This window comes from Parvularcula sp. IMCC14364 (assembly GCF_030758415.1).
Classification (GTDB): Bacteria; Pseudomonadota; Alphaproteobacteria; order Caulobacterales; family Parvularculaceae; genus Aquisalinus.
The window spans coordinates 1,724,125-1,805,000 of the sequence record NZ_CP132334.1 but is presented as its reverse complement, the minus strand read 5'-3'; the positions used below and the strand labels follow the sequence as shown (position 1 = coordinate 1,805,000).

Sequence of the window (80,876 nt, the reverse complement as noted above, 5' to 3'; positions counted from 1 at the left end):
AAAAACATAGGGCTCTGCGAAGTCGCAAGACGACGTATAGGGTCTGACGCCTGCCCGGTGCCGGAAGGTTAAAAGGAGGTGTGCAAGCACCGAATTGAAGCCCCGGTAAACGGCGGCCGTAACTATAACGGTCCTAAGGTAGCGAAATTCCTTGTCGGGTAAGTTCCGACCTGCACGAATGGCGTAACGACTTCCCCACTGTCTCCAACGCAGACTCAGCGAAACTGAATTCCCCGTGAAGATGCGGGGTTCCCGCGGTCAGACGGAAAGACCCCGTGCACCTTTACTACAGCTTTGCAGTGGTATTAGTGACAACATGTGTAGGATAGGCGGGAGGCTTTGAACTTCGAGCGCCAGTTCGTAGGGAGCCATTGGTGAAATACCGCCCTTGTTGTTATTGATATCTAACCGCGGTCCGTTATCCGGATCCGGGACCCTGCATGGTGGGTAGTTTGACTGGGGCGGTCGCCTCCTAAAGAGTAACGGAGGCGCGCGAAGGTAGGCTCAGAACGGTCGGAAATCGTTCGTGGAGTGCAATGGCATAAGCCTGCCTGACTGCGAGACTGACAGGTCGAGCAGAGTCGAAAGACGGCCATAGTGATCCGGTGGTCCCGTGTGGAAGGGCCATCGCTCAACGGATAAAAGGTACGCCGGGGATAACAGGCTGATGACGCCCAAGAGTCCATATCGACGGCGTTGTTTGGCACCTCGATGTCGGCTCATCGCATCCTGGGGCTGGAGCAGGTCCCAAGGGTATGGCTGTTCGCCATTTAAAGCGGTACGTGAGCTGGGTTTAGAACGTCGTGAGACAGTTCGGTCCCTATCTGCCGTGGGTGTAGGAATATTGAGAGGAGCTGCCCTTAGTACGAGAGGACCGGGGTGGACGTATCTCTGGTGGACCTGTTGTCGCGCCAGCGGCATAGCAGGGTAGCTATATACGGACGGGATAACCGCTGAAGGCATCTAAGCGGGAAGCCCCCCTCAAGACTAGTATTCCCTGAGAACCGTGGAAGACCACCACGTTGATAGGCCAGGTGTGGAAGCGCAGCAATGCGTGTAGCTTACTGGTACTAATTGTTCGATAGGCTTGATTATTCCTCATGCAAGTTACCTTTGGTAGCGAGCATGAAAGCAAGCGAAGCTCATGCGTGGCGAACGATCCGTTTCAGGATCTTTTGCTGCGAACTAAATAGTGTTCAGGCAATTCAAAAAATATACTCTCGCAAATCTGGAACCGTTTTTGCCGGTCCGGTGGTTATGGCGCGGAGCCTCCACCCGATCCCATCCCGAACTCGGTCGTTAAATTCCGCAGCGCCGATGGTACTACGTCTCAAGGCGTGGAAGAGTAGGTCGTCGCCGGGCCTGCAAAGATGGTTTCAGATTACCCCATGTTTTTAAAAAACCGCCCTTTTGGGCGGTTTTTTTGTGTCCGGTTTTCAGGTTGATATTGCGACAGGCCATTCCTGCCGTATGATTGCCATTCATGATTGATCGGTATGGGTGCCAGTTGAGAAAAAAAATCATTGTACATATCGGTTACCCGAAGTGCGGTTCATCAGCGATCCAGCATTTTCTTTGCCACCATCAGCAACTGGAAGGTAGCGGGTTTTCCTACCGATATTTCGTGATGGGCAAGGACGGGATTTTAAGCGCTCAGGACATTACGGCCAGATCAAGAAGGAGCCTTTCTGGTTATGTTGCTTCTGTCGGCTCCCTCACAGATGCGCTGCAAGCTCTACTACACACACTGGAAAAAGAGGATGAGACAGGCGCCGTGCCGATCATGTCCCAGGAGGGGTGGGGCAGTAATGATGATATTACTGATCTGAAAGTATTTGCTGCTGAACTGACACATGAAATCGAATTGCATATTGTCGGCTATGTCAGGCCACAGATTTCCTGGTTACAGTCTGCCTGGTGGCAATGGTATGCGTGGCGCGGCGATGGCTTAATACTTGATGACGCATGGAAATGGCTAAGGCACACGGTCAAATGGCAGTCGCGGTTGCAAAGATTTTCAGGTATTCCGTGTGTTGCGACAGTCTCGGCGCGCCTTCAGAACGCTCATGCCGATATAACGCGGGATTTTCTGGAATATCTTGAGATAGACAAGGGGGCATATGCTGCTGGCAAGCGAATCAATATGTCAGTTTCCGCAACCCACGTTGCTTTGTACAGGCGCTTCCCAAGATTACGCACACCACATGATTCGCGCGCGGATCTCCTGATTGATAAACTTCTGCCAACACACCGACCGCCCCCATTTATCCTCACAAGAGATTTCGCACAGCAGGTGGTGGAGGAAGTGCACGAAGATAATCATGCACTGCTGAACGGGTTGGACGAAATCGCACAAGCCAAAATGCAGGCTGACCAGCGGTGGTGGTCGGTCGAGCCGTATGCAGAACATTGGGGAGGTACCAGAGGATGAATTTTCCTGTGTTCCGTAAGCTCAGAAAAGGGAGCGGTAATTTCTTTATCTTTTGTGATCATGCCAGCAATTTTATTCCGTCAGAGTTCGGTAATCTTGGTCTTCCAGAGGCGGTATTGGAGACGCATATCGCCTGGGATCCGGGTGCTCTAACTCTCGCAACAGAACTTGCGCGCCTGCTTGAGGCAGATCTGACGCAGTGCACTTTCTCCCGTCTGCTCATAGACCCAAACCGCGCGCCAGATCAGGTTGGCCTGATCCCAGAAGTAAGTGATGATATCGTTATTCCCGGAAATCAGAATCTCTCTGAAGGCGCCATTAAGAGACGCAACAGTATGTATGGATCATATCATACAGCCCAGAATGTTGCGTTGAACGAAGTGGTTGAACAGGGCCATTCCCCATTCATTCTCTCAGTTCACAGTTTCACGGCCAGGATGAAAGGCGCCCATGAAGACCGGCCATGGCAACTGGGTGTTCTATGGAATCATGACGAAAAGACCGGTCGCAAAGCCGTCCAGTTATTGTCAGATGCCACAGGTTACGCAGTGGGCGATAATGAGCCGTATGATGGTCACTACTACAATCATGCACTCGATCGTCATGCCGCTCCGCGCAGCCTGCCTCACATGACCCTCGAGGTCAGGCAGGATTTGATAAGCACGGTTGCGGAAGCCCATAATATGGCCAGACTTCTCGCGCCCGTCTTCCAGAAGCTGGCTGATACCACTGCCGGAATCAGCAGCTGAAAAATATCTGTTGATATGACAGCTTTTTGACAGAAACCCCTTGATTTAAGCAGATCACAAGGGCATATGATCGCCTCTTGGTTGATGCGGGATGGAGCAGTCCGGTAGCTCGTCAGGCTCATAACCTGAAGGTCGTAGGTTCAAATCCTACTCCCGCACCCAAATAATCCCAGGTACTGATAAATCTTACACCGCAGCCATGGGCTACCTGCGACTGTAAATATTGATATATTCTTTGGCATTGGGTCTGCGGGCAAAACTCATTGGTAAATTGAAAAATCCCTTAATGATTTTAGCCGAGAAACTTCTGATAATTGGTGAGTGTGTCAGTTGAATACTAACTGATTTGGTCAGGAACAGCGCATCAGGGAGGAGCAGTTTTGAGTACGGAAGTCATCGCAGCATTGTGCATGATTGCATCGGCTCTCGGTCATGCGGTAATGAATGTTTACAACAAAGGCGCTGATGATATTGTGCTCTTTCGCGCCGTATTTCTTGGCATTTCTGCGACTTGTTCAATCCCGTTTCTCTTTTTTCTGCCTTTTCCGACTTTTGAAGTATGGATGCATCTCGGCTTTTCACTGGTTATCCACGCGGCTTATACGTTCTTTATGCTGAACGCACTCCAGAAGGGTGATCTTGGACTTGTTTATCCAATTATGCGGGGGCTTGCGCCAGTTTTGGCAGCGTTGATTGCGTTGTTCTTTCTCGGTGAGGAACTGCCATTGCTGGCCGTCCTAGGACTTATAGCGGCTTGCGCGACGTTGATTGCTTTTGCCTGGCCGGCTAAAGGCGGCACTTTGAATAAGACAGCAATCATATATGCTCTACTAACTGCCATCATGATTGCCTTTTATTCCGTGAACGATGCAGCGGGGGCCAGAGCGATGGGTAACCCGTTAGTCTATATAGCGTGGTTTTTTGTCTCGGTCAGTCTGCCAATAGCCCTTACCTGTTTCTGGCTGCGCCGGAAGGTTTTTGTGAAAGAGGCACCGGGAATTGTGCGTAAGGCGTTTCTTGCTTCTCTCGTCGGTTTTTCAAGTTACGCTCTTGCCCTTTATGCGCTGTCTCTTGCGCCGGTTGCGCTGATGGTGTCCTTGCGGGAAACCAGTGTTGTGTTCGGCGCAATTCTGGCGACGGTCATCCTGAAAGAACCTTTCGGTCAGCGCCGTATCCTGCTTGCCGGTTTGTTGGCTTTTTTCCTTGTTCTCATGCAGGTCACCGCAAACTAGGGTCTGTACCCAATTTAACTGATTGATTTGTTTGTGCAAAGCGTGATTCAGGGATTTCCGAAAGGGAGTCTTAAATGGCGCGGTTTGATTTGTCGGATGAAGAATGGGCGGTGATTGAACCGTTGTTGCCAAAGGTTAGCCGCGGCCCGAAGCGCAAAGATGATCGTACGATCCTGAACGGCATCTTTTACATTTTGCGCACAGGCGCGCCATGGCGGGACTTGCCGGAACGATATGGACCGTACACGACTGCTTACAATCGGTATAACAGGTGGGGCGAGCGCGGCGTCTGGAAGGGCATATTCGATGCGCTCGCTGAAGAATGTGAGGACAGTCTGATCTTCATAGACGCCTCGATTGTCAAAGCTCACCGCGCAGCGAGTGGCTCAAAAAGGGGGAACTGGCGGAAGATATTGGACGCTCACGGGGCGGTCGCACAAGCAAAGTTCACGTGGCCGTAGATGAAAATGGCAGGCCATTGCGCATTGAGGTCACTGGCGGCCATGTTCATGACAGCCAGGTGATGAATGTCTTCCTCGACTGGGAGATGCCGCCTCTGGCGATGGTCCTGGACAAAGCCTATGGCAGTGCGAAGATCAGGCGCGATATCGCCGATGAAGGTGCGTTGGCGGTTATTCCCGCCAAGTCCAATGCGCGCAATCCGGTCCCGCATGACACCAGCCTTTACGCCATGCGTAATATTGTCGAGCGGTTCTTCTGCAAAATGAAAGACATGAGACGGCTGGCTACACGGTTCGAGAAATCTCGAAGGAACTTCATCAACATGATATATCTCTTCGCAGCAAAATGCTGGATCAATTGAGTCCACACCCTAGATGGAAATTAGCAAGCGCATATCCGGGTATCTCGAAACTAGTGAGCCAGTGCACCAATATACTTTGTGTAGAGACGGGCTTGCAGTCGAGATATTGGAATATGGCGGCATTATCACTAGGATTTCAGTGCCGGATCGAGAAGGTACAGTTGGTAACATTGTCCTGGGATATGAAATGTTGCCTGCTTATATTGCTGACCGGCATTATATCGGTCGGTTGATTGGGCGAGTGGCAAATCGTGTATCTGGTGGACAATTTTCGATTCAGGGCAAGACGTATCAGTTGCCGCTCAACTTGCCGCCTCACCATCTGCATGGCGGTCCTGGGGGTGTCAGTGATTCGCTTTGGCAGGGGGCGATTGCAGATGACGGGCGGTCTTGACGTGCTTCCCAAAAACTGGACCATTTATGGCTGGAATTTTCTAATTTAGGGTCCCTTTACGGGACGAGGAGAATTCCATGAAACGAACGAAGTTCACCGACGCACAGATAGCATTTATTTTGAAGCAGGCAGATGAAGGAACGCCAGTAAAGGAGGTTTGCCGAAAGGCAGGCATCTCGGATGCCACCTTCTATAACTGGCGGAAAAAGTATGCTGGGCTGATGCCATCCGAGATGAAGCGGTTAAAACAGCTGGAAGAAGAGAACAACAATCTGAAGAAGCTTGTGGCTGACCTGTCTCTCGACAAAGCCATGCTGCAGGACGTTATCAAGCGAAAGCTCTAAGGCCTGCTCGCCGCCGGGATCTTGTGAATGATCTGATTGCTGTCTGGAAAGTCAGTGAACGGCGTGCCTGCCGTGTCCTGCAGGCGCCGCGATCGACACAACAGTACAAAACCCGGCGAGACGGTCAGGCCGATCTGAAGAAACGTATCAAAGAGATTGCTGAAACCCGGGTCAGATATGGCTATCGGCGCATCCATGTTCTTCTGAAAAGAGAAGGATGGGCGATAAACGCGAAACGCGTTTATCGACTCTATCATGAAATGGGGCTGCAGCTGAGGAACAAGACGCCCAAACGCCGGGTAAAGGCAAAGCTGCGCGATGACAGAAAGGAGGCGACAGCCGTCAATGAAACATGGGCCATGGACTTCGTTCATGATCAACTGGTGACAGGACGTAAGCTGAGAGTATTGACTGTAGTGGATACATTCTCCCGGTTCTCTCCAGTGATTGATGCAAGGTTCAGCTACAAAGGAGAAGATGTCGTCAGAACACTGGAGCAGGCTTGCCGGGTGTTCGGCTATCCAAAGTCTATTAGGGCGGACAACGGTCCTGAGTTTATCTCTCGAGATCTTGATCTGTGGGCATACACAAAAAACGTCACACTGGACTTCTCACGGCCGGGCAAGCCGACGGATAATGCCTTCATTGAAAGTTTCAACGGCAAGTTCCGGGCGGAATGTCTGAACACGCACTGGTTTATGAACCTTGACGATGCGCGGGAAAAACTGGAGAACTGGCGTAGAGACTATAATGAGTTTCGACCCCACAGTGCGATTGGCAATATCTCGCCTGTCGAACTGGTAAATCGAATGGCGGACCAATCACCGCCATGATCATCAAACCGGAAAATCCTCCGGCCAGGTGGTCCAACATCGGGGAGCACTTCAGTCTTTAATAATGCGATATACCAGTCCGGCGGGGGAAGCAGGGTATCCGGGGGAAGTGTCTCTTTCCATGCGCATTTCAATGCCATCGTCAACCGAACTGGTATTTGAGCATCATGCCGTGGCCGATCAGGAAACACCGATCAACCTTACCCGGCATGATTATTTCAATCTTTCGGCAGGCAGATCAGCTGATATACTTGATCACCAGTTGTGGCTTAATTCCGAAAAGATTACCGAGCAGTCTGATGAAGGTTTGCCGACTGGCAGGCTCGTGGATGTCAGCGGTACTGTTTTTGATTTTAAGCAATCCAGGTCTGTAGCGCAGCATGGGGAGCTTCATGACGGGGGCCTGACTGATGGTTTTGATCAGAATTATGTTCTTGCAAGCGAGGAAAGTCGATTGAAAGTGGCCGGGCGCGTGCTTGATCCGATATCTGGCCGTGGACTTGAAATTCTGACAACGCAACCATGTGTGATGTTGTACACGGGCGGGTATCTGACACCTGCGACATCGCGTTTCAACAGGTTCGCCGGACTGTGTTTGGAAACACAGTCTTTTCCCGATGCCATGAACATACCGGAATTTCCATCGACGATCATTGGCCCGGACAGGCCCTATGGTGAGAAAGTGGTCTATCGGTTTTTCCAGGATTACATATAGTAGTGACTGGAGAATTTTATGACCAACAACAAGCTGATCAAAAGAGAAAACTCAGATGCACTGCAGGCGCACAGTTTTCGTTATTATGACTTTGCCATGTCTGCCTTTGTGGCAATCCTGATTTGTTCAAACCTGATTGGAGCGGCCAAACTCTCGCAAGTGGATTTGCCCGTAATCGGTACCCAGATATTTGGGGCTGGCATACTCTTTTTTCCATTGTCTTATGTCTTGGGGGATGTGCTGACAGAAGTTTATGGCTATGCAAGAGCGCGCCGGGTGATCTGGGCTGGTTTTGGTGCCGTGATATTCATGGCACTGATGAGCTGGGTTGTAGTCGCATTGCCGCCTGCCGATATCTGGGCTGGTCAGCCAGCATATGAAGAAGTGTTCGGACTGACGCCGCGAATTGTTTTCGCCTCTATTATTGCTTTTTGGGCTGGTGAACTTGCCAATGCGTTTGTGATGGCGCGTATGAAAGTCTGGACGGAAGGCAAGCACCTCTGGACGCGCACCATCGGTTCAACTGTTGTCGGGCAGGGTATCGACTCCCTGTTGTTTTATCCGATAGCCTTTCTTGGCGTCTGGACAACGCAGGCAGTGATTACGGTACTGATTACAAACTATCTGTTGAAAGTCTTGTGGGAGGCGATTTTGACGCCTGTAACATACCGGGTGGTCAACACCCTCAAGCGTTTGGAGGGTGTTGACATTTATGATCGCCAAACGGACTTCACACCATTTTCAGTACGCCAGTGAATGAACCTGATATTGGTCATATACCAGTTTTGAGTTTACCATTCCTTGGCAGGTATATCGTACCAGTCATCTGAATACTTTATGTCGTATTCTTCGCTATATGAGGCATGCGCGTAAAAGTTGTCATTTTGGAAATTCTTTACAAAGACGTACCCATTTTCGCGGAGAAGCTGGTTGCACTCTGCATTCGCCCTTTCGATTGTAAGAAGTCCGAAGATATATTTATTGAAGTCAATAGATCTAAGCACGCGCGCTTCTGCGCCTTCCACATCCAGAGAGAAATAGTCGATAATCTTGGGAGCGTCACACTCGTCAAGTATCGATGTTAGTGTGCGTGCCTGCATTTCGATAATCTCGGCTGTCTTTAGCTCATCCGCTCTCACTCGATAGTTATTATCTGTATCGTCAGCGACTATGCCGCTTCCCTGTCGACGGTCCGGGCGAAACATGACGGTTTCAGGCTCATCATTGACTACTGCCTTTAGGCAAGTAGCTGTGCGGTTTTTAATTAGTTTCTCGAATTGATCGTCGATAGCTTCAATCAGAATGCCATTCCAGTTACGATATTTTTCAAAAAAAAGGCTGTTGGAGTGAAGGATGCCATCCGCTGCGCCCAACTCCAAGAAGTATCCGTTACGTTTTTTTTTCAACGCCTTGTCGACCCAGAAATCCTGTTTTTTCTGTGAATTATAGGCTTCGTTGTCTTCACTCATTGTGTTTTCCATTGTTGTCGCATTGTTGAAATACGCTTTTTCAGGTCACCTATTGAGCGTCAAGGCAATACTTCAACTGGGCTTATTGTGTGATAGCGCGCGCAGATAAATATCCCCCGCGCGCTATCGCGGTTATTAATCAAGCCGTTATCATCACCCGCCAGCGCCCGGGAGTGTGTAGGAAATGCTGGCACCAGGGCCCAGGGGCCAGCCGAGATAAACCCAGGCCATCATGAGCACCACACCGGTGATCATGATCCAGATGGAGTAGGGGATCATCATGGCGGTGAGAGAGCCGATGCCGAATTCCTTTACCCAGCGCTGACAGAAAATCAGGATCAGCGGGAAGTATACCATCAGCGGGGTGATGATATTGGTCGCACTATCCCCCACACGGTAAGCAGCTGTAGCACCTTCAGGTGATACGCCAAGCAACATCAGCATGGGCACGAGCACAGGTGCGAGCAGGGCCCATTTGGCTGAGGCCGAGCCGACAAACAGATTGATCATGCCCGAGAAGACAACAATCACACCAAGTAGAGCCCATAACGGCAAGCCGGAATTCTCAATAGCATCTGCGCCATGGACTGCAGAAATCAGACCGAGATTTGACCAGATGAACATCTCCACGAAGTGAGCGGCAGCAAAGGCCAGCACGAGATAATAGCCGAGGTCCTTCATGGCCTCGCTCATCATGTCGACAACGTCCTGCTTGTCCTTGATAGTGCCAGCTGCCGAGCCATAGGCCCAACCTGCGGCCAGGAACAGGATGAAGAAGGCTGCTACAAGAGACTGAAAGAGGGGACGCAACTGCAGCACCAGCTCTGCATTGGCATTTGCTCCTTCGTCATCAATCAGGGGCGTACCCCACGGCCAAAGCGTCATCAGGGCCCAGGCAAAAACGACGATGAGGCAGGCAAAGCCTGCGTTGCGCAAACCCTTGCGTTGTTCCGGGGTGATGGGTTCGTTATTGTCTGAAACAGAATTGGCGGCATGGCCTTCTGGTACATACTTGCCGAAGCGCGGTTCAATAATCATGTCAGTGACAAACCAGATAATTGGCGTGAACACCACCGTCATTGCTGCAATGAAGTACCAGTTGCCGGCAATGTTTGCCACATAGCTTGGGACCAGCACTTCGCCGGCCTGCTGGGTGATCCCGAAGAGCAGGGCATCAAGCTGACCCGGTGCGATGTTGGCCGAGAAGCCGCCGGATACACCGGCAAAGGCTGCTGCGATCCCCGCTAAAGGGTGTCGCCCGGCTGAAGCGAACAGCACGCCCGCCAAAGGAATCAAAACGACATAGGCAGCATCTGCGGCGTGGTTACCGATCATGGCAACGAGCGCAACCACCGGAGTCAGAAGGAACTTGGGAGCACCGCTGACAGCCGCACGCATCGCTGTTGCAAAAAGGCCAGAGCGTTCAGCAACGCCCGCACCGAGCATGACGACCAGTACATAGCCAAGCGGGTGAAAATGCGTGAACGTTTTGGGCATCTCAACCCAGAGGCGCTGGATATTCTCCGCTGAAAGAAGACTTATCGCGTAGATGATCCCGTCTTCCTTGATGCCAAAGCGGTCAAGGCTGCTTTGGCCCATGCCTGCCAGAACATCGTCATTGAGCTTGGCAGAAAGGCCAAAGAAAGAGGCTACAATGGAAACCAGCATCAACGCTGCAATAAGATAGAAAAAGATGAAAACAGGGTCCGGTAATTTATTCCCGGCGCGTTCAATCAACCCAAGGATGCCACGTTGTCCGCCCGTGGCTGTCGCTGTCTTTGCCATACTGTTCCGTCCTCATCTGACTGCGCAAAAGAGGACGTTAGCGGCTTTTGATCGCCTTGGCAAAACAGCTATCCAGGTGTTGGGCTGAAACCTGTCGGCGGCTGTCGCAGCATGTTTTTTCATGTAAATGCGTCCCCATTGTTTCTACTTGAAGCCTGCCGATGAAGGCGGAAAGAGATCCAATATCAAAGAGCCCGAGTGCTCGCTGATATTTCTGCATCGGGTATCGATACAGAAGAAAAAGCAGGCAATTTTAGCCTTGGTGGCGTGTCGTCAGCTTTGCTAGTAAAATTTCACAATAGGAACAAATATAGAACATTTGGGCTGGAATGTCAAGTGCGAAGGGCTGGCGGCGATTTTTATTACCTAGACACTACGGCTTTCGTAAAACTCTTCGAGCAATGCAGCATAGGCAACGCCATTTTCACCAAGCCAGGGCGTCAACTGGGAGAGAATTGAAAACACACCTTCATGGATCAGGGCCGCTTCCTTCCGTCTCGGGTCTTTCAGGGAACAGTATTGTATCCAGTAGGTGATTTGCAGCGCGATACGTTCAGCCAAAAGATCACGCCCTGTTTCACTTATCGCAAGGACGCCGGCCTTCTGCATTGACGTGAGAATGGCAGTTGCCACATCCTGCTTTAGGGCCAGTACGCGCCTAAAGCGGGGTTGCAGGCTGGGACAGCGCTCAAGAATTGTTGGCAGGGAATTGTAAAAAAAGCGGAAGTCGTGGATTTCTTCGAAGATAATGTAGAGATAAATCCAGTTGTCTTCCAGGGCCAGTGGCTTGGCGATAGGCGCATTCAGCACCTGTCGTATCTCTTCTTCGAAATCATCGAACAGCCCTTCGATGATCGCGTCCTTGCCCTTGAAGTGATAATAAAGGTTACCCGGTGAAATATCGAGGACAGCCGCAATCTCGACCGTTGACACTTCTGCTTCGCCCTCATCATTGAAAAGAGCAAGTGCCGTCTGAAGAATGCGATCGCGTGTTTTGGGTTTGGCGGCCATTCAGTGTTGCCCGGTGTTCGGGCGCAGCACTATTTTCTTGTGGCCCGTTTTTTTGACGCCGTTTTTTTTCTGGCTGGCGACTTGGTCAGAGATTGAACCTGTTCAAGCAGAAGATCAACCTTGTCCTCAAGCCGTGCCAGGCGACCTTCCAGGTCGCCGCCGTCTGTTTCAGCGACACCATTTGCCGGAATAACAAGGCCAAGGCGTTGGCGCATTTCGTGAATTCGATCATCCAGCGCGAAAGGCTGCTTTGGCATCCGTTCCATCAGGTCCTGCCGTTTTTCTTCGAGGTTGTCCTCAATCTCTTCTCCGCGTGCGACCAGTTCGTCAAAGCGACGGCTGGTGTCTTCACCGATTTTTTCAAGGGATTCCTGTGCATCTGAAAAGGCTTTGCCATAAGCGCCCACACCTGCGAGCCAGATGCGCCGTGCAATATCATTCGCCGGGGTATCTTTTTTTGTCATGTCCTGTTCCTCGATAGGTTGCACAAAAGAAAAAGGGGCACTGATCACAGTGCCCCTCTAAACATGTCCCGTTAAGCAGCTTTGACTGCTTTATCGAGTGAAGTGACTTTGCGCTTCAAAGATGTGATTTGCTTGTTCAGCTCAGCAATCTCGTCATGCAGAACTTCAACTTCGCTGCTGTCTTTGCCAGCTTTTGGCATCAACTCACGAACGCGTTCGATCTGATCGCCATAACGGTCCTCAGCGCGCTCACGTACTTCCTGAATACGCTCCTGGGCAGCATCTTCCATTGCTTCGCCTTTGGCGACCAGTTCGTTCCAGACATCACCAGTGTTCAGGTTCAGCTTTTCCAGACGCGGCTGGAGACGCTCGAAAGCGGCGCCATACATGCCGATATAAGCCAACCAGCCATTACGGGCCATTTCGACTACTTTAGGGGTTTGTTTTGTTTCAGCTTTTGCCATTTCAAAAATCCTTTCTTCATGAAGGTCATCCGAGCCATTCGATGGACTCTTTCCTTCGATGATCAGAAGATAGGCAATAGAATTAGAATGCTCACCCTAATTCAGGTCGCCTCAGATTTTTTATGAGAAAGCCCGACCGACATGGCTGTCAGTCGGGCTGTATTCGTTATGAATCAAGGCGCATAAATTGGCCATTGTCAGGGCGATTATAAAGCCCATGCCCCGGGCAGTATTTTTTTACTGGTCGGTTTCCAGCATCACAGGTGCCCCAAAGCCAACATCTTCCATGCGCGGGGCCTGCGTTTGCGCATCCCCGACGACAAGCCAGTTCATGGCATCTGGTCGCAGATAGTTCTGAGCCAGCGATTTGAAGTCATCGAGGGTCATGGCATCAACGCGTTCCGCATTTCTGGCCAGGTAGTCCTCCGGATAGCCATAAGTGCTGATGTCGTCGAGGAGGCCCAGTTTATCGCCCAGTGTTTCTGTTTCCAGCGCGAGTCCGCGCAAGAGAGCACCTTTCATGATCTCAAGATCATTCTCAGTGAATTCAGGACCGTAACTGGCCAGAATATCGCGGATCAGTTCGATGGACTCCTTTGTCACATTTGAGCGGACACTGGTCTGCACGGCAAATGTGCCCCGGTCTTCCGCGCCGCTAAAGCCGGAGCGGATACCATAAGTGTAACCGCGATTGACCCGCAGCTCTGTATTCAGCTCTGAGGTGTAGATACCGCCCAGCAGGAAGTTCATGGCTTCTGCCAGTGGATAGTCGTCATCTGTTGCCGCCAGAGATGGACGCGCAGCGATAATGACAGACTGCTTGGCGCCCGGAATATCATAGAAGAATATCTGCGATTCCGTAATCTCCGCAGCCAACGGCAGAGATACGGCCGCCGGGCCTTGTTTTGTCCAGCGTGTGGCCAGCCCATCAAAGGCTGATGAAACATCCGCAGACGTTACATCACCAACCACCTGAAGCCTGGCATCAGCGGGGGTGTAGTTTGCTGCATAAAAGGCTTTGAGGTCTTCCAGGCTGACTTTTTCCAGTTTTTCAATCGTGCCATAGGGGCGATAACTGAACATATGATCGTCAGGGTAAAGCAGTTGCGCTGACTCGCGGGCAGCAATCGCATTCGGGCTGCCGGCGGCCTGTTCCAGTTCATTGATCCGTTGGCGTTTCAACAACTCGAATTCTTCTTCATCCCAGCGGGGTTCGAGCAGCATTTCCTGAACAAGTGAGATAGTCTCGTCAAAATTCCGCGCGAGCGTCTCGCCCTGTACGAACGTGCCATAGCTGCCTTCATTTATACGAATGGAAGAGCCCAGCATGTTAATCGCGTCTTCCAGTTCGGCTGTCGTTTTGCCGGCTGTACCTTTTTCAAGCATATCGGCGGTCATATTGGCGACCGCAGGCTTAGCCGGGTCACCGCGTTCGCGACCAGCACCAATGGCCAGAGAGAAATAGACAAGGGGTGTTTCAGTATTCTCGATACCGTAAACATCAATCCCGTTGCCCAGTGTATCTCGCCAGACTTCCGGTGAGCTCAGGTCGTAAGGCTCCCCGAATGGCGGCTCCACTGTCCGGTCAAAGCTGGAGGGTGTTGGAGTGAAATTGCGGATCGTGGGATCGAACTCTGCAACTGTTTCCGCCCCCTGAACGATTTTCTCTTCTACCACTTCAGCCTGTGTTGCGCCTTCCAGCGCCAGTTTCAGTTTACCTTCAGGCACGAAACTGGTCGCGACAAATGGCTTGTCCTTGATGTAGGTATTATAGACGCGCATGACATCTTCCGTGGTCACGCCAAGCATCTGGCTGATATCCTCGTTGATATAGCCAGGGTCGCCCGTAAACAGATTATATTCACCGAGCTGAATTGCCTTGCCCAGAGCACTCTGGATGTTGTCGTAAAAATCAACTTCCAAACCTGCCTTGATCCGATCCAGGTCTTCCTGGGAAATGCCGTTTTCTTCAAAGCGCGCCAGGCCCTGCTGCAGCGCCGGGACAAGACCGTCGAGGTCTTCCCCCGCATTCGAGTTGATAAAGAGGTAGAGTTCACCGGCAAGTTCTGACGTGCTGTTGAACATGCTCACATCCGAGGTGAGTTTTTCCTCATCAATGAGGACTTCATTCAAGGGTGCGCGCTTGCCCTCTGACAGATAGGCAACGAGAATCTCCAGCGGATAGCTATCCGGGTGGAACTGCTCGACTCCTGGCCAGACCATGGTCAGCAGGGGAACGGTTGCAAAGCTGTCTTCATGGTAGAGTGAAATATTTTCGTCCAGCTGCGCTGCACGGGGCTCTTGCCGTTCAATCTCTTCTCCGCGCGGAATTTCAGCAAAATACTTTTCAACCAGTCGCTTCGCTTCGGCCGGGTCAAAATCACCGGAGATGGTGACGGTGACGTTATTGGGCACATACCAGCGGCGATAAAATGCCTGTACGTCTTCAAGGCTTGCTGCCTCGAGGTCTGCCAGTGAGCCGATTACCTGCCAGTTATAAGGGTGGTCTTCAGGGTACATGGCTTTGCCAATGACATAAAAATTATGGCCATATGGCTGGTTATCGACCCGTTGACGCTTTTCGTTCTTTACGACCTGCTTTTCATTGATGATAACATCTTCTGTCACTGTATTGATGAAATAGCCGAGCTTGTCGGCTTCTGCCCAGATGATTTTTTCAAGCGCATCTGCCGGGACAGCCTGGAAATACTGGGTCATGTCGTTGGTGGTGAAGCCGTTGGTGCCTTCGCCGCCAATGCGGGTATTCATTTCATCAAGGCCGCCATAGCCGAGATTTTCAGAGTCCAGAAAAAGCAGGTGCTCGAAAAGGTGGGCAAAGCCTGTGCGGCCTGGCAATTCACGCGCCGAACCGACATGCACGGCCAGATTGATTGCGACCACCGGGTCAGATTTGTCTACATGCAGAACAACATCAAGGCCGTTCTCCAGTTCATATTTTTCTACTGCCACGGAAAGCTGGCTGCTAGTATCAGTCATTTCCGGCGTAGCTGGTTCTTGATAATTGTCCGCTGAAGGGCTGTTACCACAGGCTGCTAGTGACAAGGCGGCCAGTGAGATTGCAAGCAGGCTGCTGCGCGAACGCAGTGTCTCAGAAAAACGTGTCATGGGGATCCCTCGTATAATCTCATTCATCTTATACTAGGCCACGTCTGGTGCCGCCCCAAAATTACGAAATGTACAAGGTCTGCTGCGATTATTCCGGCTTTTCGATACCCGGCAGGCCATCGATGCTTGCCGCGTTCGATACATAATACTTTGCTTCGATGTCACCAGCAGATTTGTCGGCGTAGTAGCGCTTCAACTGGTCGCGTTCTGATTTGAACTCGTAGAATGGCACACCCCAGCCGCAGGAGTCCTGAATGCGCGTCACACGCACACATATGATGTTTCGCGCTCTGTCATGGGCAGGGAACAATTTCATGAGGTCGTTGAACTCAGGATGGTTGAAGTCGATGGCTTCGCCTTCGCCGTAAAGTCGCAGGATTTTCGCTGCGCCTTCCAGCGCGCAAAACATGAGTGTGATCCGTTTGTTTTCCTGCACATGAGACAGCGTTTCGATGCCGGAGCCGCCGATGTCCAGATAAGCGACGGTCAGCGGATCTATGATGGAAAAGGTGTCATACCCTTTGGGAGAAACATTGACATGGCCATCGGCAGCCAGCGGGGCTGTTGCCACAAAGAACATTTTCTGGGCCTTGATGAAAGACGCCCAGCGCTCATCTATTTCTTCGTAAATTTTGCCCATTTGTTCCTTTCCATACTTTATTTAATCAGTCTGAAGAACCTGTCTTCCATCGCGGCGTCCCTGAAAGCCCCGGTGAAACAGCGTGTCACGCAGGAAACGCCAGTCTTGTTGATGCCACGGGTCGAGATGCACTGATGTTCTGCATCAACCAGCACAGCGACACCGCGCGGTTTCAATACACGATCCAGTGTTTGTGCGATCTGGTTGGTCAAAATTTCCTGGCTTTGCAGACGCTTGCCATAAATATCGACGAGTCGGGCCAGCTTGGAAATTCCAACCACACGGGTGTCCGGCAGGTAAGCAACATGCGCTGTCCCGATAATGGGGGCGACGTGATGCTCGCAGTGACTGGTCACGCGAATGTTCTTCATCAGAACAATGTCGTCATATCCTTCAAGTTCCTCGAAAGTGCGTGACAGCACGGCTTCAGGGTCTTCATTATACCCCTGAAACCAGTCGTCATACGCCTTGACGAAACGCTTGGGCGTATCGATCAATCCTTCGCGGGCCGGGTCATCACCGATATAGGCAAGCAAAGTGCGCACTGCTGCTTCTGCTTCAGCGCGATCAGGGCGTCTCAACATTTCTTCACTCATGATTGATCCTTCAGCCATGTTTATACTCTCTTCAATTTTTCGGTTACAGCCGCCATCTCCAGCGCTGCCAGGGCAAACTCTGCGCCCTTGTTATCCTTGTCACGGGCGGCCCGCTGCCAGGCCTGTTCTTCGGTATTGACCGTCAGCACACCAAAAATAACAGGTGTGTTGCCGCTTAAGGAGGCGGATGTAATGCCGCGTGCTGCTTCGCCAGCCACATAGTCAAAATGCGGCGTCTCACCACGGATGACGCAGCCCAACGCAATAACGGCATCAAATTTTTCGCTCTCCGCCGCCAATGTGCAGGTGAGGGGAAACTCGAAAGCGCCGGGGATGATGATTTCTTCTATATTTTCTTTGGTGACACCCTGGGTTTTCAGGGTATCAAGACAGGCAGTGCGCATCTCGGAGATGATTTCATCATTCCATCGTGTAAAGATGATGGCGATGCGGCGGCCTTCACCGTCATGCACACCTTCTATTGCGGTGGTCAATCCTTCGGTTCTCATTCAGCGGCCCGGAATACAGCTTCCGTCTCCCGTCGCCAGCGTTGGATCTGTTCAACTGAAATAATCCTGATACCGTGTTTCGCGCCAAATTCTTCAAGGTCTGGCAGGCGCGCCATAGTGCCGTCATTATTCATCACTTCACAGATAACGCCACCAGGGCGCAAACCAGCCAGCTTCGCCAGATCAACGCTGGCTTCTGTCTGGCCGTCACGCTCCAGAACGCCGCCGTCGCGCGCGCGCAGAGGGAACATGTGGCCTGGCATGACAATATCTGTTTTCTTGCTCATTGGGTCCATCAGTACCTGGATGGTGCGCGCCCGGTCATGTGCAGAAATGCCGGTTGTGACTCCTGTGGCAGCTTCCACTGAAACCGTGAAAGGCGTGCCAAAACCTGATTGATTATCCTTTGGATCGACCATCAGGGGCAGGGCGAAATGGTCGATGATCTCGCCAGACATTGCGCAACAGATGAGTCCCCGTCCTTCACGGGCCATGAAATTGATCGCGTCTGGCGTGATCAACTCTGCTGCGAAAGCCAGATCACCTTCATTTTCGCGGCTCTCGTCATCCACAATAATGACGAATTTGCCCGCGCGGAAATCTGCGATGGCGTCTTCCAGATTAGCTAATGGCATGGTGGTCTCCTTGCGCTTGAATTGGCATTGCTGTGCCAAGCAGTTTCTCGACATACTTGGCGATAATATCTGTTTCGAGATTGACCCGGTCTCCAGCAGATTTGCCAGGCAGGGTAATGTGTTCCTGTGTGTGCGGAATAAGCGTAATGTTGAACCAGTCAGGGCCAACATCGACGACTGTCAGGCTTGTGCCATCAATGGTGATATAGCCCTTGGTGACAATGTACTTCATCACTGCCGGGTCAGTCTTTATCGTCACCCAGATTGCTTCACTGTCCTGACGAAAGCTGTCTATCACCCCTGTCGTATCTACATGCCCCTGAACATAGTGACCGCCCAGTCGGGTATCCGGTGTCGCGGAGCGCTCCAGGTTGACCCGTCCGCCCGTCACAAGATCTCCAAGATTTGTGCGGGCCAGCGTTTCCGGCACGGCGTCGACTGTGAAAAGCTCATGAGTGTGACGTGTAACGGTGAGGCAGACGCCGTTGACAGCGATTGAGTCACCAATAGCCACATCTTGCAGAACCGTGTTGGCGCTGATCGCCAACGTATATTTGCCGTCGGTCTGAGAAATATCAGCGATCTGGCCGATTTCTTCTATGAGGCCTGTGAACATGATGCCTCCATAGACTTTGCAACAACCTGTCCGCGCATGAGCATTGTCGCTTCAAGGTTTTCAATTTCTGTGTTCTGTAGACGGAACGCGTCACGCAGAAACTCTATTCCGACACCGCTAACAGGGCCAGGGGCGTTGCCGCCAATGACGAGTGGGGCGATAAAAGCCCAGACTTCGTTCACCAGTTGTGCATCAAAAAAGCTACCCAGTGTCTTGCCGCCACCTTCAACCATGCAGGACAGAACGCCGCGCGTATGTAGCGCTTCGAGTAATGCCTCAAGCTCTGGGCGCCCGGTCGCGGAAGCTGGCAATCTCACAACATCGACCCCGCGTGCACGCAGCGCCTGTTCTTTCAAGGCTGGCATGGCGGCAGTTGTGGCCAGCAGTGTCTTGCCCGGTGTTGTTGAGCGGAACACCTTGGACTCGATCGGCACCCGTCCGCTTGAATCCAGAATGACCCGCAAGGGATGGGCTGCGTCGCGATGGCCGGCGGGCAGGTTTGGTCTTGCCGTCAGGCTCGGGTTATCGGCGATAACTGTATCTACACCGACAATAATGGCGTCACAGGCCTGGCGCAGGTCGTGTCCGCGCAAGCGTGCGGCATCGGACGTGATCCATTGAGATTCGCCGCCACGCGTAGCGATCTTGCCATCCAGGCTCGCGGCGAATTTGGCGATGACATAAGGGCTGCCTTGCTGAATGTGATGCAACCAGAAACGAATGAGATGTCTGGCTTCATCCGTGCACAAGCCCGTCCTGACAGTAATGCCTGCAGCACGCAGGGCGTCAGCACCGCCAGCAGCGACCGGGTTCGGGTCCGGGACGGCATAAACGACTTCTGCAATACCGGCCTTGATCAGCCCGGTTGAGCAGGGGGGATTGCTGCCATGATGATTGCAGGGCTCAAGCGTCACATAGGCCGTTGCGCCGCGCGCTTCATCACCAGCTGAACGCAAGGCGTTCGCCTCTGCGTGGGCTGTGCCGGGGCGCGCATGAAAGCCTTCGCCAACAATCCGACCCTCCCGGACAAGCACGCACCCGACCATCGGGTTAGGGGAAGTGTACCCCTCAGCCCTTTTGGCGAGATCAATCGCGCGCATCATGTATCGGGTGTCATCACCCATAAAAGCCTCGTCTGTCAGACTTTCAGGGCGCAAAGGCGATTGCAGTCGCGTACACACAAAAGTGTGCACACAGTTTCCGCAATAAGGATCAACTCCCGGATTCCGGGTGCTGTCCTGCCTCGAACTTTCTACCATCCGGACTATACCGTCGGCTTCGGACTCTCACCGAAATCCTGCATCCACTTCAAGCCATTCGGCTTTCTGCTTCCGCTCGCGGGCTTGTCAGCACTGGAATATTTCCTGCTGCATTACCGCCGGTGGGGAATTGCACCCCGCCCCGAAAGTTCATTTGTCCTATAAATATAAGATGCAGTGACAGCCTTGGCAAGCGGCGCATACAGCACCGGGGCATGGATGGTGTACGTGGCGATTTAATCTGTTTGCTCTGACCGGGAGCTGGCGCTAATCACGGCCTTGAAACAAGAGAATGGCTATGTCTGTCGATCATATCATCGTCTTTCAGTATCTGAACATTTTCGGGCTGTTCGTGTTTGCCATTTCTGGGGCGCTGACAGCCCTGCGCAACGATATGGATTTTTTTGGCGTTGCGCTGATCGCTTTTGTCACCGGCGTTGGCGGTGGCACGATCCGCGATGTCATGCTTGGCGCTTTTCCTGTGTGGTGGATTCGCGATCCCTCGGCTGTGTTTATCTGCCTCGCCGGCGCAATCGTCGCGACACTGGCTCAACCGCTCCTGTCGAACCGGTTGAAGGCATTGATCTGGGCTGATGCGCTTGGCATGGCGGTCTTTGCGATCCTTGGGGCGCAGGCGGCGCTGGCCTTGCAGGCGCCTGTGGTCATCGCTGTTTTTATGGGCGCAATCACGGCGACATTTGGCGGGGTCGTGCGAGATGTTTTGCTGAACGAGCCACCACTTATTCTGAAGCAGGATATTTATGCCACTGCAGCGCTGTTGGGGGCGGGCATTTATATGCTGCTGCTCTATACAGGGCTTGATGAGGGCATAGCGGCACCGGTCTCTGTATTGCTGACATTTGCGGCGCGAGCTGCGGCCATTGTTTTCGATATTCCGTCCCCAAAATTCGGTCGGGCCCGGCGAAACCCGTAAAGCGTATATCAGGACGCCGGTTCAGTAGTCTCTTCAGCGACTTCGAGAGAATTTCCGGTCCGTTTGATGTGCAGATCGCGCTGCGGGAATGGAATTTCGATATTGGCTTCCTTCAGTTTCTTGAAGATAGCGACCCGCAACCTTGTGCGAGTCGTCAGTGAACTGTTGATGTCACGAATAAAGCCACGCAGCTCGAAGTTAAGGGAGCTGTCCGCAAAATCGATAAAGGTGATCAACGGCGGTGGATTATCAAGGATCAGCTCATCTTCTTTGGCGACCTGTGTCAGGATTTCAATAACCCTGTCAGGATCAGAGTCGTAGGAAACACCAACAGGTACAATCACGCGACCAATCTTGTCCTTGTGCGTCCAGTTTGTGACCGCGCTGGAGATCAGCTCTGAATTGGGAACAATAATCGAGGATCTGTCGAAGGTTTCGATTTCAGTGGAGCGTACACTGATGCGTTTGACATATCCTTCACCGGAACTTGTGACAATCCAGTCCCCCACTTTGATGGGGCGCTCAAAGAGTAGGATCAGGCCGGATACGAAATTGTTGACGATGCTTTGCAAGCCAAAACCAATGCCGACGGAAAGAGCGCCGGCAATAATTGCGAGATTGGACAAGTCAAATCCGAGTGTACTTACGCCTACGGTAAAAGCGATCACCAGGCCAACATATCCCATCAGTGTCCGCAGTGAGTTCTGCACGCCCGCATCAATTCGAGACTGTGGGAAGATCCTTGTTTCAGCCGCTTTCTGGAAGATACGGGTTGCGTACATGACCCCGATGAAAAGCGCGACAGCCGTGAGAATGTTGGCCACGGAAATCCGGACAGAGCCAATGTCGAAGCCAAAAAACGCGTCAGTTACGCCATCACGTACATCAAGCCAGTCTGCACCAAGAATGATAAGTGCGGGTGGTATGAACGCCAGAAGGGAAACTACGTCTATGCTGAGAGAGAGCCAGAAGTAAAGCAGGTTTTCCTGATCGTCATCAGACTTTCTTATGCTGGAAAATTTCCGATCAAAAAGGCGAACCACTTCCCGCAATAAGGCACGCAAGACCCAGATCATCGCTGCCAGGCCCGCAAGCGCAAAGACCCGTGTCGTGAGGAAATGGCCGAACGAAATATATCCGAGCACGACAGCCAGAATTGCGGCGAAAGCGGCAAAGCGGGTGAGGTGACGGGCTCTGCGTGCTACCTTATTTTCGCCTTTGGCAGGTGTGTCTTCACTGGCTTCTGAAGACGGGGCAATGCCCCATAATGTGCGTCGGCAAAGGAACAGGAGCAATGCCCCCAGTAAAATTGTGCTGACACTGTGCAATGACGTGACAGCAGCACTCTGGTTGCTGAACTCGACAGCGATTTTGGCCAGCACCCTGTCGATGCCGAGCACCGCGACGACGGCCATCAAGGCAAAACGAAGTTGTGGCCCCGAGGAGGGCTTGATGGGCAGGACACGCCATTGTGGCTGGCCAAAGGAGAAAGCCCCGACCACAGCGCCGTCTACCAGCAGCAGTGCTGCAATCGAAAACCAGATCACGTTGAACAGGCCTTCGCTGCCCTCATCGGGCACGCCGTTCAAGCGCAGCGCTTCGGTGATGATATACAAACCAATCAGCCCGGGAATAACCCGTGCTGACGCGCGTGCGGCGGCTACCAGAACACGGCGTGAGGGCAGGGGCTCGGACCGGGCCATGCGTGTTGTAACTTCCCTGTCGAGGCGGCGCCGAATTGGAATAAACAGGGCCAGAGCCAACACGATGCCAAGGGTCAGGCTGGCCGGTGTGGGTACGAGGCGTTCTTCCGTGTTCACCTTGTTATACCAGGTGCTAAAATTTGTCAGGACCGTTTGCGTCCCTTCAATACTGGCGACCCGGTATGCCTGCCAGCTTGCCGGTAATAGGGGTGATGCATCGCGCGTAAAGAGTTGCTGATAAAAAAGATCTTTGCGCCTGGCAGAGATGTCCTCGACCATCCTTTCCGCCTCTGCGATGTTCAGATCAGATTGCCGTAAATAGCCATCATAAAAAGCCAACGCTTCATTCAGGCGCATACGCTCGGCCGCGATGTCCGGCAATTCAGGTGGTTCGTCTTGCGCAGGGGCAGTCCCCAGTCGCTGCAGGTCAGCGCGAATTTCTGCGACCTGTTCGCGTAAGGGCCCGGTGCGTAATTCTCCTTCACGCTGCAGGTCGCGCGTCTGGCTGCGCAGGGCCACCAGATCAGCCTCAGGATTTTCCAGTTGACGGGATATCTCTCGCAGCTCTTGCGTGCGCGCTTCGATACCCGCGCGAATAGCTTCAAGATTTGACTGCGCCAGAGCGGTGGACTGGAGAAAAGTGACAACCAGTGAAATCAGGAGAAATAACCGGGTCACATTATATCCATTTCAGTTTGCGGAAGTACCACAGGAGCGCTGTGGAAATCAGTATCAGGAAAACGCTGAAAACGCCAAATGCCCACGGAACATTCGCTCCTGGTATGCCGCCGATATTAACTCCTAGGAGGCCGGTAAGGAAACCAAGCGGCAGAAATACCGCGGCAACCACAGACAAGACGAGCATGTTGCGGTTCATTTCTTCAGCCCGTTTATCTGAAAGCTGTTCGTACAGAACAATGCTGCGCTCTCGCAGGGCTTCCAGTTCCTCCACAAGGCGCATAATTCTGTCGACGGTCTCGCGCACGGCAATACGTTGTTCATCAGTTATGAAGCTGACAGGCTCCATGCTGAGCCTGTTCAGGGCATCCCTTTGCGGGGCAACGTAACGCCGCAGGATGATCGTTGTACGGCGCAATTCTGAAAGGTCGGCACGCATAACGGTCTGATTTTCGATGCTTCGATCTTCCAGTTCATCGGTTTTGTCTGTGAGGCTGGTGATAACCGGATCCATTTTTTCAGTCAGACCGGCAGCAAGATAGCTGATAAAGTCTGCTGTGGTTGGAGGCGGATCATTTGCATCCATGCGGTCACGCAATGAAACAACAGCCATCAGACGCCGCAAGCGGACCGAGATGATGAGGTTTTCTGTGACCCACAAACGAATTGACACCATGTCCTCCGGATCACTGTCTGGATTGAGGTTGACGCCGCGCAAAATGAGGATCAGTCCACCAGCGTGGCGTGTGCAACGGGGGCGGGTGTCCTGCCGGGTCAGCGCCTCGGTAACAAACTGATCACAGGTTGAAGCGATCCAGCTGCGCGCCTGCGAATGATTGAGGTCAATGTGTATCCAGCGATAAGCGACACCGCTCGGCACATTGGTTTCGGGGGGCTCTCCAGGCACAGTCTCAACTTTGCCATCTGACATCACGTCACAGGCATAGAGTGCGAGCTGTTCAGATGGTTCGACATCCATGCCGCAAGTCTCCCTTCTTTTATGTCAACATTAACCGTGTTCGCGGGTTTCCAAGCTGGTTGAAAGCAAAAAGAAACCCGCCCCTTTAAGGGCGGGTTTGCTTCGCTTGGTATCGCAGGAATTCAGCTGGCGGGACGTCTTGGTCCCGGAGGCTGAAATTGCCTTATTCGATTTCAGACAGAAGCTCCGGTGCTGTCACCAGTTGGCGCACACCATGAGACTTGGTCTCGTTGAATACATTGCCCTGTTCTGCCGAGCGGTTCAGGGAATTGATGTCAACCTTGGCGCAGTTCGGGCGGACACTCCATGTCACTTCCAATGGTGAACAAACGGCCTGGGTATAAGACGGGCCAGTCGTTGAGCCACGGAAGACTACAGGTGTGCCTGTGCCCGTTGGCAGCGCTTTTGGCTGGTGCAGCCCTTCACCAGGACCGGCATAACCAAAGTCTGTGAAATCAAGCGCATTCGGGTCATTCACGACCAGGAAGCTTTGTGCTTCGACACGCAGAAGCGGGTTTTCGCAAGTGTCGCTGAGGCAGGAGCCGAGACCTTCACCCGGCTGGATGTCACAGGAAGTGTGAACCCAGTGAACTTCAATCGTATCACCTGGCTTCACATCGCCATATGCGCTGCTTTCCGGCATCGCCAGTTCAGCTTCTGTCAGCGCTGATGTGCCGTTACAGGCGTACCCGCCATTCACGCCGTCTCCGACATAAACACTGAAACCCGGTGCTTTATGTTCGGCATTGGTGTGTGTGTGGATATTGCACAGGTTCATTTCAGTCGAGGCAGGTGCCATTGTGAACTTGTTTTCGTTGGTGCCTGTGGCACTTGCGATGTCGCGCGGTGTTTGCGGGCCAAAACCTTCGCACAGAGCGGGCTCCGTCGCCGCAGCCAGTGTTTCCTGCATGTCGTCGGCAACATCGGAAAGAGTTTCTTCTGCGTCGTTAACAGCCTTGGTTACAGTTTCTTCCGCTTCTTTTGCCGCATCGGAGATTTTTTCTTCAGTTGTTTTCTCACCACCGCAAGCTGCGAGCAGTACAGCGATTGAACAGGTCAGAATAAGTGATTTAACTAGTGTCATGGGACATAATTCCTCGTTACCACGGCCAACAGCTAGGGCGATTGTGGCGATGAATCAATGAGACAGTGCAAATCCTATCAGCTTGATAGGGGCAAGCGTAAAGGGTTTCATCATGTATCCAGTTCTTTGGAACCGGCTAGAGCTTTCCCGCAGAAACTGACCGTTTCGTGAAGTTTGCGTAATCCGCGACGGGTCAAGGGCACGCCATCCGTTCAAGCCTGTGATGGTGGGAACATTGCCATTTTTGAAAGGAATACGAGATGATGAAAACAGGAAAAATAACAGGCCTCATATTGGCGGCTGGTGCGGGGAGCCTCTTGCTGGGTGCCGCTGTGGCACAGGCAGAAGAAGGCCAAAAGGGCCCGAGACAGGACCGTGACCGGTTCTAGAAAGCTGACACGAATGGTGACGGGCTTATTACCAGAGAAAAGCAGGCCGCCATGCGTGACGCTGCTTTCGCCCGCATGGATATGGATGGCGATGGCTATCTGACAGAACAGGATCGTGCGGCGATGAAAAACCAACGCGAACTGCAACGTGAAGAGAGGCGGCAGGCCCGAAAATCTGAAATTGACCTCGATAATGATGGCGTGATTTCACGTGAGGAATTCATGGCCGCTGAGAACCGGAAGCTCTCAAGACTGGATACAGATGGTGACGGGGCAATCAGCAAGGCTGAAGCTGAAGCCGCGATGAACGAACGACGCGGCAGGAAAGGTGGAGGCCGCAAAGGCCAGGAATAGGTATCACTGAGGCCGGGCACTGATCTTTCGAGCCTTTGCCCGGCCCGGTTTCACTTTTTGGTGCTTAGCCATCACCATGAAAATGATCGTAGATTCGCCGGGCAAGAGATTGGGAAATACCCTCTACCGCAGCCAGGTCTTCTGCCTTGGCCCGAGACACAGCTTTTGCGGAGCCGAAATGCAGCAACAGGGCGCGTTTGCGCTTTCCGCCCACACCATCAATTTCGTCCAGTGGGCTGCTGCTTAATTGCTGCTTGCGTCGTGCGCGGTGAGAGCCGATGGCATATCGGTGTGCCTCATCACGCAGGCGTTGCAGATAATAAAGGACGGGGTCGCGTGGTGGCAGCGTAAACGGCTCCTTGCCGGTGACGAAAAACTGCTCCCCTGTGGCGCCCATAGTGCGATCTGTGCGTTTGTTGCCCTGTGCATCTTCCCGGCGTCCCTTGGCGACTGAGATAAGCATGATCTGACCCGTTTCAGTGTCAGGGCCAATATCAATGCCTGTTTCCTGCATGGCTTTTCTGGCAGCGGAGAGCTGACCAGCGCCGCCGTCAATGACAATCAGATCGGGCCATGTCTCAGATCCCGGCGTGTCTTCTTTCAATAACCGGGAAAAACGTCGTGTCAGCACTTCACGCATCATTCCGAAATCATCGCCGGGTGCCAGATCATCCGACTTTATATTGAATTTTCTGTACTGATTTTTCCTGAAGCCTTCTTCACCCGCCACTATCATACCGCCAACAGCATTGGTGCCGGAGATATGCGAGTTGTCGTAGACCTCGATCCGGGTCGGCGGTGTCTCCATACCGGCCTTGTCTGCAAGTTGTCGCATGAGTTTTTTCTGGGCAACGCTTTCCGATAAATGCCGTCCCAGCGCTTCACGCGCGTTCATCAAGGCGTGTTGCACAAGATCGCGCTTCTCACCACGTTGAGGCGTGTGCACATCTACTTTACGCTGTGAGCGGATCGTCAAGGCCTCAGACAGCAAGTCGGCTTCAGCGATTTTCTCGCTCAAGAGGATCAGTGGCGGTGCGTCACGGTTTTCATAAAACTGGGCCAGAAATGCCCCGAGAATATCTGCTGGTGAGTCTTCCGCGGCATGTCGGGGATAAAATGAATGGTTGCCCCAGTTCTGCCCCGCCCTGAAAAAGAAAGTCTGCACGCAGGACTGGCCGCCAGTGCAATGGATTGCAAATACATCCGCATTCGTCACTGTGCCGGGGTTAATATCCTGCGCTCCTTGTACGAAGGTGAGCGCCCTGATCCGGTCGCGCAACCCCGCAGCTTTCTCGAAATCCAGCTCGGCAGCAGCCTGTTCCATTTCCCGCGATAGCTCGCTCTGGATCCTGGAATTGTTGCCGCGCAGAAAGTCTGTGGCTTCCGCCACCAGCGCGCCATATTCATCATCAGTGACCAATCCCACACAAGGAGCGGCACAACGCTTGATCTGGTGCAGGAGGCAGGGGCGTGACCTGTTTTCGTAAAAACTGTCCGTACAGGTTCTTAATAAAAAAGCCTTTTGCAGTGTGTTGATGGTGCGATTGACGGCACCTGCCGAGGCGAACGGACCGAAATAGTGGCCAGTGCGTTTTTGTGCGCCACGGTGTTTTACGATTTGTGGTGCGGGATGGTCTGTCGCGATGAGAATATTTGCGAAAGACTTGTCGTCCCTCAGTAACACATTGAATTTGGGTTTCAGCTGCTTGATGAGGTTTGCTTCAAGCAGCAGGCTTTCTGTTTCTGTCTCGGTGACAACAAATTCCATACTGCGGGTCAGGGATATCATCCGCATGATCCGGTTGGAATGTCCGCCAAGCTTGGTGTAGCTGGCGACGCGCTTTTTGAGTGATCGTGCCTTGCCAACATATAGCACGTCCTGTTCTGCCCCGAGCATCCGATAGACACCGGGCCTGTCAGGCAGCAGCTTGACCTTGGCCGCAATCAGCTCAGCGCCGTGTAAAGGTGCGCTGTCTGTGCTTTGTGTTTCCTGATTGGAAGATTGATTGGTCACAAGAAAGTAATAGGGCGCTGCCTGAATGAGATAAAGCCATTATAAGCAGCTTCATGTCGAGGCAACAGATGCACAGGTTTCACCAGCATCGTCGCGGCGGGCAAGGGGCTATAGTTGAGGCTTCCACAATGCGTCAGTCGTACTGGGAAGCCTCTTAATTATCTAGTTACCCATCTGGGAATCACGCAGGGCGCGAAACTCGTTGCCATCATACCAGTTGGGTTGAATGTCAGAGTAGGCCATATAGCCGCCGACATCCCGCAGGATTTCCAGTGTTGTCATGATCCCGCCTACTTCCCAGTCCTCGGAATATTCATCCGCCGGCTTATGATAGAGATTTGCACGGTAGTTTTCGCTGATAGCCGTACCGGCAGCTTCGCCACCGACAACCAGGTCGATACCATTTTTGGAATAGAGCATGGGTACACCCTTTTTCGCCAATGAGACGTGGTCTGAGCGATAGAAATAGCCCTTTTCAGGCTCAGGGTCAGGGCGCAGATACATGCCGCGTTTGTCTGTTGCCGCTTTCAGCAGGTCTTCCAGTTCGGAAGCGCCGTAGCCAATGACGGTGATATCCTTGCTGACCCCACCGGAGAGCATGGCATCAATGTTAATGCCGCCAACAGTTTTGCTGAAGGGCACGAGCGGATCTTCAGCGTAATAGGCTGACCCCAAAAGGCCTGATTCTTCAGCTGTCACGGCAACGAAAAGTATGGAGCGTTCCGGTTGCATGTCCGCATCAGCAAAAGACTGTGCAATATTCAGGATGCCTGACGTTCCAGTGGCGTTGTCGACCGCGCCGTTGGATATAGTGTCACCATCGCCAGAGCCGCCACCAACAGCGGCAAATGTGCGGCCAAGGTGATCCCAGTGCGCCATATACAGAATATACTCATCTGGTGCGCTCGCACCTTCAATATAGCCGGCAACATTCTGTGATGAATTGCGGTTGATGTTGTTCTTGATCTTGCCGCTGGCAGTCAGGCCTGTCATGGGCACAGGCGTGAAATCAGGGGAAAGGGCATCTTGTTGTGCTTGCGCAAAGTCGAGGCCCGCTTCAGCAAAGAGACGCTCTGCAACGGATTCCTGAATCCAGCCTTCCAGCGCCACTCTGTTCTCGCCGCCGTCGGGGCGCTCAAGGTCCAGTTGCGGGCCGGACCAGCTACCCTCGACAACACCCCAACCATAAGCGGCAGGCGCAGTCTGATGCACAACGATGGCTGCAGCTGCACCCTGGCGGGCCGCTTCTTCATATTTATAGGTCCATCGACCGTAATAGGTCATGGAATTACCGTTGAAGAGATCGGGGTTTTGTGTGGCATATCCCGGATCATTGACGAGCATGACCACGGTTTTGCCTGAAACGTCGACGCCTTCATAGTCATTCCAGTCATATTCAGGTGCAACGACACCATAGCCGACAAAGACAAGCTCTGAGTCTTCAAAGCTGACATCTTCTACGACGCGTTTGGTCCAGTAGACACTTTCTTGCCTGTATGGAAGAACGGAGGAGGCCCCATCGGCTGTTGTGATTGCGAAACTGGATTGTTGTGGGATCAGGGTGATCTCAACCAGCGGCACATCCTGCCGGTAACTGTCGCCATTGGCCGGCTTCAACCCCATCTCCTGCATCCGCGCTTCAAGCCAGTCGACCGTTTTGCGCCCGCCGGCAGTGGCCGGTGCGCGGCCTTCAAAATCGTCAGAAGCCAGAGTCTGCAGGTAATCCCGGAATTGTGCTTCCGAGATGTCCGGCAATGCAGGCAGGTCCGGTATTGCGGTGGAGGGTTCTGCGACAGCTTCAGTGGTAACTTCTACTGTCACGTCCTCGTTTTCGGCCATAGCCTCGGGTGTACTTTTCTCACCGCCGCAGGCAGTCAGCGCTGCTCCTGCGATGCCCAGCATCAGTAAATGTACGAACTTCATGATGTAACTCCCTTGAAGTTGGATGATTGTTCAGCGTTTCTTGTGACGAAGGATTTCGACACCGGCACCAGCGGCCGCAGCAATCGCATTGGGTTTATCCACCCGCACACGGGCAGAAAGGCCCATGGGGTGTGCGAGACACATCGCCGCAATACGCTCTGCCAGCGTTTCGACAAGTTTGATATGACCTTCGCCCAGTATCGCATCAATATTTTTTACGATCCGATTGTAGCAGACAACGTCTTCAAGCTGGTCCGACACGGGGTTTGAAGGCTCGGTCACTTGCATCTCAATATTGATGATAATCGGCTGCGACTGGCCCATTTCTTCTTCATAGGCGCCAATAAAAGCATCAACACGCAAGTCCTTCACGAAGATGATACGCTGTGGCTGGGTCGCCTGATCCTGGTAGAGCCGCAGATCAGCCAGATTTTCTGTCGTCTTTTCAGCCATGCTTATTCGTTCACCAATAAATCCGGCGTTTCCCAGGCAAGATGCTGGCCGCCATCAACGGCAATCATCTGTCCGGTCACTGCTTTAGCTGATAGTAAATACAGGAGAGCAGCTGCAATGTCATCCGGTGTCGCACCATAGCCCAGAATGGTCGCGTCGTTCTGTTTTTGCCAGTCCTCGTCCGATTGGCGCTTGTTTTTCAATGTCGGGCCGGGACCAATCGCATTGACCCGGATGCCTTTTGGGCCAAGAGCCTGCGCCAGTGTCTGCGTCGCCGTCCATAAAGCTGCTTTTGATAACGTGTAGGTGAAAAACTTTGGCGTGAGTGCCCAGACACGCTGGTCGATAATGTTGATAATCTGATTGTCTGCATCAGCGTCTATTTGTTGGGCAAAACGCTGTGCGAGCATCATGGGGGTGCGCAGGTGTACGTCCATGTGCGTGTCCCAGCTTTCATCCGTGAAAGTCTCGACGCTGTCATCTTCGAAGGCGGAGGCACAGTTCACCAGAATAGATATTGGCGCTTTTGCTTTTGATCCCGCATTTGCAATCAGTTGTCCGACATGGGCACGGTTGAGAAGGTCAGCCTGAAGCGTTGATGCTGCGCCGCCATTCTTGCGGATCTCATTTGCCAGTTCTTCCGCAGCGAGGTTCGAGGCGCGGTAGTGGATAATGACGTGATAGTCTGCGTGGGCCAGTGCAACGGCCAACTGTCGACCGATACGAACGGCGCCGCCGGTGACAAGAGCGGTTCTGGAGGGCTGATTACCGGTCATGAGAAGGCAGGCATCATATGAGAACGGATTTCGATCCGATGAATATGATGTATCCCACATAAGCGAGGCACATGCCCACAGCCAGTACTCTGTTGAGGCGCATCCCGGTGAATATCAGGATTGCCAGAACTGCTGTGCTTGCCAGCATCACCGGCATGTCGATGCTGCGTGCAGCATCTGTAAAATATGACGTTCCGGCCAGGCCAGCCGTGCCGCCGACAAAAAGGAGGTTGAAAATGTTTGACCCGACGATGTTGCCCACCGCCACTTCAGCCTGCTTTTTCAGAGCAGCAGCAACCACGGTTGCCAGTTCGGGCAGGGAAGTTCCGAACGCAACAATCGTCAAACCGATAACTTCTTCGCGCACACCAAGCTCACTGGCGATGACCGAACCGTTGTCCACAAGCAGCTTCGCCCCAAGGGGCAGGCCGATCAGACCTGCGATGAGGAAGGCGGGTGTTTTCCAGAATGCATCGTCCTCGGTAAATTCTTCAAGGTCTTCGAGCACAGGCTCTTCTTCACCGCCCGGCTGTGTCGCACGCCAGCCAATATAGACAATATACAGAAATATACTGCCCATCAGAACGATGCCGGCGGTGGTACCAATGGCGCCCAGCACATATACGAAATAGGCAAACATGATGGACGCCAGCACCATGACGGTCGCATGGCGTTTGCAGCCTGGCAGGTTCATGGCTATGGGGTAAAGAATAGCCGGCATACCAAGTACCAGCAGCACATTCGCGATATTTGAACCGATGATATTACCCATGGCAATACCGTTACTGGTCGCATCGCCTGTCAGCACGTCCTGCAAAGTGACAACGAACTCAGGCGCAGAGGTGCCAAAAGCAACAATAGTCAGGCTGATAAGCAGGGTTGGAATATTGAGCCTGCTTGCGAGGCTTACTGCGCCGCGCACGAGAAGGTCGCCGCCAACGATGAGGAGGCCAAGCCCCAGTACTATGAAAAGAATATTTGCCAGCATACCCCGTGCCCTGACTGATCTGGAATCAATGGAAGGTTACGACCCAATGGGTATCGCACCCAAAGCATATGCCTAGTCAAAACGACCGCTGCTGATGAAGTTGAGCACAGCAAAGCTCGCGATGAACAGCAGGATCACCAGAACAGGCTGGGAAGTTAATATGGATAACATCGGCATCTCCTCGATCAAATTGCGCTTATAGGCGACGTTCGCAGGGGCGTCACTCAAAATAAATGCAACTTACCCGCCCTTGGGCGTTTACATAGTGTGATAAGCTTGGCCTTGCGTTACCCCCATATATGGCGTTATGCGCGCCCAGCAATCATTGCAGCGAAGGAAATTTCATGACCTACGAATGTATTGAGACAAAGAAAGACGAGAAGGTTCTGCTGATTACGCTCAATCGGCCGGATGCGCTCAACGCCCTGAACAAGCAGCTGATGACAGAACTGGATTCAGCGCTGAAAAAAGCTGAAGCTGACGACCATATTGCAGCGATTGTCATTACCGGTTCGGCCAAGGCTTTTGCGGCAGGGGCTGATATCAAGGAGATGGCTGACAAGACCTTCATGGAGGCTTTCTCGCAGAATTTTGTCAGTGACTGGGAACAGACGGCCAAATGCCGCAAGCCGGTCATTGCCGCTGTTGCGGGCTATGCGCTTGGTGGTGGCTGCGAACTGGCCATGATGTGTGATTTCATCATCGCGGCTGATACGGCCAAATTCGGCCAGCCAGAGATCACGATTGGGGCTATTCCGGGAATTGGCGGCACGCAACGGCTGACCCGTTTCATTGGCAAGTCCAAAGCGATGGAAATGTGTCTGACAGGGCGCATGATGGATGCTGAGGAAGCCGAGCGCTGCGGTCTGGTGACCCGTATTGTGCCTGCTGACAGCCTGATCTCTGACGCTGTCGAGACGGCAAAAAAGATTGCCTCATTCTCTCGGCCTGTGGTCATGATTGCCAAAGAAGCCGTGAACCGGGCTTATGAGACCACGCTTGAAGAAGGTATCTTGTTTGAGCGCCGGACGTTTCATGCCGTGTTTGGAACGAATGACCAGAAAGAGGGCATGACAGCCTTCATCGAGAAACGGAAACCGGCCTTTTCGGATTCCTGATTATGACTGCAATCAACAGAGATGTTGTTTTATTTACAGCAGGTTAGATGGATAACTTAGTACTCAGCTTCGCCCTGATTGGTTTTCTTGGTATTGGGGCGCAATGGCTCGCATGGCGTATGCACCTGCCTGCCATCGTGCTGATGGCGCTTGCCGGGATGATTGTTGGCCCTGGTCTTGGGTTGATCAATCCGGAAGAGGATTTTGGCGAGTTTTACCGCCCCATGATTGCCGTTGCGGTGGCAGTCATCCTTTTTGAAGGCGGCCTGCAACTGAAATTCGAGGAAATACGTGGCAGTATTTCAGAAGGCGTCTGGCGGCTGGTTTTTCCGGGCGTGCCCATTGCCTGGGCTCTTGGCGCGATGGCAGCACATTATGCAGCCGGACTGTCCTGGCCTGTTGCTGTACTTTTTGCCGGCATTCTTATTGTAACAGGACCGACTGTTATCCTGCCGCTGCTGCGTCAGGCGCGGCTCTCTCACCGCCCGGCGGCACTCCTGAAATGGGAAGGGATCATCAATGATCCGATTGGCGCACTTCTGGCGGTTATCGTCTACGAATATGTAACTTACGATGCAGGCGCGCATACGACGTTTGAAATTGCCGGGAGCCTCATTCTGGGCTCCGTCATGTCGATTGCCTGGGGTGTTGTTCTTGGCCGCTTTACAGCAAGTGCGTTCAACCGTGGCTGGGTGCCGGAATATCTGAAACCGCCGGTGCTGCTCTCCATTGTCTTGATCTGTTTTGTGGCGGCAAACATGCTGCAGGAAGAGGCTGGCCTTCTGGCTGTAACGGCCATGGGCGTCACGATGGCAAATTCCAAACTTCCCAGTATCAACGACCTGCGCCACTTCAAGGAGAATATCGCCGTTCTGTTTGTGTCCGGTGTATTTGTGATACTGACCGCAAGCCTGAGCCGGGAAACCCTTGCTGAGGCGTTGAGTTGGCAGACCTTCTGGTTTGTTGCAGCCATGCTTTTTGTCGTGCGCCCGCTTGCGATCATGATTTCAACGATGGGGTCAGAGCTGAGTTTGCAGGAAAGGCTGTTGACGTCCTGGATTGCACCACGCGGTATTGTGGCGGTTGCGGTGTCCGGCTTTTTTGCCGGTGTGCTGGCGGAAGCTGGCCTTGAGGAAGCTGAACGCATGGTGCCGCTGGCTTTTGCCATCGTTTTCGCCACCGTTGTCCTGCATGGCTTTAGCATTGCCCCGGTCGGCAAGTGGCTGGGGCTTGCGTCAAAGGCGAAGCCGGGTTTTCTGATCGTTGGCTCATCTGACTGGGCAGTGGCATTTGCAAAGCGTATTCAGGAACTCGGCGCACCGGTTGTCATTGCTGATGACAGATGGGCAGCCCTGCGCCCGGCGCGTCAGGCTAATGTCCCGACTTACTTCGGTGAGATTCTCTCTGAGGTGACAGAGTATCATCTGGATCTGAATGAGTTCGGATATCTGGTTGCTCTTGGAGATAATGAGGCACACAACTCACTGGTCTGTACAGACCTTGCGCCAGAGTTGGGCAGGGCCAAAATTTTCCAGATCAACAACTCTACATCTTCTGAAAATGAACGGCGGTCTGTTGCGCGGAGCCTCAAGGGGCGGCTGTTCATGAAAAGTGGTCCGACACTTAATGAGCTGAAGCAGCGGCATCGCGAAGGCTGGTTCTTCCAGAAAACCCGAATCACGGAGGAATATACTTCCGAGCAATATTTGGCTGACCTGCATAACGGAGAGCCGGTTATCCTGCAGCGTAAGGGGATTGTCATGGTTGCCAGCAGGGAGCAGCCGCTGCAGCCAGAAAAGGGTGACACTATCCTCGCTTATGTGCCGCCTGATATTGAAGAACAGCGCGCCCGCCGCAAGGAAAAGCAAAGCAAGGCTACACAGGAAGTCGCTGAACGCAAAGAGCAGGCTATCGCTGATGTTAACCCAAAACCGGCGACATAAGTCTTTCGTAATGGTTGGTTAAAATTCATTAACCAGACGTTTAGAGGTTCGGGTTAGCCGTAATTCTGAGAGGAATTGCGGATATGCAGACGTATTACGGGCGCACCGCCAAAAAAGCGACGTTTCTGGATAGCTATGTCAGCCAGTATCGTGATCTGGTGACCAGGCGGCGCGCGAATGTTGCCCTGCGTGCGGCGCGTATCGAAGCGGAACTTGCCTACAAGGCGCGGGGCGAATTCCTTGCCAATATGAATCATGAGTTGAGAACGCCGCTAAATGCAATTATCGGCTTTGCCAACATGATGAAGGACTCGGATACCTATGGTCTGTCAAAAGAGCAGACAACGGAGTATCTGGAATATATCCTGCAATCTTCTGATCTTCTTCTGGGCCACATCAACACCATCCTGGACCTGGCCTCAGCTGAAAGCGGCGCCAAGATTGTTCGCCAGAAAATCGTATCCCTGGAACTGGTCGAGCATTCCATCGAGAAGTACCGCCCGATGTCTGATGCGGCAGGTGTTGAACTGACTTTGTCCCATGACCCGGACCTACCACTAATAGATGTTGACCCGGACAGGATTGATACTGCGCTGTCTCATCTTCTGGAAAATGCCATCACTTATTGTGAGGAAGGTGGCCGGGTTGATGTGATGTTGCGGCAAGGGCGCCGCACCGGAAGTCAGGATTGGCTTTACATTGCCGTCAAGGATAATGGTGCCGGGATGAGCAGTGAAGAGCTGGCGCGTGCATTGAAAGCCTTTGAACAGGTCCATCAGGGCCTGCACAGACGATTTGAAGGTGCAGGCATCGGATTGCCGATCGCGCGAGCGTTTATTGAACTGAATGGGGGGCGCTTTGATGTGAAAAGTCGAAAGGGGCAGGGCACGACTGTTCGTTTTGCCTTGCCTGCTATTGCGCGGGCGCAAGACGCGGCTGAAGGCTCGGCAGAGTATAGCGCAGAAAACACAGCGATCAGAGCTGCAGGGTGAGAAGGGTAACAGAAATGCAAGCGAATTCACATAAATCCCGCCCGCAGTCACCCGAGGAAATGCTACAGTCCCTGAGCAATGAGGCGCAGGAAAATACGTGGCAGGACGCGGCTGATGCTCCCCGGATGCCGGTGGGGCAGGTGGTTTCCGTCAATGGCTCTAATGTACTTGTGATGATTAACCTGGGGCGTGATTTTGCTGCAGAATACATGCCCCGAGTTGGCAGAATGATCTGCATAGAAAGTAAGAATGCTGAAATCATTGCCGGCGTTTCAGGCCTTTCTGCACCCGCTCCAGGCATGGATAGTGAGGAAGAGCGTATCCTGATCGCCGAAGTTGAGCTCTATGGAGAGATAAGGATCGCCACATCAGGGCGGCGCTCTTTCACGCGCGGGATTGCAGCATTGCCTTCGTTGGGCGATGTTGCTGCCGCGCTGGCTGAAAACGATCTGCGCTGTATCTTTCGGACAGATGATGAAAACCTGCTCCGTGTCGGTCATATCAGCCATATGCCGGATATGACCGCTCAGATGAGCCCGGCTGCTTTATTACAGGAAAATTTTGCCCTTTTTGGAGCGCCTGGTGCGGGGAAAAGTGCTGCTGCTGCCGTTCTGGCGCGGGCATTTGTAAAGGCTAGATTTCCAGTACGTACACTAATTATTGATGTTCATAACGAGTATTCACGCTCTTTTGGGCGTGCGGCCAATATTGTTCCTGTTTCTCTCGGGACGGTGACGCACTGGATGTTGTCGTTTCGCGAGTTCGTCTATCTTGCAGAGAAGGCAACCGGGCCATTATCTGAGCAGGAAAAAGACCTGCTGATCGAGTCCATTTCAGCGGCGAAGAAAAAATACATACGGGCCAACCCTTCTGCGTCATCCGCAGAGGCAGCGGAACAGGGCGTGCGCATCACGGCGGATACACCTGTGCCTTATCGTCTTGGCGATATTGTGGTTCATCTGAAGAAAGTACTTCAGGTGAACAATGATTTTTCGCTGGAAGTCATTCAGCACCTTGAAACCAGACTGGACATACTCAGCAAGGAGCCTCGCTATAAATCCATATTTGGCTCTCTTACCCTGCAGGATACTCTGACAGAGCTTCTGGCGAGTATCTTCCGTGTGCCCCTTGAGGGAAAGTCCATAACAGTGCTGCAGCTTGGTGGTTTGGAAGACGAAGTTGCCGAAGTTGTTGTGTCTTGTGTCGCGCGTTTTGCGAAGCTGTTGGCTGACGCACGCAAGGATACAACACCCTTGTTGATTATTCTGGAAGAAGCGCACCGGTTTCTGCCTGCGGATAAACAAGAAGCGCCTCTTTCCAGCAGCTCGCTACGGGCCATTGTCGAAGCAGGCAACAAGTTGAGCGTCAGCCTGGGGCTTATAACGTCGCGCTTGCGTGGTGTTTCTCCCAACGCCCTGGAGCACATTGATAATTATATGGCGATGTGTCTGCCCGGCAGGGCAGATCAGGATCATTTTCTGGAAACAGCGCCGCAAAGCGCGCCGGGTATACTGGAAAATGTTGGCGGTCTTGAGAATGGAGAATGCATTGCGGTGGGTCTGCTGGCGCCGGTTCCATCCCGGCTGAAATTCGCACGGTTGCCAGATGAGGCGGTACCGCGTGACCCGGCCAGGCTGCATACACGCGAACACACTGCACAAGGTGCGAAACCGGCAGATCTTGATATTCACACCTTGCACTCAATCGTAGAGCAAATGCGTTACAGTACGGATTGATCTGCCGGTCAGCTTTTCTCAGTCAATCGTCAAGACGACCTTGCCGGTTGCTTTGCGGTCTTCCAGAAGCTGCAGTGCTTTGGCGCCTTCTTCGAGTGTGAAGCGTTCTGTGATGCGCGGGCGGATTTTACCGGACTGGTACAGAGCAAAAAGTTCGCTCATGTTGGCCGCATGGCCCTGCGGATCACGCATGACGGAAGCCCCCCAGAAAACACCGACAATCTGGCAACTTTTCAAGAGTGTCAGGTTTAGCGGCACAGCGGGAATGCCCGCCGGAAAGCCAATAACCAGAAAGCGGCCTTCCCAAGCAAGGGCGCGTACGCACGGTTCCGCATAGAGACCGCCAACAGCATCATAGACCACATCAACACCTTCGCCGCCGGCCTTTGCCTTGATCTCTTTTGACAGGGCGCGTTGACCATCCTTGTCGAGATCGGATGGGTAGACGATTGTCTCATCTGCGCCGATCTCTCTGCAGAAGGCTGCCTTTTCCTCAGAGGAGACACCAGCAATCACGCGTGCGCCGGCGGCCTTGCCCAGTTCGATGGCCGCAGAGCCGACGCCGCCACTGGCACCGGTGATGAACAGGCTCTCGCCTGCCTGTAGATTGCCGCGATCTTTCAGTGCGTAATGGGAGGTACCGTATGTCATCATGAAGGCGGCGGCTTCTTCATGTGGCATACCGGCAGGCAGGGGCACACAGCGTAAGGCGTCTATGACGGTATGTGTGGCAAAGCCCCCTGAACTGTTCAAAAGCGCAAACACGTTGTCTCCAGCTTTCAGATTGCTTACTCCATCGCCGACAGCCTCGACGAGGCCTGCAACCTCAGAGCCTGGCGCAAAGGGGCGCTCTGGCTTGAACTGATACATATCGCGAATCACGAGTGTATCGGGAAAATTGACACTGGCTGCCTTGATGGCGATCAGCACTTCGCCCTTGCCAGGGGTCGGTGTGGGTATTTCCTGTAGTTCAAGAGTTTCCGGTCCGCCGGGCGTAACGCTCATCAGGGCTTTCATCATACTTATCCTTCTTGCAATTCTCTCAGATACTTAGCAGGGTCTTTCCATAGAAGAATAAAAACATGCAGTGGAGGGATACCCGATGAGCGAAACGCCACAGGGACAGGCTAACACGAAATATCGTACCTATGTTCTGATACTTCTTACGCTGGTCTACATGTTCAACTTCATCGATCGGCAAATCATCGGCATCCTTTCTCCTTTCATAAAGGAAGATCTGGACCTGACCGATGCCCAGCTTGGTTTCCTGAAAGGGTTTGCCTTCGCGCTGTTCTACACGATTATGGGTATCCCGATTGCCTGGCTGGCGGACCGGTTCAACCGCGTGACCATTGTATCTGTTTCTTTGGCCCTGTGGAGTGCGTTCACCGCAGCTTCCGGTGTTGCTGGCAATTACACGCAGCTCGCGCTTGCCCGTATCGGGGTGGGAGTTGGTGAAGCTGGTGGCAGCCCTCCATCACACTCCATGATTTCAGATTTCTACAGCAAAGAAGAGCGTGCCGGCGCGCTGGCCATATACTCTCTCGGGATCCCCTTCGGTATTATGATGGCTTACTTCGCCTCTGCGTTCCTGTTGGGCGGTGGTCTTGGCGAGAACACTGCTGGCTGGCGCACTGTGATGATTCTTCTCGGCATCCCTGGTGTTCTGTTCGCGTTGATCGTGAAGTTGACGATCAAGGAGCCCCCGCGGGCCAAGGCACCATCATCTGATCCTATTGCAAAGGTGAATCTTTCCTCACCCTTCGTCCTGATTGCCGCCATATCCTTCGTCAATGTTGTCATCGGGCTGGTCTTTTCAATTCTCTATTGGGAGCCCATCAGCAGCATCCAGATTGGGGTCTTTAGCTTGCCTGGGTGGATGAGCCTCCTTGGCACGCTCACCCTGGTCTTCAGCCTATATCGTCTTGTTTTCATCCAGGATTTCTACCCGCCGGTAAAAACCCTGCTATCAATTCCCTCTTGGTGGGGAATGTGCATGGGGATCGCCTGGGTTTCCTTTGCAACCTATGCCGTCGGTGCGTGGGGTATAGACTATGTTTCCCGTGCTTTCCCGGAAGCAGACCTTCTGAAATTCCTGGTGATTTTCGGCATCATCAACGGCACGACCTATGCTGGCGGCACCTGGTTTGGCGGCTATCTGACAGACAAACTGGGCAAGAAAGACAAGGGCGCATATGCTTTTGTGCCTGCTGTCGGTGTTCTCGTGGCGATACCTGTGTTGGTATTCTCAATGTGGACAGGCAGTCTGGTTGTTCATGTTGGTTGCATTGCGGTGTTCCTGTTTGTACTCGGATTTTATCTGGGGCCGTCGTTTTCGGTCGCACAGACCCTGGCGCCGGTTAATGTGAGAGCCATGTCTACGGCCCTGTTCTTCTTCATCTTGAACATTATTGCCCTTGGTGGCGGGCCGACATTTGTCGGATTGATGAGTGAGGCGTTGTCACAGGCAAATGGTGACGAGACGCAGTCACTCAGAATCGCTCTTACTTTCCTTGCCATCCCGATGATCATATCACTGTTCGCTTTTTACTGGACTTCGAAGAAACTGCCTGAGGACTGGATCAAGGCAGAAGAGCGCAACAAGGATGCGGTCGCCTAGCAGCCGTAAATGGTTGGCCAGACAGCAGAATTAAGATTATAGAGGCGTCCTTTAGCGAAGGACGTTTCTACTATGCCCAAGCGCATACTCATCACCTCTGCCCTGCCATATATTAATGGCATCAAGCATCTCGGCAATCTGGTCGGGTCCATGCTGCCGGCCGATGTCTATGCGCGGTTCGAGCGCGCGCGCGGTAACGAGGTCGCTTTCATTTGCGCAACTGATGAGCATGGTACGCCAGCAGAACTGGCGGCCCTGAAAGAAGATCAGAGCGTTGAGGATTATTGCGCCAGGCAGCATGATGTTCAGGCGCAGGCCGGGGAGAAATTTGGGTTGTCCTTCGATTATTTCGGACGCTCTTCAAACCCGACGAACCACGAACTGACACAGCATTTTGCTAACGTGCTTGAGGCTAACGGGTTGATTGAAGAGCGGGTCGACAGGCAGGTATATGCTGTTGACGATGCGCGCTTTCTGCCGGACCGCTATGTGGAAGGGACATGTCCTCATTGTGATTACGAGAAAGCCCGTGGCGACCAGTGCGATAATTGTGGCAGATTACTTGACCCGGTTGACCTGAAAGATCCGTATTCGGCTGTTTCCGGATCGCGCAATATTGAAGTGCGGGAAACCAGGCATCTTTATCTTTTGCAGTCAAAGCTGCAGGAGCGCGTTGAAAGCTGGGTGGAAAACCAGACCACATGGCCATTGTTAACGCGCTCGATCGCACTCAAATGGATGAAAGAGGGCTTGCGTGATCGCTCGATTACGCGCGATCTCAAATGGGGCATACCAGTTTCTGTTGATGGCAATGACAGACCCGGTTTTGAAAACAAGGTCTTTTACGTCTGGTTTGATGCGCCTATCGCCTATATCGCTTCAACGAAGGACTGGGCCGTTGCCAGTGGCGGGGACTGGGAAAGTTGGTGGCGTACAGACAAGGGGGCTGAAGATGTGTCTTATGTTCAGTTCATGGGTAAGGACAATGTCGCTTTTCACGCAGTCAGTTTTCCCTGTACACTGATCGGTTCTGAGGAGCCTTGGAAAACGGTTGATACACTGAAAAGCCTTAACTGGCTTACCTGGTATGGTGGTAAATTCTCAACATCAGAAGGGCGCGGCATTTTCATGGATCAGGCTTTGGAAATCCTGCCAGCAGATTACTGGCGCTGGTACCTGATGGCCAACGCTCCGGAAAGTGATGATACGTCGTTTACACTTGAGACATTTGCTGCAACGATCAACAAGGATCTGGCGGACGTACTTGGCAACTTTGTTAATCGTATTACCAGGTTCTGCAAATCGAAATTCGGGGAAGAAGTGCCTGCTGGTGGTGAGCCTGGCCCGATAGAAAAAAAGCTCTATGCTGATCTGGATCAACGTATAACGGCTTATACTGAGTTTCTGGAGAAGATGGAATTTCGCAAGGCATGTGCGGAGTTGCGCGCGATCTGGTCTGCAGGGAACGAGTATTTACAGGAGGCGGCCCCATGGGCTGTGTTCAAGGAAGACCCGGCGAAAGCGGCTGTTAGCGTCAGGACAGGGCTTAATCTGATAAGGCTTTTTGGTGTCCTGTCTGCACCGATTGTACCATTCACAGCAGAAAAGCTACTGGCCATTTTTGGTGAAACGCAGACTGCGTGGCCAGCGGCAAGCGCCTCTACCTTACTGACAGCATTACCTGCTGGGCAGGAATTTACGCTGCCAGACGTGCTCTTTTCCAAGATTGAAGAAGAGCAGGTCACGCAATGGAAAGAACGTTTCGGTGCGCCCTGAGTTCGGCGGATCTTTTTTTTGTTATTCCTCAACGCCGCCTGGAAATTCTGCTGTTACCCAGACAAAATCATTCAGAAAAGAATCGCGAACTGTTTCCGGAACCTGTGAAATATCCAGCTTGCGTTGCTCGTCCGGGTTGCCGGCAAAAGCGGCGAGGTCGGCAATTTCCTGTGCATTCAGGTTGATTTGATAGCCAAGTTCGATCTCTTGCAGTTTGATCATTTCAGGCGCGCCGCGCCACATGCGGGCGGCGAAATGGATCGGGTCAATTTCCGAGAGAAAGGTTTCCTTGTCGAGAGGGTAGGCGGCTGTGCCACCGACACCATTCACTGAATGGCAGATCACGCATCCCTCCTCGACAAACAGTCTTCTGCCGTTTTCGGCATCAAACTCATATTGCGCTACACGCACAATCGTTGCGGCATCTGCATTGGGCACTGATTCTGAGGTTGTCGGTTGGCCCGGTGCCTGAGGGTCCGCAGACGGATTGCATGCCGAGAGACTAAAAGCGGTAGCTGCGATAATCGTTGCAAAATAGAGTTCATGTTTCATTGTCTCGGTCTCTCCAAAGTCGATATGTCGATCCTAGCATGTCCAGCGCAGTCGGCACCATCATCAGGCTTGACAATAATTCTATAATAACTTTACAAAACAAAGCATATTCTATTGCGTTAGGGCACGTCAAAGGAAACCGGGAACATGAATCTGGAAATCCTGCAGGAACTACCTGCTGTCATACTGCTCCACCTTTTTGCCGCGCTGGCAGCATTTTTTCTGGGGGGCTTTCAGTTACTCGCCCCCAAGGGAACGGTGCCGCATAAAACGCTTGGCTGGATATGGTTCAGCCTCATGATCGTGGTGGCTGTGAGTGCGATTTTTATCCGAAACTTTGAAGGCTCGGCACTACCGACACTTTTCGGATTTTCGCCGATCCACCTGTTTGTGGTGCTGACTCTCTGGAGTGTTCCGTCAGCGATCATTGCGATCAAACGGGGCAATGTTAAAGCCCATGCCAGTGCAGTGCGTGGGCTTTATCTGGGCGGCATGTTGATAGCGGGCGCTTTCACTTTTATGCCCGGGCGCACCATGTACCAGATCTTCTTTGGCTGATGCTTCTGGTATCTGCCAGCTTCCTGCGCGGTGTACGATGTGCGCCAGCGGAGAATCGCGCTAGGCGGGCCCTGTAAGCAAAATCAGAGGAGATGCATCATGAAAGCAATTCTTGATGTCGTTGCGTGGAATGTATCCCTTGTACTGGCTGTGTTATCTGCCGTTCTGTTGTTTCTTATTATGCTGGGTTGAAGGCTGCCTGTGTATCAAAGCGGCGCTGTCATCTCCTTGAGCCAGGCAGAGAGATCTGGCTCAAGGCCTTCAGAAAGCTTTTGAAAGACTTCAGCATGGTAATCATTTACCCATGCTATTTCATCTTCCGTCAACAGACTTGTATCAATCAGGGTGCGCTCTAGCGGAGCCATGGTGATGATTTCGAATGACATCATCTCCCGCTCGCCACCGGCCACAGGCACGGGAGGGCGTACGATGACAAGATTTTCAATCCGTATGCCGAACTCACCGGTTTTATAATAGCCAGGCTCATTTGAGCATATCATGCCCGGCTCCAGTGGCTGTGAGATCAGCTTCTTGGAGATATTCTGCGGGCCTTCATGCACACCCAGGTAACTGCCAACGCCATGGCCTGTCCCGTGGTCATAATCCAGGCCGGCCTCCCAGAGAGGGCGCCGTGCGAGCACGTCAAGCTGATGTCCACTGGTGCCGCGTGGAAAGCGTATTGTTGCAAGGGAGATATGGCCTTTCAAAACCAGCGTGTAGCAGCGCCGCATCTCTTCTGTTGGCTCACCAATTGGCACTGTGCGCGTTATATCAGTTGTGCCATCCGGATACTGACCACCGGAGTCAATCAGGTAAAGCGTGCCACGCTCCAGCTTTTTGTTCGTCTCTGTCGTTACGCGATAATGACAATGCGCCCCATTGCTGCCAGCAGCGGAGATGGAATCGAAACTGATGTCGTTCAGCTGGTTGGACATTGCGCGGAAACTCTCAAGTTTCTGAGCGGCCTCAATTTCTGTAACATCCCCAGACTGTGCATCCTCTGCAACCCAATGCAGGAACCGGCTGACCGCAATACCATCGCGGATATGCGCCCGGCGCGTGCCGTCCATCTCTGTCTTGTTTTTGCGTGCGCGGGGCAGGGCGCAAGGGTCCGCTGCTTTGATGATCTCTGCTCCCGCTTCCTGCAACTGGTCAAAAAACCAGACCGGCGCCAAGGCAGGATCAATCATCACAGAAAGGGAGTTCTCGCCCAGTTCTGCCAAAGCTGCGGCGATCTCAGTTTCGGGGTGAATCGAAACTTCTGCTGTCAGATGCGTGCGCAGAGTATCATCGACCTTTTCCGGGTGCAGAAATAATGCAGCCGTCCCGTCTGAATGCAGAATAGCACGGCCCAGTGGCAATGGTGTGGCATGTACGTCCTTGCCACGAATGTTGAATAGCCAGGCGAGTGAGTGTGGTGCCGTCAGCACAACAGTGTCGGCCCCTGCTTTCTTTATGGCTGCGGCAATCTCCCGCCGTTTTTCCTGACTGCTCTTACCAGCATAATCATTGTCATGCGGGACTGTTGGCGCAACAGGAGGGGCAGGGCGATCAGTCCATGCAACATCAATCGGGTTCTGTGTCACGGGCACCAGTACAAAGCCGGCCCGGTCTGATGCTTTGACCAAAGCTTCCAGTCCGGCCGGTGAGTGAAGCATCGGGTCGTAGCCGATACGCGCACCAGGCTTGCCGTTATCTGCCAGCCAGGCTGATGGCGGGGTATCTGTGATATCCTCAAAAGAGAAAAAATTCTCATCGACCTGCTCCCGCACTTGCAGTGTATAGCGGCCATCGGTGAACATGACTGCCTGATCCAAAAGAATAATCGCAGCACCGGCAGAGCCTGAAAATCCGGAAACCCACATCAGGCGCTCCGCACAATCCGGCAGATACTCGTTCAGATATTCGTCATCATGCGGGACAATAAAGCCATCCAGCTTTTGTGTCGCCATGCTGTGACGAAGCAACGGCAAGTGGCTGCTGGCAAATGAGCGGTCTGAGACAGGATCAAAAGATTGAAACATGGGCGCTGGGGCTCCTTTCAGTCATCAAGAATTTCATATCAGCTTATGTGCGCTCAGGCGCGTCTGAAAACAAGCACCGGCCAGGTGTCATGATTGGTGCGCTCGACCAGATCGAAACCACTGGTCTGGTAGGCGCGAATAACCTTGTCGGTCTGTTCGGCAAGCAATCCGGCGAGCATGACCGTCGCACCGGGCGAGGTATGAGTAGCCATGTCTGTGCTCAGTTCGACCAATGGTCCTGCAAGGATGTTCGCAAAAACAAAATCAAATGGCCCTGTGGCGGTGATATCAGAGTGATCAAATCCTGCGGCGGTCAGAAAATGAATACCGCTGGCAGAATTGAAGGTGGCGTTTTCGGCGGCAATTTCCACAGAAGTCTGATCAATATCCGTTGCCAGTATGCGTGTATCCCACAGTTTTGCAGCTGCGATCGCCAGCACGGCAGAGCCCGTGCCAAGATCAAGCACATTCGCCGGGGACAGGTCCGCCAGTTTATCGAGCATTTCAAGGCACCCGGCAGTTGTCGGGTGATGCCCTGTACCAAACGCCTGGTTGGCATCTATACGTACAGGAATATCATTGGTGTCATTCGGTAACTTTTGCGCATCATGTACACCATAAAGAACAAAGCGACCGCAGCGGACAATACCCAGACCTTCAAGTGCGTGGGCTACCCAGTCCTGATCCGGCAGTTCTTCAATCTGTGGCCTTGTGTGCTGTTCGTATTCGGCAAGAAATTCGCCAAGGGCCGCTTTCTCAGGTGGTTCTGAAAAATAGGCGTCTACGCGCCAGTTCGCGGCGTTGTCCTCTTGCGCGGAGTCATCCTTGGTCAGGCTCACTGCATCCGCAGGGGGGAAGTAAATATCACTCAGGAGGTCCGCAATTTGCGACATATCCTCATGTGGACCTGTCCAGATCGCCTTATAGCTCGGCATTGCCAACCAGCCCGGCGGACCCTTTTTCTTCCCGCAATTCAGTAATCAACGGCCAGAGTTCCTTGTCCCATACTTCCTGCGTTAATGGCCCGACATGGCGCCAACGGATACGCCCCTGTTTGTCAATGATGAATGTCTCCGGTGCGCCGGTCACGCCAAAATCGATGACAGTCTGGCCGATTTCATCGACACCAACAGCGTCATAAGGGTTGCCGTAACGGGCGAGCCATGCTGCACCCTGTTCCGGTGTGTCGCGCCAGTCTATGCCATAAACAGGTATCAGGTTCGATGCCTGCAGATTCATCAGGAAATCGTGCTCATACTGACAGGCGATGCACCATGAGCCAAATATATTGATCAGGCTCACTTTACCCTTGAGATCATCCGATGCCAGAGGCGGGATTTCATCATTTACAGCCGGCAGGTTGAAAGTAGGCACCGGCTTGTTGATCATGACAGATGGCAGCACCGTCGTATCGATGCGTGTCAGCCCGAAGAACATGTAGGCAGCGAGCCCTGCGAACAGCGTGATAGGCACAAACAATAAGGCGCGTTTCATGGAAATCTCTTTTCCTGGACGTCAGCAATCAGCCTAGCCCGGCCATGTGGTGGAGGCAACATTGTCCATGTTTAGGTTGTCCACCGTTTGGCCGAGGGCTGACCAAAGAGGTGACTGTCTATTCGCTCAGATAGACAAAGCGCTCCAGATAAGCCAGTTCACTGTCACTAACATACTTGCCCATTTCCCGTTGAAACTGCTCCATGGAGGCGTACGGACGGTATTCTTCAATCTCGTGCGCAAATTTGCGAGGGCTGAGAGAGCTCGGGATCAGTTTGAGATCGTCTTCAGCGGCATTGTTCAGGTCAACCTTGATGAACATGAGTTTGTAGACTTCGCGTAAGGCTTCTTCATCCATGCTTTGGCTCAGCAGGGCGTTGAGCTCAGATGCTGTCGTATAAGGCCGACCTTCGATAAGGGCTTGTGCGGCCGCACTGTCGAGTCCCGGCAGATTGGTCAGCGCGTCCACGGGTGCGGTGTTCGGATCGACCAGTGCAGTGGTTGGCCATGGCGTGCCATTATCGGTCTCTGGTTTTTCAGACGAACAGCTGACGGCAAAAACAGCCAGTAAGGCCAGGGCAGCCACGGGCAGGGCTTTGAGCAGGGGCATCGTGAATTCCTTTGGTTTCTTTCGCTTCAGATTGCTTCACGATTAGATTGGCCCTATTCAGGTGTCAATCAAGGGGGCGTGTCCTGCGCCTATTCTGACGGGTATGTCACGTTATGGCGGATAACCGGCCAAAATCGCGCTATCTGGTCTGGCTGTTGCTCTCACTGCCAGCCATCTGGATCATGGCACGTTACCTAACGGACGTGGTCAGCTATGGGCAGGTGATTCATGCCACAGGGCAGTGGAGTGTCGGCATTCTTCTGGCGACCCTGATCATAACGCCGCTGCGGCGCATTTTCCCGCGTGCTACCTGGCCGCGCAAACTGGTGGCCTATCGTCGGGCTCTGGGGGTCGCAAGTTTTGGCTATGCTGGCCTGCATACGATTGTATATCTGCATCGCAAATGGGGCAGTGGGTTGATTGTGGAAGAGGCTGCAGAGCCTGCATATCTTACCGGCTGGATTGCTCTGGTGATATTTCTTGCGCTTGCAGCAACAAGCAACAACCGGTCAGTGCGGATGCTCGGGCGTGGCTGGAAGATGCTCCATCGCACTGTCTATATTGCCACGGCTCTCACCTTCGCACACTGGATATTGGTCATTTTCAACCCTGTCGCTGCATGGGTTTGCCTGGCGGCGGTGGTGATATTTGAAACAGTCCGTTTCCTGCGCAGGTAGGGGCGTCTTCGTACCCGTCCATTTTGATTGACCCGCATATTCTGTAGGCAGGAGAAGTTGGTTGCGGTGCAAGCCATGCCAGCCTATAGATTTTCTGCTTTGCATGATCGGAACGTAGCGCAGTCTGGTAGCGCACTACACTGGGGGTGTAGGGGTCGTGGGTTCGAATCCCGCCGTTCCGACCATTAAATCAATTGCTTAGCTCTTTTCAGTATAGTGGGCGCTGGTTCAATATTGGTTCAAACGTCAGGTCTGGTCTTCATAACTGGAAGCAGGCTTGTTCATCCACAACATCAGTGGTTTCAGGGGAAAAGCCCAGACGGTGCCGGCGATAACGAAATATATGCCGAGGATCGCCCAGTGCTGCGGTAAATAATCTGACACAGTCACAACCAGTCCTATATAGAGCAGGAAAGCTGGCAGGAAGACGAGCAGACCGATGAGTTTCTTCAGGCTGGGATCGAGTTTCATGGTGTGCTCCTCCGGGGCGTTCTGACAGATATATGGGGCATTGCCAGGCTGGTTTCTACTGGCAGCTTCGCGGAAAAAAGAGGTGTAATTGTGGTGAATTCCGCCGATTTGATGATACCCGCCGGGGTGCGTGACAAAAAGGCTGCCAAGGGTCTGGCCCTCTGGCTTTATGCCATGTGTGCGCTGGTGGCGCTTATGGTGACGGTTGGGGGGGCAACGCGCCTCACGGATTCCGGCCTGTCGATCACGCAATGGGATCTTATTATTGGCACTTTGCCGCCCATGAGTGAGGAGAAATGGCTTTCAGAGTTTGAGAAATATCAGCAAATTCCGGAATTTGAGCGGGTGAACAGTACGATGGACCTTGAAGGGTTCAAGACCATTTACTGGTGGGAATGGGGCCACCGGAATCTCGGACGGTTCATTGGCCTTGCCTACCTTATCCCGATGCTCTGGTTTGTTTTTTCCGGCGCGGCGACATCAAGACCCTTGAAGCTGCAACTGGGGGGCATCTTTGTGTTGATATGCGCACAGGGTGCCATGGGTTGGTACATGGTCTCAAGCGGTCTTGTGGACCGTGTTGATGTCAGTCAGTACAGGCTGGCCGCGCATCTGGGTCTGGCAGTGATAATATTCGGCCTCTTGTTCTGGCTGGCCATGAAGTTCAGCCTTTTCCGTAAAGCACCGCCTCCGCAGAAGGGCAGCAGAAGTGTCTATCGCTGGTGGACAGTCGGCATGATGCTGGCTGTGTTCATACAGATTGTTCTGGGGGCTTTTGTGGCAGGCTTACGTGCTGGCAAGACCTATAACACGTGGCCCTTGATGGATGGCCGCTTCTTCCCGGACGGATATTTCATCGGGCAGGCAGACTTTCTGCACGCTTTTGAAACCATGGCAGCCGTTCAGTTCAATCACAGAATGGGCGCTTATGCGCTTGTGGTACTCGCGGTTGCGTTCTGGCTGATCTTGCAGCGTGCCGGTGCCGAATATGGCAGGCGCGCCCTTCTGGTGACTGGTGCTGTCTTCCTGCAAGCGCTGCTTGGTATCTGGACCCTGTTGTTGGCAGTGCCGATCAGTCTGGGATTATGGCACCAGTTGGGCGCGCTTGTTGTCCTGGTTGCTGTTCTCTTTAACCTTTATCGGCTTACTGAATATCAGGCTCGGTAATGAGGTCAGGTATCTGAAGCAACAGCTCTTCTGGATCATCGCCGGTACGTTCTGCTCCTATGTTCCGCCGGTTGAGACGGTCGGTTTTGGGCAGATTGAGGATGTTCCTGACGGCTGACCAGGAAGCCAGCTTGAGGGCGAAATTGCTATCACCCTCCACAATGGCAATCGCGCCTTCGCGATAAAGACCGCCGAAGTTACTGGCGTCCGCAGCGAAGGCACTGATTGTTTCCACCGCCGTGATATCTGAAAACTCACCAAGCGTGAATTCCCCAGCAATCTCACCGGAAGAAAGATCGTAGGCATGGATCACATATGGTCCTGAAGAAACCATCGCCAGCAAGTAGCCAGCCCCTTCAGCCTGAAGTGCTGTTGCCAGTTCAATAGCTTCCCCTGCAGGCAGATCAACAAAATCTGCAAAACCCATGTCGCTGCTAAAGGCATCAGCCACTTCTACCGTGCCGTTATCTGTCAGAAAGTAAGTATCACCCGTATAGTCATTGCTGACGCATGTCTTGATGTCAGTGCGCTGAAAAGAAACCGGAGCCTCAACTGTCAGGCTTCCGTCATCTGCAGCAATGATGCTGCGAGAAAGATTGCCATCAGGCATCAGTCCGAACAGCGCCAAGGCTTCATCTTCGGCTGATCGGCCAAAGCACAATGGACGCATGGACGCAATTTCCTGGACGTCACCTGACAGTCTCCAGTTTTCAAACGCCACGGGATCAGTTGCCATCCTTACAAACCGCAAGGCATTAATGGAGCTGTCGAAGGCAGCAACCACTTCGACGGGTGTGCCGTTCGCGGCAAGATAGGTGAGGGACAACCCGTCTGAAAACTGACCAGGGAGTGTTGCCACACCTTCCTGATCAAAGTTGATGGCAATAAGCCCGGCTGCGCCATTGGCGGCAAGAACCAGACTTTGAAAGGGAACTTCAGGGTGCTGCCATAAAGCAAGGCCAGAGACAGGCGTTTCAAACCGTCCCAGTTCATCTGTCGCCGGTATTGTCAGTAACTGGCTACTACCGACAGGCGTTGTGAGCGGGGCTTCTGAAGGAGGTGTTTCTGGTCGTGGTGTTCCTTTATTCTCGCCTGAGCACGCGGCGACAAGTGCAACACTGATGACAGATATTACTGTTTTCCGGAACGCTGGAACTGACATTCGGCCTTTCTCCATGGTCTTGAATATTTGTGGTATTTTGTTACCACACATAAAAGCTGCTGAATTTGCGTCTTTTTTTCGGCGCCCTATTGACCCGTATGGCACCTTCTCTATAAGGCGCTACCCTTATAGGAATATGGAACAATAGTCATGAAAACTTTCAATGCCAAACCTGCGGACATTGAGAAAAAGTGGGTTGTGATCGACGCTGAGGGCCTTGTTGTCGGTCGCCTCGCTTCTGTCATCGCAACACGCCTCCGCGGCAAGCACCTGCCAATTTATACACCCAATGTTGATTGTGGTGACAATGTCATCGTCGTCAATGCAGACAAGGTTGTCTTCACTGGCCGCAAACGGACAGACAAGAAGTACTACTGGCACACTGGTTATCCCGGCGGTATCAAAGAGCGTACGGCTGACAAAATTCTGGATGGTCGTTTCCCTGAGCGCGTGCTGACAAAAGCCGTCCAGCGGATGCTGCCAAAAGAGAGCCCGTTAGCGCGCCAGCAACTTTCCAATCTGAAAGTCTATGCGGGCAGCGAGCACCCACACGAGGCGCAAAATCCAGAGAAGCTGGATGTTGCTGCCATGAATTCCAAAAACACACCGCGCGGTTAAGGAAACAGAATAATGAGTGAAACAACTACACTTGAGAATCTCAAGGAAGCCGTAACCGCAGAGGGCGTTGACTTGCCCGTCCAGGAAGAGGTCGTGCTTGCAGAACCCAAGATCGATGATCTTGGTCGTTCTTACGCGACGGGCAAACGGAAAACAGCCGTTGCACGTGTCTGGATCAAGCCTGGCTCAGGCAAGATTACAGTGAACAAGAAAGACTACAGCGATTATTTCGGTCGCCCTGTCCTGCAGATGATCATTCAGCAACCACTTGTTGCAGCCGATCGCAAGGACCAGTTTGATGTGGTCTGCACGGTCAAGGGGTCTGGTCCGTCAGGACAGGCCGGGGCTGTGCGTCACGGTATTTCCAAAGCGCTGACGTACTATGAGCCAGCGTTGCGCGGTATTCTGAAGCAGGGTGGATTTCTCACCCGTGACTCTCGCGTCGTTGAGCGCAAGAAATACGGCAAGGCAAAAGCCCGCCGTAGCTTCCAGTTCTCAAAACGTTAGAGACAAATACTTTTTCGTCAAAAAGCCCCGCTCAGCGGGGCTTTTTTATGGCTTAATCAGATTGAACCAGAACGTATGATCCGGGTGCGTCTTCTATTGGTGTTAATGCGCCGTCGCCTGGTATGCGTGCCGGTACTTTCCTGCCTGTGCCCACGCCGCCCAGCCATTTATGCCAGTATGGCCACCACGAGTAATCGTGTTTCTCTGCAACGCCCATCCAGCCCTCGACGGTATCAGGCAAAGTTTCATTTGTGCGGTAATGATATTTCTTCTTAGTCGGGTGGTTGATAACGCCTGCAATATGACCGGACCCAGCGAGCATGAATGTCACCGGGCCGCCATAAAGCTGTGCACTGCGGTAAATTGATCTGAACGGCGCAATGTGATCTTTTTCACCTGACTGCATGAAGACAGGGATGGTGACTTTTTTGAGGTCAATAGTGACTCCGTCAATGACCAGTTCTTTCTTACTCAACCGATTGTGCTGATAGAACTCCCGCAGATAGAACAGGTAAACTTCCTTGGGCATATCTGTTGCGTCAGAATTCCAGTACAGAAGGTCAAAGCGTTTTGCCTCCTTGCCGAGAAGATAATTATCGACGTAGACAGACCATATCAGATCAACAGGTCGTAACATGTTGAATGTGCGGCTCATGGATGAGGCCTCAAAGATACCGCCCGCAGCATCAATCTGTTTTTCGATATTCTGGATCTGCTCCTCATCGACGAAAAGCAGAAGGTCACCTGCTTCCTCAAAGTCCATCTGGGCTGTGAAAAAAGTCGCCGATTTTATTCTGTCATCTCCTTTTTCAGCCATATGCCCAAGGGCGATTGATAGCAGGGTGCCACCGATACAGTAGCCAATCGTATCGACCCCCTTAAACCCGGTTGCCTGTTCCACGGCATCGACAGCTGCATAAATCCCCTCAAACATGTAATCTTCGAAGGTCTTGTGAGCGAGCTTCTTGTCCGGATTCACCCATGAGACAACAAATACAGTCTTCCCCTGTTCAGTCAGCCAGCTGACCAGTGAGTTCTCCGGTTGAAGGTCCAGAATATAAAACTTATTGATCCAGGGCGGGAAGATAAGGAGTGGGCGCTCATCAACTTCAGCGGTGGCTGGCGCATACTGAATTAACTGGATCAGGTCATTCTGATAGACGACTTTGCCGGGTGTGGTGGCAATGTTTTTACCAACCTTGAAAAAATCAAGATCAGCCTGTTTCATCTCCAGTTCGCCTTCACCCCGCTCCATATCTTCCAGCAGATTCTTGTATCCACGCAGAAAGTTTTCGCCTTTTGACTTCAGCGCTTCTTCCATAACCTCCGGGTTTGTAGTGGGGAAATTCGTCGGCGCCATGGCTGCCAGAAACTGCTCTGTATAGAATAGAGCTTTCTTGCGTTTGTGTTCGTCAATATCAGGCGCATCTGCCACCATATCGCGCGCATGCTGGCTCATGATCAGATAGGATTGCTTGATGAAATCTAGAGCATGGTTTTCACTCCAGGCCGGGTGGGAAAACCTGCGATCGGCCAGGTCCGGGGCTACAGTCGGGTCCGTTTTCTGGCCCAGTGCTTTCTTGCTCATATTTTCAGCAAGTCGCGCATAATCTTCCCACATTTTGAACTGAGAGCGCATGACGTTCTGGGGATTTGTGAATATACTCTGGTAAACACCCAGCATCGTGTCGGTGACGTTCAAAGGGTCCTGGTTCGGGTCTTGTGCAGCGGCTGGTGTCTTTGTCTGCTTGCCGACGATGTCTGTCAGGATTTCCTGATTATAGCCGCTGACATCCTTGATGTATTCCGTCAGTGCACCGACGTCTTCCCACACGGATTTGTTGCCGGACTGCGCAGCAGTTGGTTTTTCCACTTTATCTGATGAAGCTTTACGTTTCGCTGTCTGTTTTGGGGCAGTCGGCTTTTTAACAGAATTCTTCTGTGTGGCTGCGGTGGATTTTCGCGCCGAAGTTTTCTTGGCAACCCGTTTTTGAGGTGTTGTCTTGTTTGCCATGCTCGCGGCCTTGGCTTTAGAGGTGCGTTTCTTCGTGGTTTTCCGCTTTGTCCGGGGAGGGGTTTTGCCGGATGTGTCTGTGCTGGAAGTGTCTGCCATATCTAGCTTTGTTCTTTTTCGGTTGTCTGTAGCGCTTAAACCATCCTACAAAAGGATAGCACGGAAATGAGAGATTATGCGCGTCGTTTTTTTATTGCTGCTGGTACTGACTGGTACTGTCGCGTGTCAGAATACTGGTACTGACAACAGCATACTTGTGCAATCTGAGGCCCGAGTTATCAACCCGGAAATTGTACGTCGTATTGAAGCAAAGCGTGAAGCTGCTGATGATGTGTCATTTCCGAAATTGTCTCAGATACCAACGGAATTGCCAGACAAGTATGAACAGAGCACCGTACATGCCTATCAGGACCAGATGTTGGCGAACGGCGGTGTCCTGTCTGCCGGCATTGCCGTTGATACGGCAAACGCTGCGCAGGACAAACTTGGTCGGACCGCTCTCTGGCAAGATGGTATAAGGCAGGAGATGAGCCTCGAAGAAGCTGCGACGCAACTGGTCCGGCGCCTCGAAGCCGACAAGGCCAAGGCCAAGGCGCTGAGGGCCACGGCGCCCGCCCAGCTTGGCGGATTGCCACCCAAAAAAGATCGCTGATTTTCGGCATTGGAAACAGCAGGAGGGAGGCAACCAAGATTGCCTTTGCGAACCTGCCAGAGGAACAAGCGCATGAATGAACTGAAAGTTGGAGTGGCCGGACTCGGTGTTGTCGGCTCTGGCGTTGCAGAATTGCTGTTGAACCACGTAGACCGGCTGAGCCGCGCAGGCTCGCGTCTGACACTTGCCGGTGTTTCCGCCCGCGACAAGTCAAGAGATCGTGGCATCAGTATGGATCAAGTAGTTTGGTTCGAAAATCCCGTAGAACTGGCTTCATCCGACTCCATAGATGTTTTCGTGGAATTGATCGGTGGTGCAAGCGGGGTTGCGCATGAGGCCGTGCAAACTGCGTTGCGTCATGGCAAGCATGTTGTCACCGCAAACAAGGCCATGCTGGCAGAACACGGCGCTGCTCTTGCAGCGCTGGCAGAAGAAAAGAGATGCTCTCTTTTATATGAGGCGGCCGTAGCTGGTGGAATTCCGGTAATCAGGGGGGTGCGCGAAGGGGCAAGCGCCTGCCGCATCGACCGGCTGGCGGGCCTTCTTAATGGCACCTGCAACTATATTCTCACGCGCATGACCATGGCCGGGACAAGCTATGATGAAGCCTTGAAAGAAGCACAGGCCCTCGGATTTGCCGAGGCGGATCCGGCTTTTGATGTTGGTGGCGCTGACGCGGCGCAGAAGCTGGCAATCCTCTCAACAATCGCTTTTGATGCCGGTATTCGTTACGGCACGTTCCCTGTGGAAGGTATTGAGCAGGTCACCGCTGAAGACATTTCAGGTGCTGGCAAGCTTGGCTTCCGGATAAAACTACTCGCCGTTGCACAAAGTAGTGAGGGTGGGTGTGAGTTGCGGGTTCATCCGGCGCTGGTGAAGGAGGACCATCCGGTTGCCAAGGCAGACGGGGCGGATAATTTTGTGATTGTCGAGACAGACCCGCTTGGGCGTCTGACTTTCTCCGGGCCGGGTGCCGGGAAAGGTCCGACAGCCGCTGCCGTCGTTGCCGATCTGGTAGCCCTTTCACGCGGTGTTTCAGGACCGGTCTTCAATGCTTTTTCGAATGACCTGCAGAAAGCTAATCTTGTATCGGCGGATCGAAAACCATCACGCTTCTATCTCCGGGTTGGTCTGAAAGATGTTCCCGGTGCAATCGCCGGCATATCAGAAACGCTTGCCCAGAAAGACATTTCCATCGACAGCCTGATACAACCATCAGTATCAGCGGCAGGGGATGGCAGGCCTGATGCCATGGTCATGCTGGTAACGCATGAGACGACTCTTGCAGAAATCCGCGCTGCTGCTGACGAAATACGCCAAAAGGCGTTTGCATTGGGGGCACCTTCCATTATCAGGATCGAAGATTTCGACTGAGCCCAGAAAAAAATAAGAGGTAAATTCTATGGCCACGCAGGAAGGCTATCTTGACCGCATTCTAACTATAGAACTTGGACGCTGCACTGAAGCCGCCGCAGTGGCTGCTTCCACGATGATCGGACGAGGGGACAAAGAAAGCGCGGACCAGGCAGCCGTTACCGCTTTGCGTGATGCGCTCAATGTCCTGTCGATTGATGGCACAGTGGTCATCGGCGAGGGAGAGCGCGATGAAGCGCCCATGCTGTATATCGGTGAGAAAGTGGGTCAGGGCGGTCCCAAAGTAGATATTGCGCTTGACCCCCTGGAGGGAACGACGCTGACCGCGAAGGCGATGTCCAATGCGCTGGCCGTTGTCGCCATGGCGCAAGGGGGGACGCTGCTGCATTCTCCGGATGTTTACATGCAGAAAATTGCTGTTGGCCCCGGTTATCCCGAAGGTATTGTGGATATTGATGCATCTACTGAAGACAACATTCTGGTTTTGGCCAAAGCCAAGAATGTTGCGCCGTCAGATATTACGCTTTGTGTTCTGGATCGTGATCGGCATCAGCCTATTATTGATGCAGCGCGAAAAGTCGATGCCCGTGTTTTCCTGATACCTGACGGAGATGTTGCTGGCGTCTTCCATACAACGGAGCCGTCAACCGGAATCGACATGTATGTCGGCACCGGCGGTGCACCTGAAGGGGTGCTCGCGGCAGCCGCATTGAGATGTGTTGGCGGACAGATGCAAGGCAGGCTTCTTTTCCGTAATGATGACGAAAGAGGTCGGGCTGAAAAGGCCGGCATAACTGACCTTGATCGCAAATATGATCTGCTTGACCTGGCGTCTGGTGATGTAATGTTTGCTGCCACTGGCGTCACTAACGGCTCTATGCTGAAAGGCGTTCAGTGGGAAAGCGGTCGCGTAAGGACTCAAACGGTGGTCATGCGCTCCAAAACAGGCACAGTTCGTTATATAGATGCAATCTCCAACATTCCCACGAAGTAGCCATCTGAAACTGATCCTTGAGGCCGCATGGCAATTCAAGGACCAGAAAGGCCAGACCTGAATGGAGACAGATGCGCGCATGGTGACGAGCGAAAGAGATGAGTTACCGGTGCTCGTGGAACGGTCTCTTTCTGGCAAAAGCTGGTTGAAACGATCAACGGACCAGCGTGCTGTGGAGACGATCAGTCAGTCTCTTGGTGTTTCTCACTCTCTGGCGGAAATTATTTCTGCGCGGGGCGTTTCGCCTGAACAGGCAGAAGCGCATCTGGCCCCGTCCATAAAATCATCCATGCCCGACCCCTTGATCATGAAAGACATGCAGCCAGCGATCGACCGCTTGGCAAAGGCCATAGAGGATAAAGAAAAGATAGGCGTTTTTGGCGATTACGATGTCGACGGGACAACGGCATCGGCATTACTCAGTCGCTATTTCAGGGCGCTTGATATTGATCATGAAGTGTATCTGCCGGATCGTATCCTGGAAGGGTATGGTCCTAATCTCCAGGCATTCCGGTATTTACAGGAAAAATCTGCGTCGCTTTGCCTGACAGTTGATTGCGGCGCGATGGCCCATGAAATACTGGAGCAGGTCCGACAGGACGGCCTTGATGTTGTCGTTCTCGACCATCACCAGATGACCCTGCCTGCGCCGCGTGTCATTGCTACGGTCAACCCGAACCGGCCCGACGATCTTTCCGGATTGAATAATCTGTCAGCCGTTGGCGTCGCTTTCATGGTGCTGGTCGCATTGAACCGGCAGTTGCGAGAGGCGGGATATTTTCAGTCACGAGCCGAGCCTAAAATCATGCACTGGCTTGATCTGGTTGCGCTCGGCCTTGTTTGTGATGTCATGCCCTTGAACGGATTGACGCGTGTGCTGGTGGCACAGGGCCTGAAGGTTTTCGGGCAGCTTGATGATGATGCTGTATTGCCACCTTATCCGGGCCTGAAGTTGCTTGCACAGCGGGCCGGCGCCAAAGGAGACGCACGCGCCGACCATCTGGGTTTTTCAATTGGACCAAGGATAAACGCAGCAGGGCGTATCGGTCACGCTAACCTTGCTTTTCGCCTGATGACAGCGCGCGAGCATGGCGATGCTATGAACTGGACAGAAAAATTGCAGGACCTGAACGAAGAGAGAAAAGCGATTGAAGCGGAGGTCCTGGCTGAAGCTGTTGCGCAGATAGAGCGCGGGCAGGTGGATCCTGAGAAGCCGTATATCATTGCTGCTGGCGACGGTTGGCACCCTGGCGTGATCGGTATTGTCGCAGGTAGATTAAAGGAAAAATACAGCTGCCCGGCAATCGTCATCAGTCTTGATGGTGACACTGGCAAGGGCTCCGGCAGATCAGTAAGTGGCGTCGATCTTGGCGGTATAATCGCGGCAGCAAAGCGCGAAGATATTCTTGTTTCCGGCGGCGGTCATGCCATGGCAGCTGGTCTGACCGTTGCGCGCGACAAGCTTGAAGCGTTCAAAGACTATCTTCTTGCGCATATTGTGCGCCCTGAAGGTGGCTATGTTTCTGAAAGCAGCAGATTGGTAGATTCTGTGATCGCGGCTTCTGCCGTGACTCGCAGCTTTGCCGATGAAGTAGCCGGGGCAGGCCCGTATGGGCAGGAATACCCGGAGCCAGTAGTGATGCTGAAAGAAATGCGTGTGCGATACGCAGATATCAAGGGCGCTAATCATGTGGCGGTCACGCTCGAAGATAAAATGGGCAAAACGGTACGCGGCATCGCTTTTCGGTCAGCAACGGAACCGAAGGGCAGGGAACTGCTCATTGTCGGCAATACAATTCATGTTCTGGGCAAGGTAAAGGCTGATGAGTGGCGGGGCGGTGAAGCGGGCCAGATCATCATTGAAGACGTTGCCAGAGCATAGTTTTCTTCAAAAAATACCGCCCTGTGGCATGACTTTGCGCTTGCAAAGTCTGGATGGCGCAAATATATCACCGTTCCGACCTGATTAGTGCTCCCTTCGTCTATCGGTTAGGACGCCAGGTTTTCAACCTGGAAAGAGGGGTTCGATTCCCCTAGGGAGTACCATCAGGCCCTTTGCACAGTATTAACCTGAATTGTTTATCCTGCCCTCTGCCAGAAAAGGCAGTGTGTGAGTGAACGGAACGAACTGTGTCAGTAACAGCCTATAACAGCAGCGAAAGCTGGGCTTTGTCCAATTACGGCAAGAACGGTTTTGCTGTAGAGCGCGGCCTCTATAGCGCCAGCGAAATTGCCGAAGTACGTGATCTGTTGCTGCCTTTATTTGACGATTTTTCAGACAAGTTAGGGGACAAGATTCGGGATATTGGGGCGGTGGGCGATGTTGAGCCCGGAACATGCCAGCCCGAGATTGACCGCGCTGTCCGCCTTTGTCCTCAACTTGTGAAGACTTCCGTTTACAGGAAAGCGCGCGCATTGGCCTGTGATCTTCTGGGCCGTAAGGCGCATTATGTGTTCGATCACGCCATCAGCAAAATGCCGTTCTCTCAGACCAGTACGCCCTGGCATCAGGACAAAGGGTATATGAAGGCAAATACCGACCTGAAAACAGTCAACTTCTGGGTTCCCCTTCAGCCGACAGGCCCTGAGAATGGTACATTGGCGTATATCCCTGAAAGTCATAAACACGAGCTGCTGCCGCATCGTAGAGATGACAGCTTGCACCCGCATGTCCTTAAAACTGACGTGGACACGACAGGAGCGGTCTATCCCTGCCTGCGCATGGGAGACCTTTGCCTTCATCATCCACTCACGGTGCATAGTGCAGGGCCCAATGACACGGACCAGCCAAGACTCGCCTGGTCAATGCATTTCGGGGCTTATGGCAGGCTGGAGTACCTGAAACCCTCCAATTTGTGGGCTATGCTCAGGACCCCCCTGACTGTTTCCTGATAGCAACAGGTCGTCTTGCGGCTTGCTCCAGCGCCTGATTTTTATCCTTCTGACCTATCAGCCTGATTGCATTTTCAAGCGAGTTAAGGTTTGATTAACCACGCAAGCGGGATTGTTGTGGTCCGGTACTTCAAAGTGAGGGTGTGATGAAAAAGCTGTTAGCCATTTTCCTGAGTGTCGGTCTGGTATTCACGTCGTCTAATGCATTTGCCATTACGCCAGATGACATCAAGACAGCTATGGATTCCAAGGGCTATACCGTCGTGAATGTCAGTGAGAACACTGTTGCTGTCATGTATCGCGGCCTTGCCGTCATGATTGCCGTTGATGGCAAGGATGGTGATGTCACTTATCTCGCATATCTGGATGATATTTCCTCTGACATGCTGAGTTATGATTTTCTCAACCGCTACAATAATGACGTAAAATTTGGCCGCGCGTTTCTCGATCGTCAGGGTGATCTGGCGATACAAATGGACAGAAACTCATCAGGCGGTGTGACGCTTCAGAACGTCGAATCAGACTTCATGGTTTTCATTTCACTTGTCAGAAAATTTGTGAATGATGTTCAATCTCAGGTTTCTGCCTAAGGCCAGTAAGGATTTCGCTGTGGAAACACAACTTTGAGGCGAAATTCTTTGACTTTATGCACGAAATTGGGAAAATTTCCGTGTCAGTTAGATGACAGAAAATTTAAACACCCTTACACTACTCATTACCACATAACAGGGCCGAGTAATGTACCAACTTCCGGGGACTGAGGAAAACGAAACTGACATGCCAGAGGCTTCCTTTGAAGTAACAGGCATTGTGAAATGGTTTGATACAGTCAAGGGATACGGTTTCATAATTTCTGAGCAGGCTGAAGACGACATTCTTCTTCACTCTTCCTGCCTCAAGGAAACCGGCCTTTCATCTGCTCTGGAAGGCTCTACTGTTATTTGTGAAGCCGTCAGGCGCCCAAAGGGCCTTCAGGCGACCCGCGTTCTCAAGATTGATGAAAGCACGGCAGCAACCATAGCCCCACCCGTGAGTGTTCTGCCGCCAGTAGAAGCAACGGGAGCTTTTGAACAGGCTGAGGTCAAGTGGTTTAACAGGGCCAAAGGCTATGGTTTCCTCACCCAGGGGCAAGATTCCGAGGATATTTTTGTCCACATGGAGACTATGCGGCGCTCAAGTATCAGCACATTGGTGCCTGGGCAGGTCGTTCAGGTCTCTTACGGAAAAGGGCCTAAAGGGCTTCTTGCGGTGGAAATCAAGGAAGATACAGGTAACTGACCTGATCAAATGGCGACCCCGGTACGATTCGAACGTACGACCATCTGCTTAGAAGGCAGGTGCTCTATCCAGCTGAGCTACGGGGCCTATAGAGTTGTAACCGTGCAATAGCGTTACCAGACTCTCTCAATGCGTCCATGGTTTTCGTCTGTTTACAGCAAAATTATCCGAGTATGATTTGACTACAGGTTCGGCGGTCGCTTTTTCATCCAGTCTGTAAGGAATATTTTTTTCCTTCGCATAGGAGATCGCTGCTTCGCGCGTGTCAAATTTCAGACGTACCTGATTTGACACGGTATCGCTGGTACTCGTCCAACCCATTAGCGGGTCAATTCTTTTGGCTGCGGCCTGGTCAAATTCAAGAATCCAATGGCTTGTTTTGGTTTTGCCTGACTGCATTGCCGTTTTGGCTGGACAGTAGATTCTTGCGAACATCCGTGGCCTCTTCGTTCTCTTCAGTGATGGTCGGGGTGGAGAGATTCGAACTCCCGACCCTCTGGTCCCAAACCAGATGCGCTACCAGGCTGCGCTACACCCCGATCAAGATCGCCTTATATGATGATCAGTTTTTTTTTCGCAAGCAAAAAAGCACAAGTTTCTAAATATCAGGCAGCGCTGTTTCTTCCACTTCGCTGGTCGGGGCTGCAAGTTCTAGTTCGATCTGTAAAAAGCCGGTTTGGCCTTCAAGCAGGGTCCATTCCTGCGCGATGTAACCAGCCTTGGCGACTGTCATGGTCAGGTTTTCCTGAACATAAAGCGGGCAGGGGGTTGTGCAGGTTGTGCCATCGCCAAATTTCAGCAGTACTTCTTCAGGATATGAGGCCACGGTGAGGTAATCGACCGTGGTGGTTTCACATCCGGCAAACAGCAACAGGCACATCAATGGCACTATTTTTTTGAGCATGACCTTTGATCCTTATTCATTCCGCATTGCCTGAAAGCCCGTTTCAAGATCATTGACCAGATCAGTGATATCCTCAAGACCTGCATGAACCCGAATCAGGGTGCCCTCGTAATCCCAGGGAGTGGCGCTACGATATTCGGCCACGGGGCAGGGAATGATGAGGCTTTCAAAACCACCCCATGAATATCCCATACCAAAATAGCTGAGCGAATCGAAAAACCGCGCGAGCTGCTTTTCGGGACAGGGGGCAAGGACAAAACCAAACAGTCCCGAAGCGCCTGAAAAATCTCTTTTCCAAAGAGCATGATCCGGATGATCGGGGCGGGCAGGATGAAGAATTTGCGTTACATCGGGTTGCAGGGCCAGCCAGTTGGCCAGTTCCAGCGCATTCGCTTCGTGAACCTTCAGGCGTGATGACAGGGACCTTACCCCTCTATGGGCCAGAAAGGCATCATCGGCCGAGACATTCAGGCCCAGTTGGCGGGTTGTACGCTCAAGCCGTGTCGAAATCGCTTTGTCGTTTGTGGTCATGCTGCCCATCAGGCAATCGGCATGACCGGCAATATACTTTGTGATTGACTGTATGCTGACCGTTGCGCCAGCTTCAAGCGGATTGAAGAAATACCCGGCACTCCAGGTGTTATCCACCACAACAGGTACATTCCGGCTTCTGGCTGCTGCGGTGATCGCGGGTATATCCTGGACTTCGAAGGTCAGGGAGCCAGGGCTTTCACATAATATCGCTTTGGTTTCAGGCTTTAACAGGGCGGCTATATCACCGCCTGCTCGAGGGTCGTAATACTCGACTTCAATGCCATAGCGATTGAGGAAACGATCACCGATGCTTCGTACAGGATCATAACAACTGTCAGTTATCAGAATATGGTCGCCTGTTTTCGCCAGCGCGAGAAGGCAGGTTGTGATGGCAGACAGGCCTGACGGGGTCAGGTGCGTATAGTCACCTTTCTCCAGCTCACACAAGGATTCCGTCAAGGCCCTGTGTGACCTTGTGCCGAACCTGCCATATACATAGTCCTTATTCTTCTTCATGAAAGAATCATATGTTGGATACAGGATCGTTGAAGCGCGCTCTACAGGCTGGCTGACGGGATATGACGTGCCGTCATGCGGACGGCCCGACGCGACGAGCCCGGTCTTGATATGTCTGCCTGATTTGTCTTTCGACATCTCAACCCCGCCACTCGATCACACCTTTGCCCTGATCATATACCGAGAAACCAAGTTTCTGATATAACGGCAGCGCGGCAGGGTGGTCTGCAGTGCAGGTCTCGAGAACGACTCTTTCCGGATCGAGCGACCAGGCAAGGTCTACGACGTTGTGCAGGAACCAGCGCCCCAGTCTCTTGCCAATAAAGTCTGGCATCAGGCCGAAGAACTTTATTTCGACTGTGCCCGGCGGATGGCAGTCTTTCCGGGTATCCACTTCTGCCATACCGCAAGGGGAGCCGTTGTAGTAAAGCACGTAAATATAAACATCCGGGTTGTGAATAATTTCTGCAAGGTCTTCATCTGGCATGTAGCGTCGACTGACCCAATGAAAGGGGCCGCCCACCTGATCATACAGGTATCGATAATAATGCAGGGGCGGTGTTTCTGATCTTATCAGTGCTGTCTTGCCGGCTGGCCGAAAGGGAAGGGGAAACTGAGGGCGGGTATTCTGCTCAAGATAAGTGATGGTTACATCAAATGTCTTCTGCATATTATTTTCTCAGCTCTACCAGGGCGGAAGTGGCAAGCCCTTTTGCTGCAGAACTTCCGGATTGAAGAATGTTGTCCCGTATCTGTTACCATAGTCGCAGAGGATTGTAACGATCGTATGCCCGGGGCCCATTTGCCTGGCGAGCTTCACAGCACCAGCGATATTGATGCCTGCTGAGCCACCAAGAAACATGCCTTCTTCCTCTACCAGCTTATACAGAGTTTGCAGCGCCTCTGCATCGCTTACACGGAAGGCTTCGTTCACTTCGACATCTTCCAGGTTCGCCGTGACGCGCCCCTGGCCGATGCCTTCAGTGATGGATGCGCCTTCTGTTTCAAGAATACCATCCTTGTACCAGCTAAACAGCTTGGCACCATAGGGATCGGCAATACCGATGACGGTCTCGGGCTTGCGCTCTTTCAGCGCCATACTCACGCCGCCAAGTGTTCCGCCTGATCCTACTGCGCAGATGAACCCGTCAATCTTGCCCTCAAGGTCACGCCAGATTTCCGGGCCTGTTGTAAGATAATGTGCATCCCGGTTCGCGGTATTATCGAACTGGTTAGCCCAGATTGCGCCTTGGGGATTGGCTCTGTTCATCTCTTCGGCAAGTCGCCCGGAATAGTGTACGTAATTGTCAGGATTGGCGTACGGAACGGCGTCAACTTCTATAAGGGTGCCGCCTTGCTGGCGGACGGCCTGTTTTTTTTCTTCGCTTTGTGTGCGGGGCATCACGATCTTGATTTCGTAGCCCAACGCCTTGCCAACGACACACAGGCCGATGCCGGTGTTTCCGGCGGTGCCTTCCACAATCATACCGCCGGGCTTCAGTGTACCCTTCTGCTCAGCATCACGAATGATACCAAGTGCTGCTCTGTCCTTGACTGATTGTCCCGGGTTCAGAAACTCCGCTTTGCCGAGGATCGTGCAGCCCGTTTCTTCGGACGCCCGTTTCAGTCTGATAAGCGGGGTATTGCCAACAAGATCCGTGACGGCGGGGAAAGTCTTCATATTTATCTCCTGAGATATGACGGTACTCAGCCCGTCATTTGTCATCAAGGCGGCGTGTGCCTATTTCAGGCTCAGAACCTGCGATATTATCTAAACCACAAGCGAGAAATAATATGCCCGCATTGCGCCTGATCCTCGGTGACCAGCTCACCACGTCGATTTCATCTCTCGCGGATTATAAAAAGGGCGATGTTGTGCTGATCGCCGAGGTCAAATCGGAAGCTACTTATGTAAAGCACCACAAGCAGAAAATTCTTTTCCTGTTTTCCGCCATGCGTCATTTCGCACAAGACCTGACAGCAGACGCCATTGAAGTAAAATACATCCGTTATGATGATCCGGATAATAGTGGGTCCCTTGGCGGGGAAATCGATAAAGCCTTGCAGCAGGAAAAGTTTGAAAAAGTCATTGTTACAGAGTGTGGCGAGTGGCGGTTGTCGGAGGAAATGAACAGCTGGGCCGACCGGTTTCAGGTAGATGTTGAAATTCGGGAAGACAAGCGCTTCGTCTGTACACTGCAGGAGTTTGCAAAATGGGCAGATGGCCGCAAGAATCTTCGCATGGAGTTCTTTTATCGTGAGATGCGACGCAAAACCGGACTGCTCATGGCGGATGGTGAGCCTGTCAGTGGAAAATGGAACTTTGATGCTGATAATCGCAAGAAATTGCCGAAAAACTATTCCTTGCCGGTGCGGCCTAAAATCAGCGAAACCAGTATCGTCGAAGAGGTGAGAAGTGTCATCGAAGCCGATTTTGGAGACCATTTCGGCAATGCGAGCAGCTGCCTTTATGCGGTAACAAGGGATGGGGCCTTGCAGGAACTTGACTGGTTTATTGAAGAGGCTCTGCCCAATTTTGGCGATTATCAGGACGCAATGGCCAGTGGAGAAGATTTTCTGCACCATTCCAGACTGTCCGCATACCTCAATGCAGGTCTGCTGACGGCAATGGAGGTTTGCCAGGCCGCAGAAGAGGCGTGGCGTGATGAGCGGGCGCCGCTCAATGCCGTAGAGGGTTTTATCAGACAGATCATAGGCTGGCGCGAATATGTGCGCGGCCTGTACTGGCTGGAGATGCCGGATTACGCAAAGTCTAATTACTTTAAGGCTGAGCGAAAACTGCCTGCTTTCTACTGGAGCGGGGAGACAGACATGCTCTGTATCAGAGAGGCTGTCAGAAACACGCACGACAATGCCTACGCACATCATATTCAGCGGTTAATGGTGACAGGGAACTTTGCCCTTCTCGCAGGCATTGCCCCGAAGGAAATCAATGAATGGTATCTGATTGTATATGCTGATGCCTATGAATGGGTAGAACTGCCGAATACGCATGGCATGGCCATTTACGCCGATGGCGGCCTGATGGCATCAAAGCCATACGCAGCATCCGGGTCTTAGAGCCTGATCCAAAAGTATCTGGGTGATTTCAACGACTTATGATTCTCTTTGTTTGCTTAAGACACGGAGGATCAGATGAGTTGGAATGAAACCACCCGCACATATTATGACCGCAGTTTCCTGCGCTATGCAAGTGATCTGACGGACGACGAATGGGCTTTGATTGAACCTGAAATACCTCTTCCAAATCGGATGGGGCGTCCTCGCAAGTGGCCGATGCGGGAGATCATGAACGCCTTGTTGTATATCGCGTCTACTGGCTGCCAATGGCGCATGTTACCAAGGGATTTCCCGCCTTTTTCGACGGTTCAGAAATATTTTTATTGGTGGCGTGATGACAGATTGCTGGAAAAGATCAATCACCGCCTGCTGTTTGAATGCCGCGAAGCACACGGCAGAAGCCCACACCCCAGCGCAGGTGTGATCGATAGCCAGTCGGTTAAAACCACAGAAAGTGGCGGTATTACTGGCTTTGACGCGGGCAAAAATATAAAAGGCCGCAAGCGGCATATTCTGACGGATACGGAAGGCTTTCTGGTGACAGCACTTGTGCATGCCGCGGATGTACAGGATCGCGACGGCGCACCAGCGGTGTTGATGGAAGCGCGAGACAAATTTCCATGGCTTCGCCATATCTTTGCCGATGGTGGCTATGCGGGAGATAAGCTAAAGCGCAAACTTAAAAAAGTCGGTCCATTCCGGATGGAAATCATCAAGCGATCCGATAAAATGAAAGGCTTTAAAGTCCTGCCCCGGCGATGGGTCGTAGAACGCACATTCGCATGGTTAGGGCGATCACGCCGTCTCGCCAAGGATTGGGAACGATGCTGGACCTCAGCTATCGCATGGCTATTCATGGCTCACATCCGTATCGCAACAAGACGACTGGCAAGAGCATGTTTCATATGAAAGACTTTTGATTCAGACTCTTACATAAACCGCATGTCCGATTACTGCAAAAACTGTTCCTATAAGGTGAAAGAGAAAACAGGCGATGATGCGTGCCCGTTCAATTACCTTTACTGGCATTTCATAGATCAGCACCGGGACAAGCTGGAAGGTAATGGCCGGATGGGTCTGGTGTACAAAAATCTGGACAGGAAATCAGTCGCGGAACTGAAAGCGATCAAGGCCTCTGCAGAAAAGTTTCTGAAAAATCTGTCCTGATCTCAAGCCTTCACAAGGGTTACCTGTTTGACATCCGTGGTTTCTGCCCGAAAACCTGCCTCGCAATAGGCCAGATAGAATTCCCAGAGTTTCTTGAATTGCTGGTCAAAACCCATTGGTTGCAGGTCCTGCCAGGAGTCCAGAAAACTCTTGTGCCAACTGGAAAGTGTGCGTGCATAATCCTGACCAAAGGAGAGACTGCTCGCGAGTGTGAGGCCTGCATCTTCTACGTGCCTCTTGAACACCGAGGGGCTTGGCAACATGCCACCCGGAAACACATATCTTTGAATAAAGTCTGTACTGCGCACATAATTATCAAAGAACCGGTCTGCTATTGTGATGATCTGAAGCCCGGCCTGCCCACCTGATACAAGGCAGTCATTGATCTTGTTGAAATAGGCAGGCCAGTATTCGCGGCCCACCGCCTCAAACATTTCGATAGATGCAACCTTGTCAAAGGTGTCTTCCACATCGCGGTAATCTTGCAGGCGGATTTCCACTTTTTCGTTCAGGCCAAGACGGAACATTCTTTCGCAGGCATAATCATATTGTGCCGGTGATATGGTCAGACCTGTCACTTTAGCGCCCACTTCCTTGGCAGCATATTCGGCAAAGCCGCCCCAGCCAGAGCCGATTTCAAGTACATTGTCTGCCTCCTGCAAGTTAATGCGGGTTGCAAGGGAGGCATATTTGCTATGCTGGGCGTCTTTCAGTGACTGATCTCTGCCATCAAAGAAGGCAGAAGAATACGTCATGCTTGAGTCGAGCCACTTTTCATAAAATTCATTACCAAGATCATAATGCGCCATAATATTCTTCCTGGAGCCGGATTTGGTATTTTTGTTCATCGCATGAGCGACCGTATTCAGCCACCTCACAGCGGGATGTGCCAACAAAGTGTTCTGAATGTCGTCTGCATTTCTTGCCAGAATATAGAGCGTCTGAGCAAGTTCAGGTGTATCCCATTCTTCGGCCTGGTAGCTTTTGTAAAAACCGATAATGCCACCGAGCAAAACCCGCCGGGCAACCGCATAGTCCCGGACTTTTATAATCGCATACTGATCTATTTCATTAGGGGATGAAAATTTAAGTTTCTGACCATCCGGCAAAACCAGAACAAGCGTGCCAAAGGAAAGGCGGTTCAGGATGCTGACCAGCAGGCGAAAGAATATTGGTTTATTCCTAAGCAGCGTGTCTCTGTTCTGGTCTGTGACCAATGTGGCTGACTGAATGATTTCGGGCATGTCCATTATCTTGCTCCGGGTGCTTGCGCCCGATTACTTTATTTTCTCATAGGCATCGAGCGCGGCCTGCCGTGCAGGTTTGTGGTCTACAATCGGGTATGGATAATCCTTCCCCAGTTGAACACCGGCCTCCTTCAGCACGGCCGCGTCAGCCTCCCAAGGCGTATGTATATGTTTTTTCGGCATTTTCTGCAATTCCGGAACGTACTTGCGAACATAATCGCCTGAGGGGTCAAATCTCTCACCCTGAGTCATCGGATTAAAGATACGGAAATATGGCGCGGCATCTGCACCGCAACCTGCAATCCATTGCCAGCTTGCTGTATTGCTGGCGATATCTGCATCCACCAGCGTGTCCCAGAACCATTTCATGCCTTCGCGCCAGTCGATCAGCAGGTGCTTGACCAGAAAGCTACCTGTAATCATGCGTACACGGTTGTGCATCCACCCGGTTTGCCAGAGCTGCCTCATGCCTGCATCAACAACAGGATAACCAGTCTGGCCCTGCTGCCAGGCTTTAAGCTTTTCCCTGTCCGATACCCATGGGAATTTCCTGAATTTTTCATTCAATTCCTTGTCGAGCATTTTGGGATTATAAAACAGCAGGGAATAGGAGAATTCCCGCCAGGCAATTTCTGACAGAAAAGTCTTGGCATGGTCTGCGGGGACTTCTTCCTGCGCCAGTCTGTCCTGCGTGGCTGACCATATCTGTAGTGGACTTATTTCACCAAAATGCAGATGCGGCGACAGGCCGGATGTACCGGTTTTATCAGGCCGGTTGCGGTCATCAGAATAGCTGCCGACAGCGTCATTCAGAAAGTCTTTAAGACGTGTCAATGCGCCGCTCTGGCCCGGTGACCATTCGCTTTTGAAGCCTTGTGCCCAGTCAGGTTTCGTTGGCAGCAGTGCCCAGTCATCAAGGGCATCAGAGTTCGGTAGCGATTTAGGGCCATACAATCTGGTGACTTCCGGTAACGGCTCCCTGTTTATGCCTTTGGCCTGCATGGCCTTCCAGAAAGGCGTGAACACCCGATAGGGTCCACCGGACTGGGTTTCCACTTCCCATGGCTCAAAAAGAAGACGACCATTGCTGGTGTTAACATCATATCCCCCGCTCTGGAGATCTTCCTTGAGAATTTTGTCGAGCTCAATATCGAAGGGCGCATAGCGACGGTTCCAGAAAATGCTGTCGGCGCTCGTGCTCTCCATAATGTCCGGAATGATCTTTCGGGCATCACCACGTCGCAGTACAAGCGCGCCACCCGCTTTTTCCAGTTTTCCAGACAGCTCGTTGAGGGAATGATGCAGCCACCAGAGCGAAGCGCCACCTGCGCTCCATTCACCCGGGTTTTGATCATCAAGAATGAAGAGGCAGATCACCGGTTTGCCAGAGTCTGCTGCTGCCCGCAGCGCAGGATTATCCTTCGTGCGCAGGTCCTGCCGGAACCAGACGACGCACGGCGCGCTCTTATCTTGGGCGGATGAATTCATTCAAATGAGTTAGATGACGCCGATTGAAAGACAATCATGAATGTGCAGCAGGCCAACGGGTTTTCCATCCCGGGTGACGAAAAGCGCCGTAATGCGTTTCTGGCTCAGGATGGCCAGTGCATCGGCGGCCAGTGTTTCCGGCGTTACCGTCTTGGGGTTGGCGGTCATTATGTCGGCTGCCACCTTGTTTTCCAGTGAATCATTGAAGTGTCGGCGAAGGTCACCATCCGTGATGATGCCAAGCAGCTCACCATCAGGGGCGACAACGCCCACGCAGCCAAAACCGCCTGCACTAACTTGTTGAACAGCTTTCTCAATGGGTGTGTCGTGCTGACAAAGCGGCAATACTTCAGGCCCATGCATGAAATGGCCAACCTTGCGCAGGGCTGCGCCGAGTTTACCGCCCGGGTGGAAATTCCGGAAATCAGAAGCTGTGAACCCTTTTGAGCGCAAAAGCGCAACCGCGAGTGCATCACCAATCGCAAGGGACATTGTGGTGGAAGTGGTTGGTGCTCGTGTTTCTTCGCAGGCTTCGCGCACAGGTGGCAGCAGCAGAACAGCGTCTGCTGCCTCGGCCAGATCGGATTTAACACCCGATGTTATGGCAATCAGGGGAATGTCAAAACGACCACAATAGGCGATGACGTCCCGCAATTCCGGGGTTTCGCCGGAATTTGACAAGGCAATGACAATATCATCCTGGCTGATCATGCCAAGGTCGCCATGGCTCGCTTCGCCCGGATGGACAAAGCTTGCCGCTTCCCCCGTCGAGGCAAACGTAGCTGCAATTTTCTTTGCAATATGTCCTGACTTCCCCATGCCGGTAACAATCACTCGCCCTGTCGCATTCTCGATGAGACTGAGGGCGTGATTGAACGCGGTCGAAAAAGGCGTCTCGCTGTCGGTGAGTTGTTCCAGGATAGCCTGAAGGCCTTCAATTTCGACGGTCAGGACTTCCTGTGCAGTAATAAGATGTGTTGTCATAAATTAAGCCAGACGGATGAGTGCTGAAAACACCTTGCAGTAATTCTGTTCAGCCGCCATCTAGGACGAAACGCGGCCACCGTCCAGCGGGCTATGTACAGGATTGAGAAATGACTTCAGCCAAAAAGACAGTAACGATAGACAGCGCGAAAACGCCTGTCGACGTCGGTAACCACCTTCCATTCATGCTCTTTGCGGGCCCCTGTGCAATGGAAAGCAGGGATCATGCTCTCGAAGTTGCGGCTGCTATCAAGGAAATCACGTCTGATCTTGGCATCGGCTTTGTTTACAAGACCTCATTCGACAAAGCCAACCGGACAAGTCTTGGCAGTGCCAGAGGCGTCGGTCTGAAGGATGCGCTACCGGTTTTTGCTGAGATACGCGAAACGCTTGGGGTGCCAGTGCTGACCGACATTCACGAGCGGGCGCAATGCGCTCCGGTGAGTGAAGTTGTGGATGTGCTGCAGATACCGGCATTCCTGTGCCGTCAGACTGACCTTCTTATTGCAGCTGCCGAGACAGGCAGGGTCATCAAGATCAAGAAAGGACAATTCCTTGCGCCGTGGGACATGAAAAATGTCGTCGCCAAGGTAACCGAAGCCGGTAATTCAAAAGTGCTGGTGACAGAGCGCGGTGCCAGTTTTGGCTATAATACGCTGGTTACCGATTTCAGGGGTGTGCCGACAATGGCGCGCGATACGGGCGCACCGATTATCTTTGATGCGACGCATTCTGTGCAGCAACCGGGCGGGCAGGGCGGTACGTCCGGGGGACAGCGCGAGATGGTGCCAACCCTTTCACGCGCTGCTGTGGCAGTAGGCGTGGCGGGCATCTTTGCCGAAACGCATCCTGACCCGGACAGTGCCCCCTCCGACGGGCCGAATATGATTCCCCTGAGATATCTCAAAGCATATTTGCAGGAGTTGCAGGAAATCGACCGCGTTGCCAAGGCACGGCGCAATCTGCATTTCTTTGCTGATGCGGACTAGTTTGGTATTTTTTTGATGGGGGCTTCGCCGATTTCGACGGTATCGATAATTGGCGGCGCTATCCTGTTTTCCTGTTCCAGTAGGCTCGCCAGCGCGATAACGCGTTCTTCTGCGTTCACGCGAATGTCTTCAAAAAACAGGTTATAGTCCAGGGACTGCCACTGCTTGCCGAAGCCGTGCGGGCGCTGCAGCCAGGATTGCCGGGGCTGTGTTACGATAGCGACGCCTTCTAGGCACTGCACGCTGACAGCGTTTTCTATTATTGCCGGTTGCTCACCAAAACCGATGCCCCCTGCAGATGCCGCGCCGCGGTGTTTGTCTTTTTCGACGACGTCGGCTGTCAGCCGCCAGTCGAGGGGGTTGGTGCATAAAAGAGGGCGCTTTTCAACGGATTCCAGTGTGCCGTTGCTGTTCCATACCAGCAGGCGATTGCTCTTGCGCCAGATTTCATCCTTATGTCTCGCTTCCAGTGCATTCCACGAGACAACACAGCGCACATCCGTTGGATATTTGCAGGGCAGTGTTTCCGTCAGCGTATAGTTGAACAGGTCAAGCGGCGTACTCTGGTCTATAATATAGGCGGCGACCAGCCGACGATGAAGATCTTCGTCATTCTGGAAAAAGTCTATCAGCAACCCCTGAACATGCAGGCCACCCTGATCGTAGCCTGCAAGAATCAGGGGCCGGGCCGGATCAGACTGAGCCAGGAAATATTCAAAAGCTTTCTTGATATCGGCATATGCTGTTTTTCTTGCGGCTCGTCCCTGATGTTTCTGGGTGAAAAAAGAAAACAGCGTGGCCTGACGATAATATGGTGCATAAATATTGCTGGTTTGTGCAAATGGCCCTGCTTCATTGGGCAGTAAAACTTGCTGCAGGGTTGAGCGTGTCTCGCGATTGTCGAGCGGCGCATTCCAGTGATCCGAAGAGGCATAAGCCGTACCGGGAACGTAAAAAACATCAACGAGCTTTTCGCTGTCGGGATCAGGCCATGTCAGCCAGTTTTCCTGCTGCGTATAATCCGGTGCTTCAGGTGGCGTGTATATCTCATAGGGTACACGCGGGTTCATGACGAACTTGGCGATATTATCCTGGAAGACCCACACCGCCAGCGCCAGAACAAGGCTGACACAGAATACAGCGCTACCAATTAGAAGTCTCAAGGGCATGGTCAGGATGTCCAGTAACGATGTAATTTATCATTAGAGTGACCAACTTACCCTTTATGTCTGGCGTGTGATAGGGTGCGTGACTTAATTTTGGAACAAACAGGTCACGAAATTGTCACTACTTCTGATTACCGCTATCATGCACACTTACTGACAGATAGAGAGAAACCCCTTGGCAAAGTCACCTGACAAAGAATCCGGTTCGAAATTGATAAAGCCGCAACAGCCCAGTTTCTTGACACGTCTCAGAAACGACCTGCTGACCGGGATCGTCGTCGCGGCCCCTCTTGGTATCACTTTCTGGCTGATCTATATTTTTGTGACGGGTCCATTGGCCGACCTGGATGGACAGGTCAAACGTGTCATCCCGGCAAGGTTCATTCCGCCAAATGTGCTCGACTATCTGCCAGGGGCCGGAATCGTACTCGCTATTGTTGCGCTTATTGTTTTGGGGGCGCTGGCCAAGAATTTTATTGGCCGGACGGTTATCAAAACCGGAGAGCGCCTCGTTGATTCCATGCCGGTGGTGCGAAATCTCTACGGCTTCTTCAAGAATGTCTTTGAAATGGCCCTGCAGCAATCGGAACGCTCTTTCAAGGAAGTTGCGCTTGTGGAGTATCCGAAAGAGGGCCTGTGGGTCATGGCTTTCGTTGTGACTTCCACCAAAGGAGAGATCCGTCACAAACTGCAGGATGTGGACGATAACCTGGTCAGCGTTTTTGTGCCTACAACACCAAACCCAACCTCCGGGTTTCTGCTCTTTGTGCCATCCGGCAATTTGCGCATACTCGATATGACTGTGGAGGAGGGCGCGAAACTCATCTTCTCTGCGGGTCTTGTGACACCAGCATTTGATCCGGATGAGCGCGTCAAAGAGCTTGAGGCTGCCGCCGTGCAGTTGTCGGAACAATCGAACGATGAACCTAATAAAAAGTTCTCGCTCTTTTCCCGTACAAAAGACTAAGCAGATACAGACTGATCAGCCAGTGCTGCCTTCGTTCATGCCGCGTTGAACGTCTGCGATATGACGATCGGCCCACCGGGTCACCATGGACGACTTGTCTGATAAAGCTGATGCCAGAGCTTCACAGTATTTTGCTGGCTCACGGCATTCACTTGCCAACGCTTTATAGGCATTGAAACGGATAAATGGATCAGGTGACAATCTGATTATTTCCGACAGCGCATCACGTCCATCCTCACCACCAAGATGCAGGGCCATATTGAAAACGGCAGGGGCCAGAGAAATGTTGATGATTTGTCTGATGGCATTACGCTCCAGATCAAACGAGTACTGATCAGTCAATCTTACGCGCGGTGTATTTTCAAGGATATTCAGACTTATCGACATACTGTCAGCGGGAAGCTGTTCATGCACATCCTGTGACGCGCGGTAAAGCATGACATGACCTTCGGTCAGTGCCCGTTTTTCCGTGAACACCAGATCAGGTACGTGCTCACCGGGATAACCTGTCACACGCTCATGGTCATATTCATAGTAGTTGCTCCAGTAACCCGGCCCATAATACCCGACAGTCAGAAAGTTGAAGTTGTGGTCATGGGGACGGTTGTAGAAGAACGGTCCAGGACCTGCTGCGACAAGCGGCTGGTCTTTTACAGAAGGCCAGAAGTTCGCCCTGATATAGAAGTTGTCCTGCTGGTTGTCAGGCAAGTGTAAGAGCATAACCTGTGCAGAGTAATGATAAATATGCGGATCAGATGTGCAGACATCCTTTATTTCGGATACAGCCAGATCTGCTAGAAATGACCTGTTATTGGCAAGCCTTTTCAGTGCAGGGGCAGCTTTGAGCATATCTTGGTGAGAAGACGTGTCTATTCGGTTTTCCTTAAGCCAATGCACAAGTTCATCCAGCGTGAAGTCATCCTTTTCATTTGTGTCAATATGAACAAGCATCAGTGCGTACTTTCTGTGTAAAACATCTGGAGTGTACGGGCCGCCATGCGGCGAACATCGGGGTTGGCATCCTGTTCGCTCATCTGCCTCAAGGGGTGTTCAGCAGCTTCAGGGTCCAGCGCGACAAGTTCCCGCGCTGTTTGCCAGCGAACATAGTGGTCCGGGTGCTTCATGAGCGATTGCATGGGGGGCACGGCATCCTGTCGGTCAAACAATCTCGCAACAGTGTTCAGCATCTGCACCCGGCTGGAGCGTTGGTCCGCAGCGGAGAGGGTTTTCACCAGATGCGATACCGGGTCGTAATCCGCCATGACATTGGTGCGAAAGATGCGGGAATAAACCTGTAGCCCAATGGTCGGCCCGGCTACATCTTCATAAACAATCGTTTCTGTGCCACCTTTTGTAAAAATTCGATCACCGGTTTTATATGTCTTGGTTCGTTCATGAACGCACTGTAGATCGCCAGTCATTGCCAGATCATCCGTGATCAGGGGGGCTTGCCAGTGTGAACAGGTAAATCCGCCTGATTTCAACAATCGCAGCGAAATATCACCGGCGGAGAAGTTGATTGTCTCATTCATCCTGCCAAGGCGTTTCTGGGTGCGAAATTCAGTACTGTCAAAAGCGATCAGCATGACCAGCACTTTGGGATGGTTGATGAGAACCCAACCCGTTACGGCGCCAGTATTCAGGGCTGTCATGGGGGAGTAGTACATGGGAAAGGCCGTGTACCGGCTGGCTTCATAATCAATCAATGGCTTGACTGTATCGAAGTCTATATACTCTTCGGCCAGACGAACGATATCTCCTGCTGTTGGTGCAGGCAGTTCGTTTATTGCCTGGATGGTTCGGGCAAGCGGTGCATGTTGCCGGTAAAAATCCCGCGTTTCCTGTTGCAGGGAGAACAGCATCTCTAGATATGCGTTGGAGTTCTTCAGGACAGCCTTGCGGAAACCTGCCTCAGGGCGAGTGAAAATGGTCATTGGGTTTTCCTGTTCAGGATAGATGCGCGCCAGAGTGGCGGCGCGCATCGCGATAAATTAGTCTGACAAGAGAACAATGATACTGACGATTACACCAGTAACGGCACTGGAGGATGTTTCTCCCCAGCGCGTGTCTGGAATGCCGGCATCGTATGTCAGGACAGGAATATCTTCGATGTTGATTTTCTGCATGTCTCACTCCTTTGAAGATTCGCGCTCAATCTGCGCGTGCACAGTAAGGCATAATCAACCATAGGTTGTAAAGTGAAATTGTTACACCCTAGCCGGATTTCAGTAGCTTTACCGCTTCATCACGAGTGAAAAGATACAAGAGGGTTTTAAGGGCTGTGCCTCTTCCCGTTTCGAGCGCAGGGTCCTGAGATATAATCAGGGTGCTGTCATCCCTTGCCATGTCCAGCAATGCCTTGTGCTTTGTCGCATCAGCGATACGAAAGTCAGGAAAGCCTGATTGCGCAGAGCCAAGAAAGTCGCCCGGGCCCCGCAAGCGCAGATCTTCCTCTGCGATCAGAAAACCATCATCCGTTTCGCGTAAAACATTCAGCCGTGCCTTGGCAGTTTCACCCAATTCACCTTTGGCATTCGCCTTGTACAGAAGAAGGCAGGTAGACTGACGATCGCCACGCCCGACGCGCCCCCGTAACTGGTGAAGCTGTGCAAGGCCAAAGCGTTCCGCATGTTCGATAACCATGATGGTCGCGTCTGGCGCGTTTACTCCGACCTCGATAACAGTCGTTGCGACAAGCAGGCTGATTTCCTTGTTGTAAAAAGCAGTCACAACGGCGTCTTTTTCAGCTGATTTCATCTTGCCATGCACAAGGCCGACGCTTGCCCCGAGTGATTGCTGCAAATGCGCAAAGCGGGTTTCTACAGCCGTCAGTTCTATGTCGGCGTTTTCTTCTACCATGGGGCAGACCCAGTAAACCTGTTCGCCGCGCTCTATTGCCCGGCGCACTGCCATGGTAACATCCTCGAGGCGTTCCAGAGGCAGGGCACGCGTATCTACAGGCTTTCTGCCCGGTGGTTTCTCCCTGATCTGACTGATATCCATATCGCCATATGTTGTCAGCGCCAGGGAGCGCGGGATCGGCGTTGCCGTCATGACCAGGACGTCGGCATGTACCCCTTTTTCCTGAAGGGCAAGCCTCTGAAAGACGCCGAAGCGATGCTGCTCGTCAACGATAATCAGCCCCAGATCCTTGTACGCCACATCTTCCGAAAAGATGGCATGTGTGCCGATCAGAATATCAATGTAGCCCTTCTCCAGTCCGGACAGTTTGGCCTGTCGCTCCTGTCCCTTGTCGCGACCGGTCAGCAGTTCCACACTGACATTTGTTTCGGCCAGCAGGGGGGCGATGAATTCGTAATGTTGGCGTGCCAGTATCTCTGTTGGGGCCATCAAAGCGCCCTGAGCACCTGATTCTATGGCGCAAAGCAGGGCCAGCAAGGCGACAACAGTTTTACCCGAGCCGACATCCCCCTGTACCAGTCGGATCATTCTGGTGGCAGCGGCCATGTCCTCAAAGATTTCTGTCAGGACTTTCTCTTGATCTGTGGTCAAGTGGAAAGGCAGCGCAGCACGAACAGCTTCGCGCAAGACATTGTTGCCCTCCAAGCTGCGGCCAGCGCTGCGGTGACGATTTTGCCGTATCAATGCCAGAGCAAGCTGATTGGAGAGAAGTTCATCATAGGCAAGGCGCTGCCGGGCAACATTTTCGCCCGTGAGGTCAAGCCGGCTCTCGGGGTGATGGGCGCTGCGCATGGCATCAGGCCAGGTCGGCCATTTTTCTCGCGCCACCAATGCCGGGTCCAGCCATTCAGGCAGATCCGGGCAGCGTTCCACAGCGCCTTGAGCGGCTTTTCTCATGGTTTTGCTGTGCAGGCTGGCGGTGAGGGGATAAACCGGTTCATACAATGGTAGCGCATCGGCATTATCCGGATCAACAATATGGTCCGGATGCACGATTTGCAGTCCACCAGAAAACCTCTCGACCTTGCCACTGACCAGCCTTGTTGCACCCTGTGGCAGATTTTTCAGAAGATAATCAGAACGCGCATGAAAAAACGCCAGCGTAATAAAGCCACTCTGATCCGAGCAGATGACTTTATAAGGTATTCGCGACATGCCTTTGGGTGGGGGGGTATGTTTCTCGACGGTTATCTCGAGCGTTACGAGTTGCCCTTCCTCGGCCTGTAAAATCTGCGGGCGGGATGACCTGTCAATCAAGCCCGTGGGCAGGGTTAACAGTAAATCGATGATGCGGGGCCCCGCGACCTTGCCAATAAGAGCAGCTACCTTTGGCCCGACGCCGGGCAGATAGGTCACATCGGTGAATAGTGGGTTGAGAATTTCGGGTCGCATCAGCTGGTATTATTCCGGAACAGGTGACGGGCGCTGCATATCATATTACATATTTCCCGAAGGAGAGCATGATGACCGATCCGCGCCGCAAAAAACTACTCTACCGTGCCATGCACCGGGGCTTCAAGGAAGCTGACATTGTGCTGGGCACATTTGCACAACAGAACCTTGCTACGATGTCGAGCGATGAACTGGACCAGTTCGAACAATTACTGGAGGTGCCTGATCGTGAATTATATTCATGGATTATCGGCGAAAAAGCCAACCCGGCAAACCATGACTGCAAGATACTGGATGACCTGAAGCGTTTTCCTCTCTCAGAACACGTTATGGGCACAGCGGGGTAATGGCCAGCACGCCTCCCACGAGAAGAGCATTGCTGGCTTCTGTAACGGGGGCGGTTGCAGCTGGCACTGTGCCAGTGGGCAACGCATCGGCGACTGACAAAAGCGAAACAGTCGACTATCCGCCTTTTGCGACACGCGAGCTGTTCAAGTCAGACGATATTACGCATCCGGTATATATCGACGGGACAGGCCCGGGTGTTCTTCTGATGCATGAATTACCGGGCATGGTGCCTGAATTCTGGCGCTTTGCCCACTGGCTTAAAGAGGCGGGCTTCACGGTTTTTGCGCCGGATCTTTACGAGGATAAATTACGTGGCCCGACGCCCCCATCCCTGTCTGCAAATCTGGCAAGAGCCTGCATATCCAGGGAAATTCACCTTTTTGCACAAAATGCGTCCAGCCCTGTCACACAATGGCTGCGTAAACTGGCAACGCACATTCATGAGCAATGTGGCGGGCCGGGAGTTGGGGCAATCGGCATGTGCATGACAGGCAATTTTGCCCTGTCACTGGTGCTCGACGCCCCCGTGATTGCGCCGGTGGCCTCGCAGCCTGCCATGCCGATCAGTGTTCTTTCCAGGCGGTCGAGAGCGGCCTTGCATATGTCAGCTAAAGAAAAGCAGGCTTTGCAGGAGCGTAAGGCAGTTGATGTGATGGCACTGCGTTTCAAAGGTGATCCAAGCTGCACCAAGGCAAGATTTGATGCGATTGAGGCATTGGTCGGGCCGGAGAGGTTCAACCGCATCGAACTCGATGACAGGCACCAGAACCCCGATGGCAATCCGTTCCCCCATGCGGTGCTGACGAGAGACCTGATTGATGCAGAGGGCTCGGCGACGCTGGCGGCCCGTGACGCGGTCTTCAGTTTTTTGCAAAGTCGATTGATCGAGACGCCGTAATTGACTGTTTGAAACCAGCGGCGCGCCAGCTAAGGTTGTCCCATCAAAACGAGGAGAGAGTTCATGCGCATTACACTTTTGGCCCTGCTTGGCATATTGGCCGTGCCGTTTTTTACGTCACCCGCTCTGGCGCACTGCCAGATACCATGCGGTATCTATGACGATAAAAGACAGTTCGATGAACTGGACGAACATATTCGCACGGTTGAAAAATCCATGATGGAGATTGACCGGCTCAGCGCGGCATCACCTGCCGACTACCACATGGTTGCCCGGTGGACTGCCAATAAAGAAGAACATGCGCAGGAGATACAGGATATTGCACACGCCTATTTTCTGACGCAACGTGTCAAGGTGCCCGCGACCCAGGCAGGTGCAGAATGGTCGGATTACGTAGAGCATACGACATTGCTGCATCAGATTCTCGTGGCAGCCATGAAATGCAAGCAGACAACAGACCTTCAGCATGTTGAAAAATTGCGGGACTTGGTTGCGTCTTACAAGGCGCATTATTTCAAGGATCATAGCCACGACTGATCCGTACGCCCCGCAGTATAACTGGAAACCAGCATGAACAGGGCATTGCTCAACCGGCGCTTGCGCCAACTGCATCTTTGGCTTGGCCTCGCCATTGGGGCGCAGGTTGGCCTGTGGTTGATCAGTGGTCTCTTCAT

General features: G+C 52.6%; 79 protein-coding genes, 5 tRNA genes, 2 rRNA genes, 1 pseudogene and 1 riboswitch (2 of these 88 only partly in view). Of the genes and pseudogenes, 43 read left to right on the top strand and 44 right to left on the bottom strand.

The features are described 5' to 3' along the window. From RAL90_RS08695 to RAL90_RS08640, 11 genes and pseudogenes are all read left to right on the top strand, one after another. Nucleotides 1-1,095 (top strand): 23S ribosomal RNA (locus RAL90_RS08695) (it extends 1,697 nt beyond the left edge of the window). Between the two features lie 152 nt (nt 1,096-1,247). Then, nucleotides 1,248-1,362: ribosomal RNA gene (rrf, locus tag RAL90_RS08690) — 5S ribosomal RNA — on the top strand. Between the two features lie 121 nt (nt 1,363-1,483). After that, nucleotides 1,484-2,431 carry a hypothetical protein gene (locus RAL90_RS08685; RefSeq protein WP_306249667.1) on the top strand — a complete coding sequence of 316 codons (948 nt, stop codon included), beginning with the start codon at nt 1,484-1,486 and terminating at the stop codon, nt 2,429-2,431. Continuing rightward, nucleotides 2,428-3,180, top strand: coding sequence for an N-formylglutamate amidohydrolase (locus tag RAL90_RS08680; protein ID WP_306249665.1), 753 nt, complete (start codon nt 2,428-2,430; stop codon nt 3,178-3,180). Before RAL90_RS08685 ends, RAL90_RS08680 begins: the two co-directional genes overlap by 4 nt. 85 nt (nt 3,181-3,265) lie before the next feature. Continuing rightward, nucleotides 3,266-3,342, top strand: a tRNA-Met gene (locus RAL90_RS08675). Between the two features lie 218 nt (nt 3,343-3,560). Further along, complete coding sequence (locus tag RAL90_RS08670) at nt 3,561-4,412, top strand: DMT family transporter (RefSeq protein WP_306249663.1); 852 nt, start codon at nt 3,561-3,563, stop codon at nt 4,410-4,412. A 101-nt stretch (nt 4,413-4,513) separates the two neighbouring features. Continuing rightward, nucleotides 4,514-5,235: pseudogene (locus RAL90_RS16345) on the top strand (IS5 family transposase); the annotation flags it as partial. Between the two features lie 13 nt (nt 5,236-5,248). After that, nucleotides 5,249-5,629: a hypothetical protein gene (locus RAL90_RS08655; protein WP_306249656.1), complete on the top strand. Its 381-nt coding sequence runs from the start codon at nt 5,249-5,251 to the stop codon at nt 5,627-5,629. 77 nt (nt 5,630-5,706) lie between these two features. Next, a protein-coding gene (locus RAL90_RS08650) for an IS3 family transposase (RefSeq protein ID WP_306249654.1) occupies nt 5,707-6,806 on the top strand; the annotation gives its coding sequence in 2 pieces (ribosomal slippage) (nt 5,707-5,968 and nt 5,968-6,806; 1,101 coding nt in all). A gap of 28 nt (nt 6,807-6,834) precedes the next feature. Next, nucleotides 6,835-7,521: a hypothetical protein gene (locus RAL90_RS08645; protein WP_306249652.1), complete on the top strand. Its 687-nt coding sequence runs from the start codon at nt 6,835-6,837 to the stop codon at nt 7,519-7,521. Between the two features lie 18 nt (nt 7,522-7,539). Further along, nucleotides 7,540-8,277, top strand: coding sequence for a queuosine precursor transporter (locus tag RAL90_RS08640; RefSeq protein ID WP_306249650.1), 738 nt, complete (start codon nt 7,540-7,542; stop codon nt 8,275-8,277). A gap of 35 nt (nt 8,278-8,312) precedes the next feature. Here RAL90_RS08640 and RAL90_RS08635 read toward each other — a convergent pair whose 3' ends face one another. The 12 genes from RAL90_RS08635 to ribD all read right to left on the bottom strand — a co-directional run bounded on the left by RAL90_RS08635 (nt 8,313) and on the right by ribD (nt 19,960). After that, entirely contained in the window at nt 8,313-8,990 is a 678-nt protein-coding gene (locus RAL90_RS08635) for an FkbM family methyltransferase (RefSeq protein WP_306249648.1), read from the bottom strand. Nucleotides 8,991-9,143: 153 nt separating this feature from the next. Beyond that, nucleotides 9,144-10,775, bottom strand: a complete 1,632-nt coding sequence (locus tag RAL90_RS08630) for an AbgT family transporter (protein ID WP_306249647.1) — start codon at nt 10,773-10,775, stop codon at nt 9,144-9,146. Between the two features lie 366 nt (nt 10,776-11,141). Next, nucleotides 11,142-11,786: a TetR/AcrR family transcriptional regulator gene (locus tag RAL90_RS08625; RefSeq protein WP_306249645.1), complete on the bottom strand. Its 645-nt coding sequence runs from the start codon at nt 11,784-11,786 to the stop codon at nt 11,142-11,144. Between the two features lie 29 nt (nt 11,787-11,815). Further along, on the bottom strand, nt 11,816-12,250 hold the full coding sequence (locus RAL90_RS08620) for a phasin family protein (protein ID WP_306249643.1): 435 nt from the start codon (nt 12,248-12,250) through the stop codon (nt 11,816-11,818). 71 nt (nt 12,251-12,321) lie between these two features. Next, on the bottom strand, nt 12,322-12,714 hold the full coding sequence (locus RAL90_RS08615; RefSeq protein ID WP_306249641.1) for a hypothetical protein: 393 nt from the start codon (nt 12,712-12,714) through the stop codon (nt 12,322-12,324). Nucleotides 12,715-12,951: 237 nt separating this feature from the next. Then, nucleotides 12,952-15,840: a pitrilysin family protein gene (locus RAL90_RS08610; RefSeq protein ID WP_306249639.1), complete on the bottom strand. Its 2,889-nt coding sequence runs from the start codon at nt 15,838-15,840 to the stop codon at nt 12,952-12,954. Nucleotides 15,841-15,928: 88 nt separating this feature from the next. Then, nucleotides 15,929-16,480 (bottom strand): pyridoxamine 5'-phosphate oxidase family protein, encoded by a 552-nt coding sequence (locus tag RAL90_RS08605; protein ID WP_306249638.1) that lies wholly within the window; start codon nt 16,478-16,480, stop codon nt 15,929-15,931. Between the two features lie 17 nt (nt 16,481-16,497). Continuing rightward, nucleotides 16,498-17,094 carry a GTP cyclohydrolase I FolE gene (gene folE / locus RAL90_RS08600; RefSeq protein ID WP_306249636.1) on the bottom strand — a complete coding sequence of 199 codons (597 nt, stop codon included), beginning with the start codon at nt 17,092-17,094 and terminating at the stop codon, nt 16,498-16,500. Nucleotides 17,095-17,096: 2 nt separating this feature from the next. Beyond that, nucleotides 17,097-17,585: a 6,7-dimethyl-8-ribityllumazine synthase gene (gene ribH / locus RAL90_RS08595; RefSeq protein ID WP_306249634.1), complete on the bottom strand. Its 489-nt coding sequence runs from the start codon at nt 17,583-17,585 to the stop codon at nt 17,097-17,099. After that, nucleotides 17,582-18,220, bottom strand: coding sequence for a 3,4-dihydroxy-2-butanone-4-phosphate synthase (gene ribB / locus RAL90_RS08590; RefSeq protein WP_306249632.1), 639 nt, complete (start codon nt 18,218-18,220; stop codon nt 17,582-17,584). Before ribB ends, ribH begins: the two co-directional genes overlap by 4 nt. Next, entirely contained in the window at nt 18,207-18,836 is a 630-nt protein-coding gene (ribE, locus tag RAL90_RS08585; protein ID WP_306249630.1) for a riboflavin synthase, read from the bottom strand. Before ribE ends, ribB begins: the two co-directional genes overlap by 14 nt. Then, nucleotides 18,818-19,960 carry a bifunctional diaminohydroxyphosphoribosylaminopyrimidine deaminase/5-amino-6-(5-phosphoribosylamino)uracil reductase RibD gene (gene ribD, locus RAL90_RS08580; protein ID WP_306249628.1) on the bottom strand — a complete coding sequence of 381 codons (1,143 nt, stop codon included), beginning with the start codon at nt 19,958-19,960 and terminating at the stop codon, nt 18,818-18,820. Before ribD ends, ribE begins: the two co-directional genes overlap by 19 nt. 119 nt (nt 19,961-20,079) lie before the next feature. After that, nucleotides 20,080-20,249: riboswitch (FMN riboswitch) on the bottom strand. A gap of 144 nt (nt 20,250-20,393) precedes the next feature. Here ribD and RAL90_RS08575 point away from each other — a divergent pair. Next, entirely contained in the window at nt 20,394-21,029 is a 636-nt protein-coding gene (locus RAL90_RS08575) for a trimeric intracellular cation channel family protein (RefSeq protein ID WP_306249626.1), read from the top strand. A gap of 8 nt (nt 21,030-21,037) precedes the next feature. Here the strand turns inward: RAL90_RS08575 and RAL90_RS08570 are convergent, their stop codons facing one another. The 3 genes from RAL90_RS08570 to RAL90_RS08560 all read right to left on the bottom strand — a co-directional run bounded on the left by RAL90_RS08570 (nt 21,038) and on the right by RAL90_RS08560 (nt 25,299). Continuing rightward, complete coding sequence (locus RAL90_RS08570; protein ID WP_306249624.1) at nt 21,038-23,410, bottom strand: DUF3772 domain-containing protein; 2,373 nt, start codon at nt 23,408-23,410, stop codon at nt 21,038-21,040. Between the two features lies 1 nt (nt 23,411). Beyond that, a complete protein-coding gene (locus tag RAL90_RS08565; RefSeq protein WP_306249622.1) occupies nt 23,412-24,389 on the bottom strand; it encodes a zinc transporter ZntB in 978 nt (325 codons plus the stop codon). Between the two features lie 163 nt (nt 24,390-24,552). Further along, a complete protein-coding gene (locus RAL90_RS08560) occupies nt 24,553-25,299 on the bottom strand; it encodes a delta-class carbonic anhydrase (RefSeq protein ID WP_372340459.1) in 747 nt (248 codons plus the stop codon). A gap of 434 nt (nt 25,300-25,733) precedes the next feature. On the opposite strand from RAL90_RS08560, the gene RAL90_RS08555 reads away from it, so the two are divergent. Together RAL90_RS08555 and RAL90_RS08550 are read left to right on the top strand one after the other, a co-directional pair. Next, nucleotides 25,734-25,862, top strand: a complete 129-nt coding sequence (locus RAL90_RS08555; RefSeq protein ID WP_306249618.1) for a hypothetical protein — start codon at nt 25,734-25,736, stop codon at nt 25,860-25,862. Nucleotides 25,863-25,913: 51 nt separating this feature from the next. Further along, a complete protein-coding gene (locus RAL90_RS08550; protein WP_306249616.1) occupies nt 25,914-26,216 on the top strand; it encodes an EF-hand domain-containing protein in 303 nt (100 codons plus the stop codon). A gap of 64 nt (nt 26,217-26,280) precedes the next feature. Here the strand turns inward: RAL90_RS08550 and uvrC are convergent, their stop codons facing one another. From uvrC to RAL90_RS08525, 5 genes are all read right to left on the bottom strand, one after another. Then, nucleotides 26,281-28,230, bottom strand: a complete 1,950-nt coding sequence (uvrC, locus tag RAL90_RS08545) for an excinuclease ABC subunit UvrC (protein WP_306249614.1) — start codon at nt 28,228-28,230, stop codon at nt 26,281-26,283. 162 nt (nt 28,231-28,392) lie between these two features. Continuing rightward, the gene (locus RAL90_RS08540; protein ID WP_306249612.1) at nt 28,393-30,153 is read right to left on the bottom strand and encodes a M28 family metallopeptidase; all 1,761 of its coding nucleotides are present in this window, start codon (nt 30,151-30,153) and stop codon (nt 28,393-28,395) included. A 30-nt stretch (nt 30,154-30,183) separates the two neighbouring features. Further along, nucleotides 30,184-30,606: a dihydroneopterin aldolase gene (gene folB, locus RAL90_RS08535; protein ID WP_306249610.1), complete on the bottom strand. Its 423-nt coding sequence runs from the start codon at nt 30,604-30,606 to the stop codon at nt 30,184-30,186. A gap of 2 nt (nt 30,607-30,608) precedes the next feature. Further along, nucleotides 30,609-31,382, bottom strand: coding sequence for an SDR family oxidoreductase (locus RAL90_RS08530; protein ID WP_306249608.1), 774 nt, complete (start codon nt 31,380-31,382; stop codon nt 30,609-30,611). A 13-nt stretch (nt 31,383-31,395) separates the two neighbouring features. Continuing rightward, nucleotides 31,396-32,370 (bottom strand): calcium/sodium antiporter, encoded by a 975-nt coding sequence (locus RAL90_RS08525; protein WP_306249606.1) that lies wholly within the window; start codon nt 32,368-32,370, stop codon nt 31,396-31,398. A 344-nt stretch (nt 32,371-32,714) separates the two neighbouring features. Here RAL90_RS08525 and RAL90_RS08520 point away from each other — a divergent pair, with 344 nt between their 5' ends. The 4 genes from RAL90_RS08520 (at nt 32,715) to RAL90_RS08505 (ending at nt 38,159) form a co-directional block, all read left to right on the top strand. Then, nucleotides 32,715-33,488 carry an enoyl-CoA hydratase gene (locus RAL90_RS08520; protein ID WP_306249604.1) on the top strand — a complete coding sequence of 258 codons (774 nt, stop codon included), beginning with the start codon at nt 32,715-32,717 and terminating at the stop codon, nt 33,486-33,488. A gap of 47 nt (nt 33,489-33,535) precedes the next feature. After that, nucleotides 33,536-35,431, top strand: coding sequence for a sodium:proton antiporter (locus RAL90_RS08515; protein WP_306249602.1), 1,896 nt, complete (start codon nt 33,536-33,538; stop codon nt 35,429-35,431). A gap of 83 nt (nt 35,432-35,514) precedes the next feature. After that, nucleotides 35,515-36,423, top strand: a complete 909-nt coding sequence (locus RAL90_RS08510) for a sensor histidine kinase KdpD (RefSeq protein WP_306249599.1) — start codon at nt 35,515-35,517, stop codon at nt 36,421-36,423. Between the two features lie 14 nt (nt 36,424-36,437). Continuing rightward, a complete protein-coding gene (locus RAL90_RS08505) occupies nt 36,438-38,159 on the top strand; it encodes an ATP-binding protein (RefSeq protein WP_306249597.1) in 1,722 nt (573 codons plus the stop codon). 18 nt (nt 38,160-38,177) lie between these two features. Here the strand turns inward: RAL90_RS08505 and RAL90_RS08500 are convergent, their stop codons facing one another. Continuing rightward, nucleotides 38,178-39,176, bottom strand: coding sequence for an NADPH:quinone oxidoreductase family protein (locus tag RAL90_RS08500; protein WP_372340458.1), 999 nt, complete (start codon nt 39,174-39,176; stop codon nt 38,178-38,180). Between the two features lie 85 nt (nt 39,177-39,261). On the opposite strand from RAL90_RS08500, the gene RAL90_RS08495 reads away from it, so the two are divergent. Both RAL90_RS08495 and metG read left to right on the top strand, forming a co-directional pair. Beyond that, nucleotides 39,262-40,779: an MFS transporter gene (locus RAL90_RS08495; protein ID WP_306249594.1), complete on the top strand. Its 1,518-nt coding sequence runs from the start codon at nt 39,262-39,264 to the stop codon at nt 40,777-40,779. A gap of 72 nt (nt 40,780-40,851) precedes the next feature. Further along, complete coding sequence (gene metG / locus RAL90_RS08490; protein WP_306249592.1) at nt 40,852-42,555, top strand: methionine--tRNA ligase; 1,704 nt, start codon at nt 40,852-40,854, stop codon at nt 42,553-42,555. A gap of 21 nt (nt 42,556-42,576) precedes the next feature. On the opposite strand, the gene RAL90_RS08485 is transcribed toward metG, so the two are convergent. After that, nucleotides 42,577-43,107 carry a c-type cytochrome gene (locus RAL90_RS08485; RefSeq protein WP_306249590.1) on the bottom strand — a complete coding sequence of 177 codons (531 nt, stop codon included), beginning with the start codon at nt 43,105-43,107 and terminating at the stop codon, nt 42,577-42,579. 147 nt (nt 43,108-43,254) lie between these two features. Here RAL90_RS08485 and RAL90_RS08480 point away from each other — a divergent pair, with 147 nt between their 5' ends. Beyond that, on the top strand, nt 43,255-43,665 hold the full coding sequence (locus RAL90_RS08480; RefSeq protein WP_306249588.1) for a DUF2306 domain-containing protein: 411 nt from the start codon (nt 43,255-43,257) through the stop codon (nt 43,663-43,665). A gap of 206 nt (nt 43,666-43,871) precedes the next feature. On the opposite strand, the gene RAL90_RS08475 is transcribed toward RAL90_RS08480, so the two are convergent. The 4 genes from RAL90_RS08475 to RAL90_RS08460 all read right to left on the bottom strand — a co-directional run bounded on the left by RAL90_RS08475 (nt 43,872) and on the right by RAL90_RS08460 (nt 47,793). After that, a complete protein-coding gene (locus RAL90_RS08475) occupies nt 43,872-45,689 on the bottom strand; it encodes an aminopeptidase P family protein (protein ID WP_306249586.1) in 1,818 nt (605 codons plus the stop codon). 53 nt (nt 45,690-45,742) lie between these two features. Further along, a complete protein-coding gene (locus tag RAL90_RS08470) occupies nt 45,743-46,624 on the bottom strand; it encodes a 50S ribosomal protein L11 methyltransferase (RefSeq protein WP_306249584.1) in 882 nt (293 codons plus the stop codon). Continuing rightward, on the bottom strand, nt 46,611-47,183 hold the full coding sequence (locus tag RAL90_RS08465) for a DsbE family thiol:disulfide interchange protein (protein WP_306249582.1): 573 nt from the start codon (nt 47,181-47,183) through the stop codon (nt 46,611-46,613). Before RAL90_RS08465 ends, RAL90_RS08470 begins: the two co-directional genes overlap by 14 nt. A gap of 118 nt (nt 47,184-47,301) precedes the next feature. Beyond that, the gene (locus tag RAL90_RS08460; RefSeq protein WP_306249580.1) at nt 47,302-47,793 is read right to left on the bottom strand and encodes a hypothetical protein; all 492 of its coding nucleotides are present in this window, start codon (nt 47,791-47,793) and stop codon (nt 47,302-47,304) included. Between the two features lie 113 nt (nt 47,794-47,906). On the opposite strand from RAL90_RS08460, the gene RAL90_RS08455 reads away from it, so the two are divergent. After that, on the top strand, nt 47,907-48,470 hold the full coding sequence (locus RAL90_RS08455) for a sulfite oxidase heme-binding subunit YedZ (protein ID WP_306249578.1): 564 nt from the start codon (nt 47,907-47,909) through the stop codon (nt 48,468-48,470). Nucleotides 48,471-48,578: 108 nt separating this feature from the next. Beyond that, nucleotides 48,579-48,655, top strand: a tRNA-Pro gene (locus RAL90_RS08450). 61 nt (nt 48,656-48,716) lie between these two features. Here RAL90_RS08450 and RAL90_RS08445 read toward each other — a convergent pair. Next, nucleotides 48,717-48,941, bottom strand: a complete 225-nt coding sequence (locus RAL90_RS08445; RefSeq protein ID WP_306249575.1) for a DUF2842 domain-containing protein — start codon at nt 48,939-48,941, stop codon at nt 48,717-48,719. 93 nt (nt 48,942-49,034) lie between these two features. On the opposite strand from RAL90_RS08445, the gene RAL90_RS08440 reads away from it, so the two are divergent. Beyond that, on the top strand, nt 49,035-50,108 hold the full coding sequence (locus tag RAL90_RS08440) for a COX15/CtaA family protein (RefSeq protein ID WP_306249573.1): 1,074 nt from the start codon (nt 49,035-49,037) through the stop codon (nt 50,106-50,108). On the opposite strand, the gene RAL90_RS08435 is transcribed toward RAL90_RS08440, so the two are convergent. Beyond that, on the bottom strand, nt 50,086-51,270 hold the full coding sequence (locus RAL90_RS08435) for a hypothetical protein (RefSeq protein WP_306249571.1): 1,185 nt from the start codon (nt 51,268-51,270) through the stop codon (nt 50,086-50,088). The two genes, RAL90_RS08440 and RAL90_RS08435, sit on opposite strands and share 23 nt — an antisense overlap. A 150-nt stretch (nt 51,271-51,420) precedes the next feature. On the opposite strand from RAL90_RS08435, the gene rplM reads away from it, so the two are divergent. Then, entirely contained in the window at nt 51,421-51,888 is a 468-nt protein-coding gene (rplM, locus tag RAL90_RS08430; RefSeq protein ID WP_306249569.1) for a 50S ribosomal protein L13, read from the top strand. A 12-nt stretch (nt 51,889-51,900) separates the two neighbouring features. Further along, complete coding sequence (gene rpsI, locus RAL90_RS08425) at nt 51,901-52,395, top strand: 30S ribosomal protein S9 (RefSeq protein ID WP_372340378.1); 495 nt, start codon at nt 51,901-51,903, stop codon at nt 52,393-52,395. A 52-nt stretch (nt 52,396-52,447) separates the two neighbouring features. On the opposite strand, the gene RAL90_RS08420 is transcribed toward rpsI, so the two are convergent. Beyond that, nucleotides 52,448-54,268 carry an alpha/beta hydrolase gene (locus RAL90_RS08420; RefSeq protein WP_306249567.1) on the bottom strand — a complete coding sequence of 607 codons (1,821 nt, stop codon included), beginning with the start codon at nt 54,266-54,268 and terminating at the stop codon, nt 52,448-52,450. Between the two features lie 316 nt (nt 54,269-54,584). On the opposite strand from RAL90_RS08420, the gene RAL90_RS08415 reads away from it, so the two are divergent. The 8 genes from RAL90_RS08415 (at nt 54,585) to RAL90_RS08380 (ending at nt 61,599) form a co-directional block, all read left to right on the top strand. Beyond that, nucleotides 54,585-55,061, top strand: coding sequence for a hypothetical protein (locus RAL90_RS08415; RefSeq protein ID WP_306249565.1), 477 nt, complete (start codon nt 54,585-54,587; stop codon nt 55,059-55,061). A gap of 72 nt (nt 55,062-55,133) precedes the next feature. Further along, nucleotides 55,134-56,435, top strand: a complete 1,302-nt coding sequence (locus tag RAL90_RS08410; RefSeq protein ID WP_306249563.1) for a homoserine dehydrogenase — start codon at nt 55,134-55,136, stop codon at nt 56,433-56,435. 28 nt (nt 56,436-56,463) lie between these two features. Continuing rightward, a complete protein-coding gene (glpX, locus tag RAL90_RS08405) occupies nt 56,464-57,429 on the top strand; it encodes a class II fructose-bisphosphatase (RefSeq protein ID WP_306249561.1) in 966 nt (321 codons plus the stop codon). 61 nt (nt 57,430-57,490) lie between these two features. Then, on the top strand, nt 57,491-59,311 hold the full coding sequence (gene recJ, locus RAL90_RS08400; RefSeq protein ID WP_306249559.1) for a single-stranded-DNA-specific exonuclease RecJ: 1,821 nt from the start codon (nt 57,491-57,493) through the stop codon (nt 59,309-59,311). Nucleotides 59,312-59,400: 89 nt separating this feature from the next. Further along, nucleotides 59,401-59,475 (top strand) — tRNA-Glu (locus RAL90_RS08395). Nucleotides 59,476-59,559: 84 nt separating this feature from the next. Continuing rightward, nucleotides 59,560-60,321, top strand: a complete 762-nt coding sequence (locus tag RAL90_RS08390) for a phytanoyl-CoA dioxygenase family protein (RefSeq protein WP_306249557.1) — start codon at nt 59,560-59,562, stop codon at nt 60,319-60,321. A gap of 146 nt (nt 60,322-60,467) precedes the next feature. Beyond that, the gene (locus RAL90_RS08385; RefSeq protein WP_306249555.1) at nt 60,468-60,911 is read left to right on the top strand and encodes a YbjN domain-containing protein; all 444 of its coding nucleotides are present in this window, start codon (nt 60,468-60,470) and stop codon (nt 60,909-60,911) included. 148 nt (nt 60,912-61,059) lie between these two features. After that, nucleotides 61,060-61,599: a cold-shock protein gene (locus tag RAL90_RS08380; RefSeq protein WP_306249553.1), complete on the top strand. Its 540-nt coding sequence runs from the start codon at nt 61,060-61,062 to the stop codon at nt 61,597-61,599. A gap of 10 nt (nt 61,600-61,609) precedes the next feature. Here the strand turns inward: RAL90_RS08380 and RAL90_RS08375 are convergent. The 7 genes from RAL90_RS08375 to RAL90_RS08345 form a co-directional block, all read right to left on the bottom strand. Then, nucleotides 61,610-61,686: transfer RNA gene (locus RAL90_RS08375), tRNA-Arg, on the bottom strand. A 39-nt stretch (nt 61,687-61,725) separates the two neighbouring features. After that, a complete protein-coding gene (locus tag RAL90_RS08370) occupies nt 61,726-62,034 on the bottom strand; it encodes an ETC complex I subunit (protein WP_306249551.1) in 309 nt (102 codons plus the stop codon). A gap of 27 nt (nt 62,035-62,061) precedes the next feature. After that, nucleotides 62,062-62,138: transfer RNA gene (locus tag RAL90_RS08365), tRNA-Pro, on the bottom strand. A 59-nt stretch (nt 62,139-62,197) separates the two neighbouring features. After that, nucleotides 62,198-62,503, bottom strand: coding sequence for a hypothetical protein (locus RAL90_RS08360; RefSeq protein ID WP_306249550.1), 306 nt, complete (start codon nt 62,501-62,503; stop codon nt 62,198-62,200). Nucleotides 62,504-62,515: 12 nt separating this feature from the next. Continuing rightward, on the bottom strand, nt 62,516-63,691 hold the full coding sequence (gene metC / locus RAL90_RS08355) for a cystathionine beta-lyase (protein WP_306249548.1): 1,176 nt from the start codon (nt 63,689-63,691) through the stop codon (nt 62,516-62,518). Nucleotide 63,692: 1 nt separating this feature from the next. Continuing rightward, nucleotides 63,693-64,223 (bottom strand): GNAT family N-acetyltransferase, encoded by a 531-nt coding sequence (locus tag RAL90_RS08350; protein ID WP_306249546.1) that lies wholly within the window; start codon nt 64,221-64,223, stop codon nt 63,693-63,695. A 15-nt stretch (nt 64,224-64,238) separates the two neighbouring features. Continuing rightward, a complete protein-coding gene (locus RAL90_RS08345; RefSeq protein ID WP_306249544.1) occupies nt 64,239-65,234 on the bottom strand; it encodes a cysteine synthase A in 996 nt (331 codons plus the stop codon). Nucleotides 65,235-65,347: 113 nt separating this feature from the next. On the opposite strand from RAL90_RS08345, the gene RAL90_RS08340 reads away from it, so the two are divergent. The 3 genes from RAL90_RS08340 (at nt 65,348) to RAL90_RS08330 (ending at nt 67,801) form a co-directional block, all read left to right on the top strand. Beyond that, entirely contained in the window at nt 65,348-66,634 is a 1,287-nt protein-coding gene (locus RAL90_RS08340; protein ID WP_306249542.1) for a cryptochrome/photolyase family protein, read from the top strand. A gap of 75 nt (nt 66,635-66,709) precedes the next feature. Further along, entirely contained in the window at nt 66,710-67,543 is an 834-nt protein-coding gene (locus RAL90_RS08335; RefSeq protein WP_306249540.1) for an IS5 family transposase, read from the top strand. A 66-nt stretch (nt 67,544-67,609) separates the two neighbouring features. After that, on the top strand, nt 67,610-67,801 hold the full coding sequence (locus RAL90_RS08330; protein ID WP_306249538.1) for a hypothetical protein: 192 nt from the start codon (nt 67,610-67,612) through the stop codon (nt 67,799-67,801). Between the two features lie 2 nt (nt 67,802-67,803). Here RAL90_RS08330 and RAL90_RS08325 read toward each other — a convergent pair whose 3' ends face one another. Genes RAL90_RS08325 through RAL90_RS08315 form a run of 3 tightly spaced genes read right to left on the bottom strand, consistent with a single transcriptional unit; the run spans nt 67,804 to nt 71,520 of the window. After that, complete coding sequence (locus tag RAL90_RS08325) at nt 67,804-69,051, bottom strand: cyclopropane-fatty-acyl-phospholipid synthase family protein (RefSeq protein ID WP_306249537.1); 1,248 nt, start codon at nt 69,049-69,051, stop codon at nt 67,804-67,806. A 27-nt stretch (nt 69,052-69,078) separates the two neighbouring features. Then, on the bottom strand, nt 69,079-70,536 hold the full coding sequence (locus RAL90_RS08320; protein WP_306249536.1) for a deoxyribodipyrimidine photo-lyase: 1,458 nt from the start codon (nt 70,534-70,536) through the stop codon (nt 69,079-69,081). Nucleotides 70,537-70,545: 9 nt separating this feature from the next. Further along, nucleotides 70,546-71,520: an SIS domain-containing protein gene (locus RAL90_RS08315; RefSeq protein WP_306249533.1), complete on the bottom strand. Its 975-nt coding sequence runs from the start codon at nt 71,518-71,520 to the stop codon at nt 70,546-70,548. A gap of 110 nt (nt 71,521-71,630) precedes the next feature. Here RAL90_RS08315 and kdsA point away from each other — a divergent pair, with 110 nt between their 5' ends. Beyond that, complete coding sequence (gene kdsA / locus RAL90_RS08310) at nt 71,631-72,509, top strand: 3-deoxy-8-phosphooctulonate synthase (protein WP_306249531.1); 879 nt, start codon at nt 71,631-71,633, stop codon at nt 72,507-72,509. Here the strand turns inward: kdsA and RAL90_RS08305 are convergent. Beyond that, nucleotides 72,506-73,678 carry a DUF3089 domain-containing protein gene (locus tag RAL90_RS08305; RefSeq protein WP_306249529.1) on the bottom strand — a complete coding sequence of 391 codons (1,173 nt, stop codon included), beginning with the start codon at nt 73,676-73,678 and terminating at the stop codon, nt 72,506-72,508. The genes kdsA and RAL90_RS08305 overlap by 4 nt on opposite strands. Nucleotides 73,679-73,913: 235 nt before the next feature. Here RAL90_RS08305 and RAL90_RS08300 point away from each other — a divergent pair, with 235 nt between their 5' ends. Further along, nucleotides 73,914-74,642 (top strand): DUF502 domain-containing protein, encoded by a 729-nt coding sequence (locus RAL90_RS08300; RefSeq protein WP_306249527.1) that lies wholly within the window; start codon nt 73,914-73,916, stop codon nt 74,640-74,642. A gap of 15 nt (nt 74,643-74,657) precedes the next feature. On the opposite strand, the gene RAL90_RS08295 is transcribed toward RAL90_RS08300, so the two are convergent. From RAL90_RS08295 to recG, 4 genes are all read right to left on the bottom strand, one after another. Continuing rightward, nucleotides 74,658-75,593, bottom strand: coding sequence for a hypothetical protein (locus RAL90_RS08295; RefSeq protein WP_306249525.1), 936 nt, complete (start codon nt 75,591-75,593; stop codon nt 74,658-74,660). Then, entirely contained in the window at nt 75,593-76,576 is a 984-nt protein-coding gene (locus RAL90_RS08290) for a HEAT repeat domain-containing protein (RefSeq protein ID WP_306249523.1), read from the bottom strand. The genes RAL90_RS08295 and RAL90_RS08290 overlap by 1 nt, the downstream gene beginning before the upstream one ends. Before the next feature lie 57 nt (nt 76,577-76,633). Next, entirely contained in the window at nt 76,634-76,768 is a 135-nt protein-coding gene (locus RAL90_RS08285) for a hypothetical protein (RefSeq protein ID WP_306249521.1), read from the bottom strand. Nucleotides 76,769-76,856: 88 nt separating this feature from the next. Continuing rightward, on the bottom strand, nt 76,857-78,956 hold the full coding sequence (recG, locus tag RAL90_RS08280; protein ID WP_306249519.1) for an ATP-dependent DNA helicase RecG: 2,100 nt from the start codon (nt 78,954-78,956) through the stop codon (nt 76,857-76,859). A 71-nt stretch (nt 78,957-79,027) separates the two neighbouring features. Here recG and RAL90_RS08275 point away from each other — a divergent pair, with 71 nt between their 5' ends. The 4 genes from RAL90_RS08275 to RAL90_RS08260 form a co-directional block, all read left to right on the top strand. Further along, nucleotides 79,028-79,303, top strand: coding sequence for a succinate dehydrogenase assembly factor 2 (locus tag RAL90_RS08275; RefSeq protein WP_306249517.1), 276 nt, complete (start codon nt 79,028-79,030; stop codon nt 79,301-79,303). After that, nucleotides 79,303-80,202 (top strand): dienelactone hydrolase family protein, encoded by a 900-nt coding sequence (locus RAL90_RS08270; protein WP_306249515.1) that lies wholly within the window; start codon nt 79,303-79,305, stop codon nt 80,200-80,202. The genes RAL90_RS08275 and RAL90_RS08270 overlap by 1 nt, the downstream gene beginning before the upstream one ends. Before the next feature lie 63 nt (nt 80,203-80,265). After that, a complete protein-coding gene (locus RAL90_RS08265; protein ID WP_306249513.1) occupies nt 80,266-80,739 on the top strand; it encodes a superoxide dismutase [Ni] in 474 nt (157 codons plus the stop codon). A gap of 33 nt (nt 80,740-80,772) precedes the next feature. Continuing rightward, nucleotides 80,773-80,876: the start of a PepSY domain-containing protein gene (locus RAL90_RS08260; RefSeq protein ID WP_306249511.1), read on the top strand. 607 nt of this gene lie beyond the right edge of the window; the window shows 104 of its 711 coding nt (coding positions 1-104); it begins with the start codon at nt 80,773-80,775; the stop codon falls past the right edge of the window.

Excerpts from the sequence above, each read along its gene's own strand:
- RAL90_RS08685 (WP_306249667.1), top strand. The coding sequence starts at position 1,484 with ATGATTGATCGGTATGGGTGCCAGTTGAGAAAAAAAATCATTGTACAT.
- RAL90_RS08680 (WP_306249665.1), top strand. The coding sequence starts at position 2,428 with ATGAATTTTCCTGTGTTCCGTAAGCTCAGAAAAGGGAGCGGTAATTTC.
- RAL90_RS08655 (WP_306249656.1), top strand. The coding sequence starts at position 5,249 with ATGGAAATTAGCAAGCGCATATCCGGGTATCTCGAAACTAGTGAGCCA.
- RAL90_RS08640 (WP_306249650.1), top strand. The coding sequence starts at position 7,540 with ATGACCAACAACAAGCTGATCAAAAGAGAAAACTCAGATGCACTGCAG.
- RAL90_RS08635 (WP_306249648.1), bottom strand. The coding sequence starts at position 8,990 with ATGAGTGAAGACAACGAAGCCTATAATTCACAGAAAAAACAGGATTTC.
- RAL90_RS08630 (WP_306249647.1), bottom strand. The coding sequence starts at position 10,775 with ATGGCAAAGACAGCGACAGCCACGGGCGGACAACGTGGCATCCTTGGG.
- RAL90_RS08625 (WP_306249645.1), bottom strand. The coding sequence starts at position 11,786 with ATGGCCGCCAAACCCAAAACACGCGATCGCATTCTTCAGACGGCACTT.
- RAL90_RS08620 (WP_306249643.1), bottom strand. The coding sequence starts at position 12,250 with ATGACAAAAAAAGATACCCCGGCGAATGATATTGCACGGCGCATCTGG.
- RAL90_RS08615 (WP_306249641.1), bottom strand. The coding sequence starts at position 12,714 with ATGGCAAAAGCTGAAACAAAACAAACCCCTAAAGTAGTCGAAATGGCC.
- RAL90_RS08610 (WP_306249639.1), bottom strand. The coding sequence starts at position 15,840 with ATGACACGTTTTTCTGAGACACTGCGTTCGCGCAGCAGCCTGCTTGCA.
- RAL90_RS08605 (WP_306249638.1), bottom strand. The coding sequence starts at position 16,480 with ATGGGCAAAATTTACGAAGAAATAGATGAGCGCTGGGCGTCTTTCATC.
- folE (WP_306249636.1), bottom strand. The coding sequence starts at position 17,094 with ATGGCTGAAGGATCAATCATGAGTGAAGAAATGTTGAGACGCCCTGAT.
- ribH (WP_306249634.1), bottom strand. The coding sequence starts at position 17,585 with ATGAGAACCGAAGGATTGACCACCGCAATAGAAGGTGTGCATGACGGT.
- ribB (WP_306249632.1), bottom strand. The coding sequence starts at position 18,220 with ATGCCATTAGCTAATCTGGAAGACGCCATCGCAGATTTCCGCGCGGGC.
- ribE (WP_306249630.1), bottom strand. The coding sequence starts at position 18,836 with ATGTTCACAGGCCTCATAGAAGAAATCGGCCAGATCGCTGATATTTCT.
- ribD (WP_306249628.1), bottom strand. The coding sequence starts at position 19,960 with ATGGGTGATGACACCCGATACATGATGCGCGCGATTGATCTCGCCAAA.
- RAL90_RS08575 (WP_306249626.1), top strand. The coding sequence starts at position 20,394 with ATGTCTGTCGATCATATCATCGTCTTTCAGTATCTGAACATTTTCGGG.
- RAL90_RS08565 (WP_306249622.1), bottom strand. The coding sequence starts at position 24,389 with ATGGATGTCGAACCATCTGAACAGCTCGCACTCTATGCCTGTGACGTG.
- RAL90_RS08560 (WP_372340459.1), bottom strand. The coding sequence starts at position 25,299 with ATGCAGGAAACACTGGCTGCGGCGACGGAGCCCGCTCTGTGCGAAGGT.
- RAL90_RS08555 (WP_306249618.1), top strand. The coding sequence starts at position 25,734 with ATGATGAAAACAGGAAAAATAACAGGCCTCATATTGGCGGCTGGTGCG.
- RAL90_RS08550 (WP_306249616.1), top strand. The coding sequence starts at position 25,914 with ATGCGTGACGCTGCTTTCGCCCGCATGGATATGGATGGCGATGGCTAT.
- RAL90_RS08540 (WP_306249612.1), bottom strand. The coding sequence starts at position 30,153 with ATGAAGTTCGTACATTTACTGATGCTGGGCATCGCAGGAGCAGCGCTG.
- folB (WP_306249610.1), bottom strand. The coding sequence starts at position 30,606 with ATGGCTGAAAAGACGACAGAAAATCTGGCTGATCTGCGGCTCTACCAG.
- RAL90_RS08530 (WP_306249608.1), bottom strand. The coding sequence starts at position 31,382 with ATGACCGGTAATCAGCCCTCCAGAACCGCTCTTGTCACCGGCGGCGCC.
- RAL90_RS08525 (WP_306249606.1), bottom strand. The coding sequence starts at position 32,370 with ATGCTGGCAAATATTCTTTTCATAGTACTGGGGCTTGGCCTCCTCATC.
- RAL90_RS08520 (WP_306249604.1), top strand. The coding sequence starts at position 32,715 with ATGACCTACGAATGTATTGAGACAAAGAAAGACGAGAAGGTTCTGCTG.
- RAL90_RS08515 (WP_306249602.1), top strand. The coding sequence starts at position 33,536 with ATGGATAACTTAGTACTCAGCTTCGCCCTGATTGGTTTTCTTGGTATT.
- RAL90_RS08510 (WP_306249599.1), top strand. The coding sequence starts at position 35,515 with ATGCAGACGTATTACGGGCGCACCGCCAAAAAAGCGACGTTTCTGGAT.
- RAL90_RS08505 (WP_306249597.1), top strand. The coding sequence starts at position 36,438 with ATGCAAGCGAATTCACATAAATCCCGCCCGCAGTCACCCGAGGAAATG.
- RAL90_RS08500 (WP_372340458.1), bottom strand. The coding sequence starts at position 39,176 with ATGAAAGCCCTGATGAGCGTTACGCCCGGCGGACCGGAAACTCTTGAA.
- RAL90_RS08495 (WP_306249594.1), top strand. The coding sequence starts at position 39,262 with ATGAGCGAAACGCCACAGGGACAGGCTAACACGAAATATCGTACCTAT.
- metG (WP_306249592.1), top strand. The coding sequence starts at position 40,852 with ATGCCCAAGCGCATACTCATCACCTCTGCCCTGCCATATATTAATGGC.
- RAL90_RS08485 (WP_306249590.1), bottom strand. The coding sequence starts at position 43,107 with ATGAAACATGAACTCTATTTTGCAACGATTATCGCAGCTACCGCTTTT.
- RAL90_RS08480 (WP_306249588.1), top strand. The coding sequence starts at position 43,255 with ATGAATCTGGAAATCCTGCAGGAACTACCTGCTGTCATACTGCTCCAC.
- RAL90_RS08475 (WP_306249586.1), bottom strand. The coding sequence starts at position 45,689 with ATGTTTCAATCTTTTGATCCTGTCTCAGACCGCTCATTTGCCAGCAGC.
- RAL90_RS08470 (WP_306249584.1), bottom strand. The coding sequence starts at position 46,624 with ATGCCGAGCTATAAGGCGATCTGGACAGGTCCACATGAGGATATGTCG.
- RAL90_RS08465 (WP_306249582.1), bottom strand. The coding sequence starts at position 47,183 with ATGAAACGCGCCTTATTGTTTGTGCCTATCACGCTGTTCGCAGGGCTC.
- RAL90_RS08460 (WP_306249580.1), bottom strand. The coding sequence starts at position 47,793 with ATGCCCCTGCTCAAAGCCCTGCCCGTGGCTGCCCTGGCCTTACTGGCT.
- RAL90_RS08455 (WP_306249578.1), top strand. The coding sequence starts at position 47,907 with ATGGCGGATAACCGGCCAAAATCGCGCTATCTGGTCTGGCTGTTGCTC.
- RAL90_RS08445 (WP_306249575.1), bottom strand. The coding sequence starts at position 48,941 with ATGAAACTCGATCCCAGCCTGAAGAAACTCATCGGTCTGCTCGTCTTC.
- RAL90_RS08435 (WP_306249571.1), bottom strand. The coding sequence starts at position 51,270 with ATGTCAGTTCCAGCGTTCCGGAAAACAGTAATATCTGTCATCAGTGTT.
- rplM (WP_306249569.1), top strand. The coding sequence starts at position 51,421 with ATGAAAACTTTCAATGCCAAACCTGCGGACATTGAGAAAAAGTGGGTT.
- rpsI (WP_372340378.1), top strand. The coding sequence starts at position 51,901 with ATGAGTGAAACAACTACACTTGAGAATCTCAAGGAAGCCGTAACCGCA.
- RAL90_RS08415 (WP_306249565.1), top strand. The coding sequence starts at position 54,585 with ATGCGCGTCGTTTTTTTATTGCTGCTGGTACTGACTGGTACTGTCGCG.
- RAL90_RS08410 (WP_306249563.1), top strand. The coding sequence starts at position 55,134 with ATGAATGAACTGAAAGTTGGAGTGGCCGGACTCGGTGTTGTCGGCTCT.
- glpX (WP_306249561.1), top strand. The coding sequence starts at position 56,464 with ATGGCCACGCAGGAAGGCTATCTTGACCGCATTCTAACTATAGAACTT.
- recJ (WP_306249559.1), top strand. The coding sequence starts at position 57,491 with ATGGAGACAGATGCGCGCATGGTGACGAGCGAAAGAGATGAGTTACCG.
- RAL90_RS08385 (WP_306249555.1), top strand. The coding sequence starts at position 60,468 with ATGAAAAAGCTGTTAGCCATTTTCCTGAGTGTCGGTCTGGTATTCACG.
- RAL90_RS08380 (WP_306249553.1), top strand. The coding sequence starts at position 61,060 with ATGTACCAACTTCCGGGGACTGAGGAAAACGAAACTGACATGCCAGAG.
- RAL90_RS08370 (WP_306249551.1), bottom strand. The coding sequence starts at position 62,034 with ATGTTCGCAAGAATCTACTGTCCAGCCAAAACGGCAATGCAGTCAGGC.
- RAL90_RS08360 (WP_306249550.1), bottom strand. The coding sequence starts at position 62,503 with ATGCTCAAAAAAATAGTGCCATTGATGTGCCTGTTGCTGTTTGCCGGA.
- metC (WP_306249548.1), bottom strand. The coding sequence starts at position 63,691 with ATGTCGAAAGACAAATCAGGCAGACATATCAAGACCGGGCTCGTCGCG.
- RAL90_RS08350 (WP_306249546.1), bottom strand. The coding sequence starts at position 64,223 with ATGCAGAAGACATTTGATGTAACCATCACTTATCTTGAGCAGAATACC.
- RAL90_RS08345 (WP_306249544.1), bottom strand. The coding sequence starts at position 65,234 with ATGAAGACTTTCCCCGCCGTCACGGATCTTGTTGGCAATACCCCGCTT.
- RAL90_RS08340 (WP_306249542.1), top strand. The coding sequence starts at position 65,348 with ATGCCCGCATTGCGCCTGATCCTCGGTGACCAGCTCACCACGTCGATT.
- RAL90_RS08335 (WP_306249540.1), top strand. The coding sequence starts at position 66,710 with ATGAGTTGGAATGAAACCACCCGCACATATTATGACCGCAGTTTCCTG.
- RAL90_RS08325 (WP_306249537.1), bottom strand. The coding sequence starts at position 69,051 with ATGGACATGCCCGAAATCATTCAGTCAGCCACATTGGTCACAGACCAG.
- RAL90_RS08320 (WP_306249536.1), bottom strand. The coding sequence starts at position 70,536 with ATGAATTCATCCGCCCAAGATAAGAGCGCGCCGTGCGTCGTCTGGTTC.
- RAL90_RS08315 (WP_306249533.1), bottom strand. The coding sequence starts at position 71,520 with ATGACAACACATCTTATTACTGCACAGGAAGTCCTGACCGTCGAAATT.
- kdsA (WP_306249531.1), top strand. The coding sequence starts at position 71,631 with ATGACTTCAGCCAAAAAGACAGTAACGATAGACAGCGCGAAAACGCCT.
- RAL90_RS08305 (WP_306249529.1), bottom strand. The coding sequence starts at position 73,678 with ATGCCCTTGAGACTTCTAATTGGTAGCGCTGTATTCTGTGTCAGCCTT.
- RAL90_RS08295 (WP_306249525.1), bottom strand. The coding sequence starts at position 75,593 with ATGCTTGTTCATATTGACACAAATGAAAAGGATGACTTCACGCTGGAT.
- RAL90_RS08290 (WP_306249523.1), bottom strand. The coding sequence starts at position 76,576 with ATGACCATTTTCACTCGCCCTGAGGCAGGTTTCCGCAAGGCTGTCCTG.
- RAL90_RS08285 (WP_306249521.1), bottom strand. The coding sequence starts at position 76,768 with ATGCAGAAAATCAACATCGAAGATATTCCTGTCCTGACATACGATGCC.
- recG (WP_306249519.1), bottom strand. The coding sequence starts at position 78,956 with ATGCGACCCGAAATTCTCAACCCACTATTCACCGATGTGACCTATCTG.
- RAL90_RS08275 (WP_306249517.1), top strand. The coding sequence starts at position 79,028 with ATGACCGATCCGCGCCGCAAAAAACTACTCTACCGTGCCATGCACCGG.
- RAL90_RS08270 (WP_306249515.1), top strand. The coding sequence starts at position 79,303 with ATGGCCAGCACGCCTCCCACGAGAAGAGCATTGCTGGCTTCTGTAACG.
- RAL90_RS08265 (WP_306249513.1), top strand. The coding sequence starts at position 80,266 with ATGCGCATTACACTTTTGGCCCTGCTTGGCATATTGGCCGTGCCGTTT.